This is a genomic window from Citrobacter sp. Cf087, assembly GCF_030334285.1.
Classification (GTDB): domain Bacteria; phylum Pseudomonadota; class Gammaproteobacteria; order Enterobacterales; family Enterobacteriaceae; genus Citrobacter; species Citrobacter freundii.
Map to the genome: position 1 here is coordinate 718,866 of NZ_JAOWED010000031.1, position 89,412 is coordinate 808,277.

At 50.3% G+C, this 89,412-nt stretch carries 106 protein-coding genes, 3 tRNA genes and 1 pseudogene (1 of these 110 cut by a window edge); 75 read left to right on the forward strand and 35 right to left on the reverse strand.

Translation table 11 applies throughout. The features are described 5' to 3' along the window. Positions 1 to 244, reverse strand: partial view of a hypothetical protein gene (locus OGV57_RS20075; RefSeq protein ID WP_071684365.1) — the 5' portion only. The gene continues 101 nt to the left of window position 1, outside the view; only the first 244 of its 345 coding nucleotides appear in the window; the start codon lies at positions 242 to 244; the stop codon falls past the left edge of the window. Between the two features lie 204 nt (positions 245 to 448). On the opposite strand from OGV57_RS20075, the gene OGV57_RS20080 reads away from it, so the two are divergent. After that, positions 449 to 1,138 carry a LolA family protein gene (locus OGV57_RS20080; protein ID WP_044701512.1) on the forward strand — a complete coding sequence of 230 codons (690 nt, stop codon included), beginning with the start codon at positions 449 to 451 and terminating at the stop codon, positions 1,136 to 1,138. Between the two features lie 13 nt (positions 1,139 to 1,151). Next, positions 1,152 to 1,622 carry an SRPBCC family protein gene (locus tag OGV57_RS20085; RefSeq protein WP_054528519.1) on the forward strand — a complete coding sequence of 157 codons (471 nt, stop codon included), beginning with the start codon at positions 1,152 to 1,154 and terminating at the stop codon, positions 1,620 to 1,622. 19 nt (positions 1,623 to 1,641) lie between these two features. Here the strand turns inward: OGV57_RS20085 and OGV57_RS20090 are convergent, their stop codons facing one another. Then, positions 1,642 to 2,667: a patatin-like phospholipase family protein gene (locus tag OGV57_RS20090; RefSeq protein WP_054528518.1), complete on the reverse strand. Its 1,026-nt coding sequence runs from the start codon at positions 2,665 to 2,667 to the stop codon at positions 1,642 to 1,644. Positions 2,668 to 2,998: 331 nt separating this feature from the next. Here OGV57_RS20090 and OGV57_RS20095 point away from each other — a divergent pair, with 331 nt between their 5' ends. From OGV57_RS20095 to OGV57_RS20110, 4 genes are all read left to right on the forward strand, one after another. Continuing rightward, on the forward strand, positions 2,999 to 4,141 hold the full coding sequence (locus OGV57_RS20095) for a transglutaminase-like domain-containing protein (RefSeq protein WP_054528517.1): 1,143 nt from the start codon (positions 2,999 to 3,001) through the stop codon (positions 4,139 to 4,141). Further along, complete coding sequence (locus OGV57_RS20100) at positions 4,119 to 4,475, forward strand: mercuric transporter MerT family protein (protein WP_054528516.1); 357 nt, start codon at positions 4,119 to 4,121, stop codon at positions 4,473 to 4,475. The genes OGV57_RS20095 and OGV57_RS20100 overlap by 23 nt, the downstream gene beginning before the upstream one ends. Further along, on the forward strand, positions 4,472 to 4,753 hold the full coding sequence (locus OGV57_RS20105; protein ID WP_003839119.1) for a heavy-metal-associated domain-containing protein: 282 nt from the start codon (positions 4,472 to 4,474) through the stop codon (positions 4,751 to 4,753). The genes OGV57_RS20100 and OGV57_RS20105 overlap by 4 nt, the downstream gene beginning before the upstream one ends. A gap of 209 nt (positions 4,754 to 4,962) precedes the next feature. Next, a complete protein-coding gene (locus OGV57_RS20110) occupies positions 4,963 to 5,628 on the forward strand; it encodes a YecA/YgfB family protein (RefSeq protein WP_044701508.1) in 666 nt (221 codons plus the stop codon). A 26-nt stretch (positions 5,629 to 5,654) separates the two neighbouring features. On the opposite strand, the gene tyrP is transcribed toward OGV57_RS20110, so the two are convergent. Continuing rightward, positions 5,655 to 6,866, reverse strand: coding sequence for a tyrosine transporter TyrP (gene tyrP / locus OGV57_RS20115; RefSeq protein WP_054528515.1), 1,212 nt, complete (start codon positions 6,864 to 6,866; stop codon positions 5,655 to 5,657). 225 nt (positions 6,867 to 7,091) lie between these two features. Between tyrP and OGV57_RS20120 the strand changes: the two genes are divergently transcribed. Continuing rightward, positions 7,092 to 7,331: a YecH family metal-binding protein gene (locus OGV57_RS20120; RefSeq protein WP_003034586.1), complete on the forward strand. Its 240-nt coding sequence runs from the start codon at positions 7,092 to 7,094 to the stop codon at positions 7,329 to 7,331. A 45-nt stretch (positions 7,332 to 7,376) separates the two neighbouring features. Here the strand turns inward: OGV57_RS20120 and ftnA are convergent, their stop codons facing one another. Both ftnA and yecR read right to left on the reverse strand, forming a co-directional pair. After that, positions 7,377 to 7,874 carry a non-heme ferritin gene (gene ftnA, locus OGV57_RS20125; RefSeq protein ID WP_003034588.1) on the reverse strand — a complete coding sequence of 166 codons (498 nt, stop codon included), beginning with the start codon at positions 7,872 to 7,874 and terminating at the stop codon, positions 7,377 to 7,379. Positions 7,875 to 8,068: 194 nt separating this feature from the next. Next, positions 8,069 to 8,404, reverse strand: coding sequence for a YecR family lipoprotein (yecR, locus tag OGV57_RS20130; protein ID WP_003034590.1), 336 nt, complete (start codon positions 8,402 to 8,404; stop codon positions 8,069 to 8,071). Positions 8,405 to 8,671: 267 nt separating this feature from the next. Here yecR and OGV57_RS20135 point away from each other — a divergent pair, with 267 nt between their 5' ends. Continuing rightward, on the forward strand, positions 8,672 to 9,310 hold the full coding sequence (locus OGV57_RS20135) for an RpiB/LacA/LacB family sugar-phosphate isomerase (protein ID WP_003034591.1): 639 nt from the start codon (positions 8,672 to 8,674) through the stop codon (positions 9,308 to 9,310). A gap of 33 nt (positions 9,311 to 9,343) precedes the next feature. Here OGV57_RS20135 and OGV57_RS20140 read toward each other — a convergent pair whose 3' ends face one another. After that, positions 9,344 to 10,765, reverse strand: a complete 1,422-nt coding sequence (locus tag OGV57_RS20140; RefSeq protein ID WP_054528514.1) for an MFS transporter — start codon at positions 10,763 to 10,765, stop codon at positions 9,344 to 9,346. Between the two features lie 130 nt (positions 10,766 to 10,895). Here OGV57_RS20140 and OGV57_RS20145 point away from each other — a divergent pair, with 130 nt between their 5' ends. Further along, positions 10,896 to 11,147 (forward strand): DUF2766 family protein, encoded by a 252-nt coding sequence (locus OGV57_RS20145; protein WP_003034595.1) that lies wholly within the window; start codon positions 10,896 to 10,898, stop codon positions 11,145 to 11,147. Positions 11,148 to 11,286: 139 nt separating this feature from the next. Here OGV57_RS20145 and OGV57_RS20150 read toward each other — a convergent pair whose 3' ends face one another. Next, entirely contained in the window at positions 11,287 to 11,790 is a 504-nt protein-coding gene (locus OGV57_RS20150; protein WP_003839130.1) for a non-heme ferritin-like protein, read from the reverse strand. A gap of 552 nt (positions 11,791 to 12,342) precedes the next feature. Between OGV57_RS20150 and OGV57_RS20155 the strand changes: the two genes are divergently transcribed. The 6 genes from OGV57_RS20155 to otsA all read left to right on the forward strand — a co-directional run bounded on the left by OGV57_RS20155 (position 12,343) and on the right by otsA (position 19,211). Continuing rightward, complete coding sequence (locus OGV57_RS20155; protein ID WP_003844182.1) at positions 12,343 to 12,900, forward strand: DJ-1/PfpI family protein; 558 nt, start codon at positions 12,343 to 12,345, stop codon at positions 12,898 to 12,900. 315 nt (positions 12,901 to 13,215) lie between these two features. Beyond that, positions 13,216 to 14,205 (forward strand): arabinose ABC transporter substrate-binding protein, encoded by a 990-nt coding sequence (locus OGV57_RS20160; RefSeq protein ID WP_003034602.1) that lies wholly within the window; start codon positions 13,216 to 13,218, stop codon positions 14,203 to 14,205. Positions 14,206 to 14,320: 115 nt separating this feature from the next. Further along, on the forward strand, positions 14,321 to 15,835 hold the full coding sequence (gene araG / locus OGV57_RS20165; RefSeq protein ID WP_054528513.1) for an arabinose ABC transporter ATP-binding protein AraG: 1,515 nt from the start codon (positions 14,321 to 14,323) through the stop codon (positions 15,833 to 15,835). Between the two features lie 14 nt (positions 15,836 to 15,849). After that, entirely contained in the window at positions 15,850 to 16,836 is a 987-nt protein-coding gene (gene araH, locus OGV57_RS20170; RefSeq protein ID WP_003034609.1) for an L-arabinose ABC transporter permease AraH, read from the forward strand. Positions 16,837 to 17,011: 175 nt separating this feature from the next. Next, entirely contained in the window at positions 17,012 to 17,815 is an 804-nt protein-coding gene (gene otsB, locus OGV57_RS20175; RefSeq protein WP_016150535.1) for a trehalose-phosphatase, read from the forward strand. Next, on the forward strand, positions 17,790 to 19,211 hold the full coding sequence (gene otsA / locus OGV57_RS20180) for an alpha,alpha-trehalose-phosphate synthase (protein WP_054528512.1): 1,422 nt from the start codon (positions 17,790 to 17,792) through the stop codon (positions 19,209 to 19,211). Before otsB ends, otsA begins: the two co-directional genes overlap by 26 nt. Before the next feature lie 17 nt (positions 19,212 to 19,228). Here the strand turns inward: otsA and uspC are convergent, their stop codons facing one another. Further along, entirely contained in the window at positions 19,229 to 19,657 is a 429-nt protein-coding gene (uspC, locus tag OGV57_RS20185; RefSeq protein ID WP_003034619.1) for a universal stress protein UspC, read from the reverse strand. A gap of 793 nt (positions 19,658 to 20,450) precedes the next feature. Here uspC and flhD point away from each other — a divergent pair. The 7 genes from flhD to OGV57_RS20220 all read left to right on the forward strand — a co-directional run bounded on the left by flhD (position 20,451) and on the right by OGV57_RS20220 (position 29,791). Continuing rightward, entirely contained in the window at positions 20,451 to 20,792 is a 342-nt protein-coding gene (gene flhD / locus OGV57_RS20190) for a flagellar transcriptional regulator FlhD (protein WP_003034622.1), read from the forward strand. Then, positions 20,789 to 21,373: a flagellar transcriptional regulator FlhC gene (gene flhC / locus OGV57_RS20195; protein ID WP_008785071.1), complete on the forward strand. Its 585-nt coding sequence runs from the start codon at positions 20,789 to 20,791 to the stop codon at positions 21,371 to 21,373. Before flhD ends, flhC begins: the two co-directional genes overlap by 4 nt. A 124-nt stretch (positions 21,374 to 21,497) precedes the next feature. Continuing rightward, positions 21,498 to 22,385: a flagellar motor stator protein MotA gene (gene motA / locus OGV57_RS20200; RefSeq protein ID WP_003034628.1), complete on the forward strand. Its 888-nt coding sequence runs from the start codon at positions 21,498 to 21,500 to the stop codon at positions 22,383 to 22,385. Next, the gene (gene motB / locus OGV57_RS20205) at positions 22,382 to 23,311 is read left to right on the forward strand and encodes a flagellar motor protein MotB (protein WP_003034631.1); all 930 of its coding nucleotides are present in this window, start codon (positions 22,382 to 22,384) and stop codon (positions 23,309 to 23,311) included. Before motA ends, motB begins: the two co-directional genes overlap by 4 nt. Positions 23,312 to 23,315: 4 nt before the next feature. Beyond that, on the forward strand, positions 23,316 to 25,352 hold the full coding sequence (gene cheA / locus OGV57_RS20210; protein WP_003034635.1) for a chemotaxis protein CheA: 2,037 nt from the start codon (positions 23,316 to 23,318) through the stop codon (positions 25,350 to 25,352). Positions 25,353 to 25,372: 20 nt separating this feature from the next. Next, entirely contained in the window at positions 25,373 to 25,876 is a 504-nt protein-coding gene (gene cheW / locus OGV57_RS20215) for a chemotaxis protein CheW (protein ID WP_003839146.1), read from the forward strand. Between the two features lie 354 nt (positions 25,877 to 26,230). Continuing rightward, a complete protein-coding gene (locus OGV57_RS20220) occupies positions 26,231 to 29,791 on the forward strand; it encodes an autotransporter outer membrane beta-barrel domain-containing protein (RefSeq protein WP_054528511.1) in 3,561 nt (1,186 codons plus the stop codon). A 110-nt stretch (positions 29,792 to 29,901) separates the two neighbouring features. Here OGV57_RS20220 and OGV57_RS20225 read toward each other — a convergent pair whose 3' ends face one another. Then, positions 29,902 to 31,173, reverse strand: coding sequence for a dicarboxylate/amino acid:cation symporter (locus OGV57_RS20225; RefSeq protein WP_003839151.1), 1,272 nt, complete (start codon positions 31,171 to 31,173; stop codon positions 29,902 to 29,904). Positions 31,174 to 31,579: 406 nt separating this feature from the next. Here OGV57_RS20225 and tar point away from each other — a divergent pair, with 406 nt between their 5' ends. The 10 genes from tar (at position 31,580) to bglB (ending at position 43,101) form a co-directional block, all read left to right on the forward strand. Then, positions 31,580 to 33,235: a methyl-accepting chemotaxis protein II gene (gene tar, locus OGV57_RS20230; protein WP_032936849.1), complete on the forward strand. Its 1,656-nt coding sequence runs from the start codon at positions 31,580 to 31,582 to the stop codon at positions 33,233 to 33,235. Positions 33,236 to 33,278: 43 nt separating this feature from the next. Continuing rightward, positions 33,279 to 34,880 (forward strand): methyl-accepting chemotaxis protein IV, encoded by a 1,602-nt coding sequence (gene tap / locus OGV57_RS20235; protein ID WP_054528510.1) that lies wholly within the window; start codon positions 33,279 to 33,281, stop codon positions 34,878 to 34,880. Positions 34,881 to 34,899: 19 nt separating this feature from the next. Further along, positions 34,900 to 35,772: a protein-glutamate O-methyltransferase CheR gene (gene cheR / locus OGV57_RS20240; protein ID WP_003034649.1), complete on the forward strand. Its 873-nt coding sequence runs from the start codon at positions 34,900 to 34,902 to the stop codon at positions 35,770 to 35,772. After that, positions 35,769 to 36,818, forward strand: coding sequence for a protein-glutamate methylesterase/protein-glutamine glutaminase (locus OGV57_RS20245; RefSeq protein ID WP_003034651.1), 1,050 nt, complete (start codon positions 35,769 to 35,771; stop codon positions 36,816 to 36,818). The genes cheR and OGV57_RS20245 overlap by 4 nt, the downstream gene beginning before the upstream one ends. A 17-nt stretch (positions 36,819 to 36,835) precedes the next feature. Continuing rightward, entirely contained in the window at positions 36,836 to 37,225 is a 390-nt protein-coding gene (gene cheY / locus OGV57_RS20250) for a chemotaxis response regulator CheY (protein ID WP_003034656.1), read from the forward strand. A 10-nt stretch (positions 37,226 to 37,235) separates the two neighbouring features. Beyond that, positions 37,236 to 37,880 carry a protein phosphatase CheZ gene (gene cheZ / locus OGV57_RS20255; protein ID WP_003034659.1) on the forward strand — a complete coding sequence of 215 codons (645 nt, stop codon included), beginning with the start codon at positions 37,236 to 37,238 and terminating at the stop codon, positions 37,878 to 37,880. A 158-nt stretch (positions 37,881 to 38,038) separates the two neighbouring features. Next, complete coding sequence (gene flhB, locus OGV57_RS20260; RefSeq protein ID WP_003034664.1) at positions 38,039 to 39,190, forward strand: flagellar biosynthesis protein FlhB; 1,152 nt, start codon at positions 38,039 to 38,041, stop codon at positions 39,188 to 39,190. Then, a complete protein-coding gene (gene flhA / locus OGV57_RS20265) occupies positions 39,183 to 41,261 on the forward strand; it encodes a flagellar biosynthesis protein FlhA (protein WP_003034666.1) in 2,079 nt (692 codons plus the stop codon). The genes flhB and flhA overlap by 8 nt, the downstream gene beginning before the upstream one ends. After that, a complete protein-coding gene (flhE, locus tag OGV57_RS20270; RefSeq protein WP_046669985.1) occupies positions 41,261 to 41,653 on the forward strand; it encodes a flagellar protein FlhE in 393 nt (130 codons plus the stop codon). Before flhA ends, flhE begins: the two co-directional genes overlap by 1 nt. A gap of 308 nt (positions 41,654 to 41,961) precedes the next feature. Continuing rightward, a complete protein-coding gene (gene bglB, locus OGV57_RS20275) occupies positions 41,962 to 43,101 on the forward strand; it encodes a beta-galactosidase BglB (RefSeq protein WP_003034669.1) in 1,140 nt (379 codons plus the stop codon). On the opposite strand, the gene mrdA2 is transcribed toward bglB, so the two are convergent. Both mrdA2 and argS read right to left on the reverse strand, forming a co-directional pair. Next, positions 43,073 to 45,010, reverse strand: coding sequence for a peptidoglycan DD-transpeptidase MrdA2 (gene mrdA2 / locus OGV57_RS20280; protein ID WP_054528509.1), 1,938 nt, complete (start codon positions 45,008 to 45,010; stop codon positions 43,073 to 43,075). The two genes, bglB and mrdA2, sit on opposite strands and share 29 nt — an antisense overlap. Before the next feature lie 227 nt (positions 45,011 to 45,237). Beyond that, positions 45,238 to 46,971 carry an arginine--tRNA ligase gene (argS, locus tag OGV57_RS20285; RefSeq protein ID WP_054528508.1) on the reverse strand — a complete coding sequence of 578 codons (1,734 nt, stop codon included), beginning with the start codon at positions 46,969 to 46,971 and terminating at the stop codon, positions 45,238 to 45,240. A gap of 238 nt (positions 46,972 to 47,209) precedes the next feature. Here argS and OGV57_RS20290 point away from each other — a divergent pair, with 238 nt between their 5' ends. Together OGV57_RS20290 and cutC are read left to right on the forward strand one after the other, a co-directional pair. Further along, entirely contained in the window at positions 47,210 to 47,776 is a 567-nt protein-coding gene (locus tag OGV57_RS20290) for a VOC family protein (RefSeq protein WP_054528507.1), read from the forward strand. Between the two features lie 2 nt (positions 47,777 to 47,778). Then, a complete protein-coding gene (gene cutC, locus OGV57_RS20295) occupies positions 47,779 to 48,525 on the forward strand; it encodes a copper homeostasis protein CutC (protein ID WP_032936856.1) in 747 nt (248 codons plus the stop codon). A 243-nt stretch (positions 48,526 to 48,768) separates the two neighbouring features. Here the strand turns inward: cutC and cmoB are convergent, their stop codons facing one another. From cmoB to OGV57_RS20400, 21 genes and pseudogenes are all read right to left on the reverse strand, one after another. Then, entirely contained in the window at positions 48,769 to 49,737 is a 969-nt protein-coding gene (cmoB, locus tag OGV57_RS20300) for a tRNA 5-methoxyuridine(34)/uridine 5-oxyacetic acid(34) synthase CmoB (protein ID WP_054528506.1), read from the reverse strand. After that, a complete protein-coding gene (gene cmoA / locus OGV57_RS20305) occupies positions 49,734 to 50,477 on the reverse strand; it encodes a carboxy-S-adenosyl-L-methionine synthase CmoA (protein ID WP_054528505.1) in 744 nt (247 codons plus the stop codon). The genes cmoB and cmoA overlap by 4 nt, the downstream gene beginning before the upstream one ends. Before the next feature lie 40 nt (positions 50,478 to 50,517). Further along, entirely contained in the window at positions 50,518 to 50,913 is a 396-nt protein-coding gene (locus OGV57_RS20310) for an MAPEG family protein (RefSeq protein WP_003034689.1), read from the reverse strand. A gap of 52 nt (positions 50,914 to 50,965) precedes the next feature. Continuing rightward, positions 50,966 to 51,739: a DUF72 domain-containing protein gene (locus OGV57_RS20315; RefSeq protein WP_048240850.1), complete on the reverse strand. Its 774-nt coding sequence runs from the start codon at positions 51,737 to 51,739 to the stop codon at positions 50,966 to 50,968. Beyond that, the gene (locus OGV57_RS20320) at positions 51,718 to 53,031 is read right to left on the reverse strand and encodes a tyrosine-type recombinase/integrase (protein ID WP_047400034.1); all 1,314 of its coding nucleotides are present in this window, start codon (positions 53,029 to 53,031) and stop codon (positions 51,718 to 51,720) included. The genes OGV57_RS20315 and OGV57_RS20320 overlap by 22 nt, the downstream gene beginning before the upstream one ends. Positions 53,032 to 53,086: 55 nt before the next feature. Beyond that, positions 53,087 to 53,323, reverse strand: a complete 237-nt coding sequence (locus tag OGV57_RS20325) for an excisionase family protein (RefSeq protein WP_019077032.1) — start codon at positions 53,321 to 53,323, stop codon at positions 53,087 to 53,089. A 148-nt stretch (positions 53,324 to 53,471) separates the two neighbouring features. After that, entirely contained in the window at positions 53,472 to 53,834 is a 363-nt protein-coding gene (locus OGV57_RS20330) for a hypothetical protein (protein WP_023063003.1), read from the reverse strand. Further along, a pseudogene (locus OGV57_RS20335) lies at positions 53,834 to 54,004 on the reverse strand (ATPase); the annotation flags it as partial. The gene OGV57_RS20330 and the pseudogene OGV57_RS20335, both read right to left, overlap by 1 nt. A 287-nt stretch (positions 54,005 to 54,291) precedes the next feature. Further along, complete coding sequence (locus OGV57_RS20340; protein WP_016150519.1) at positions 54,292 to 54,504, reverse strand: hypothetical protein; 213 nt, start codon at positions 54,502 to 54,504, stop codon at positions 54,292 to 54,294. Next, positions 54,501 to 54,725 (reverse strand): hypothetical protein, encoded by a 225-nt coding sequence (locus OGV57_RS20345; RefSeq protein WP_047400042.1) that lies wholly within the window; start codon positions 54,723 to 54,725, stop codon positions 54,501 to 54,503. The genes OGV57_RS20340 and OGV57_RS20345 overlap by 4 nt, the downstream gene beginning before the upstream one ends. Beyond that, a complete protein-coding gene (locus OGV57_RS20350) occupies positions 54,722 to 55,288 on the reverse strand; it encodes a beta clamp domain-containing protein (protein WP_016150517.1) in 567 nt (188 codons plus the stop codon). Before OGV57_RS20350 ends, OGV57_RS20345 begins: the two co-directional genes overlap by 4 nt. After that, positions 55,285 to 56,115 carry a BRO-N domain-containing protein gene (locus OGV57_RS20355; RefSeq protein ID WP_230127269.1) on the reverse strand — a complete coding sequence of 277 codons (831 nt, stop codon included), beginning with the start codon at positions 56,113 to 56,115 and terminating at the stop codon, positions 55,285 to 55,287. Before OGV57_RS20355 ends, OGV57_RS20350 begins: the two co-directional genes overlap by 4 nt. 11 nt (positions 56,116 to 56,126) lie before the next feature. Beyond that, positions 56,127 to 56,705 carry a hypothetical protein gene (locus OGV57_RS20360; RefSeq protein ID WP_016150515.1) on the reverse strand — a complete coding sequence of 193 codons (579 nt, stop codon included), beginning with the start codon at positions 56,703 to 56,705 and terminating at the stop codon, positions 56,127 to 56,129. Continuing rightward, complete coding sequence (locus OGV57_RS20365) at positions 56,702 to 57,124, reverse strand: hypothetical protein (protein WP_016150514.1); 423 nt, start codon at positions 57,122 to 57,124, stop codon at positions 56,702 to 56,704. Before OGV57_RS20365 ends, OGV57_RS20360 begins: the two co-directional genes overlap by 4 nt. After that, positions 57,117 to 57,347 (reverse strand): hypothetical protein, encoded by a 231-nt coding sequence (locus tag OGV57_RS20370; protein ID WP_080100509.1) that lies wholly within the window; start codon positions 57,345 to 57,347, stop codon positions 57,117 to 57,119. The genes OGV57_RS20365 and OGV57_RS20370 overlap by 8 nt, the downstream gene beginning before the upstream one ends. After that, positions 57,347 to 57,703, reverse strand: a complete 357-nt coding sequence (locus tag OGV57_RS20375) for a hypothetical protein (RefSeq protein ID WP_032948002.1) — start codon at positions 57,701 to 57,703, stop codon at positions 57,347 to 57,349. The genes OGV57_RS20370 and OGV57_RS20375 overlap by 1 nt, the downstream gene beginning before the upstream one ends. Positions 57,704 to 57,821: 118 nt before the next feature. Further along, positions 57,822 to 58,097: a hypothetical protein gene (locus OGV57_RS20380; protein ID WP_252455904.1), complete on the reverse strand. Its 276-nt coding sequence runs from the start codon at positions 58,095 to 58,097 to the stop codon at positions 57,822 to 57,824. A gap of 61 nt (positions 58,098 to 58,158) precedes the next feature. Then, on the reverse strand, positions 58,159 to 58,584 hold the full coding sequence (locus tag OGV57_RS20385) for a hypothetical protein (RefSeq protein ID WP_071701006.1): 426 nt from the start codon (positions 58,582 to 58,584) through the stop codon (positions 58,159 to 58,161). After that, positions 58,581 to 58,772, reverse strand: coding sequence for a hypothetical protein (locus tag OGV57_RS20390; RefSeq protein ID WP_094542907.1), 192 nt, complete (start codon positions 58,770 to 58,772; stop codon positions 58,581 to 58,583). Before OGV57_RS20390 ends, OGV57_RS20385 begins: the two co-directional genes overlap by 4 nt. Further along, positions 58,769 to 58,972 carry a hypothetical protein gene (locus OGV57_RS20395; protein ID WP_016150507.1) on the reverse strand — a complete coding sequence of 68 codons (204 nt, stop codon included), beginning with the start codon at positions 58,970 to 58,972 and terminating at the stop codon, positions 58,769 to 58,771. Before OGV57_RS20395 ends, OGV57_RS20390 begins: the two co-directional genes overlap by 4 nt. Positions 58,973 to 59,252: 280 nt before the next feature. After that, on the reverse strand, positions 59,253 to 59,960 hold the full coding sequence (locus OGV57_RS20400; RefSeq protein WP_016150506.1) for an XRE family transcriptional regulator: 708 nt from the start codon (positions 59,958 to 59,960) through the stop codon (positions 59,253 to 59,255). A 114-nt stretch (positions 59,961 to 60,074) separates the two neighbouring features. Here OGV57_RS20400 and OGV57_RS23725 point away from each other — a divergent pair, with 114 nt between their 5' ends. The 7 genes from OGV57_RS23725 to OGV57_RS20430 all read left to right on the forward strand — a co-directional run bounded on the left by OGV57_RS23725 (position 60,075) and on the right by OGV57_RS20430 (position 64,907). Beyond that, complete coding sequence (locus OGV57_RS23725) at positions 60,075 to 60,293, forward strand: transcriptional regulator (RefSeq protein WP_032948000.1); 219 nt, start codon at positions 60,075 to 60,077, stop codon at positions 60,291 to 60,293. Position 60,294: 1 nt separating this feature from the next. Next, the gene (locus OGV57_RS20405) at positions 60,295 to 60,492 is read left to right on the forward strand and encodes a DUF4222 domain-containing protein (RefSeq protein ID WP_080100505.1); all 198 of its coding nucleotides are present in this window, start codon (positions 60,295 to 60,297) and stop codon (positions 60,490 to 60,492) included. After that, a complete protein-coding gene (locus OGV57_RS20410; RefSeq protein WP_080100504.1) occupies positions 60,489 to 61,412 on the forward strand; it encodes a helix-turn-helix domain-containing protein in 924 nt (307 codons plus the stop codon). The genes OGV57_RS20405 and OGV57_RS20410 overlap by 4 nt, the downstream gene beginning before the upstream one ends. Positions 61,413 to 61,518: 106 nt before the next feature. Then, positions 61,519 to 63,390 carry a toprim domain-containing protein gene (locus tag OGV57_RS20415; RefSeq protein ID WP_178317575.1) on the forward strand — a complete coding sequence of 624 codons (1,872 nt, stop codon included), beginning with the start codon at positions 61,519 to 61,521 and terminating at the stop codon, positions 63,388 to 63,390. A gap of 1 nt (position 63,391) precedes the next feature. Continuing rightward, on the forward strand, positions 63,392 to 63,703 hold the full coding sequence (locus OGV57_RS20420) for a hypothetical protein (protein ID WP_181627309.1): 312 nt from the start codon (positions 63,392 to 63,394) through the stop codon (positions 63,701 to 63,703). Then, complete coding sequence (locus OGV57_RS20425; RefSeq protein WP_230127274.1) at positions 63,700 to 64,482, forward strand: antitermination protein; 783 nt, start codon at positions 63,700 to 63,702, stop codon at positions 64,480 to 64,482. The genes OGV57_RS20420 and OGV57_RS20425 overlap by 4 nt, the downstream gene beginning before the upstream one ends. Positions 64,483 to 64,637: 155 nt before the next feature. Further along, positions 64,638 to 64,907, forward strand: a complete 270-nt coding sequence (locus OGV57_RS20430; protein ID WP_103856873.1) for a hypothetical protein — start codon at positions 64,638 to 64,640, stop codon at positions 64,905 to 64,907. Here OGV57_RS20430 and OGV57_RS23730 read toward each other — a convergent pair. After that, positions 64,798 to 65,256 carry an ECs1072 family phage-associated protein gene (locus OGV57_RS23730; RefSeq protein ID WP_178317577.1) on the reverse strand — a complete coding sequence of 153 codons (459 nt, stop codon included), beginning with the start codon at positions 65,254 to 65,256 and terminating at the stop codon, positions 64,798 to 64,800. The genes OGV57_RS20430 and OGV57_RS23730 overlap by 110 nt on opposite strands. 121 nt (positions 65,257 to 65,377) lie before the next feature. Here OGV57_RS23730 and OGV57_RS20435 point away from each other — a divergent pair. The 27 genes from OGV57_RS20435 (at position 65,378) to OGV57_RS20565 (ending at position 81,848) form a co-directional block, all read left to right on the forward strand. Then, a tRNA-Ile gene (locus tag OGV57_RS20435) sits at positions 65,378 to 65,454 on the forward strand. 1 nt (position 65,455) lies between these two features. Then, positions 65,456 to 65,532: transfer RNA gene (locus tag OGV57_RS20440), tRNA-Arg, on the forward strand. Position 65,533: 1 nt separating this feature from the next. After that, positions 65,534 to 65,608 (forward strand) — tRNA-Gly (locus tag OGV57_RS20445). A 289-nt stretch (positions 65,609 to 65,897) separates the two neighbouring features. Then, the gene (locus tag OGV57_RS20450; RefSeq protein ID WP_230127276.1) at positions 65,898 to 66,176 is read left to right on the forward strand and encodes a phage holin; all 279 of its coding nucleotides are present in this window, start codon (positions 65,898 to 65,900) and stop codon (positions 66,174 to 66,176) included. Then, a complete protein-coding gene (locus OGV57_RS20455) occupies positions 66,148 to 66,696 on the forward strand; it encodes a lysozyme (protein ID WP_137397347.1) in 549 nt (182 codons plus the stop codon). The genes OGV57_RS20450 and OGV57_RS20455 overlap by 29 nt, the downstream gene beginning before the upstream one ends. Beyond that, entirely contained in the window at positions 66,693 to 67,211 is a 519-nt protein-coding gene (locus OGV57_RS20460; RefSeq protein ID WP_230127278.1) for a DUF2514 domain-containing protein, read from the forward strand. Before OGV57_RS20455 ends, OGV57_RS20460 begins: the two co-directional genes overlap by 4 nt. Positions 67,212 to 67,240: 29 nt before the next feature. After that, positions 67,241 to 67,438 carry a hypothetical protein gene (locus OGV57_RS20465; protein ID WP_016150493.1) on the forward strand — a complete coding sequence of 66 codons (198 nt, stop codon included), beginning with the start codon at positions 67,241 to 67,243 and terminating at the stop codon, positions 67,436 to 67,438. Positions 67,439 to 67,534: 96 nt separating this feature from the next. Continuing rightward, positions 67,535 to 67,843, forward strand: a complete 309-nt coding sequence (locus OGV57_RS20470; protein WP_016150492.1) for a hypothetical protein — start codon at positions 67,535 to 67,537, stop codon at positions 67,841 to 67,843. 431 nt (positions 67,844 to 68,274) lie between these two features. Beyond that, on the forward strand, positions 68,275 to 68,490 hold the full coding sequence (locus OGV57_RS20475) for a hypothetical protein (RefSeq protein ID WP_155849118.1): 216 nt from the start codon (positions 68,275 to 68,277) through the stop codon (positions 68,488 to 68,490). Beyond that, on the forward strand, positions 68,478 to 68,828 hold the full coding sequence (locus OGV57_RS20480) for an HNH endonuclease (RefSeq protein ID WP_166444251.1): 351 nt from the start codon (positions 68,478 to 68,480) through the stop codon (positions 68,826 to 68,828). The genes OGV57_RS20475 and OGV57_RS20480 overlap by 13 nt, the downstream gene beginning before the upstream one ends. A gap of 156 nt (positions 68,829 to 68,984) precedes the next feature. Next, complete coding sequence (locus OGV57_RS20485; RefSeq protein WP_003841734.1) at positions 68,985 to 69,482, forward strand: phage terminase small subunit P27 family; 498 nt, start codon at positions 68,985 to 68,987, stop codon at positions 69,480 to 69,482. Then, positions 69,482 to 71,239, forward strand: a complete 1,758-nt coding sequence (locus tag OGV57_RS20490; protein WP_016150488.1) for a terminase large subunit — start codon at positions 69,482 to 69,484, stop codon at positions 71,237 to 71,239. Before OGV57_RS20485 ends, OGV57_RS20490 begins: the two co-directional genes overlap by 1 nt. A gap of 10 nt (positions 71,240 to 71,249) precedes the next feature. Next, positions 71,250 to 71,435, forward strand: a complete 186-nt coding sequence (locus tag OGV57_RS20495; RefSeq protein ID WP_008323320.1) for a hypothetical protein — start codon at positions 71,250 to 71,252, stop codon at positions 71,433 to 71,435. After that, entirely contained in the window at positions 71,435 to 72,664 is a 1,230-nt protein-coding gene (locus tag OGV57_RS20500; RefSeq protein WP_016240220.1) for a phage portal protein, read from the forward strand. Before OGV57_RS20495 ends, OGV57_RS20500 begins: the two co-directional genes overlap by 1 nt. Continuing rightward, positions 72,651 to 73,304, forward strand: a complete 654-nt coding sequence (locus OGV57_RS20505; RefSeq protein ID WP_016150486.1) for an HK97 family phage prohead protease — start codon at positions 72,651 to 72,653, stop codon at positions 73,302 to 73,304. The genes OGV57_RS20500 and OGV57_RS20505 overlap by 14 nt, the downstream gene beginning before the upstream one ends. Positions 73,305 to 73,317: 13 nt before the next feature. Next, positions 73,318 to 74,526, forward strand: a complete 1,209-nt coding sequence (locus OGV57_RS20510; protein WP_016150485.1) for a phage major capsid protein — start codon at positions 73,318 to 73,320, stop codon at positions 74,524 to 74,526. 38 nt (positions 74,527 to 74,564) lie between these two features. Beyond that, the gene (locus OGV57_RS20515) at positions 74,565 to 74,777 is read left to right on the forward strand and encodes a hypothetical protein (RefSeq protein WP_016150484.1); all 213 of its coding nucleotides are present in this window, start codon (positions 74,565 to 74,567) and stop codon (positions 74,775 to 74,777) included. Further along, entirely contained in the window at positions 74,774 to 75,094 is a 321-nt protein-coding gene (locus OGV57_RS20520) for a head-tail connector protein (RefSeq protein WP_016150483.1), read from the forward strand. The genes OGV57_RS20515 and OGV57_RS20520 overlap by 4 nt, the downstream gene beginning before the upstream one ends. Positions 75,095 to 75,102: 8 nt before the next feature. Further along, positions 75,103 to 75,441 carry a phage head closure protein gene (locus tag OGV57_RS20525; protein ID WP_016150482.1) on the forward strand — a complete coding sequence of 113 codons (339 nt, stop codon included), beginning with the start codon at positions 75,103 to 75,105 and terminating at the stop codon, positions 75,439 to 75,441. Beyond that, complete coding sequence (locus OGV57_RS20530) at positions 75,438 to 75,887, forward strand: HK97-gp10 family putative phage morphogenesis protein (RefSeq protein ID WP_071684539.1); 450 nt, start codon at positions 75,438 to 75,440, stop codon at positions 75,885 to 75,887. Before OGV57_RS20525 ends, OGV57_RS20530 begins: the two co-directional genes overlap by 4 nt. Next, the gene (gp17, locus tag OGV57_RS20535) at positions 75,884 to 76,231 is read left to right on the forward strand and encodes a tail completion protein gp17 (RefSeq protein WP_114675598.1); all 348 of its coding nucleotides are present in this window, start codon (positions 75,884 to 75,886) and stop codon (positions 76,229 to 76,231) included. Before OGV57_RS20530 ends, gp17 begins: the two co-directional genes overlap by 4 nt. 57 nt (positions 76,232 to 76,288) lie before the next feature. Further along, a complete protein-coding gene (locus OGV57_RS20540; protein WP_071684495.1) occupies positions 76,289 to 76,993 on the forward strand; it encodes an immunoglobulin domain-containing protein in 705 nt (234 codons plus the stop codon). 27 nt (positions 76,994 to 77,020) lie between these two features. Then, a complete protein-coding gene (locus OGV57_RS20545; protein WP_016150478.1) occupies positions 77,021 to 77,410 on the forward strand; it encodes a phage tail assembly chaperone in 390 nt (129 codons plus the stop codon). Between the two features lie 8 nt (positions 77,411 to 77,418). After that, positions 77,419 to 77,697 carry a phage tail assembly protein T gene (locus OGV57_RS20550; protein WP_071684494.1) on the forward strand — a complete coding sequence of 93 codons (279 nt, stop codon included), beginning with the start codon at positions 77,419 to 77,421 and terminating at the stop codon, positions 77,695 to 77,697. A gap of 56 nt (positions 77,698 to 77,753) precedes the next feature. Continuing rightward, positions 77,754 to 78,089, forward strand: a complete 336-nt coding sequence (locus OGV57_RS20555) for a zinc ribbon domain-containing protein (RefSeq protein ID WP_016150476.1) — start codon at positions 77,754 to 77,756, stop codon at positions 78,087 to 78,089. A gap of 46 nt (positions 78,090 to 78,135) precedes the next feature. Further along, on the forward strand, positions 78,136 to 81,447 hold the full coding sequence (locus OGV57_RS20560) for a phage tail tape measure protein (protein WP_071684493.1): 3,312 nt from the start codon (positions 78,136 to 78,138) through the stop codon (positions 81,445 to 81,447). A gap of 41 nt (positions 81,448 to 81,488) precedes the next feature. After that, the gene (locus OGV57_RS20565) at positions 81,489 to 81,848 is read left to right on the forward strand and encodes a hypothetical protein (protein ID WP_016150474.1); all 360 of its coding nucleotides are present in this window, start codon (positions 81,489 to 81,491) and stop codon (positions 81,846 to 81,848) included. Here the strand turns inward: OGV57_RS20565 and OGV57_RS20570 are convergent. After that, complete coding sequence (locus OGV57_RS20570; RefSeq protein WP_003841703.1) at positions 81,837 to 82,061, reverse strand: hypothetical protein; 225 nt, start codon at positions 82,059 to 82,061, stop codon at positions 81,837 to 81,839. The genes OGV57_RS20565 and OGV57_RS20570 overlap by 12 nt on opposite strands. Before the next feature lie 165 nt (positions 82,062 to 82,226). Here OGV57_RS20570 and OGV57_RS20575 point away from each other — a divergent pair, with 165 nt between their 5' ends. From OGV57_RS20575 to OGV57_RS20600, 6 genes are read left to right on the forward strand one after another with little or no spacing between them, the layout of a single operon-like run. Further along, a complete protein-coding gene (locus tag OGV57_RS20575; protein ID WP_071684492.1) occupies positions 82,227 to 82,820 on the forward strand; it encodes a hypothetical protein in 594 nt (197 codons plus the stop codon). Further along, positions 82,820 to 83,404, forward strand: a complete 585-nt coding sequence (locus OGV57_RS20580; RefSeq protein WP_071684491.1) for a hypothetical protein — start codon at positions 82,820 to 82,822, stop codon at positions 83,402 to 83,404. Before OGV57_RS20575 ends, OGV57_RS20580 begins: the two co-directional genes overlap by 1 nt. A 6-nt stretch (positions 83,405 to 83,410) precedes the next feature. Next, the gene (locus OGV57_RS20585) at positions 83,411 to 83,809 is read left to right on the forward strand and encodes a DUF6950 family protein (RefSeq protein ID WP_016150471.1); all 399 of its coding nucleotides are present in this window, start codon (positions 83,411 to 83,413) and stop codon (positions 83,807 to 83,809) included. Beyond that, positions 83,809 to 86,520 carry a phage tail tip fiber protein gene (locus OGV57_RS20590; protein WP_071684490.1) on the forward strand — a complete coding sequence of 904 codons (2,712 nt, stop codon included), beginning with the start codon at positions 83,809 to 83,811 and terminating at the stop codon, positions 86,518 to 86,520. The genes OGV57_RS20585 and OGV57_RS20590 overlap by 1 nt, the downstream gene beginning before the upstream one ends. Before the next feature lies 1 nt (position 86,521). After that, positions 86,522 to 87,466: a DUF6453 family protein gene (locus tag OGV57_RS20595; RefSeq protein WP_193146841.1), complete on the forward strand. Its 945-nt coding sequence runs from the start codon at positions 86,522 to 86,524 to the stop codon at positions 87,464 to 87,466. A 9-nt stretch (positions 87,467 to 87,475) separates the two neighbouring features. Continuing rightward, positions 87,476 to 88,801 carry a phage tail fiber protein gene (locus OGV57_RS20600; RefSeq protein ID WP_230127282.1) on the forward strand — a complete coding sequence of 442 codons (1,326 nt, stop codon included), beginning with the start codon at positions 87,476 to 87,478 and terminating at the stop codon, positions 88,799 to 88,801. A gap of 135 nt (positions 88,802 to 88,936) precedes the next feature. Here the strand turns inward: OGV57_RS20600 and OGV57_RS20605 are convergent, their stop codons facing one another. Continuing rightward, positions 88,937 to 89,179, reverse strand: coding sequence for a DinI family protein (locus tag OGV57_RS20605; RefSeq protein WP_038642073.1), 243 nt, complete (start codon positions 89,177 to 89,179; stop codon positions 88,937 to 88,939). A gap of 78 nt (positions 89,180 to 89,257) precedes the next feature. On the opposite strand from OGV57_RS20605, the gene OGV57_RS23850 reads away from it, so the two are divergent. Beyond that, on the forward strand, positions 89,258 to 89,412 hold a 155-nt coding region (locus OGV57_RS23850; protein ID WP_502873643.1), incomplete at its 3' end, for a S24/S26 family peptidase.

An 89,412-nucleotide genomic window follows, 5' to 3' on the forward strand; every position in this document is an offset into this window, starting at 1 on the left:
TCAGGATGGGATCGCCAAAGCCATCCTGTATCGCCAGGTGTCTGTGGATTTGGTTTCGTGCCCTGAACGTGAAAACGAAATCATCCGTCCCGCCAATGATGATCACGCCATTACCGGCTTGAAGTGCCGCGCTTAACTCTTGCTCTCTGACGGCCTGGTTTTGTAACGTGCTGGATGTGGCAGAAGATGACAACAGCAGCAGTAATATGAGAACGGCGCATGAAAATACCGATGGCAGTTTCATGATTAATACCTATTAAAAGTATGGCTATTAAAGTATAGCTTTATGTTGTTATCTCAACTGAAAAGAAAACTAATAATTTAAACCTGCTGTCCATACTGAGTCTGAGGGGCCGGAGGAGTAGTGCCGCGCAGTTAAGAACTATAATAAAAACAGCCGGCAGGTGATAACTCCTGTTTGCCAATCGCGCTGGTTCAGGGGGCAGCTATGAACATTTCATCTTCTCCGATAGTCATGTTCGCAGCATTGCTCACCTTTAGTTGTGCAGCATATTCGGTGGAAAAAGGGAATATCTTTTCGCAGAATGCCAGGTCTATGGATCCCATCGCATTTTCTCAACAGTCATTTAATAACCTGACGTCTTATCAGGTCATGATGCGCTCTTCGTCGCCATCCGATGAAAGCAAAATTATTCGCTATAGCTTTCAAAAGCCTGGGTATGTGCGGATGGATTTTACCCAACCGCATTCAGGAGCGGTGCTTATCTTTAATCCTGTCAGCGGTAAAGTGACGTTATGGCCATTTGGTGTGGGTTCTTTGCCCATTTTGCACCTGTCGCCTACTAATTCATTGATCCAGGATGAGCGTGGTCATCGGGTGGATCGCTCTGATATCGGCGTGTTGTTGGGCAATATTCGTCATCTGCAACGCGAAGGGACAATGACCACTGTTGGTAAGGAAAACCTTGCAGGACGGGCGACGACGCACGTATCTGTGGTTGGGCCTGGAACAATGGTGGTTGATGGTGTTCACCGCTATGACGTCTGGCTGGATAATTATCACGGACTCCCTGCCAAAGTGATCAGCTATGCGCCAGATGGGCAGCGATTAGAAACCGTGCTTCTGGATGCTATGGTCATTAACATCCGTTTTCCCGCCAATTTCTTCTCACCTTGAAGGAGGCTGTATTATGGCTGACTATCAGTTTTCCACCGTCTGGCGGGTTGAGGCTTCTATTCAGGAGGTATGGGATGTTTTTTCTCATCCCGATCAGTGGCCTGAATGGTGGGGAAGTCTGGAACGCATTGTTGAGATTAAAAAAGGTGATGTACAGGGCATTGGGGCGCTGCATCGTTATACCTGGAAAGGAGCGCTTCCCTATCGCTTAACCTTTGACATCAACGTGTTAAATATTCTGCCTTGCTCGCTGCTTGAGGGACAAGCCAGTGGGGCGGTAGAAGGGCGAGGTGTGTGGTATTTTTCTGCCAGTGGCGCTGAGACCATCGTCAGATATGACTGGAATGTTCGCACCACGATTCGTTGGATGAATTACCTGGCCCCGCTGGCGGCACCCGTTTTTCGCTGGAATCACGATACGGTCATGCGCGAAGGGGCCAGAGGGTTAGCCCGTAAGCTGGCAACGAATGTACATATATTTTGAGTTCAGTCAGCGTTGAGGATTAATTAGCGTCCTGATATTTAAAATTGCCTCCACTACTGATTAATAACTTAGCGATCTCAGTCAATTTCTTATCATACACGGCGGCATTTTGTAGGCCTGCCTTGCGCAGAAGTTCTAAGTTTTCACGCGATGCGTTATCCAGCGTTGGATCGGCGCCGTATAGTTCAGGCTGAATTCTGTAGTATTTAGAGTTTTTTACCGTTGAGGCAATTTGTTGCAGATAATACGCGGTCATCTGTGGCCCCCCCTCTAGCGCGATATCAATAGCCGGTTTTGCCCAGCCAAAGGGGCCCCAGTCCTTAACTTCGGAATAAGAATACCCCTGCAATTTCTTGCCAGTGCCCAGTGAGACAATAATCATATCCTTAATGCCAGCGACATTACTGAATTTAATCGCTTCGGAATAGGCGCAGAGTGCCGGGTCGTTTGCCACCACACCGCCATCAACCAGGACAAATTTTTCGGGTACCGGGGGTAATGAATAAATACGCGCTGCCTCGAAATAAGTGGGAGCTGCTGAGGTACCCCGTAAAGCATCCCTGACCAGGAAGTCCCGATTCTTGGCGAGGGCGGAGTGTTGTTTGAAAATAACAGGAAGACGACTGCTCACGTCATAAGAAACAAAGCAGGTTGGTCTTAATAATTCACTGATTTTTGTTTCACCAAATGCTGTTTTTAATACCCTCTCCAGCTCCTTTGCAGAATATTTTTCATCGCTAGCACCACCCAGTGAACTGATTGTTTTCCAGACGCCGACATCAAAAATTTCATCCCCATCCTGAAGATAGAAATTGACGGCTTCCTGAGCGGAGAACTTGGGCTTTCCTTTCGCATCAGGGCAAACGTAAGCAGAACACAGAATGGCCCCGGTACTGGTACCGGCAACGAGATCGAAGTAATCCGCAATTCTGGCGGTAGGATTTTGTGATATATCCTGCAATTTCTTCTCCAGTGCCACAAGTAGCATACCCGGAAGGATGCCTCTGATCCCGCCACCATCGATAGACAGTATTCTCATTGCCATTTTTATGTCCTCCAAAGATAAGAAACGGGATTTAGGGGTAGGGTTGTTTCCGCTATGGCTGCAGTTAAATATAGACAGGATTTACGCTGAGTTTGTTTCATAAGAAGGGGGCTGGCAGATTGATATCCGCTCACTGCTGTACTTTTTTGCCTGTAAATGGCTTAATAGCGACCTTGTAGTATCTTATTTCATTCACAGTTAACAGGTCTGTTATTGATGAATAACCTCCATCGGCTCACCTTTTTATGTCAGCGTCTGTCTGCTGTGATGATCGTATACGGTTTTTACCTTCTTAGCCGTAGTTCAACTCTTATAACATGGACAGACAGCAATGCAACGTCGACAATTTCTCAAAAATAGCGTTCTCCTTTCGGCCGCCGGTTTAGTCGGTCCTGCGGTTATTAGTCAGACGGTTCACGCCGCTGAGCCATCCGTTGCACCAGTCGCGCGTCGGCGCTTTGTGTTATCCCAGACCTATAAACTTAACCCTCCTAAGGGCTCGAACGGTGTAGTGAAACTGTGGATCCCGCTTCCTGTAGATACCGCTTTTCAACAAATGACGGCGCTTGCCTTTAGCGGAAACTATAAGCAAGCGTATGTCACCACTAATAATACTTATGGCGCGAAAACGCTGTTTGCCACCTGGCCTGACTCGCAGGGCGAACTGTTGATTAACGTTGATATCGACATTGAAACCGCCGACTGGGAACCGCTGAAGCAGGACGCGTTGAAAACCTGGCAAGCGCCGGAGCAGATTATTTACCCGCTGGATGTAAAACCGTACCTTTTGCCGACGGCACATACCCCAGTTGATGGGCTGGTTCTGGAAACCGCACGTAAAATCACCGGTAATGAGCAGGATCCGCTGAAAAAAGCACGCCTGATTTACGAGTGGGTGAGTAGCCATATGGAGCGCGATAACGACGTTATCGGCTGCGGCACGGGGGATGTAGCGGAGATCTTAAAAAGCGGTAAGCTCAAAGGAAAATGCACCGACATGAGCTCCGTTTTTGTGGCTCTGGCGCGGGCCAGCGGCATTCCCGCGCGCGAACTGTTTGGTATCCGTCTGGGTAAAGCCAATAAGCTCGAACGTTACTCGAAAAGTGCTTTTGGCAAAGCAGACAGCGCAGGCGTTGCTGATGTGAGCGGTGGGCAACATTGTCGTGCCGAGTTCTATCTGGCCGGTTACGGTTGGTTACCTTGCGATCCTGCTGATGTGACCAAAATGCGTCTGGCAGAGAAAAAATCGCATCAGGACGCCGATGTCCAGGCGGTAAACACTTACCTGTTTGGCAACTGGGAAATGAACTGGGTTGGATTCAACTACGGGCGTGATTTCGAGCTGTATCCGGCAACGGAGCAGGGCGCGGTGAACAACTTTGGTTATCCTTATGCTGAAGTTGATGGCGACCCGATCAATTTCTACGATCCTAAAGCGTTCTCCTACAGCTATGTCGCCACAGAACAACGCTAAAGGGGCGGGACTCACCCTGTTGACGGCTGCGGTAGCTGCCGTCACCGCGGGCTTATGCTGCGTTGGACCGCTGCTCTACCTGCTGTTTGGTATTTCGGCGGCGAGCTTTGCTGTTTTCACCCAGTTTGAGTTTTTGCGAATTCCCTTGATGCTGCTGTCATTGGGCTTATTACTGCATGTTTTCTGGCGGCTCTATTTCTCCAGGCGGCTGTGGTGCTCCGGGTGGCTAACTCTGAAGCAAGCGCGCGTTCTCTACTGGTGCGCACTGGCATTGATTTTGCCAGTGTTATTTTACCCAACGCTTGTTGCCTGGTTTTATGAGGTATTTGAATGAAAATCTTCACATTAGTTGCATGCTTGTTGCTGCCGCTGTGGGCTCAGGCGACCAATCAAAAAGTGGTGCTGGATATACAAAATATGACCTGCTCGCTATGCGTTATTTCGGTCAATCAGGCGCTACGTGAAACCGACGGCGTGATTAAAGCAAAGTCCTCCCTAAAAACCCGACAAGCAGAAGCGATTGTGCCAGAAGGTTTCCCAACCGATACTTTACTTAACGCGGTAGCGAAAACGGGCTATACCGCAACGCTCAACCGCATTGAACAACAGTAAATCACCTGCGGGTGGTTTTATTGTGTTTTCCCGGTATGATGCCCGGCGGCTTCGTGTTCTCTTTTGTGCGTTAACTTCCGGAATTCCCCTCGTTTCCTGTTAACCTGAACAGGCGGCAGCTGTATGCCGCATATGCCCATTTGTATCTGTTATCCCTCCAGCCATGTAGGATGATCACAGGCAAGATTTTTTGACTAAGGAAAAGCGTTATGAAAACGGGACCATTAAACGAGAGCGAACTGGAATGGCTGGATGATGTACTGACTAAGTACAATACAGACAAGGCTATTCTGGATGTGTCAGAACTAGATGGTTTGCTGACGGCGGTGCTGAGTTCACCGTATGAAATTGAACCAGAGCAGTGGCTGGTCGCGATTTGGGGGGGCGCGCAGTATGTCCCTCGCTGGTCCTCCGAAAAAGAAATGACGCGTTTCATGAACCTGGCGTTTCAACATATGGCGGATACGGCCGATCGTCTGGATGAATATCCTGAGCAGTTTGAGCCGTTGTTTGGTTTGCGTGAAATTGACGATCATGAACTGACCATCGTTGAAGAGTGGTGCTTTGGTTATATGCGCGGCGTTGCACTGTCAGACTGGTCTGCGTTACCGGACACGTTAAAACCAGCACTTGAGGCTATTGCGCTGCACGGTACGGAAGAGAACTTTGCGGTGGTTGAGAAATTGACACCTGAGGCGTTTGAAGAGAGCGTCGATGCCATCCGCCTGGCTGCGCTGGACCTGCATGCTTACTGGATGGCGCATCCTCAGGAAACGCCGGTCAAAGTACCGGTGAAAGTGGATGCCAAAGTAGGGCGCAATGACCCTTGCCCCTGTGGCAGCGGCAAGAAATATAAGCAGTGCTGTTTGCATTAACAGAAAGGGGCGAAAGCCCCTTTGTTTTAACCCACTTCTGGTAGTAATCCTGCTGCAATAGAAAACTGTACTGCGATCACCACAATGCCGCACAAAAATACCAGTGCCAGCGCCGGAGCACCGCCGGCTACGCGGTAGTTGGCCTGCGGATTATGTTTTCTGCTCTGCCAGGCCAGCATCGAGGGAATGAGCAGCGCCAGCACCGCCAGGGCAACGCCCGCATACCCTAATGCCATGACAAAACCACGCGGATAGAACAGCGCGAATGCCAGCGGCGGCAGGAAGGTCACCACGCCGGTTTGCATTCTTCCCGCTACGGTATTGCGGCGCTGGAAGAGGTCGGCCAGGTAGTCAAATAATCCCAATGCAACGCCGAGGAAAGAGGTTGCCAGCGCGAGGTCGGCAAACAGATGTACCGCCAGTTCGACGTGCGGCGAAGCCACGACTTCACGCAATGCCTGCAATAAGCCGTTTAAGCCTGCGTGGTTGGCTAAAAGCCCCATGAACGTTGTCGAGTTAATGCTGCCAAGCGTCGCCAGTTGCCAGAAGATATAGGCGACCAGTGGAATAGCGCTACCCGTAATAAACACCCAACGCAGTTTACGGATGTTACCGTTCATATAGCTGACGATACTGGGGACACTGCCGTGAAAACCGAACGAGGTGAAGATGACCGGGATTGCGGAGAGCGCCAGCCCCTGTTGCAGCGGCAGCGTAAGCAGGTTCACTTTATGGATATGCGGCATTAACAGAGCCAGCATCGCCACCAGGAAGATTATCTTGGCGCTGAATAGCAGACGGTTGAACAGATCGACCAGCGAGGTCCCAACACAAACCACGCCACCGGCAACAAAGGTGAACAGCAGTACGCCTGTTGTCGGAGATATATTTGCTCCGGTCCAGTCGCTGATGCTGGAGGCCAGCAGTTCACCTGCACCACTGATGTACGCCGCCGTCAGGGCATACATTAAAAACATCATGCTAAAGCCCGTTACCCATTGTCCGTAACGACCAAGATACCGTTTTGCCAGCGTACCCAGCCCGGTGTCTGCCGGGACATGTTGATATACTTCAAGCAGCAGCAGCGCGGTGTAGCACATCAACGCCCAAAGACTGACTAACAATACCAACGTGACGCTAAACCCCACGCCTGCCGCAGCCAACGGCATTGCCAACATACCAGCACCAATCGTGGTTCCCGCCACGATAAAAATACTACCCAGGGTTCTGTTTTTCACGCTTTCCTCTGTCCCAGAGATAATCAACGGTTATATCTGCGGCGCAGGTTAAGGCAAAACGCTATTTTCGTCAAATCGTCGTTACAATGGTTGTACATTAATGTTTACGATTTTTTGACCATTAAGATGTATAACAAATAACATTTATCTGCGGATAAACCTGCGTTAGCGCAAAGCAGCGCCGTGCGGTTCACATTAGGCTACGGTCTTTATTGAGGAGGTAGTATGGAATCTATTCACGGTCACGAAGTGCTCAACATGATGATTGAATCTGGCGAGCAGTATTCAAATGCCAGCCTTGAAGCGGCGATTACGGCACGTTTCGGCGAGCAGGCACGTTTCCACACTTGTTCTGCGGCAGATATGACGGCAGGCGAGCTGGTGGCGTTTTTAGCGGCGAAGGGAAAGTTTATTGCAAAAGAAGACGGCTTCTCTACGCACGAAAGCAAGATCTGCCGTCACTGATTTTAATGGGTAATGATGGCGGGTTGCCTTCATTACCCCAAAATATTAATTCTGCGTATCAAGCGTAGCCAGTTCTTTATCGATGAAATAAAGACCTTCGCCGCTTTTCCCTGCCAGCGACAGCTTATCAATAACAGATTTAAATAATTTCTCTTCTTCATGCTGCTCGGCAACATACCATTGCAGGAAATTAAAGGTTGGATAATCCTGGTGGGTCATTGCCGCGTGTGCCAGCTCATTAATTTTCTGGGTGATCAGCTGCTCGTGTTCGTAAGTGACACGGAACAGTTCATCCAGAGACGCATATTCAGCAAAAGGGGAAGAAACGGTATTAATACGCGGCAAGCTGCCGGTATCGGTCAGGTAATCGAACAGACGCTGCATGTGCGTCATCTCTTCCTGAGCGTGACGGCGCAAAAACGCGGCGGCACCTTCGAAGCTGTGATAGCTGCACCACGCGCTCATCTGTTGGTAGAGCAGAGATGAATATAATTCAAGATTCATTTGCTCATTCAGTTGGTCGATCATTTCTGTTTTCAGCATGGTTCTGCTCCACAAACATTATTATATATTGACGTGTCGTCACTATAATTTGTTATTTAATTATTTGCAAAAGGTAAAATAATAAATTTATTTATTAAAAATGCGAATGGGAATAAAACGCATTAACGATATTAAGCGGAGGATATAAATAATAAAGTGGTAAAAGACCAGCAAAAATGTGCTGGTCGGAAATATTAATAATTGAATGAGGGGGATTGCGATACTGCGACACCATGACACTGCCAGGCGAGTGTAATTTTGGTATTTAAGCACAGAGAGCCTGCATATACGCTGCAGGTTGACACCGGCTGACCAAACGCTTCAGCGCTGGCATAGCCCAGGCGCTGACACTCTTTGGTGGCTGTCCCTTGGGTAACGTAGTCATCGGTACGTGCTGTTTGTAACATGGCCTGATTATAAGTCAGGCGAACCACACCAGTGATGGCGCTGGCTTCGCTGACCTGCGCCTGTTTTGTAATTGTGCATCCTGTCAGCACGAGCGGCAAAAGCGCTAGGATAAAGGTCTTCATGAGATCGCTCTGAAAGTTCGAAGATACACTATCATGGCATACAGAGGCCCTCATCAATGGCTTGAATAGCCCGAAGATCACCTGTGATTAATCACAACGAGGTCATTCGTTTGAGGCAATTCTGAACTGTTCAGACAAGAATGTGAGCGCAACTTTGTTTTTTAAAACTAAATTTCATTAAATTTGAAAGTGTGATTGCAAAATAGTAATGTGGCTGAATGTTATGACTTTCAGCGGGCTACCGCAGTGCATTCAGGAGAGTACAGAATGAAAATTGCATTGATGATGGAAAACAGCCAGGCAAGCAAAAACGCCATCATCCATAACGAGCTTAAAGCCGTTGCGGATGAGAAAGGTTTTCCGGTCTATAACGTTGGGATGAGCGATGAAAATGATCATCATCTGACCTACATCCATTTAGGAATTATGGCCAGCATCCTGCTTAATTCCAAAGCGGTTGATTTCGTGGTCACCGGTTGCGGCACGGGCCAGGGGGCAATGATGTCACTGAATATCCATCCGGGTGTGGTGTGTGGTTATTGCCTCGATCCTGCAGATGCGTTCTTGTTCTCTCAGATCAACAACGGCAACGCGCTTTCTCTGGCATTCGCCAAAGGTTTTGGCTGGGGTGCTGAGCTGAATGTGCGCTATATGTTTGAAAAAGCGTTCACCGGGCGTAACGGGGAAGGCTACCCACCGGAGCGTAAAGAGCCGCAGGTACGTAACGCCGGTATTCTGAATCAGGTGAAAGCGGCTGTGGTAAAAGAAAATTATCTGGACACGCTGCGCGCTATCGATCCTGAACTGGTGAAAACCGCTGTATCAGGCCCGCGCTTCCAGCAGTGCTTCTTTGAAAACTGCCAGGACAAAGCAATCGAAGCGTTTGTACGCGAGGTAATTGGCTAAATCCTGTTGGCCCGGCAGCGTTCACCCTCCGGGCTACCTGTTCTTGTTCGATACTGCACTTCCTGCATCACGGGTGAGCCGCAGCGTATCCACCATACCTACCAGGCAAATAATGGCAATAGCGACAAAGGCCAGCCGGAAACTGATCCCTGGAATATTGCCCAATGCCAGCCTTTCACTGACCACATCGCCAATGCGGATCCCAATAGCGGCTAAAGAAATGCCCAATCCTACCGCTAATTGTGTCGCTGTACTGAACAGCGTATTAGCGTAGCTCATTTGTGCCGCGGGGACGTCCGCGAAGGCAAGCGTGCTGACGCCGGTAAACTGAATTGAGCGGAACACACCGCCCAGATACAACACCAGCAAAATAACCCACACGGGGGTCTGTGGCGTAATTAATGCACAGGCCAGCAGCGCCAGAACGTTAAGCGCACCGTTAATCAACAGCAGTTTCTTAAAGCCCAGCCAACGTATCAACGGTGTGGTGGCCGGTTTAATCGTCAGATTGCCCACAAATACCGCCAGCACCAGCGAACCCGCGTGGAAAGCGTTCATGCCAAAACCTACCTGAAACATTAACGGCAGCAGAAACGGCACGGCGCTGATAGAGGCACGAAACAGCGATCCGCCATACATGGTGACGCGAAAAGTAGGGACGTTCATGGCATCAAGGCGAATCATTGGCCATGCGGCGCGACGAAAATGATGCAGGGCAAACAGAAATGTCACTGTTCCTAGCGCCAAAAGTCCGGCGGTCAGCCAGCCCTGAGGCTGTTGGGTTCCCAGTAACTCCATGGCATACACCAGGCTTACCATCGCAACAGAGGTTGCGATAAATCCCGTTATATCAAATGGGCGGCGCTCGTCGTCATGAATATCCGGGATAAAACGTAGCGCCAGCGCAATCGCCAGTATCCCGAGCGGTACATTGATGAAGAAGATCCAACGCCAGTTGGCATAGCTGGTAATGAATCCGCCAAGGGGAGGGCCAATGATGGGGGCGACTAACGCGGGCCAGGTCAGGGTCGCAATAGCGGTGATCAACTGATGTTTAGGCGTGGTACGCAATACCGCAAGTCGGCCAACCGGAACCATTAGCGCGCCACCTACACCCTGTAAGATTCGCATGGCGACAAAGCTCTCAAGGCTTTCGGACAAACCGCATAAAACCGAGGCGAGAGTAAATATCGCCAGCGCCAGGGTAAACACCTTGCGGGCGCCGAAGCGATCCGCAATCCAGCCGCTGGCGGGAATCAGCACCGCGAGGGTGATCAGATAGGCGCTGATACCTATGTTCAGGTCTACCGCTTGCACGGCAAAACTCTTCGCCATGTCGGGCAGTACGGTGGCAATCACCGTGCCGTCAATAAACTCCATAAAGAAAGCCCCGGCAACAAGTAATGCAGCCGGGGATAGACCGCGTTTGTTCTCAACCGCTAAATGTTCACTCATGTTGTGCTTGCCATCTCAAAAGAAACTGACTGGATCTATTTTTATTTTCCAGCGCATTCGTAATGCATGCGCGGCTATCGTTTCGTTCGTTGAATAGGTACTATGACGACCTTTCTATAAGGAGCTCACTATGTCCCAAACACTGAATGCCGATCAGGAACTGCTCTCGGACGTTGTTGCCTGTCAGCTGGTTATCAAGCAGATTCTGGATGTTCTTGATGTTATTGCCCCAGTAGAAGTGCGGGAGAAAATGTCCAGCCAACTGAAAAGCATCGATTTCTCCAGCCATCCTGCGGGCGCCGATCCGGTTACTATGCGCGCAATACAAAAAGCAGTTGCCTTGATCGAGTTGAAATTCACGCCGCAGAATGAATCTCACTAAAATAAACCGTTGTTTCAGGTTTTAGAAAGGTTTTTTTGCGCCTCGCAGAATGAGAGGCGTGAGCGTAGAGAAAATTAAGCACCAGCCGGATAAGGTGCGTCGCATCGTTATCCGGCATTAACATGATGAAAATTGAAGATTAGTGATGTTGATAGTTCACGACGTTCAGCAGATGCTTATCGGTTTGCGCCATGCACAGTCCCGCACGTTTAGCGCTGCGGACTTCATCAAGAATCGTCTGTAACAGCACGCCATCCTGCTGCTGCTCTTTTTCCAGATCGTGAAGAAAATCAATGGTTGTTGCATCATTCAAGGCTTCTGCTTCATTGGTCAAGCGTGATAGCTTGCTGTAACGCTGTTGGTATTCATCCAGCGTTTTCTGAAACAGTTCTTCAAGAGAAGTTAGTTCATCACCCGGAACATCAATTGCCTTGACGATGGGGTTAGCCCCGGCACTTTTCATAAAATTGAACATACGCATCATTTGAGTCACGTTACATTGTGCCTGAGTGCGTAGAAAGGTTGCGGTGCCAGTCAGGCTGTGTTCGTAACACCATTCACTGAGATGCAGGTAAAGATTCGATGCGTAGAACTCGAGGTTCATTTGTGTGTTGAGTTTATGAACAATTCCAACTGCAGCCATATCAATATCCTTATTTCCAGAAAGGGGGATGTACGTTACTTACGTCAGTGCAACGGGCTGCCGCTACACATCACCTCTACGTACAATTAAAACTGTTAGCAGAATAAATCCGTTCCGCCGGTCCTTTAGTGATCACGAATTATATTCGCTCCCGATCGAAATTCAGCATAACTCCTGTTCCGACTTAAGAAAATCCTTAAATCTGCGTATTTATGATTTTTTACATATTGTCATAGCAATATTAGTGATTTTTCTGCTTGTGTATATAAGTGGTGTGAATATAACAGATTGATATTTATGGTATTAAAGTCAAGCGTTAATATTGAAATGATGTTTCATATCACGAAATGGAATTTCACAATCAGGTATTGTCTGTCACCGGATGATTATCCGGCCTTGGGATGAAGAAATTTCATCATCGCGACGTGTCGGTGAACGAAATCTGCGGCTAATTATTTGCGCCAGATCAGTTTTGTTGAAATTAATAAAGTTAAGCGCCTGAATGATTCGGCATTTATTGTTTGGTGTATTTGGAAAAATCGAGGAGTGTGTATGAAAAAGGTTGCCGTGCTACTGGCACCAGGTTTTGAAGAGGCGGAAGCCATTGTTACCATTGATATTCTGCGCCGCCTGCAGATCGAAGTTGAAACACTGGCCTGCGCCGAGTCCCGTGCGGTGGTGAGCTACCATGACGTGCCGATGGTGACGGACAGCACGCTGGCCGCGCGTCAGACGGATCTTTACGATGCCGTTGTGTTACCGGGCGGGCCGCAGGGCAGCGTTAATCTTGCCGCCAGTAAGGCTGTCATCCAGTTTATCGCTCGCCATGACGAGGCAGGAAAACTCATTTGCCCGGTGTGTTCCGCGGCTGCGCGCGTGCTGGGTGGCAACGGCCTGCTGAAGGGGCGTCGCTACGTGTGTTCAGGGGATCTGTGGCAAAACGTAACGGATGGGGAATATATCGATGCGCCGATTGTGGAAGATGGCAACCTGATTTGCGGTAAAGGGTTAGGGCATATTTTCGATTTTGCATTGACGCTTGCGGCGCGTCTATTGGGAGATGATATTCCGGTTCGCGATCACGCTGACCACATTTATTACCGATGGTAATCATTTTCCCGAATGCTCCGGTATTCGGGAACAAGGATTCGTTGGCTGATGTTATGGACTAATCTGCTATTCCTCTTTTTTCCCGTCGACAAAACCGCGTTTTTTTATGTCATTTCCCGCTGAATTTATGTACGCAATTACTGTAATTCTGTGGTGTGATGCCGCTCTCTTATGGAGAATCAATTTCCCGCTACAAATACTCTCAGCACTGGCATTGATCTTATCAATAAAAGGTAATGCCTTGTTTTACGTCCGAATTACAAAAAATCGTCTGATTCTACCCTACATAAAAGAACGTTAAAGCTGGAGTTAACCATGCACAAATTCACTAAAGCGCTGGCTGCCATCGGTCTGGCGGCCATTATGTCACAATCCGCTATCGCTGAATCCATGAAGCTCGGTTTCCTGGTCAAACAGCCGGAAGAACCGTGGTTCCAGACTGAATGGAAATTTGCCGATAAAGCCGGTAAAGACCTTGGTTTTGAGGTGATTAAAATTGCCGTCCCGGATGGTGAGAAAACCCTTAACGCCATCGACAGCCTGGCTGCAAGTGGAGCAAAAGGGTTTGTTATTTGTACGCCAGACCCAAAACTGGGGCCAGCCATTATGGCTAAGGCGCGTGGCTACGATATGAAAGTCATTGCCGTCGATGACCAGTTTGCCAACGCCAAAGGTAAACCGATGGATACCGTACCGCTGGTGATGATGGCGGCAACCAAAATTGGTGAGCGCCAGGGCCAGGAGTTGTACAAGGAGATGCAAAAACGCGGTTGGGATGTGAAATCCACCGCCGTAATGGCCATTACCGCCAACGAACTGGATACCGCACGTCGTCGTACTTCTGGTTCAATGGAAGCGCTTAAAGCCGCAGGCTTCCCGGAAAAACAGATTTACCAGGTCCCAACAAAATCGAATGACATCCCCGGCGCATTCGACGCCGCTAACTCTATGCTGGTTCAGCATCCTGAAGTCAAACACTGGCTGATTGTCGGTATGAACGACAATACCGTGCTGGGCGGCGTACGTGCGACCGAAGGGCAGGGCTTCAAAGCACCAAACGTAATTGGTATTGGTATCAACGGCGTTGACGCAGTAAGCGAACTGTCTAAAGGCGAAGCGACCGGGTTCTACGGTTCACTGCTGCCAAGCCCGGACGTTCACGGCTACAAGTCCAGTGAAATGCTCTACAACTGGGTAACGAAAGGTGCAGAGCCACCGGCATTCACTGAAGTGACGGATGTGGTGCTGATTACCCGCGATAACTTCAAAGAAGAGCTGGCGAAGAAAGGCTTAGGCGGTAAGTAACACAAATGCCGGATGCGACGTCAACGCGTCTTATCCGGCCTACGAATTGCGTCCTCAGAAGACCGGATGAGGCAAAGCCCCCCTCCGGCATAAAGATCTGACTCACGGAGACGTTATGCAACAGTCTACCCCGTATCTCTCATTTCGCGGCATTGGCAAAACGTTCCCCGGCGTTAAGGCGCTGACGGATATCAGTTTCGACTGCTATGCCGGACAGGTGCATGCGCTGATGGGCGAAAATGGCGCCGGGAAATCAACACTCTTAAAAATTCTCAGCGGTAACTATGCGCCAACGACGGGATCATTGACGATCCGCGGACAGGAAGTTTCCTTCGCGGATACCACTGCCGCGCTCAACGCCGGCGTCGCCATTATTTATCAGGAACTGCATCTCGTCCCGGAAATGACCGTTGCCGAGAATATTTATTTAGGGCAGTTACCGCACAAAGGCGGGATTGTGAACCGCTCGCTGCTGAACTATGAAGCAGCAATCCAGCTGAAGCATCTGGGAATGGATATCGATCCCGATACCCCATTGAAATACCTCTCCATTGGTCAGTGGCAGATGGTGGAGATTGCAAAAGCGCTGGCGCGAAATGCCAAAATTATCGCCTTTGATGAACCAACCAGCTCCCTGTCGGCTCGTGAGATTGAGAATCTGTTTCGTGTCATCCGTGAGCTGCGCAACGAAGGACGCATCATTCTGTACGTTTCGCACCGTATGGAGGAGATTTTTGCCCTCAGCGATGCCATCACTGTGTTTAAAGATGGTCATTACGTCAAAACGTTCACGGATATGCAGCAGGTCGATCACGACGCGCTGGTGCAGGCGATGGTCGGGCGCGACCTCGGGGATATCTATGGCTGGAAATCCAGACCGTATGGCGCAGAGCGTCTGCGGTTGCATGAGGTAAAAGCCCCGGGCGTGCGTACGCCAATCAGTTTATCCGTGCGAAGCGGTGAAATTGTCGGGCTGTTTGGCCTGGTGGGGGCCGGACGTAGCGAATTAATGAAAGGACTGTTCGGTGGTACGCGTATCACGGCGGGCCAGGTATTTATTGATGAACAGCCTATCGATATCCGTAAACCAAGCCATGCCATTGAAGCAGGGATGATGCTGTGCCCGGAGGATCGCAAAGCCGAAGGGATCATTCCGGTCCATTCAGTGCGCAACAACATCAACATTAGTGCACGACGTAAGCATGTTCTGGGGGGATGCGTGATCAACAACGGCTGGGAAGAGACCAATGCCGATCACCATATTCGTTCACTCAACATCAAAACTCCGGGTGCAGAGCAACTGATCATGAATCTCTCCGGCGGCAATCAACAGAAGGCTATCCTCGGTCGTTGGTTATCGGAAGAGATGAAGGTGATTTTGTTGGATGAGCCTACACGCGGCATTGATGTAGGCGCCAAGCATGAAATTTACAACGTGATTTATGCCCTCGCAGCGCGCGGTGTGGCCGTATTGTTTGCTTCCAGTGACCTGCCAGAAGTGCTCGGTGTCGCCGACCGTATTGTGGTGATGAGAGAAGGCGAAATTGCCGGTGAGTTACTTCATGAACAGGCGGATGAGCGCCAGGCGTTGAGCCTTGCTATGCCTAAAGTCAGCCAGGCTGTAGCCTGAATAAGGAGAGTATGATGTCTTCCGTTTCTACATCGGGTTCTGGCGCAGCGAAGTCGGCGCTAAATCTGGGCCGCATTTGGGATCAATACGGTATGCTGGTGGTGTTCGCCGTGCTGTTCCTCGTTTGTTCCCTGTTTGTGCCAAACTTTGCCACCTTCATCAATATGAAGGGACTGGGGCTGGCAGTATCGATGTCGGGTATGGTCGCGTGTGGGATGCTGTTTTGTCTGGCATCCGGTGATTTCGACCTGTCTGTCGCATCTGTGATTGCTTGTGCTGGTGTTACCACTGCCGTAGTCATTAACATGACTGAAAGTTTGTGGATTGGCGTGGCTGCCGGACTGCTGCTCGGTATTCTGTGTGGCCTGGTGAATGGGTTCGTGATTGCGCGGTTAAAAATTAACGCCCTGATCACTACTCTTGCGACGATGCAGATTGTACGTGGTCTGGCTTATATTATCTCCGACGGTAAGGCAGTCGGGATTGAAGACGAGCGTTTCTTTACACTCGGTTATGCTAACTGGTTTGGTCTGCCTGCGCCTATCTGGATCACTGTCGTTTGTTTCATTGTCTTTGGTTTACTGCTGAACAAAACCACGTTTGGTCGTAATACGCTGGCCATTGGGGGCAATGAAGAGGCGGCGCGCCTGGCAGGGGTTCCGGTTGTTCGTACCAAGATTATTATCTTTATTCTTTCCGGTCTGGTATCCGCCATTGCCGGGATTATCCTCGCATCGCGTATGACCAGCGGCCAACCAATGACCTCAATCGGTTATGAGTTGATCGTGATTTCAGCCTGCGTGTTAGGGGGCGTTTCGCTTAAAGGTGGCATCGGAAAAATCTCATATGTGGTGGCCGGGGTGTTGATCCTGGGTACGGTTGAGAATGCGATGAATCTGCTGAATATCTCTCCGTTCGCGCAGTATGTGGTACGTGGCCTCATCCTGCTGGCGGCGGTGATCTTCGACCGTTACAAGCAAAAAGCGAAGCGTACCGTTTGATGATTTAAACCCTAACTTTTTAGTCTAGCTTCTGCCCATCGCCAGCCGCTACCCGGCTGGCGATTGTTTTTCCAAATGGCGAGCATGGTCACACTGTCTATACTTATATCCGTCATACATCATCTATACGCCGCGATCCGCGTGGCGTTCTGACCATGATGAGGAGGATAACCGGGTGACAGCATCACTGATCTTACCCCCTGAACAATCTGTAAACTGTGCTTACTTTTTTGATCTCGATGGGACACTTGCTGAGATTAAACCCTTTCCCGACCAGGTCGTTGTCCCTAAGGCAATCCTGCAATGTTTACAACAGTTAGCGACGCATAATGCGGATGCGCTGGCATTGATTTCAGGGCGCTCAATGGTTGAGCTTGACGCACTCACTACTCCGTTTCGTTTTCCGCTTGCCGGAGTGCATGGGGCAGAACGCCGTGACATCAATGGTCAAACGCACATAGTACACCTGCCTGAAGGTATCGAGCGTGAAGCTGGGGCTTTATTACACGCAGCGTTAGTGACGTTACCGGGGACAACGCTGGAAACTAAAGGCATGGCTTTCGCGTTGCACTATCGCCAGGCACCCGAACACGAAGCTGCGCTGATTACCCTGGCTGAACGCATCACGCGCAGATGGCCGCAGCTTGCTCTGCAGCACGGAAAATGTGTCGTGGAAATAAAGCCTAAGGGCAGCAATAAAGGCGACGCGATAGCTGCATTTATGCAGGAAGCGCCTTTTGCTGGCCGGATCCCTGTGTTTTTCGGTGATGATCTGACAGATGAAACAGGATTTGCTGTGGTTAACCGCGCTGGCGGTATTTCCGTGAAGGTGGGGATCGGGCCGACGCAGGCGACATGGCGTCTGGATGGCGTCAGGGATGTCTGGCGCTGGTTGGAGCAAATTAACTCTTCGCAGCAAGAATCGAAAGCAACGAATAACAGAAGAGGTGGCTATGAGTCGTTTAGTCGTAGTATCTAATCGTATCGCCTCACCAGATGACAAAGGGAGCGCGGGTGGGCTCGCGGTCGGTGTACTGGGTGCGTTAAAAGCTGCTGGTGGTCTGTGGTTTGGCTGGAGTGGTGATACAGATAATGAGGATAAACCGTTAAAAAAAGTCACGCGTGGCAATATCACCTGGGCCTCGTTTAATTTGAGTGAGCAAGATTACGAAGAGTATTACTGCCAGTTTTCAAATGCGGTTTTATGGCCCGCATTTCACTATCGACTGGATTTAGTTCAGTTTCAGCGCTCTGCCTGGGAAGGCTACCAACGGGTTAATGCCTTACTGGTAGATAAACTTCTGCCGCTGCTTGGCGATGACGACATCATCTGGGTTCATGATTACCATCTGTTGCCGTTTGCCTGCGAGTTACGTAAGCGCGGTGTGAATAACCGCATCGGTTTTTTCCTGCATATTCCTTTTCCGACGCCGGAAATTTTTAATGCGCTCCCTCCACATCTGGCGCTACTTGAGCAAATGTGTGATTTTGATTTGCTTGGTTTCCAGACTGAAAACGATCGCCAGGCTTTTCTGGACTGTCTCGCAGCCCAGACTCGGGTGTCCACGCATAAAGATAAGCAGCATCTGGCATGGGGAAAAGCGTTTCGCACTCAGGTCTATCCCATCGGTATCGAACCTGATGAGATTGCACGACAGGCGTCCGGACCGCTGCCGCCAAAACTGGCGCAGCTAAAAGCGGAGCTTAAAAATGTGCAGAATATTTTCTCCGTGGAGCGTCTGGATTACTCCAAAGGCTTGCCGGAGCGCTTTCAGGCCTACGAGGCCTTACTGGAACATTATCCGCAGCACCACGGTAAAATTCGCTATACGCAGATAGCGCCGACCTCGCGTGAAGAGGTGCAGGCCTATCAGGATATTCGCCACCAACTGGAAACAGAAGCAGGGCGAATCAACGGCAAATATGGGCAACTGGGCTGGACGCCGCTTTACTATCTGAACCAGTATTTTGATCGTAAATTGCTGATGAAGATCTTCCGCTACTCTGACGTAGGATTGGTGACCCCGTTGCGCGATGGTATGAACCTGGTGGCGAAAGAGTTTGTGGCCGCACAGGATCCTGCTAACCCTGGCGTGCTGGTTTTATCGCAATTTGCCGGGGCGGCGAATGAGCTAACCTCTGCGCTTATTGTTAATCCTTATGACCGGGATGAAGTGGCAAGCGCATTAAACCAGGCGCTGACGATGCCACTTACCGAACGCATTTCGCGCCACGCTGAAATGCTTGAGACTATCGTTAAAAACGATATCGACAACTGGCAGGCGACGTTCATTAGTGATCTTAAAGCAGTCACGCCGCGTCGGAGTCAATGCCAACTGCCAGACAATATTTCATCCTGTTCTAAACTCGCATGAAGTCCTGGCGCTGTGTATTAATCTCCGGCTAGCGGAACCAGAAGAACGTCCACCTGGCTGGTATGAATCACGCTTTTCGCGGAACAGGAAGCGCGTGAAAAAAAACTGTGGTTATGGTTGCCGTAAATGACCAGATCAATGGCGTATTTGCGGCATACATCCAGGATATGTTCATTCAGAGCCCCATAGGTAATAAAGGTATGCTCAATGGGGTATTCTGCTTCTTTGCTAAGTTTGTCGATAAAATCCTGAGTTTCTTCCTGCATGACTTCACGCAGGTCTTCCAGCATGGGGGCAGCAAACTGGTTATAAAGTTCGGGGTCTGAGACCAGTGTAATCAGGCTAATTCGGGCGTTGACAGGGCGAGCGATAGAAACCGCCTTGTCTAACAACTGCTGACTTTCAGGGGTGGCGGCAACAGCAACAAGAATGTGCGAATAGCTCATAACTCGCTCCTTTTTTTCAAGAATTATGAGAGGGCTTTTCAGCTTTACTCAGCTTACTCCATACTGCAACGTTTCCTTCCTTCATAGTGTGAATGTCATCATGATTATTCATTAATTATTCTTATAAATAGAATAATCGATTCATATTGGTTGCAGATATGTTCAGGTAACTTAAGTAAAACCCACGGCTAATGAAAACAATGTGTTAATAAAAAATAAACATACATTAACATTTGCAAGGTCGTCACATCGCGGTATTAATTAATCGCTCTAAATATTTAAGTCATTGTTTATAAAGTATTTAATTAAAAAAGTTTTTTGAGTTAAATATGTGATCCAGCTCGCTATTTCATGGCGTGATATTAACGGTCGTGAACATAATGCTATTCGCTTTTATTGCAAGAATATTCGTACATCAGGAATCGAAATGGATAATGGAAGGTTAAGAAATAAACAAAGTAAAAGCCACGCTGATGGATTTATGTTAAGTGTTTGGCTGGTTTATGTGATCTTGATCACATATTCTTTAAATTCGCAGCATAGCTCCGTTGTATGTGTAACTGACGGCGGGTAGAGTTGCGTCGAATTAGGAAAAATCTTAGACATTTGTAAGAATTGATGTGAGCTTGTAAGGGACGCTGCCTTCTTAAAAGGGAATGTTTAGACGACGCGTAAGTGTCGTTACGTTGCTATGTATTTGACCTTTTGCTTTTTTTTACCGGGCCTTCCCGGCGACATCACGGGGTGCGGTTTTACCGCATGAAAACAATGTTGGTTATTATGGATGCAAATAATGCATACATCCGAGTTGCTGAAACACATTTATGACATCAATTTGTCATATTTATTGCTTGCACAGCGTTTGATCGTTCAGGACAAAGCATCTGCGATGTTTCGCCTTGGTATCAGCGAGGAAATGGCGGACACGTTGGCAACATTAACACTTCCTCAAATGGTCAAACTGGCCGAAACAAACCAACTGGTATGTCATTTCCGTTTCGACGATCACCAGACTGTTACTCGCCTGACGCAAGACTCCCGCGTTGACGATCTTCAGCAAATTCATACTGGTATCATGCTTTCAACACGCCTGTTAAGCGACATCGATGATGCAGCACGTAAGAAAAGGGCTTGATGATGAGCGAAAAAAGCATTGTTCAGGAAGCGCGTGATATCCAGTTGGCAATGGAATTAATCACATTGGGCGCCCGTTTGCAAATGCTGGAAAGCGAAACGCAATTAAGCCGTGGTCGATTAATCAAGCTGTACAAAGAATTACGCGGTAGTCCTCCGCCAAAAGGGATGCTCCCGTTTTCCACCGACTGGTTTATGACGTGGGAACAAAATATTCATGCGTCGATGTTTTGCAATGCATGGCAATTCCTGCTCAAAACGGGTCTCTGTAGCGGCGTGGATGCCGTGATTAAGGCGTATCGGTTATATCTTGAGCAGTGTCCGCAGCCTGAAGAAGGGCCATTGCTGGCGTTAACTCGCGCGTGGACGCTGGTGCGATTTGTCGACAGCGGATTGCTGGAGTTGTCCCAATGCAATTGTTGCGGTGGGAATTTTATCACCCATGCACACCAACCCGCAGGCAGCTTTGCCTGTAGTTTATGCCAGCCGCCATCAAGGGCCGTAAAAAGACGTAAACTTTCCCAGAATGCTGCCGATATTATTCCACAACTGCTGGATGAACAGATCGAACAGGCTGTTTAACTGATACGGTGTGGATGAACACTCCAGCAGCGGTAAGCGATTACCGCTGCTTTTTTTTGTCCTGACCTTACGTTAATTGCCCGACTGCGCATCCTGTCATAGTCAATTGCGAAAGGATGATGTCGTGCTTATCTTATTAGGTTACCTGGTTGTTATTGGTACAGTTTTCGGCGGTTACATGATGACCGGCGGACACCTTGGGGCACTCTATCAACCGGCTGAGCTGGTGATTATCGGTGGCGCGGGTATTGGGGCATTCATCGTCGGCAATAATGGGAAAGCCATCAAAGGGACGATGAAAGCGATCCCGTTGCTTTTCCGTCGTTCGAAATACACCAAAGCGATGTATATGGATCTGCTGGCGCTCCTGTATCGTCTGATGGCCAAGTCACGTCAACAGGGCATGTTCTCGCTTGAGCGCGACATCGAAAACCCAAAAGAAAGTGAAATCTTCGCCAGCTATCCGCGCATTCTTGCCGATGCCGTAATGCTTGATTTTATTGTCGATTATCTGCGCCTGATTATCAGCGGCAATATGAATACGTTCGAAATTGAAGCGCTGATGGACGAAGAAATTGAGACTCATGAGAGTGAGGCCGAAGTTCCGGCGAATAGTCTGGCGATGGTCGGCGACTCACTGCCGGCATTCGGGATCGTCGCGGCCGTTATGGGGGTTGTGCATGCACTGGCTTCTGCCGATCGCCCGGCAGCAGAGCTGGGGGCGTTGATTGCGCATGCGATGGTGGGAACATTCCTCGGTATTTTGCTGGCCTATGGATTTATTTCTCCGCTTGCCAGCGTTCTGCGCCAGAAAAGCGCTGAAACAACCAAAATGATGCAGTGCGTGAAGATAACGCTGCTCTCCAATCTGAATGGCTACGCGCCGCCGATTGCCGTTGAATTCGGTCGTAAGACTCTGTACTCCAGCGAACGTCCTTCGTTTATCGAACTGGAAGAACATGTTCGTGCGGTGAGAAATCCAACTGCGCAACAGACGACCGAGGACGCATGAAAAATCAGGCCCATCCCATTATCGTTGTAAAGCGACGCAAACATAAGAATCACGGTGGTGGGGCGCATGGCTCGTGGAAAATCGCCTACGCCGATTTTATGACCGCGATGATGGCCTTCTTTCTGGTGATGTGGCTCATTTCTATTTCCAGCCCTAAAGAATTGATCCAGATTGCCGAATATTTCCGTACACCGCTGGCCACCGCGGTGACCGGGGGAAATCGTATTTCGAATAGCCAAAGCCCGATTCCAGGCGGCGGGGATGATTACACCCAGCAGCAGGGTGAGGTGAACAAGCAGCCGAATATTGATGACCTGAGAAAACGTATGGAACAGAGCCGCTTGAGCAAACTTCGTGGCGATCTCGATCAACTGATTGAATCCGATCCCAAACTGCGAGCGCTGCGTCCGCATTTAAAGATTGATTTAGTTCAGGAAGGGCTGCGGATACAGATTATCGACAGTCAGAATCGCCCAATGTTTAAGACCGGTAGTGCTGAAGTTGAGCCGTACATGCGCGATATCCTGCGCGCGATTGCACCAGTGCTCAACGGGATCCCTAACCGGATCAGCCTTTCCGGTCACACGGATGATTACCCTTACGCGAATGGTGAGAAAGGGTACAGCAACTGGGAATTGTCTGCCGATCGCGCAAATGCATCGCGTCGCGAGCTGGTTAGCGGCGGTCTGGATGATGGAAAAGTATTACGTGTGGTAGGTATGGCCGCCACGATGCGTCTGAGCGATCGCGGTCCTGAAGACGCTATCAACCGCCGTATTAGCCTGCTGGTTCTCAATAAGCAGGCAGAAGAGGCCATTTTGCATGAAAACGCTGAAAGCCAGAATGAGCCGGTAAGTGTCTTACAACGGCCAGCGGAACTCCCGCCGGTAAGCGTTCCCACATCGCCACCAGCCAATCCGAGGTGATAGCGTGAGCATGGATATTAGCGATTTTTATCAGACATTTTTTGATGAAGCTGACGAACTGTTGGCAGATATGGAGCAACACCTTCTTGATTTGGTTCCTGAAGCCCCGGACTCCGAACAGCTGAATGCCATTTTTCGTGCAGCGCACTCAATTAAAGGCGGGGCGGGCACCTTTGGCTTTACCATTTTGCAGGAAACGACCCATCTGATGGAAAACCTGCTGGATGAAGCGCGGCGTGGCGAGATGCAGCTCAATGCCGACATTATCAACCTGTTTTTGGAAACGAAAGATATTATGCAGGAACAGCTCGACGCCTATAAAAGCTCAGTGGAGCCTGATGCCGACAGTTTTGAGTACATTTGCCAGGCGTTACGGCAGTTAGCGCTCGAAGCGAAAGGTGAAACCGCACCGTCAGTTGTCAACTCAGCAAAACTGAGCGTTGTTGATAGCACCGCGATGCAGGAAGAGGCGGTTGCAAAGCCTGAACTCGCCAGTGAAGAGAGCAAAAAACGCATTACTCTCTCGCGTCTGAAAGCCAGCGAAGTGGATTTGCTGGAAGAGGAACTGGGGAATCTGGCGACCTTAACCGATGTGGTAAAAGGAAGCGACACGCTGTCAGCTACGCTTGATGGCAACCTCGCAGAAGATGACATCATTGCAGTACTCTGCTTTGTCATTGAAGCTGACCAAATTGAATTCGAAACCGTCAGCGCAGCGCCCGCGACTGTTGAAACTGAAGAGGTAGCCGTTGTCGCGAAGCCGCAGCCGGTTGCCGTTGCGCCAGCGGTGAAAGCCGCCGCCAGTGAAGCGCCACATGGGCGCGCGGAGCGTGAAAAACCAGCCCGCGCCAGCGAGTCGACCAGCATCCGCGTAGCGGTTGAGAAGGTCGATCAGCTCATTAACCTGGTCGGTGAGTTGGTCATCACCCAGTCGATGCTGGCTCAGCGATCTAACGAACTGGATCCCGTCAATCATGGCGATCTCATCACCAGCATGGGTCAGTTACAACGTAACGCCCGCGATTTGCAAGAGTCGGTGATGTCGATTCGTATGATGCCAATGGAGTATGTGTTCAGTCGTTTCCCTCGTTTGGTGCGCGATCTGGCCGGTAAGCTGGGTAAACAGGTCGAGCTGACGCAGGTAGGTAGCTCAACCGAACTCGATAAGAGCCTGATTGAACGCATCATCGATCCGTTGACGCACCTGGTGCGTAACAGCCTCGACCATGGTATAGAACTGCCGGAAAAACGCCTTGAATCCGGCAAAAGCCCAATCGGCAATCTGACGCTTTCCGCGGAGCACCAGGGTGGGAATATTTGTATTGAAGTGACCGACGATGGCGCTGGCCTGAACCGCGAACGTATCCTGGCCAAAGCTATCTCCCAGGGCATGCCGATCCACGAAAATATGAGCGATGACGAAGTGGGTATGTTGATCTTCGCTCCAGGCTTTTCGACCGCCGAACAGGTGACGGATGTCTCTGGACGCGGCGTGGGTATGGATGTGGTGAAGCGAAATATCCAGGAGATGGGCGGCCATGTTGAGATCCAGTCCAAACAGGGACAGGGGACCACTATTCGCATTCTGCTGCCGCTGACGCTGGCGATCCTCGATGGGATGTCCGTGCGTGTGGCGGATGAGGTCTTCATTCTGCCACTAAATGCCGTTATGGAATCGCTGCAACCGCGCGAAGAAGATCTCCATCCGTTGGCCGGAGGCGAACGCGTTCTGGAAGTGCGTGGCGAATATTTACCGCTGGTTGAGTTGTGGAAGGTCTTTGAGGTTGAAGGCGCTAAAACTGAAGCGACTCAGGGCATTGTGGTTATTTTACAAAGTGCAGGGCGTCGCTATGCGCTGCTGGTCGATCAGTTAATTGGCCAACACCAGGTAGTGGTCAAAAACCTGGAAAGCAACTACCGCAAAGTGCCAGGTATTTCTGCAGCAACGATCCTCGGCGACGGCAGCGTCGCGCTGATTGTCGATGTCTCTGCATTGCAGGGATTAAACCGCGAACAACGTGTGGCGATCACAGCCGCCTGATTGAGTGAGAAGGGAATAATATGACCGGTATGAGTAATGTAACTAAACTGGCCGGCGAACCGTCAGGTCAGGAATTCCTCGTGTTTACGCTGGGGGATGAAGAGTACGGTATCGATATCCTGAAAGTGCAGGAAATCCGTGGTTATGATCAGGTGACGCGAATCGCTAACACGCCTGCGTTTATCAAAGGCGTCACGAACCTGCGTGGTGTGATTGTGCCTATCGTCGACCTGCGCGTGAAATTTAGCCAGAGCGATGTGGATTACAACGAAAACACCGTGGTGATTGTGCTGAACCTGGGTCAGCGGGTGGTTGGGATTGTGGTGGATGGCGTTTCGGATGTGTTGTCGCTGACAACGGATCAAATCCGTCCGGCACCGGAGTTTGCGGTCACGCTGTCGACGGAATATTTGACGGGATTGGGTGCGCTGGGTGACCGGATGCTGATTCTGGTCAACATTGAGAAGCTGCTGAACAGCGAAGAAATGGCGCTGCTGGATATTGCCGCATCGCATATGGCATAAAGGTAGTCAATATTATCATTCTCTGTAATATTTAGCTGGCAGTTATTAAACGCCCTCCACAATATGGAGGGCGTTTTGCTTTTAATTTTGTGTGTAGGGAAGCCAAGTAATAATGGTTGTTTTATTTTAATTTTTGAATGTTTATTGTTATTTCATTTACTTGGTTTATTTGTATTTTTTTTCTTTAATTAAAACTGACGAGTCCTTATAGTATCTATTGTTTGCTGACGCATGTAATATAATCTACAAGTGCAATATATAAATTATTAATTGGTTGAAATAATTTATATTGTTCATGAATATATAATGAATTTGTGCCTCCTGATTTTTCTATTGGCGTAGAGGGAACTAAATATGAATGCTATATATAATATAGTCTGGAGTACGGCGCGTAATATGTTTGTGGTTGCTGGTGAGTTTTCCCGCGGTAATAATGGACTGCGTAATAGCATCAAAATAACAGGCCTGGCAACATTAATAAGTACTGCTGCTGTTAATGCTGCAGAGTTAGGCCCACAAAACGGTGCATCAATTATTTTGAGTGATAATGAAGTCGTTACGGCTAGTGGACAAACAAATACCACGGGTGTTGAGAGCATCACGACAGGCGGTGATGGCTTACAGATTGAAGGAAAAGCAACTATCAACGTATCTGGTGAAACTCTGTCTACCGGGGTTTCACTGGATAATGGCACCAAAAATGATTTAGGCACGAATACCGAAGTTCATGTCGCCGATACGGATGGCACACAAAATTCAAGTAAAAATACTACCGGAATTTTGATCTCAGCTAATAACCCGGGTACAGAGGTAACAGCATCTGGTATTAATATCGACGTTTCGGGTAAAAATAATGTTTATGGATTTAAAAATATAGGAAAAGACAGTAACGTCGATCTTGGTAGTGGAAGTTCTATTACAGCCATAACGGAAACTGATTATAGTATTGGTGGGATAGGTGATGCCCGTGGTGTTTATTTATTAGGCGGGAGTGGTACTTTCACCATGGATAATGGTTTTATCCATGCTACGAGTAAAGACAACACCGCGTGGGGGATTCAAAGCACGGGTAATGCTAAAATTGATTTAGGTAAAAATAGTCAGGTGGTTGTAGAGGGCAATAATATTGTAACCGGTATTGAGATAGGTACTGATGGTGTATTAGATGCCGATCAACTCACTATCACTGCAACAGGACTGGCAACAGATTATGGTTCTGTGACAGGTTTAAAGTTGGGTAAAAATAATCATCTTGATTTGGGAAATAACAGCAGAGTAACTATCAATGGCACCTCCGATCTTGCTGAAGGTATCTCGGTTATGGGTCCTGATGCTACGTTAATCGCCAATAATATGGATATTAATATCAGTACGACTCTGGACTGCCGCACAGGAGGGTGTACCACGCGTGGTATCGCTATTAATGAGGCCGGATCACGCATTGATTTGGGCAGCGGATCGACCATCTCAATCACCGGCTTCTATGATGGGGCTGGAGTAACGATAAACCCCGCGGCAAAAGGTTCTGAATTTATTGCTGATAATCTAACGATTGATGTAACAGGGTCTCAGGTAAATGCAATATCAATGAACACAGGTTTTATGGATTTAGGCCAAAACAGCATCATAAGCGCAGCCGGAGAGGCGACGACTCTCTGGGTGACGGGGGGCGAATTCCACGCGGATGCACTTATCGTCAATACCGCCCAGTCTGTGGGCATCATTGCGCAGGGGGGCGATGTGATGATTGGTGCAGGCAGCGTTGTTGACGGCAGAAGTTCAGCCAGGTTGGGCTCTGTGACCAGCGGTATCGCTGCGGCCTCCGGGAGTACTCTTGATTTTAAAGGGGATGCCGACAATCGAAATGTTATTTACGCGATCGATGGTTACGGCGTGTCATCCCAGTTCTACGGCGCAACGGTTAATATCGCGAATACCGATATTATCATGAGTGGGCAAAATAACCCTTACGGGCTTTGGGCGATAGGAAGTAATAATTTAAACCGTCCGGGAATAATTAATGGTGAAAACCTGACCATTGATGTGACAGCGAGTGGGGAAAATGGTTATGGCGCGGTGGTTCAGCAGGGCGGGGCAATATCGCTGATCGGTAACACCACCATTAAAACCCAGGATGGTGTCGCTATTTTTGTTCCGGTTGTTACCGACAGTGCGGGAAATCTCTTACCCGGCGGGACCGTGACTGGTTCAGGTGTAATGGATATTACGGGCAATATCATTAGCGCGGGTGAAGGCAGCATTTCACTGGATATGGCGTCTGGTTCGCGGTTTGTGGGGGAGACGTTTGTTAACACCGAGCCAACGGTAGACTCTTCGCTGAATCTCTCACTGGCTGAACAGACGCAATGGACAATTACCGGTGATTCTTCTTTAACTCAATTAAATAATGCCGGAGATATTGTATTTGATACTCCTTCACATAACGGACAGTTCAAGACGCTGACGATTAATGGAAATTATCATGGTGATAACAGTAATCTTTATCTGAACACGCAGTTAGGGGATGACAATTCACCGACGGATAAAGTGATTATCACAGGTGATACTTCCGGTAGCACGACGCTCTATGTCAATAATATCGGGGGAGAAGGGGCGTTAACAACGAAAGGTATTGAAGTGATTGATGTCGGCGGTCAGTCTGATGGCGTTTTTACTCAGGGTAATCAGGTGCAGACAGGTTTGTATGAATACCGATTGTATGAAGATGGCGGTGACTGGTATTTGCGTTCGCAGGCTGTCCCGCCGATAGACCCGGATGATGGCGACGATGTTACACCGGTAGACCCGGATGATGGCGATGATGTTACGCCGGTAGACCCGGATGATGGCGATGATGTTACGCCGGTAGACCCGGATGATGGCGATGATGTTACGCCGGTATACCCGGACGATGGCGGTGATGTCACGCCGGTATACCCGGACGATGGTGGTGATATTAAACCGGTAGAACCGCAATATCGGGCTGATATTGGCGCTTATCTGGGCAACCAGTGGATGGCGCGTAATCTGCAAATGCAGACCCTTTATGATCGCGAAGGGAGTCAATTACGTACCGGTGACGGCGGTATGTGGCTGCGCTTTAAAGCGGGTGAAGCGTCGTCAACAGCTGCAGACGGTCATGTGGATATTGACAACACTTATTCGCAACTGCAAATCGGTGGTGATGTGCTTAGCTGGGATAATGGCGAGCAGAGCCTGAAGGCGGGGCTGATGGTGAGTTATATTCACGCCGACACGGACAGTACGGGTAACCGTGGTGCAGATGGGAGCCGGTTCTCTGCCAGTGGTAACGTAGCCGGTTATAATCTTGGCGCTTATGCCACCTGGTTTGCGGATGCGAAAAATCACAGCGGCCTGTACGTGGACAGTTGGTACCAGTACGGGCTCTACGATAACAGCGTCGAAAACGGCGATGTCGGGTCAACAGATTATGATTCGGCGGCGAGCGCGGTCTCTCTGGAAACGGGCTATCGGTACGACATCATACTTGCCAACTATAATGTCGTCAGCCTGACGCCGCAGGCTCAGGCGACATGGCAGCAATTTAAAGCGGACGCTGTCGCACAGAATGGAACGCGTATTGATGGACAAAACGGGGACAGCTGGACCACGCGCCTCGGACTGCGGGTAGATGGCAAGCTGCACAAGAATACGACGTCGGTGATCCAGCCGTTTGCAGAGGTGAACTGGTTACACACCAGTGATGATGTTGGCGTAGCATTTGATGGTGCTGAGGTGAAGCAGGATCTTCCGGCAGATCGCGCCGAGGTGAAAGTGGGTATCCAGGCGAATTTGAATAGCCAGTGGAGTATCACTGGACAAGTGGCGGGTCAAAAAGGACGTAATGACTATGGCGATCTCAACGGTAGTTTGCTCGTACGTTACAGCTGGTAATTGATGTAAATTATCATCCAGGTGTTGTTGAAATACCCCAGTCTATGGCTGGGGTAATCTTTGTTGATTTGCTGCTCTTGTTTACTTAGCTTGCTCTTGTCTTAAAAAAGCTAAGCCTTAATTTGTTCTGTGATGTTTTCTGAAGACTCGCTTTCTTCCAGTAAACCTTCATCCTGCGCCAGCATCGCCGTTGCAATCCCGTTACCTAATACGTTGATTGCTGAACGTCCCATATCCAGGAAGTGATCAATTCCCATCAGTAGCAGAATTCCGGCAACCGGAATATTGAAGCTCGGGATGGTTGCCGCCAGCACCACCAGTGCTGAACGTGGCACACCGGCAATCCCTTTGGACGCCAGCATCAGCGTCAGCATCAGGACGGTGATTTCTGCGAAAGAGAGGTGAATATTATAGGCCTGCGCGATAAACATGGAGGCAAATGAACAATAGACCATGGAACCGACCAGGTTGAACGAATAACCGATAGGCAGCACGAATGACACGATGTTGGGTGAGCAGCCAAATTTAGTTAATTGCTCCAGCGTTTTCGGATAAGCGGCCTCAGAGCTGCTGGTGGTGAATGCGACCAGAACCGGGTCTTTCAGCATGCTCACCAGGCGAAATACCTCTTTTTTCAGCATGACATAACCCACCGCCAACAGAACCAGGCAGGTCAGCAAAATCGCCACATAGTAGCCGCCGATAAACGATGCATAGTTAAGCAGGATCCCCAGACCCTGGGTAGAGATTACGGAAGAGATTGCGGCAAAAATTGCCAGCGGCGCAACGTACATCACGTAGCCGGTCACCTTCAGCATAATGTGGGAAACCACATCCAGCGCGGCAACCAGCGGCGCGTTGAATTTCTCACCGAGCGATGCTCCACCAATACCGAAGAACATTGAGAACACCACGATTTGCAGGATCTCATTGTTAGCCATGGCCTCGGCTATGCTGGTTGGAATGGTATGTGTCAGAAAACCTTTCAGGCTCATGCCGCCTACGGCCAGACCGGTGTCAGTGGCTTCCAGCGGGATCGCAAGGTTTAACCCGCTCCCGGGTTGCTCAAGGGAAACCACAAACAGACCGACCAGAATAGACAATACAGAAGAGCTGATAAACCAGATCATCGCTTTGCCGCCCACGCGACCGATGGTGGATGTTTCCCCCAGGCGCATAATACCAACGGTCAGGGTGCTGAATACTAAAGGCGCAATCACCATCTTAATCAGACGTAAAAAAATGTCGGTGAGAAGCGTAATATTATCGGCCCAGGCGGTCACAACGCCGGGGGAGGCATAAGAGTGGATCACCGCACCCGACAGGATCCCCGCCAGCATGAAGATCACGATAAACAACGTGAGTTTGTTTGCATTTGCCACTAAAAAGCCCTCAGTAAGGATTTAACATTTATTGATCGGTTACTCATTTTTTATACTTATTAAGTGGTAACGAAGTATTCATCATATAAATTGGATTAAAGCGTAAACGGATACAACTTTTTTTAATTTTTTATCCATTTTGTTGTGGTATTTACGATGCGTATGTGTGATCTCAATCACACAAAAAAGTGTATTTCAGCCAATCTGGCCGTGCTCACCGATGAGTATGAATGTTATTTGCATGATAATTATGGTGTTTTTATGTGAATAATTTGTAGTTGCTGCACACCAGTTTTACCTTCCCCTCGCCAGGCTTCACATCCCTTCAGGATTTCCTTTTTGCAAACGTAAAGTTATCTCAGCCACTGCCGATAACGTTGATAACTCGTTTTCAGGAAGGTGCCTTATGTTTAACCGTATCCGCGTTGTCACAATGCTGATGATGGTGCTGGGGGTTTTCGCACTGCTACAGCTTGTTTCCGGTGGTCTGTTGTTTTCTTCATTGCAGCAGAATCAGCAAAGTTTTGTTATTTCTAACGATCTTCGACAGCAGCAAAGTGAACTCACCTCAACATGGGATCTGATGCTGCAAACACGAATCAATTTAAGCCGTTCTTCTGCGCGCATGATGATGGATGCGTCTAACCAGCAAAGCAGCGCCAAAAACGATCTGCTGAAGAATGCGAAAGCATCGCTGGCGCAGGCTGAAACGCATTACGCAAAATTTAAAAACATCACACCGTTGCCGGAAATGGCAGAAGCCAGCGGCAACATTGAGGAAAAATATCAGCAGTACCATGCGGCCTTGGCAGAACTGGTTCAGTTTCTGGAAAGCGGCAATATGGACGCCTACTTTGCGCAGCCTACGCAGGGAATGCAAAACGCGCTCGGCGAGGCGCTGGGCAAGTACGCCAGCGTTAGCGAAAAGCTTTACGTTCAGGCATTTGATCAAAGCGCGCGGGATTACCATTTCGCCCAATGGCAGCTTGGCGTGCTGGCCGTGGTGCTGGTGCTGATTCTGGTGGTGGTCTGGTACGGCATCCGTCATACCCTGCTTAATCCTCTGTCCCGTGTTATTGCCCATATTCGGGAAATCGCCAGCGGTAACCTGACCGCAACTCTCGCCGTTAGTGGTCGTAACGAAATCGGCGAGCTGGCCAGTACGGTTGATCATATGCAGCGCTCGCTGACGGAAACCGTCACTCTGGTGCGTGAAGGCTCTGATGCGATTTATTCTGGTACCAGCGAAATTGCCAGCGGAAACACGGATCTCTCATCTCGTACGGAACAGCAGGCGTCAGCGCTGGAGGAAACCGCAGCCAGCATGGAACAGCTGACCGCAACCGTGAAGCAAAACGCGGACAACGCGCGTCAGGCCTCGCAACTGGCGAAAAGCGCCTCGGATACCGCGCAGCATGGCGGCAAAGTGGTCGATAGCGTGGTGAACACCATGCACGAAATTGCCGATAGCTCGAAGAAAATTGCCGACATTATTAGCGTCATCGATGGCATTGCCTTTCAGACCAACATTCTCGCACTGAACGCGGCGGTTGAAGCTGCACGCGCCGGTGAGCAAGGCCGCGGCTTTGCCGTGGTGGCGGGCGAAGTGCGTAATCTGGCAAGCCGCAGTGCGCAGGCGGCGAAAGAGATTAAAGCATTGATTGAAGATTCCGTTTCCCGGGTTGATACCGGTTCTGTACTGGTAGAAAGCGCTGGGGAAACGATGAACGACATCGTCAATGCCGTGACGCGGGTGACCGATATCATGGGTGAGATTGCCTCGGCCTCCGACGAGCAAAGCCGGGGGATTGATCAGGTTGCGCTCGCGGTCTCTGAAATGGATCGCGTTACGCAGCAGAACGCCTCTTTGGTACAGGAGTCGGCTGCCGCAGCGGCCGCTCTTGAAGAACAGGCCAGTCGCCTGACGCAGTCGGTATCGACTTTCCGTCTTGCATCACGTCCGGCCTCGACAAAACCACGCGATACACGATTACCTGCAGCGCCGAGCGCCTCCTATCCGCGCCAGAGCATTGAACAAGATACGAATTGGGAAACATTTTGACTGACAGTTAAACCGCGGCCAGTGCCGCCTGATGGGAGCGTTGATGTTTAATCGTATTCGAATTTCGACCACGCTGTTTTTGATTTTAATCCTCTGCGGTGTTTTGCAGATTGGCAGTAATGGCTTGTCCTTCTGGGCATTTCGGGACGGTTTTCAGAACCTGAATCAGGTCGAACGGAGTAATCAGCAACGCGCTGCGCTGGCCCAAACCCGCGCTGTGTTATTACAGGCCAGTACGGCCCTTAATAAGGCAGGGACGCTGACCGCCCTGAGCTATCCGCCAGAGGACATCAAAACCCTGATGACCCTTGCGCGCGACAGCCTGGCGCAGTCTGAATTGATGTTTAAACGCTTTATGGCGACGTCGGATTCGACGGAACAAGGCAAGGCGCTGTTTAGCGCGACGGAGAAAAGTTTCAACCAGTGGCACAGCGATCTCGCGCATCAGGCCACCTGGCTTGAAAACAATCAGCTGTCAGATTTTCTGACCGCGCCGGTGCAGGCGGCTCAAGATGCTTTTGATGCGAATGTGAATGCGTGGCAGAGCAACATCGACCGCGTGTTGCAAACGGCAGGAGAGCAGAGTCAGCGCAATTACCATATGTCGGGGGTGATTTTCGCCACCATGGTGGTCCTGGCAGCACTGCTCACCAGCGGTGCGCTGTTCTGGTCACGCAAGATGATTGTTCAGCCGCTGGCGATTATTGGCAGCCATTTCGACAGTATTGCCGCTGGGAATCTGGCACGGCCAGTAGCGGTTTATGGGCGCAATGAGATCTCGGCCATTTTTGCCAGCCTGCAGAAGATGCAAAAGGCATTACGCGAAACAGTAAATGACGTTCGTCAGGGCAGCTCAGCCATGCATAGCGGTATTTCAGAAATCGCGATGGGCAATAACGATTTATCTTCGCGAACCGAACAGCAGGCGGCCGCGCTGGCGCAAACGGCAGCCAGCATGGAACAACTTACCGCCACTGTCGGCCAGAACGCTGATAACGCACGCCAGGCGTCAGGGATCGCCAAAAGTGCGGCAGACACAGCGCATAAAGGTGGCGAGCAGACGTCCCGGGTTGCCAGCACCATGCATGAGATTTCTGCCAGTTCGCAGAAAATCGGCGACATCATCGGCGTGATTGACAGCATTGCCTTCCAGACCAATATCCTGGCGTTGAATGCCGCGGTCGAGGCCGCCAGGGCAGGGGAACAAGGGCGTGGTTTTGCCGTCGTCGCTGGTGAAGTGCGTAATCTGGCAAGCCGTAGCGCGCAGGCGGCGAAAGAAATTAAGGGGCTCATTGAGGAGTCAGTCACCCGGGTGCATCAGGGCTCGCAACTGGTGGATATGGCGTCGCGCACGATGACGGAAATTGTCAGTTCGGTGACCAGGGTTAACGACATAATGGGCGAGATTGCCTCGGCATCCGATGAACAGCGCAGAGGCATTGAGCAGGTGGCGCAGGCCGTCAGCCAGATGGACTCAGTGACGCAGCAAAACGCCGGGCTGGTGGAAGAAGCCGCATCCGCCACCGGACAACTCGCCACACAGGCCGATAATCTTTCCGCCTGTGTCGCATTTTTCAAGCTTGAAGAGCAAACCGTAGCAAAACAAGAGTTGGCGCAGCCGCAGGTTGCGCCCGTTGTATTCTGAATGTGATTGAGAAGGCGCTATGACATCATCTCTGCCCACCGGGCAAACGTCATTATTGTTACAGATGACACAGCGCCTCGCGCTGTCTGACGCGCATTTTCGTCGGATATGTCAATTAATCTACCAGCGTGCGGGGATCGTACTGGCCGACCATAAGCGGGACATGGTTTATAACCGCCTGGTCCGCCGTTTGCGTACCCTGGGGCTGGATGACTTTGGTCGCTATCTCAGCATGCTGGAAGCTAACCAGAACAGTGCTGAGTGGCAAGCTTTTATTAACTCCCTGACTACCAACCTGACCGCATTTTTTCGCGAAGGGCATCATTTTCCGGTGCTGTCAGATCATGCTCGTCGGCGCAGCGGTGAGTACCGCGTCTGGAGCGCGGCGGCATCAACCGGAGAAGAGCCCTACAGCATTGCGATTACGCTTGCCGATACCTTAGGTATGGCACCGGGCCGCTGGCGCGTTTTTGCCAGCGACATTGATACCGAAGTGCTGGAAAAGGCCAGAAACGGCATTTACCGCCTCGATGAGCTAAAGACGCTGTCACCCCAGCAGTTGCAGCGTTATTTCATGCGCGGTACCGGTCCGCATGAAGGGCTGGTACGCGTTCGGCAGGAACTGGCAGGTCATGTTGAATTTTCCAGCGTCAATTTACTGGATAAGCAGTACAACGTGCCAGGCCCTTTTGATGCCATATTTTGCCGTAACGTGATGATCTATTTCGATAAAACGACGCAGCAGGACATTTTGCACCGTTTTGTTCCACTTCTTAAACCTGACGGACTGCTGTTTGCAGGTCATTCAGAAAACTTTAGCAACCTTGTGCGCGAGTTTAGCCTGCGTGGACAGACCGTGTATGCGCATGCGCCAGGTAAGGATAAAGCATGAGTAAAATCAGGGTGTTGTCGGTAGATGATTCTGCATTGATGCGTCAAATCATGACCGAAATTATTAACAGCCACAGTGATATGGAAATGGTGGCGACGGCGCCGGATCCGTTGGTCGCCCGGGATTTAATCAAAAAATACAATCCCGACGTCCTGACGCTGGACGTGGAAATGCCGCGCATGGACGGCCTCGATTTCCTTGAGAAGTTGATGCGCCTGCGTCCGATGCCGGTGGTTATGGTTTCTTCACTGACCGGTAAAGGTTCTGAGGTCACGCTGCGGGCCCTGGAACTGGGGGCGATTGACTTTGTCACCAAGCCTCAGTTGGGGATCCGCGAAGGCATGCTGGCGTATAGCGAGATGATTGCGGAGAAAATCCGCACCGCATCGCGGGCAAAACTGGCCGCCCACAAACCCTTGGCGGCACCGACGACCTTGAAAACGGGGCCATTACTCAGTTCAGAAAAACTGCTGGTCATCGGCGCCTCAACCGGAGGAACAGAGGCAATTCGCCATGTACTCCAGCCATTGCCGCTTTCAAGTCCCGGTATTCTTATTACCCAGCATATGCCGCCAGGATTTACCCGTTCGTTCGCCGAACGTCTGAACAAACTGTGTCAGATTACCGTGAAAGAGGCAGAGGACGGAGAGCGCGTTCTCCCTGGGCATGCGTATATCGCGCCTGGCGACAAGCATATGGAGCTGGCGCGCAGCGGCGCGAACTATCAAATCAAAATTCATGACGGTCCGCCGGTTAACCGGCACCGGCCCTCAGTGGATGTGCTGTTTCATTCGGTGGCGAAACATGCGGGGCGTAATGCCGTTGGGGTGATCCTGACCGGTATGGGCAACGATGGTGCAGCCGGAATGTTAGCGATGAACCAGGCGGGTGCCTGGACCATTGCGCAAAACGAAGCAAGTTGTGTGGTGTTCGGCATGCCGCGCGAGGCCATCAATATGGGTGGCGTAAGCGAAGTGGTCGATCTTAGCCAGGTGAGCCAGCAAATGCTGGTGAAAATTAGTGCCGGACAGGCAATACGTATTTGAATCAGGAGTTTATTTTTATGGCGGATAAAGAGCTTAAGTTTTTGGTTGTGGATGACTTTTCCACCATGCGTCGCATCGTGCGTAACCTGCTTAAAGAGCTGGGATTCAACAATGTTGAAGAGGCTGAAGATGGCGTGGATGCGCTGAATAAGCTGCAGGCAGGGGGATTCGGTTTTGTTATTTCTGACTGGAACATGCCGAACATGGATGGACTGGAACTGCTGAAAACCATCCGTGCAGATGGTGGGATGGCTTCTCTGCCGGTGCTGATGGTCACGGCAGAAGCGAAAAAAGAGAACATCATTGCGGCGGCACAGGCAGGCGCCAGTGGCTATGTCGTGAAACCGTTCACGGCGGCGACGCTGGAAGAAAAACTGAATAAAATCTTTGAGAAACTGGGCATGTGAGGGTGTGATGATGATGCAACCACAAATTAAACCTGCTGACGAACACTCTGCAGGGGACATCATCGCGCGCATCGGCAGTTTGACCCGAATGCTGCGCGACAGCCTGCGTGAACTGGGGCTGGATCAGGCTATTGCCGAAGCGGCAGAAGCAATTCCCGATGCCCGCGATCGTCTCGATTACGTTGTACAGATGACCGCTCAGGCGGCAGAGCGCGCGCTGAACAGCGTCGAAGCTTCGCAGCCGCACCAGGACGCGATGGAAAAAGGGGCCAAAGACCTGACCAAACGCTGGGATGAATGGTTCGAAAATCCGATCGAACTGTCAGACGCTCGTGAACTGGTCACCGATACCCGTCAGTTCCTTGGTGATGTGCCCGGACATACCAGCTTTACCAATGCCCAGTTGCTGGACATCATGATGGCGCAGGATTTCCAGGATCTCACCGGACAGGTCATCAAGCGCATGATGGATGTTATCCAGGAAATTGAACGTCAGCTGTTGATGGTTCTGTTGGAAAACATACCGGAACAGGGCGCTCGTCCTAAACGTGAAAACGAAAGCTTGCTGAACGGCCCGCAGGTTGACGCCTCGAAAGCTGGCGTAGTGGCAAGCCAGGATCAGGTTGACGACCTGCTGGATAGCCTCGGGTTCTGATGAGTATTTGCCGGATGTGAGGCGTGGGCCTCTCATCCGGCTTACGCGCAATTCTGCTTAAAGCCATAAATCCCGTCTTTTTTACCGCTTACTCTTCCCATTGCTGGATAGCTGTTCTGGCATCATTCTCGCCTATATCTCTATCCAGGGTCTGATGCGTGGCAGAAGAAAGCGACGACGACAAAACAGAAGCCCCCACACCCCACCGACTTGAAAAAGCGCGGGAAGAAGGGCAGATCCCCCGATCCAAAGAGCTAACCTCACTACTTATTTTGCTGGTGGGCGTGTGTATTATCTGGATTGGCGGGGAGTCGCTTGCCCGCCGGCTGGCCGGTATGCTGTCGGCCGGATTACGTTTTGACCACAGTATGGTCAACGATCCAAACCTGATCCTCAGCCAAATCATCCTGCTGATTAAAGACGCGATGATTGCGCTGTTGCCGTTGATTACCGGCGTCGTTCTGGTGGCATTAATCTCCCCGGTGATGCTTGGCGGCTTGATTTTCAGCGGTAAATCCCTGCAACCCAAATTCTCTAAGCTGAATCCGTTGCCGGGCATTAAGCGCATGTTTTCCGCGCAAACCGGCGCAGAACTGCTCAAAGCGATACTGAAGTCGACGTTAGTGGGCAGCGTGGCCGGGTTTTATCTCTGGCACAAGTGGCCAGAGATGATGCGGCTGATGGCGGAATCTCCGATTACGGCGATGGGCAACGCCCTGGATTTAGTCGGCATGTGCGCGTTGTTGGTGGTGCTTGGCGTCATTCCGATGGTGGGATTCGACGTTTTTTTCCAGATCTACAGCCATCTGAAAAAGCTGCGCATGTCGCGCCAGGATATCCGTGACGAATTTAAGCAAAGCGAAGGTGACCCGCACGTTAAGGGCAAAATTCGCCAAATGCAGCGCGCGGCCGCTCAGCGTCGCATGATGGCGGATGTACCAAAAGCAGACGTTATTGTCACTAACCCTACGCACTACTCAGTGGCGTTGAAGTATGACGAGAACAAAATGAGTGCGCCGAAAGTTGTCGCTAAGGGGGCCGGGCTGGTTGCGCTGCGCATTCGTGAAATTGGCGCAGAGCACCGTGTCCCTACGTTAGAAGCGCCGCCACTGGCGCGTGCGCTCTATCGCCATGCTGAAATTGGTCAGCAAATACCGGGTCAATTATATGCCGCCGTTGCCGAAGTGCTGGCATGGGTATGGCAGCTAAAACGCTGGCGTCTGGCTGGCGGCAAACGTCCACCACAACCTGAAAACCTTCCGGTGCCTGAAGCACTGGATTTCATGAACGAGAAGAATACTGATGGCTAATCTGGTCGCGATGCTGCGCCTGCCCAGCAACCTGAAATCCACGCAATGGCAAATCCTTGCCGGACCGATCCTCATCCTGCTGATCCTGTCGATGATGGTGCTGCCGCTGCCGGCTTTCGTCCTCGATTTGCTGTTCACATTTAACATTGCGCTGTCGATCATGGTGCTGCTGGTGGCGATGTTCACCCAGCGTACGCTGGAATTTGCCGCATTCCCGACGATTTTGCTGTTTACCACATTATTACGCCTGGCGCTGAACGTTGCGTCGACCCGTATCATTTTGATGGAAGGACACACCGGCGCGGCGGCGGCGGGGAAGGTGGTTGAAGCTTTTGGTCACTTCCTGGTGGGCGGTAACTTTGCGATCGGCATCGTGGTCTTCGTGATTCTCGTCATCATTAACTTTATGGTAATCACCAAAGGTGCAGGGCGTATCGCCGAGGTTGGCGCGCGCTTCGTGCTGGATGGTATGCCCGGCAAGCAGATGGCGATTGATGCGGATTTGAATGCCGGTCTGATTGGCGAAGATGAAGCTAAAAAACGACGCTCGGAAGTGACCCAGGAAGCGGATTTTTACGGCTCAATGGACGGTGCGAGTAAATTCGTCCGTGGAGACGCCATTGCCGGTATTTTGATCATGGTGATCAACGTAGTCGGCGGTCTGTTAGTTGGGGTGTTGCAGCATGGTATGAGCATGGGCAGCGCTGCGGAAAGTTATACCCTGCTGACCATCGGTGACGGGCTGGTGGCACAAATTCCTGCGCTGGTTATCTCTACCGCGGCGGGCGTTATCGTGACCCGCGTGAGTACCGACCAGGACGTAGGCGAACAGATGGTGACCCAACTGTTCAGCAATCCTAGTGTCATGTTGCTCAGTGCGGCGGTACTTGGACTTTTGGGCCTGGTTCCGGGCATGCCGAACCTGGTGTTTCTGATGTTTACTGCCGCATTGCTGGGCCTGGCCTGGTGGATGCGCGGTCGTGAGCAAAAAGCGCCAGATGAACCGCAGCCGGTGAAAATGCCGGAAAACAACTCCGTGGTGGAAGCCACGTGGAACGACGTGCAGTTGGAAGATTCGCTGGGAATGGAGGTAGGTTATCGCCTGATCCCAATGGTGGACTTTCAGCAGGATGGCGAGTTACTGGGGCGAATTCGCAGTATTCGTAAGAAATTTGCTCAGGATATGGGCTTCCTGCCGCCGGTGGTACACATCCGTGACAATATGGATCTGCAGCCGGCCCGCTATCGAATTTTGATGAAAGGGGTAGAAATTGGCAGCGGTGACGCCTATCCGGGACGCTGGCTGGCCATTAACCCGGGTACTGCTGCCGGGTCGCTGCCGGGCGAGAAAACGGTCGATCCGGCTTTCGGACTGGACGCTATCTGGATTGAAAGCGCATTGAAGGAACAGGCGCAGATTCAGGGCTTTACGGTGGTTGAAGCCAGTACTGTTGTTGCTACGCATCTAAATCACCTGATTGGCCAGTTCGCCGCTGAGCTGTTTGGCCGTCAGGAAGCGCAGCAGTTACTGGATCGAGTGTCGCAGGAAATGCCAAAGCTGACGGAAGATCTGGTGCCGGGCGTTGTGACGCTCACCACGCTGCATAAAGTGCTGCAGAACTTACTGGACGAGAAAGTACCGATTCGTGATATGCGCACCATTCTTGAAACGCTAGCGGAACATGCGCCGCTGCAAAACGATCCGCATGAGCTTACCGCGGTCGTCCGTGTTGCGTTGGGACGCGCCATCACTCAGCAGTGGTTCCCGGGTAATGAAGAGGTTCAGGTTATCGGTCTTGATACTCCGCTCGAGCGTTTGCTGCTGCAAGCGCTGCAGGGGGGGGGAGGCCTGGAGCCTGGGCTTGCAGACCGCCTGCTGGCCCAAACACAGGAAGCGCTGTCCCGGCAGGAAATGTTGGGCGCGCCGCCGGTCTTGCTGGTTAATCACGCGTTGCGTCCGCTGCTGGCGCGGTTTTTACGTCGCAGCATCCCGCAGTTGGTGGTGTTATCGAACATGGAGCTTTCCGATAACCGCCATATCCGCATGACGGCGACCATTGGAGGTAAATAATGCGCAAGTTACTGTGGTTGTTGTTTTTTCCTCTGGTGGCGCAGGCCGCCGGAGAAGGGGCCTGGCAGGCAAGCGGTATGGGGATCACCTTAAATTACCGTGGCCAGTCAGCCTCGTCTGCGCCTTTGGTTCCTGGCCAGCCGGTCTCAGGCTTAATGACGCTGGTAGCCTGGCGCTATGAGCTGAATGGCCCCACGCCCGCAGGTCTGCGGGTGCGTTTATGTTCTCAGTCCCGTTGTGTCGAGCTGGACGGGCAAAGTGGGACCACCAACGGGTTCAATAATGTTCCGGCCATTGAACCGATGCATTTTGTCTGGGAAGTCCCCGGCGGTGGTCGCCTGATCCCCGCGTTACGCATTCAGAGCAATCAGGTGATTGTGAACTACCGTTAACACCCTCCGTCATTCAGACCAGCAGTTGAAACTGCTGGTTGTTTCAACATTCCAGCCTCTCATTCAATTAAATAGAAACGCAGTTTTATAAAATAGGTGACGTACGTTGCCGGACTCTTTGTATTGTTGCCATTTCACGAATCCTTCTGGCAGAAATAGAAAGGTTTCGCTTCCTGTTTGCTTTTACTGTGCCCCTATAAGGATGCCCATTGTCAAAGCGAGGATTGCGGGGCCTCCCAAATACAGCTGCTGCGCCGCAACAGGGGCAGGTCACAGCATTGAATCCGACATTGACAGAGGTTAAGTAAATGATTGTTTACCCGGTTAAACATAGCCCGTTGTTGCGCCAGCCAGAACATTTTATTGCCAGGGATGAATTAAAAACGCTGATCAAAAAGGTGACGCATAACCTGGTCAATATTCATGACGAAACTGGTGAGTTCTTGCTGCGTCTGGACGATGGACGCGTAATTGATACCAAAGGCTGGGCTGGATGGGAGTGGACGCACGGCGTCGGCTTGTACGGGATGTATCAGTACTATCTGCAAACCGGCGATGAAACGATACGCGATATCATCGATAGCTGGTTTGCCGATCGCTTTGCTGAAGGTGCAACCACCAAAAACGTTAACACCATGGCGCCATTTTTAACGTTGGCGTATCGCTATGAAGAGACGCGTAATCCAGCGTATCTACCGTGGCTCGACAGCTGGGCTGAGTGGGCAATGCATGAGATGCCGCGTACCGAGTTCGGCGGTATGCAACACATTACGCTGGCGGAAGAAAACCACCAGCAGATGTGGGATGACACGCTGATGATGACGGTTCTACCGCTGGCGAAGATTGGCAAGTTACTCAATCGCCCTGACTACATCGAAGAGGCAACGTATCAGTTCCTGCTGCACGTGCAAAACCTGATGGATAAAGACACGGGGCTGTGGTTCCACGGCTGGAGCTATGAAGGAAATCATAACTTTGCCAATGCCCGCTGGGCGCGTGGCAACAGTTGGTTAACTATCGTGATCCCGGACTTTCTCGAATTACTTGATTTACCAGAAAACAATGCCGTTCACCGCTATCTGGTACAGGTCCTGAACGCACAAATCGCGGCGCTGGCGAAATGCCAGGATGAAAGTGGGTTGTGGCATACCTTGCTGGACGACCCGCAGTCGTATCTGGAAGCATCGGCAACTGCCGGATTTGCTTATGGGATCCTCAAAGCTGTACGTAAACGCTATGTTGGGCAAGAGTATACGCTGGTGGCCGAAAAAGCCATTCGTGGCATTGTGCAGCATATTTCACCGGAAGGTGAACTGCTGCACACCTCGTTTGGCACCGGGATGGGACACAATCTCGATTTCTACCGCAACATCCCTCGGACTTCTATGCCTTACGGACAAGCGATGGCGATGCTGTGTCTTACCGAATACTTGCGTAAGTATTTTTGATATCGGTATTCGATGGCGCTAACGCTATCGGACCTGATGGTTGAGTCGTCACTGTGTGTACCGTGTTGTCCTGCGGGGCAAAGAGATGATCCATGATTTGACGCATAACCGGCGCGGCGGTGACACCATCGCTGCCGCCGTTTTCCAGAATTAACGCCACCGCGACCTTCGGGTTCTTATAGGGCGCAAATGCGGTATAGAACACGTGGTCGCGCAAGCGGACAGGGATCATCTTCGCATTGTAGGTCTGATTTTCTTTCAGGCTAAAGACCTGCGAGGTGCCGCTTTTCGCCGCAATGCCGTAAGGTGCTGTGTGAAAGAACTTATAACCTGTACCATTTGGTTCATTCGCCATGCCGAACATCGCCTGACGCACCAGTCCCCAGTAGGGTGACGAGGCTGAGGCGATTTGTGACGGTGCTTCTGGAGCCTGATACGGCGTGAAGGTTTTGCCATTTTCTTCATCGAGTAGCAGGTGAGGGACGATAACCTTGCCGTTGTTAATCAGTGCGACCATGGCTTTGACCATCTGGATAGGAGTGGCAATCCAGTAGCCCTGGCCGATGCCAACTGAGATAGTATCCCCCTGATACCAGGCTTTTTTATGCACTTTTTGCTTCCATTCACGGCTCGGGAGCAGGCCGTTATACTCCTCATCAAGATCGATACCGGTCGGTTTACCGTAACCAAACTGGCTGAGCATGCTGTTAATCCGGTCGATCCCCATCATATACGCTACCTGATAGAAGAACGTATCGGCAGACTCTTCTATCGCTTTGGTGACATCCAGCATACCGTGGCCTGTTTTTTTCCAGTCACGGTAATGTCGCTCGGTGCCGGGTAGCGTCCAGGTAGGAGCACCGAAGAAACTGGTCTGCGGCGTGATCACACCGTTTAGTAATGCTGACATCGCCATATACGGTTTGACTGTTGAAGCGGGGGGGTACAATCCCTGTGTGACGCGGTTGATTAATGGCAGGTCTTTATCCTGGAGTAGCTTGTTATAGTCCTGATAGCTAATGCCTTTGACAAACGGATTAGGGTCATAGCTGGGGTTTGAGACCATCGCCAGTACAGAACCGTCGTGTGGATCTTCAACCAAAACGGCGGCACGCTGGCCAGCCAACAAGCTCTCAATATATTGCTGTAAATGTAAATCCAGCGTCAGATGGATATCTTTACCGGCAACGGGCGGCACATCTTTGATCAGGCGTACGATGCGTCCGTGGTTATCTACTTCCACCTCCTGATAACCGGTCTTTCCATGCAGTTCATTTTCGTAATAGCGCTCAATACCTTGCTTACCGATATTGTGATCGGCGGCGTAGTTCTCAGCCTGACCCTTTTGATCCAGTGCTTTCAGGTCGTTGTCATTGATTTTTGAAACATAGCCAAGGACATGTGCCAGCGCCGCGCCATAGGGATACTGGCGGTCTTCGTAGCTATTAATGTTTACGCCGCTAAAATGAAACTGGTTTACCGAGAAACGGGCGATTTCCACATCGGTAAGCGCATTTTTTAGCACGACCGGACGATAGCGGCTGCTGGCTTTTAGCTCATGGCGAAACTGATCAATATCATCAGGAGTGAGGTCAACGATGGGCGTGAGCTGCTGGATCAACGCATTCATATCGCTGATTTTATAAGGCGTAACGGAAATATCGTACCAGGTGACGTTGCACACCAGCGGGATGCCGTTGCGATCGTAAATCATGCCACGTGTGGGGGCGACGGGTAGCATTTTGATGTCGTTTGCATTCGACCGGGTGGTGTAATACTGGTGCTGACAGATTTGTAAGTTATACAGATTGTAAATCAGGATGCCAAAACAGATGACCACCAGGCCAAAGGCCACCAACACACGCCGCTGAAAGAGTTTTTCTTCTGCCTCAAAATCTCTGAATGTCATTGACCCGTACCCGATTAATTCGCCGCCTAATGATACGGAGGCTTAAACGGGATGACAGGCAAAAAATGTTCCATATCTCTAGGGAAATGTGTCATTCCTTGTGGGCTGTTACAAATTACAGTGAACGTCGCCGCTTCTCCTAGGCCTGATTGCGCTGCCATGAGTACGGGTCAGGGAAAATAAAAAAGCCCGCGACATAGCGCGGGCTTCCACATTACTTGAGGTAATTACATACGTTCTACGGTTTCGATACCCAGTGTATCCAGACCAAGCTTCAGGGTTTTCGCCGTCAGCTGTGCCAGTTTCAGCCGGCTGTTACGAATCTCTTCGTTTTCAGCGCTGAGGATAGGGCAGTACTCGTAGAAGCCGGAGAACAGCCCGGCAACGTCGTACAGGTAAGCACACATCACGTGCGGTGTACCTTCACGTGCAACGACGGTCAGTGTTTCTTCAAACTGCAGTAGACGCGCCGCCAGCTGAGCCTCGCGATCTTCGTTGATAATCACCTGCGCATTTGCCAGCGCGCTTTCGTCGATATCCGCTTTACGGAATACGGATAGTACGCGGGTATAAGCATACTGCATGTACGGCGCGGTATTGCCTTCGAATGCCAGCATGTTGTCCCAGTCGAAGATGTAGTCGGTGGTACGGTTTTTGGACAGATCCGCGTATTTCACCGCACCGATACCGACCGCATTTGCCAGCTTTTCCAGCTCATCGGCAGGCATGTTCGGGTTCTTCTCCGCGACCAGACGACGTGCGCGCTCCAGCGCTTCATCCAGCAGATCGGCCAGTTTAACCGTGCCGCCAGCGCGGGTTTTGAACGGTTTACCGTCTTTGCCCAGCATCATACCGAACATGTGGTGTTCCAGCGGCACCGAATCCGGCACATAACCAGCTTTACGTACGATGGTCCAGGCCTGCATTAAGTGCTGATGCTGACGAGAGTCGATGTAATACAGTACGCGATCGGCATGCAGGGTTTCGTAACGATACTTGGCACAGGCGATGTCGGTTGTGGTGTAGAGATAGCCGCCATCTTTCTTCTGAATGATAACGCCCATCGGTTCGCCTTCCTTGTTTTTATACTCATCAAGGAATACGACAGTAGCGCCTTCGCTTTCAACAGCCAGGCCTTTGGCTTTGAGATCGGCCACGATGCCAGGCAGCATCGGGTTGTACAGGCTCTCGCCCATGACGTCGTCACGGGTCAGGGTAACGTTGAGGCGATCGTAGGTTAACTGGTTCTGCGACATGGTAATGTCGACCAGTTTACGCCACATCTCGCGGAAGTATTCGTCGCCGCCTTGCAGCTTCACGACATAACTACGGGCGCGTTCCGCGAAGGCTTCATCTTCGTCGTAATGTTTTTTCGCGTCACGGTAGAAACCTTCCAGGTCAGCCAGCGCCATCTCTCCGGCATTTTCCTGCTGCTGTTTTTCCAGCCATGCGATGAGCATACCGAACTGAGTACCCCAGTCGCCGACGTGGTTGGCGCGGATAACCTTGTGACCAAGGAATTCCAGCGTACGCACCGCCGCGTCACCGATGATGGTGGAACGCAGGTGACCAACGTGCATCTCTTTCGCTACGTTAGGCGCGGAGTAGTCAACCACAACGGTTTGTTTAGCCGGTTGGGTGACGCCCAGACGATCGGAAGCCAGCGCCTGCTGAACGTGCTGCGCCAGAAATGCCGGGTCGAGAAAAATGTTGATAAAGCCCGGGCCTGCAATTTCAACTTTGCTGGCAATCCCGTTGAGATCCAGATGAGTCAGCACCTGCTCAGCCAGTTGTCGCGGCGCCATACCCAGTTTTTTAGCGACAGCCATCATGCCGTTAGCTTGATAGTCGCCGAACTGTACTTTTGCTGACTGACGAACCTGTGGTTCGCAATCTGCAGGCGCGCCTGCAGCAATCATGGCCTGACTGACTTTTTCTGAGAGAAGAGCCTGAATATTCACCGGAATACCTTACATTTATGAAGCGGCCTAAAATTCACCGCACCAGTTTAAGAATTAAGGGCGGGAGTATACTGCAAATGCCCGTTGCCGTCAGCATTGTGTGTACCGCCAGTAGCCTGAAATGTAAACCATGCAATGGCGTAAATTTATCCATGATGTGTTCGGAGAAAACAGCGGTTGGATGGCGCAGCGCAACAGAGTAAATTAGCGACTTTGAACATGGATATGAGCTTTTAATATGGCGAACTGGCAAACCGTTGCAGAACTACAGGATATTTCTGCAGATTTACCGCATTTCACGCAGGCATTAACGGAACTTTCTATCCGTCTTGGGCTGGATATCACAGGCCTGGAAGCCGATCACATTTCCTTGCGTTGCCATCAAAATACCACTGCAGAACGCTGGCGTCGCGGGTTTGAACAGTGCGGTGAATTGTTGTCAGAAAACATCATTAACGGCAGACCTATTTGTCTTTTTAAACTGTATGAGCCGGTTTGTGTGCAACATTGGCAATTTTCCATCGTCGAACTGCCGTGGCCGGGCGAAAAACGTTACCCACATGAAGGCTGGGAACATATTGAAATTGTTCTGCCGGGTGAGGCACAAACGCTGAATGCGCGAGCGCTGGCGTTGCTTTCCGATCACGGTCTGAGTCAACCTGGTATATTTGTGAAAACCAGCTCGCCAAAAGGAGAACGTGAACGTTTACCGAATCCGACGCTGGCGGTTAGCGATGGTAGCGTGACGATAAAATTCCACCCGTGGTCGATTGAAACCATTGTGGCAAGCGAACGTCAGGAGTGAGCATGACTATACTGGAAATCTGCTGTTACAGCATGGAGTGCGCGCGCACGGCGCAGCAAAACGGCGCGGATCGTATTGAGCTTTGCTCGGCACCCAAAGAAGGGGGCTTAACGCCTTCGCTGGGCGTCTTGCGTTCTGTTCGCCAGCACATTTCGATTCCCGTCAATCCCATTATTCGTCCACGTGGAGGCGACTTTTGTTACACCGAAGGTGAATTCGCTGCAATGCTGGATGATATAGCGATGGTCAGAGAACTAGGGTTCTCAGGGCTGGTGACCGGCATTTTAGATGCGGATGGCGATGTCGATATGCCGCGCATGGAGAAAATAATGATCGCCGCCGGTTCACTGCAAGTCACTTTTCATCGTGCCTTTGATATGTGTGCTAACCCACTCAATACGCTTAAAAAATTAGCTGATTTGGGCATCGCCAGAGTACTCACCTCCGGGCAAAAATCAGATGCGGCGCAAGGTTTAACAAAAATAATGGAACTTATTACGCAGCCTGGTGCTCCAATCATTATGGCCGGAGCGGGGGTTCGCGCCTCGAATTTGTCCCTGTTCCTTGATGCTGGGGTGCAGGAAGTCCACAGTTCTGCCGGAGTATGGCTGGCTTCACCAATGCGTTATCGCAATTCGGGGTTGTCGATGTCTTCGGATGCGCAGGCGGATGAGTATTCTCGCTATGCGGTAGACGGGGCGGCGGTTGCTGAAATGAAAGCAATCATTGCACACCATCAGGCCAGCTGATTTTACCGTTGCATCATGTCGCCCAATATGATGCTTGCTCGTACCAGGCCCCTGCAATTTCAACAGGGGCCTTTTTTTATCCTTCTCCTGCATATTTCGGTCTGCAACTGTGTTGGCTTTCCTCGCTCACCCCGGTCACGTAGTTATCTACGCTCCCAGGGATTTGCTGCGTCGCCGCCTTGTTGCAAACCGAACTATTTTGGAGAAATGGTGCTATACGTAATAGTCATTTGGCAAAAATGACTACGGTTTACGCGCAATCAATACCGCACGCAGTGGGGCGGGGTAGCCTTCCACCGTCTTGCTGTGGTCGTTCGGGTCAAGGAAGTCGGCCAGCGATTCGGTAATCATCCATTCGGTGCGGCGCTGTTCTTCGGTAGTGGTAACACATACGTCGGCAATGCGCACATCAACAAACCCGCATTTTTCCAGCCAGTTTTTTAGCGCCAGTGCAGACGGGATAAAGTAAACGTTACGCATCTGGGCGTAGCGATCGCCCGGCACCAGCACGGTATTTTCATCGCCTTTGACGACCAGCGTTTCCAGTACCAGTTCGCCGTCTTTAACCAACTGATCCTTTAACTGCCACAGGTGTTCCAGCGGCGAGCGGCGGTGATAAAGCACGCCCATGGAGAATACGGTATCAAAGGCGTTGAGCGCCGGAAGCTGTTCAATACCCAGCGGCAGCAGATGCGCGCGCTGGTCATTGCCCAGCAGTTTACGCACCGCCTCAAACTGGCACAGGAAGAGTTGGGTCGGATCGATACCGACCGCCAGATGTGCGCCCGCGCCAATCATGCGCCACATGTGATAGCCACTTCCGCAACCGACATCAAGAATGGTACGTCCGGTGAGATCAGACAAGTGCGGCAGGACGCGATCCCACTTCCAGTCGGAACGCCATTCGGTATCGATATTGACGCCGTATAGCGAGTAAGGTCCTTTACGCCATGGCATCAGGTTACGCATCAGGGTGTCTATGCGTTTAAGCTGACCTTCGCTTAGCGGCTCTTTGCTTTCTGCGGTAACGCTGTGCAGTAAGTCCAGACGATGCGGCGTTAGCTCGGGCAGAAACTCGACGGCGTTTGACCATTGTTTAAAAAGACCGTGCTGATCGCGCTGCCAGGCAGCGATTTGCGCCGGAAGTGTTTCCAGCCAATGGGACAGATGATTTTTGGCAATCAACTGATAAAAGTTACCAAAATCGATCATGCGCTAACCTCAGCTTTCAACGCCACCAGAGAGCCAAAGTTGAAACACTGGAACCACAATTCGCTGTGCTCAAAGCCGGCCTGATGCAGTCGCGCTTTGTGCGTTTCGACCGAGTCGGTCAGCATCACGTTTTCCAGCATGCTGCGCTTCTGGCTGATTTCCAATTCGCTGTAGCCATTGGCCCGTTTGAAATCGTGGTGCATGTTGAACAGCAGCTCGCCAACGTTAGCATCTTCAAAACTGAATTTTTCAGACAGCACCAGCGCGCCACCGGGATTCAGCCCCTGATAAATGTTATCCAACAATGCCTGGCGCTCGGGTGGCTCAAGGAATTGCAGGGTAAAATTCAGCACCACCATCGAAGCATTTTCGATAGTAATGTTGCGAATATCGCCTTCGACAACCTCAACCGGGGTCGGTGCCTTATAGGCGTCAATATGACGACGGCAGCGCTCAACCATCGCCGGGGAGTTATCGACAGCAATAATTTTGCAATCCTCGTGATGAATATTGCGACGCACCGAGAGCGTCGCCGCGCCCAGAGAACAGCCCAGATCATAGACCTGCGTGTTGGGTTGTACGAAACGTTCGGCCAGCATGCCAATCATAGAAATAATATTGGAATAGCCAGGAACGGAACGCTGGATCATATCCGGGAAGACTTCAGCTACCCGTTCATCAAAGGTCCAGTCACCCAGACTGGCGATAGGCGCAGAAAAAAGCGTGTCGCGGTGAGACATAACGTAAAAATCCGGGAAAAATAAAGTGGCGTATTGTGCGCTAATGCAGGGAGAAAACCAACTCCCAGGGCATATACCAAAGATTCGCCAGCACCATTAGCAACAGCGAACACCAGGTTGCGCTCATGCCTGAACGGCGCCAGCGGAAAAGCCGGTGGTGGAATCCGTAATAATGCATCAGACGTCCGGCAATCAACATCAGCCCGCAAAGATGCACCATCCACGTCTCTGCGCCGTTCATTTCCATAAATAACAGCAGCACTAACGCGACGGGAATATATTCCACCGCGTTACCGTGAATGCGGATAGCGCTTTGCAGTTCGCTAAAACCTCCATCGCCATAGGCAACGCGATATTGCATGCGCAGGCGAACAACGTCAAAGGAGAACTTTATTAACAATAACGCACCCAATACGGCATAAAGCGCGCTTACCATACAAACTCCCTTTTAAAATGGCTGCTGGCATTGACTATGATAGGTGGCATTTTCAGAAAAGAGAAGATTGCTGTGGAATAGACGGTGCTGATCCGATCTCTGGCAGAGCATTGCGTAAATCTGCCCATAGCGTATCAACAAGCTCCGGGGCCTGCGCGATGTCCGGCGTATGCAAAAACAGATACGGCGTCGTGGTGTGTTGCCATAGTGACAGCTTGGTCAGCCAGACGGCAAAAAGCGCGCTGTTTTGTGCCATATCATCGCTGCCGATAAAGCGTACCATCGGATGGTTTGCCGTCACCACCGCATGCACCGGAACCTTTGGTTTCTTACGCTGGGCGTCACGTATCGCTTCGGTATGTGGGATTGCGGCATGTACCGGGCGGCTGTCCAGAATCACCCGGTTTACTCCACGCTCGTGTAACCCGCGATTAAATAGCTGTTCGGCTTCGCCTTTGGCAAAGAAGTCTGGATGGCGAACTTCCACACCGTAGGTAAAGCATTCGGGGAGCGCATCGAGAAACTGCCACAGGGCAGGCAGGTCGCGTGGGCTAAAAGTCGCGGGTAATTGCAGCCAGTATTGTCCAATGCGCGATCCCAGCGGCGACATGCGCGTAAAAAATTCCTGCACCAGGTCATCACAATTACGCAGCGCGGCCTTATGCGAAATGGTCGCCGGAAACTTAAAACAAAATCGAAACGTATCGGTGGTCTGTGCTTGCCAGCGGGCAACAATATCGGCTTTAGGCAGCGCATACAGCGTGGTATTGCCCTCCACGCAGTTAACATGACGGGCGTTAGGGGTTAACTTACTGATTTTAATAATCCTCTACTGCTAGTTTGTGGTCTATGGGGCATCAATGGGGCAAAATCACCCAGCTTCTGATTCAGCATTGCGATCTGCTCTGCGTTATTGTCTGCCATCCATGCGCCGTACACATTGAAAACCATTTGCGCACTAGCGTGCCCCATCTGACTGGCTATAAAGCTTGGATTGGCGCCAGCGGCCAGTGACCAGCACGCGTAAGTGTGGCGCGACTGGTAAGCTTTTCGATGCCTGATCCCCGCCTTTTTTAACCCTGCGTCCCACGAGTCACCAAACGAATCAACCTTGTAGATAACCCCCACATCCTTACTTCGACGGACTATCTTAGGGTTAAAGACAAATGTACAGCTGTGCTGCGTTGTTCGACCATATTCACGCAATTGCACGTTGATGTGATACTGCTGCCCGAGTCTGGTCATTTCCATCTGATTCCTTAACGCATCGATGGCTGGCTGAATGAGGTGTATCACTCTATCCGTACTGGCGTCCGTTTTCGGTAGTGTGAACTCGCCCAGTTTTGTATAATTACGGCGAATTGTTATTGTACCCGCTTCAAGGTCTATATCTTCCCATGCCAGGGAAACCAGTTCTCCGTGACGAACACCTGTGTACACCGCCAGTGACCACATGTTTTTCGTCTGCTGATGCCGGCACGCATCTATCAGACGGATGAATTCATCACGGCTGAGCGGATCTGGCTCCACCCTGGCCCTTTTTAATGGCTTTATTCCATCAAAGGGATTTGCCTTTATGTACCCATTATCGGCGGCGAACTGGAACATTCCGGCGATAGTCGTCATGTAGTAATTGACGGTGACCGCGCTCCGGCCCTTAACAGGGATCCTGCCCTTTGCCGCGCACTGATAACCCATCAAAAGCTCTTTCCTGATGTACAGCAACTCTTCTTTCTCAATCGCTGTCACTAGTCGGGTAGCCCCGATCAGCGGTACAACAACTGCCACGACCGACTCGTACCGTTTGTGCGCGTTCGCGCTGATTTCCATCTTTTTCAGATCCAGCCACTTCTCTTCGAGTTCTTTCACTGTGATTTCTTTCTTGCCCAACCCAAAAATTTTAAGGTTAGGTGAATCTGGAAACCGTTCAGCATAATCAAAGCTTCCCGTGCGGATGGCAAAGCATACCGACACCCGCAGTTCCCCGGCGATCTTCCTGTTCTTAGCGGTGTCAGGGACACCGAGGTTTTCCCTGACGCGCTTACCTTTAAAATTAAACCAGATGCGCAGACTGCCACCGTGGTTTTCGACGCCTGTTGGATATGTGATTTTATCCATTAATACCTCCAGACGCCCAAGAGCGATACGAGCTTACCTTTTTCATGGCATCAAATCATCCTGGCTGCTTGCTTTTCATTGAAGCGACCCAGGCATCTACAGCCTTTCTGTTATACATGCACTCACTGGAAGGTTTTGGATTCCCGTCAGGTGATACGTGGATATACTCCCTCCCAACCATCCAGCACTCTTTTCTGGCCCGGAGGATGGTACCGGGCTTGAGCCCGGTCACCGCGATCAGAACACTTTCACAAACCCAATCGTTAGGAGCTAACTGAATAACATTGCTCATATACCCGCCTCACACCACGTTCAGGCCACGGCAGTGGCACCACGTTTCGAACATTCGTTTAACCACTTCCCGGCAGTAGAATCCTTCCTGATCCCTCGAGAGGTCGTAGCGGTTTCCGTACCGCTGACGAACCCAGATTTCAAATGCCTTATTCAATTGATCCCTCCAATTTTTCATCAACCCGACGAACGCAACGCTCAAACGACGACGGCGTAACAATCTTTTTCAACTCAGCAACCAGGTAATCGTTGTGTCGCTGGTGGAGTTGCATGTTGTTTTCTTTTTCAATCTGGCGGAGAACAGCAAGACGGGCTGTGATGATGCGACGCTTCGCTTTTACAACCCGTAAGGCATTCTCTGCCTTTTTGCGCCACGCACTCCATTCACTACTACTGTTTGAGTTGGACAACTGGTCTTCAATGCTCAGTTGTGTTTCTTCAGCGATTACCAGTTGCTGGAGGCAGTCATTTACAGAGTTCAGATTGTCTGTATTGATAAATGATTTTTGCATCACTTCACCTCCACACCGATCCCTGCGATAACACAGGCTCGTTCTATAGCTTCTTTTACCCAGCGCTTATAGCTTTCCGGATGGAATACCTCGCTTTTCCCGGTACCGCTCCAGAACGCTTTTGACGTAATATCTGGCAGGGTGATGGTCAACGGTTTACCAGAAGTGACATCGCTAACCACTCTCTCCCGGCGGTCGCCAGTCTGCGATTCAAGACGCTGAATTAACTCCCCAATACTTAAAGGGGCGATCAACTGCTGGCGTAAGCGCTGAATCTCCTCAGCCATGTAGTAGCCTGTTTTGCTCCAGGTATCCACATCATCACCGACCATTTCTGGTTCCATGGTCGCCATCAGAACGGCGTCGTGATAGTTCTGGCTGCCACTGGTAATCGCAACAGCGTAGGTGTCACTGTTTTCGCGCTTATGGATAAGCACGACAGGGTTAGTGATTTTGCTCATTCCGCTGTCTCCCGCTCAGCTTCGATGATGGCATCTACAGCCATCACCAGGGTTTTGGCGAGGTCGTCGTAATCCTGCCATGCATCATTGCTAAAAAAATTCGTGAGCATTACTGGCGCTATCTGCACAACGAGGTGCTGGCGATAGGTCATGCCACGGGGAGTATCGATGCGCGGGCATGGGTAAGCTGAATGCTGGCCTTTGCTCATCGTGTCGCCTCTCGTTGAATTGTCTTGTAGGCTCGCAACATATCGCGAGATTTTCCGGACAAAACCGTCTTCATGAAGAACATTCCACTACGGTTTGCAACTATTCCTGGTGTGCAGAGCAGCGTGGCGTCTACCACGCGGTTATGTTTACGGAACTCAAACACAGTGCTGGTGATCACGATGTTCGCTACGGCGCCATAGTCCTGATATTCGATTTTCATGCCAGATGCTCCTCAATAATTTTGAAAGCATCATCACGGCATGGCATCACGACGAACTCAGGATTACCGTATGCAGTGTTGATCACTGGATCGAACTGAATGCGAACCGCTCCAGCCTCACCGGAAGGGCGTAACTGGATGGGAATAAACTTCCGCTCGCGACCAAACATCTTTTCCGGATAACTGAGGTATTCAGCCTGGATAACCGGATTGATACTGAAATCCACTTTTTTCGGGATGACGCGTTCCATATCAGGAAAGCGACCATCAACAAGTTTGATGCCGGTGATCGAAATCCGGCGTTCGAATGCGTCGCGGTGAATGGCAAACGCTTCTTTGTTAAATACCAGTTCAGTGGTTTCCGCTTTCGCCGGAACCGGCCCTTCAAACTGGACGATGATGTTTTTCTTCGTCCGGATGCCGTGCTCCATGCGCAGGGCTACATGCCCGTTAGTCGACTCGATATATTTCGGAGTGATGTGCACACCATTCAGGTAGTAACGGACATCATTTTTTGCTGCGCATACCAGAGCTGCGCGAATAAGTTTCGACTGGAGGATCATGCTTCCACCTCCACGAAGATCTCTTTCGGATCCTTACGCAGAACGAAGCCACCAAATTCAGGATGTTGCCAGCGCTTGCGTTTACCGCTTGGGCGAACGGATTCTTCCAGCAGCACCTGAAATGCGTGAATGAACGATTCATGATGTACGCACAGCCCACGAACTCCCGGCAACTGTCTGGAGGGCAGGTTTGCGAACTGAACAAGACGACGGCACGAAGGATCGGACAGACTGGTTTCCCATGACACTTTGTGTACCGGAACGAATTCGGCATCGGTATTCACGAATTCAGTCGAACTAATGCGCCGTTGTGGTAGAGAGGAAGATACAGGCGAAGCAGCAACCAGGTTGGTGCCACTCACTTCCATTACTGCTTTCATCGTCGCTGATGCGGTTGCTTCGGCCACAACGCGGGCCAGTGAAAGAATGTCATGGTTCATACTGATTTCCTGCTGGTGTGATTTATCTACCGGCACTTCTTTGCTGTATGTGCCTGTGGTCATGATGGCAGGGAGTACATCCTCACAAACCCAGTCCTGCACACGTTCAGCAGATGGAAGCTGACTGCGCAGGATAAGCCGGAACAAATCAGCCTGGCCCGCCAGCTGAGTACCGCGCGGTTTTTCACCAAAACCCAATTCTAACGATTCGTTATAATCAAGTTTAATCAACGCCTTGCAGTGGTCTTTCAGGGCTTTTGCCGGGTTCGTATAACCGAGGGATTTAGCCAGTTCTACAGCGTCAAATGCTGGCCTTCCCTCATAAAGAATTCCGCTCATCGAAAAATTGAGTTCTTCTGAGCTAAAGGTCATAAGTTGTTTATTCATCGTTATTTCCCTCAGTGCATAACTGGCATTTCTGGCATGCCGTTGGCGTTAATCTCTCCGATGTAGTCATCGTGAAGCATCTCAAGTCCTTTTCGCCCAAAGGGTGACATCCTGAATCCGCACCCCGGATCCGCAATCACCATGTCCTGATACATGCGAAGGGCTAGGGCTGAACCCTCGCAAACGCCATATTTCTCTATGGCGATGCTTTCCACATGGTTAGCGAGAGAAAAACGCAGTGGACCGGGGTAGATACTCAAATTTCCTTTCTTACCCGAATAAATAACTGCGATATCAACGCCGCCGTCACCGTTAGGAACCTCAACCATGCCGTTCTTATCCTTCTCTTCATTGATGAATACTGTTGCCACCAGCCAGCGCCAAAGGGTGAGTTGTTTCTCTGCGGTCAAAGTTATCCAGCCCGCCATCGCTGCTTCCCATATGCAGGCCAACATTCGCATCCCCTTAGAGTTCCTTAGGTCATATCGACCATTGTCCAGCCCACTGATCACCACTTGATAACCGATAGTTCGACGGCCAATTTTTATGCCAATTGATGTTGCTTCCGGGATGATTTTGTTATCTCTCATCGGATCCCCTCCGGCTTGCAAGCCTGCAGCTCATCGACCTCTTTGGTGTATCGGTCGTGCATTGAGTCCCATTTCTCACACCATTTCGTCATGTCACGCTTAATGGCCAGAATGCGACGAAGACGTCGAACACAGCGCTGGTGGGCTCCGATGTACTCAACTGTTACACCTCCTCGCTGCCAACAATTCAGTTCTGGATTGAGATGGTGGACGGCCTGCACATCCGGGTAGCGCTGCTCGAAGCTGGAACGACTGAAAGCTTCGGTGGTCATGAAGAACGCCAGATAGCGGATCGCCGTATCCCGTGTGAAGCATTTTTTAGTGCGCCCGTGTCGTACTGCCACGAACAAAGGGCCAACTGGCGTATCATGTTTCTGTAACGCGAGGTCTATCGCGCTTACGGTACGGTTGTCAGTCATTCGATATTTCCTCAAGACGTAGCTCCATTTCGCGAGCCATTTCGATAAAAGTGTCCAGTGCGCAAATATGTTCGTCGTCGAGCAGCCGGCGGTCGCATGTCACACGCCCTTTTTCGATGTAAAGAACCACGCGTCCGGTGAAATCCGGAAGCACATGCAGATCCACGTTGAGGACTTGGGGGTGGATCTGCATTCCGTGCATAATTGTTTGTTGTGAGGCCATCAGTTAATTCCTCCACATACGTATTTCTCTTTCGCGTGTTTAATTAATTCCGCAAAAATCTCGTCAACAATCATCTTTCCTGTTTCGGTCAGATATTCGGTGTGTCCATTGATATCGACGCTTTTCATATACGTCTGGCGAAGAAATGTTTCCGCTTCTGTGTTGAATTCAGTCCGAGCCTGTTTTTCGAAGCGCAGCAAAAGTTTCATCATTGATTCTTCGTTAATCTCGATAACCTGAATATTGTTATCGGGCATATTTACGGATAGGCAATAACCTCCTGTCTTACGCTTCATTCGATTTAATGTCGCAATAGCAATGCGGCGGCGATAAATTTCAATGGTGTTGTTTTTCATTGTCATTACCGCCCGTAAGCCTTGCGCAGAAAAAGGTTTGCAATATGCAGATAACTATTTCCATAAGAGGCAAAAAGTTTTGCTGTGTTGTGTGCTGCTTTATCTTTCAGAAACGTCATTATTGCCCCCCCCCTTTTTTTGAGGTGTTCTCCATGGTCATTTGGGTCATGAAGCAAAGCTCATTAAGTAACGAGGTGAATCTTCCTGCTACCTTCACATCAGTGCGTGTGATTGCGGGCATAAGTAACTGGGTAAATTCAGCACGCAGCTCATGCGCATATTTATTGGCACACTCTGCTGTTTTGTGGGCTTTATTTATGTAAAGAAAGTCGCCATCCTGATTGGCTGGATGGACTTTGTTATTCACGATTTCACTTCTGACGATAATATTCATTTGCATTTCCTCAGGGTGAGTGATGCCACACCAGTTAAGGCGTTAATTATTTATTTGTTAATTACGAGTTTATTTTTTCAGCTTTCTTGCTGATTACTTCTTGTAGCTCGTCGAGCTTTTCAAAAACGATAGTCAGAGTTCCTATTGCAGATAATTCCTGCGGAATGCAGTCCATCGCATTACAAACCGCCATTTTGCAGTTTCCGGCTTCTGTAGCCCAGTTGTTAAGCACGCCAGATGTTAATCTCTTGCTTGCTCCTGCGGATGAATTATTGGCGCTGGCGTTCCGGGTAATGCTTTCCGGGGGTAGCATAGTGACGTATTCATTAACACCATCCAGTGTTTTCTGCATTGAGCGAATAAGGCATGCAATTGCGTTATCGGCTTCTGGCGGAAGCTCGTAGTTACGATAAATAACCTCAAGTAACGAGGTGTTTTCCACAATATCAGCTGCGACACTTTCGACTATTTCGACGGGAGTTTTCATTTTCTATTCTCCATTGCGTAATCATGAGCAGCCTCAGCGTATTGCTTTGCTAAGTAAAAAATACAATCACCAAGATCCGATTTTTCTTCTATATCGATAACCGAAATAATTAATCCAGTTTCAATCATCGCGGCTATCTGACGAAAAGCGGTTTCCGGCTCTAGGGTGAGCCCTTTGAAGGTTTTCATTGGCGTTTCTCAGATTCGTTCTGGTGGGCCTCATTTGCATAATTACAAACAAATGCAAGGAGGGTGTCGCTGATTTCACGATACTTGTCATCGTTAGTTGCAGATAACAAACTAGCAGCTTCAATGATTAAGGACATATTCTTGAAAGCATCGCGTGGGCGAGTGGATAGCCCCTTAAATGTTTTTATCGCTTCTGTCATTTCCTATCACCTCTACGTTAACTTGATGGGTGAATGATAGAACTTGCTATTACTTATTGCAATAGGTATTGCTATATGTATTGCTATTATTTTTTATGTGATTGATATCAAAAATAAAAAACAGGTATTGGCATTTGTTGAATTGCGGATAGCGTCCAACGTTGTGAAATTATGGGGAGCTGAATAGGTAGCGAGTGAGGTAAATAAAAACCCGGCACGGCGGCCGGGTTGGACTCTATTCACTTTCTGTTGCTGGGAGTGTCATTGTCTTTTCCCTGGTTTAACCATGCTTTCTGTACGTCTGTGGCATGCTGCCGATCACCTTTCCGAATATGAATATTTTGTTCATCTCTTCTTTCTCGATTGGGTCCCATGGTCGATAGGTATGGTTGTCAGAGATAACCAAGAGCTTGTCTTTCATCTTCTGCAAACGCTTAACGTGCGACGTATCGTCGTATATGAATGCGTAAATACCGTCGCCGTCAAAGTGTTGAACGCTGATATCGACGAAAAGCAGATCACCAGGCTCAATTGTTCCGGACATGCTATCGCCGCGAACGTTGATGATGCGTATCTGTTCCTGTTTTCGTCCGTTAAACATTTGACGTGCATCTTCAACTGAGTATTCCACGGAGCGCAACACCTCCACGAATTCGCTGTTAATTATTCCTGGGCCTGCACTAACCGTGAGGTCTAGTACGTCAACTCTGAAGATGTTTGGGTCTGTTTTGTTGGTAATTTCGGAGGTTGCTCGTTTGGCATCAACTCTCATTGGACCAGTCCCGTTTGACAACCACTCCGAGCGAACACCTAAAGCATTCGCTATTTCAACGATTTTTGTTGTTCCTCTGGCATTGCCAGATGTTATGCGCCATATGGTTGGCTGAGCCATATCTGCTGCTTTGGCTAATTGCCCTTGGCTCATGCCCATCTCATTCATTGCGTAATTAAGTCTGTCAGCCAGTGTCTTAAGTTTACTCTCTTGCATTTTTATAGCCTCCGCTATTGCATTCTAGTCTCGCATGATAAACAAGTCTATTGCTCATTCCAATAGCAATTGCTATTATCAATCGATAGCAATCATATGGAGTGGGTAAAGAAAATGAAATCAGCAATTGAGAGAGCTATTGACGCTGCTGGCGGGGTTAATGCTTTAGCCCGCGCGATAGGTGTTAAGCAGCCATCCGTTTCTCGCTGGAGGAAGGTTGGTGTTGTTGGGGTGGATCATGTGCCTGATGTTTCAGCTTTGACTGGAATCCCAGCGTATGAGTTAAGGCCGGATAAACCTAAATTATTCCCACATCCCTCCTCAGAGGTGTGACATGTCACACGCGAACACATCACAAGATCCGATTAAGTCACTCGATATCGATTATCGCGATCCGCGAGGTGTTGTTGTGCATGTCACCGGATGGAACCGGGAAAAGCAGCAGGTTTATTTCACTCGGCCCGGATACCCGCATGAGTGCATGCAACCGGTCTGGAAGTTTCAACAGTATTTCAAGAGGTTAACATCATGAGCAGCAAACTACAGGGCTATGTCTGGGATGCCTGCGCTGTTTCTGGTGTCAAGGGGACACGGCTAATGGTTATGGTACGCCTGGCTGATTATTCCAGTGATGATGGGAAAAGCTATCCTGGCATAAAAACCATTGCCCGCCAACTTGGCGCGGGGGAGAGCACCATACGAACAGCCATTGCTGAACTTGAATCAGAGAAATGGCTTCGACGTGAGAATCGCCGGAATGGTAACCGCAATACATCAAATATGTACTTTCTGAATGTCGAAAAACTTGAAGAAATTGCACTTCGGGAGAGATCTGCTCTTCGTCTGGAACGACGCAAAAACAACCATTTTGACCCGTCAGATTCTGACGTATCGGATTCTGACAAGTCAGATTTTGACGCGTCAGAAATGAGTGACTCAAGTGCACTTGACCCGTCAGATTCTGGCAAAAACAACCATTTTGACCCGTCAGATTCTGGGGGACATGATCCACAAGGTTTAAAACATGATCCACAAGTAAAAGATCATGAACCACAAGAAGTGCGCGCAAAGCGCCAGAAAAAATCTTCTTTCGACCCTGCATGGCTAAAACCTGAAAACGTCAGCGCTGAAATCTGGCTGGACTGGATTAAATTTCGCCGGGAGAAGCGTCAACCGCTGACGGAAACAACCTGCGCATACCAGGCTAAGCAGCTTGCAGGCCATCAGAATGCCGATGAAGTGATCCGACGCTCAATTGCTGGAGGCTGGCAGGGATTGTTCCCGGATCGTGTGCCCAACAAGCCCGCAATGTCACTAGCTGAAAACGAAACGCTGACCGCAAGTCAACCGCCAGCTGGGTCATGGTGCACACCATCTGGAGATGGAACAGCGGAGGTATTTATCAACCAGGCCGCTATCGAGCGCATGAAGCGCGGTGGGTATCGCCAATGAAACCATTCCTCAAGAGCGTGCTGATTGCAGGTTATAACCACGGCGTTCTGAGCGAGGAATTCGTGACATGGTGTTTTGTTAAATTTGATTTACGGAGTGAGTGAGCATGACGCCCGCCGAACTTTCAGAAAAATTATGGGACAACGCCGAAAGGGTTGCAAAGTACCTGCTGCCAAAAGGTCACCTGGAAGGCAAAGAATGGTGTGTTGGGAATACCAACGGTGACGCCGGAAAGAGCCTTAAAATTAACATCGGTGGCAAAAAAACGTGGGCAGACTTCGCCAGCGGCGACAGTGGTGATCTGCTTGATTTGTGGGTGTTGGTACGCAACTGCCAGCTGCATGATGCGATGCGTGAGGCAAAAGAATTTCTCGGTCTGAAAGACGACGATCACCATTTCGAGGCGAAGAAAAAAACATTCTCCAGGCCGACGAAGAAGGGCGTGAAAAAAGCGAGCAATTGTTACGACTACCTGGCTACGCGAGGAATCACCCGCGAGACGGCGGATCTGTTCCGTGTGTCTGATGCGGTGGTCTGGTATCACGAAGAAAATCGAGAAGTACCCGCCGTGGCATTCCCGTACATCCGGAATGGCGAACTGCTGCAAGTAAAACGCATAGGTACTGAAAGACCAAACGGCAAAAAGATAATTATGGCTGAGGCGGATTGCGAGCCATGTCTCTTTGGTTGGCAGGCCCTGGACAAATCCACGCGTCTGGTTGTTCTGTGCGAAGGCGAGATTGACTGTATGACTTTCACGCAGCTTGGTTACGACGCGCTTTCTGTTCCCTTTGGCGGCGGCAAGGGTGCCAAACAGCAGTGGATTGAATATGAGTACCACAATCTGGATCGCTTTCAGGAGATCTGGCTTTGCCTGGATAACGACGATGTCGGCCGTGAAGCTGCAAAGGAAATTGCCAGACGACTTGGCGAGCATCGCTGCCGCCTGGTTGAACTCCCGCACAAGGATATCAACGATTGCCTGATGAGCGGCATGGACAGTGAGTCCATCCTGGAGCACATGGAACGCGCTAAATTTTTCGATCCAGATGAACTGTGCTCGGCAGGTGATTTACTTCAGGAAACCATTGAAGCGTTTGAGCATCGCGATGTTGGCTTGTTCACCAGCCCATGGACCTCGCTGAATTACAATTTCAAATTTCGCGCCGGAGAACTGACGCTGGTAAATGGCGTGAATGGTCACGGCAAGACCGAACTGGTTGGCCATATCGCAGTTGCTGCTATGAATCAGGGGATTCGGACGTGCATCGCCTCTCTGGAACTGAAGCCAGGGAAAATGTTGGCCCGTCTGACGCGGCAGACTATCTGTACCGCATCACCGAAGCGCGAAGAAATCGTTATGACGAACGAATGGTTCTCCGATCGTCTGTGGGTGTTCAAACTCACCGGCACCGCGAAAGCTGGCCGTCTGCTGGAAATCTTCGCCTATGCCCGGCGTCGGTATGGAATCGATCTGTTCGTTATCGACAACCTGGCGAAATGCGGGCTCGATGAGGAGGACTACGGCGGACAGAAAGAATTTATCGACACCCTGTGTGACTTCAAAAACGAACATAACTGTCACGTCCTTCTGGTGACGCACGCCCGCAAAACCAACGAAGCGGCACCGACCGGGAAAATGGATGTTAAAGGCACTGGCGCTTTAACTGACATGCCCGACAACGTTATGGCGGTCTGGCGTAATATCCCGCGCGAACTGGCCCAGCGCAAAGCTGAAAGAATGGGGTATGAGAGTCTTGATAAGGACGAACAGACTGCTATCCAAATGCCCGCCTCGATGATTCGCCTGTTGAAACAACGTGAAGGGGAGGGCTGGATCGGAGACATAGGGGCTAACTTTGATTCCCGCTCACACCAGTTTATCGAGGGTGATAAAGGGCCCTTCAATTACTTGGCCGGCAAACAGCAAAGTGAACTTGATATTGAGTGGGAAGCCACCAACGCAACGAGGTATTAAAATGGATCGCCTAATTAGAGAAATGTCGTATCTCTTTACCAAGCAGCGTTTTTTGGAGCTTCAGGAAACAGCAAAAGACATCGCAATCGGTCATAGTGATTTCCCTGAGTGTTTCGGTCTTATTGCTGACGCCATCGCTGAATTTGTTGAAGACACTCCTGATGATGAGTGGCGAGAGCATGAAAAAATCATTATGCACTACGTTGCAATGCGATCGATATCGCTATGGGGGAAAGGCCATAAAGTTACCGATATTCAGTGGGCGCATCCTGGATGGTTTGGCACTGCCGAGAAGGGAGACACTACCCAATGAAACTGGAAGCATCACTCAAACATTTCAGCCCTCAGGGAATGCACATCAGCGACGACGTGAAAGGAACCTCTCCGGATCGTATCACCGGCACTGATGTTATGGCGGCCATTGGTACCACCAGCAGCCGCGCGCGGTTTGGTCTGGCTGCCTTCTTTGGTAAGACCGGGATCAGTAAAAGCGATGAGCAGCTCGCAGTTCAGGCGCTGGCGCGTCACGCGATGGACGTTGCACCGAAAAATGTGCGCAAAGCAGCCGGTGGTGAGCTTGGATGGTGTATGCAGGTGCTGGCGCAATTTGCCTTTTCTGAATACTCGCGTTCGGCGGCCACCAGCGTGACGTGTCACAGTTGCAGCGGTAGTGGTCTTATTTCTCAGTATGAGGACGTGGTTAAGTACCCAGGACTCTTCAACCATGATGGTGATGAAATTGTCACCCCCGACATTAAACGCGAACTTGTGGCGCGACTCTGTATTGCCTGCGATGGAAAAGGTGAAATAAAAGCACGCTGCCGTTGCGGTGGAAAGGGCGAGGTACTCGACCGCAAAGCCACTAGCGAGCGAGGCGCACCGGTGTTTAAAACCTGTGAGCGATGCTCTGGTAATGGATTTTCTGCTATCTCCTCGGCGACGGTACACCGTGCCATTCTGAAGCGTCTCCCTGACCTCCATCAATCCTCATGGTCACGCAACTGGAAACCCTTCTATGAAATGCTGGTGGATACACTGCGGCAGGGGGAGCGTCACGCAGCTGTAGAATTCGAGAAGGCAACAATTTATTAATATGATCGGAGCAAATGGCGACACTTTTTTGCACGTTAGTGTTGACTTTGCATAAAATTGTCCTGTATGCTTCTAATCGTGGAAGATACCGTCCAAACGAAATTAATCATTGAAACCCTGCCTCGGCGGGGTTTTTCCTTTTCAGGAGGCCTGCAATGCAAGACGGTAAGCAGCAGCCGTATTTTTTCAACCCGGGCATGACAACTGAGCAGCTTGAGGACTGGCTTGGACAGCAGAAAACTCACCTTGCTCACCTCAATCGCTTGGTAAAAGAAAAAGCCGCTCTTGAAAAGCGGCTGGGGGAAATAACCGCGTCTATTGGTCTACTTTCAGCATCAGGCTTCGAAGGAATGTTGAGTTTTCCGTATAGTTCCAATCCGCTTCTGGAAAATCCTCAAACTGAAAAGCTACAGAAGGTAGATTAAAGTTCTTTAGAGCATTTTGCGCATCACTGGAAAGGTTCTCCATTCTCAGATCCTCTTGCATGACGAATAAGGCATCCTCAAGAGTGAGGTTTTTGATATCGGATGGCAGCCAGTGTGTTTTCATAAAGATCATATGATAGAGCGCATCTTTCCCCTCCAGTGGATTGAAAATGGTTCCATACTTTATTCTGTGCTGGTGGAGTATCATCTCAAGGGTGAATATTAGAGCCGTTCTGTTTCTGATCTGATTGTCCTGCAGGCTTCCCTGATAATAAGCGGAGTGAGACATATTTCTGTTTTCACATACACGTGATCTGATGACGTGAAGCAAGCTATGGTACTCGGACATAACATCTCCTTGTCTGATGTGGTTACTTTTGGCGATTTAACAATATCAGACAGGATAATCGGCAACCACTGGAACCGTATAGTTTGCATGGTTAGTTTTGCTTATGTACTATCTGGTTCTCGGCCCTTTAGCTCAGTTGGTCAGAGCGTGCGACTCATAATCGCCCGGTCGCTGGTTCAAGTCCAGCAAGGGCCACCAGCCGTCACTAGCTCATCGAGATAGAGCATCAACCTTCTAAGTTGACGGTGCGAGGTTCGAGCCCTCGGTGGCGGACCATGCGGGCATCGTATAATGGCTATTACCTCAGCCTTCCAAGCTGATGATGCGGGTTCGATTCCCGCTGCCCGCTCCAGTTTTGAATGAGCGCTGCTTTTTGCAAAATTGCTGTGTAAAAACACTGACCTTCTGGTTCAGCGCTCATCCAAAAGCACTCCGTTAAAATCCTGGCAACCGTGGGTGGTTTGTTGGATGGAGTGCCTCCGAATAATAAAACTCTCGTTATAAAGGCTGCGCATTTGCGTGGCCTTTTTCATTTCAGGCTCACGGGTATCACTCACTTCGTGCTTTGTTGATAAATCCAGCCCGTGAAGCCTGACCTTTTCATCACACACAGCGCCATCCGAAAAATCGGAGGTGAGGCTATGACCAGAATGGGCACCATTTACAGCAGACTTTCATATGGAACAGGAACCACGCTGACCGGCTGCGGTGTATCAGCGAAGGCATATGCCGAAACAGCTAAAACAGCAAAAGAGGTGTCCTGGATGTTGGCCGACAGAATTGCAGGGTTAAGCCTGAGCGACTGGGCAATTATTGTCGGTATCGCATGCACCGTTATCACCTGTGCAGTGAACTGGTATTTCCGCTGGAAAGAACGGGAGGATCGGCGCAATGGCTATGCCACCAAAGCTGAAGAATAAACTGAGTGCAGCGGTCGTTGGTTTAATTCTTGCGGGGGCTTCCGCGCCCGTGATTCTCGATCAGTTTCTGGATGAGAAAGAGGGTAACAGCCTGACGGCGTATCGTGACGGCGGCGGAATCTGGACCATTTGTCGTGGCGCCACGATGGTTGATGGCAAGCCAGTAGTTCAGGGCATGAAGCTGTCTGCTGAGAAATGTTCCAAGGTGAACGCCATAGAACGCGACAAGGCGCTGGCGTGGGTTGAGCGAAACATCAAGGTGCCACTGACCGAACCACAGAAAGCTGGGATCGCATCTTTTTGTCCGTATAACATCGGCCCCGGAAAATGCTACCCGTCCACGTTCTATAAGCGCATCAATGCTGGCGACCGTAAAGGAGCCTGTGAAGCTATTCGCTGGTGGATTAAAGACGGTGGCCGCGACTGTCGTCTGACCAAAGGCCAGAAAAATGGCTGCTATGGCCAGGTAGAGCGACGAGACCAGGAAAGCGCGCTGACGTGCTGGGGGATAGACCAGTGAGCATACGCTATCAGTGTATTGCCATTTCGATGCTGGTGGCCGTTGCATTCACCGCCGGTAGCGTATGGAGCAGCCGCGATTGGGAAAAAAAGTGGGCGGAACGTGACAGCGCGGAATCATCGCAAACAGCGAACGCGCAGACCGCCGCCCGCATGATTGAACAAGGGCGAACAGTTGCCCGTGACGAGGCTGTAAAAGATGCACAAGCACAAGCCGCTAAATCTGCTGCCACTGTTGCTGGCCTGTCTGCCACTGTTAGCAAGCTGCAGCAACAAGCCAAAAAACTCGCTACCAGCCTGGACGCCGCAAAGCACACCGCAGATCTTTCCGCTACCGTCCGAAGCAAAACAGCCGGAGCTGACGCCAGAATGCTCGCCGACATGCTCGGAGATATTGCAGCAGAAGCTAAACGTTATGCTGGAATCGCTGACGAACGCTACCGCGCCGGAATGACGTGTGAGCGGATTTACGACTCGGTGAGAGAGTCAAACAACAACCCCATAGCCTCGCAATAGCGGGGCTTTTTAACAACTGAGGAATGAGTATGACAGTAGTTCTTACAGCTAAGCAGATTGAAGACCTGGCAGCCTTCGCGAAAGATGATGGTCAGCCCCAATACACCATCACCACTGGCACAATCCCGGAATTCGAAGCGGATGATGGCGAGATTATCCCTGAATACACAGGGCTGATCGCTTACTCAGAGTCACTTGAGCACGGTGTGTTGCAACTCGACGACTAGTGGCATTACAGCAGGCATTCACTGAGTGCCTGTGATAATGCTCTTGCGCACAGTTATTGATATACTCCTCACATGGATAAAAATGAGGGGTAAAGCGTGTCAGCAATAAATCACATAAAAAACCCACTAACAATTATTGGCATTTTTGCTGGGATAGTAGAGGTTTCAGCTAACTTTGTTCTTCCATTTCTGGAGGAAGGTCAACAGGCAACATATATATGGTTTTTGATGTTGTTCCCGGCTGCTTTAGTGGTTCTTTTCTTCATAACGCTAAACTTTAATCATGTAGTGCTTTATGCCCCTAGTGATTATAAGGATGACCAAGGTTTTATGAGGGCTAATGGGAAAATGGATAACAACGCAGTAGTGGGTACTGATCCAACACAGGGGTTTGATTTATCATGATGCGATTCATATCGAGTACGTTTAAAAATACAACGGTAGACCTTGATGGTGCGCATTATGAGAATTGTACTTTTCAGAATTGCGACATTCGTTTTCGCGGGACAGCTCTTTTTGGTTTGGTAGGGTGTAAGTTCGAGTCATGTAAATGGTCTTTAGACGGGCCTGCTGCCAATACAATCCAATTTTTACGTTTAATGTATAAAGATATGGGTGACTTTGGTAAACAAATGGTTGAAGCGACGTTTGAAAATATAAAGAAATGACGCCAGCATCTGAATAATATTTTTGTAAAAAGCCTCGCACCCGCGGGGCTTTTTAATGCGCATCGCACGTGCACATCAAAGAGAGTCTTTTCAGTAGTGAGCCTTGGTAATCCGTTAACTCTTGGCGGCTTTGCCGTGCGACAGGCTCACGTCTAAAAGGAAATCGTTATGAAGTTTCAGATTGCTAAGTTGTATCGCGGAGAGCGCTTTATGGGTTATGGCATTGCTGTGAATGGACAGCTTCTTGATAACCAGGTATCGACGGTTATAGATACTCAGTGTAGAGAACTCCCCACCGTAACAGTGGTATTTAATCTTGATAAAAACCACGCTGAAAATCAAATCACTATTGATTTGCGTAATGGTGAACCATGCCAGCATTAATACCCCGTGCCTGTCGCAAGAGAGGTTGTGCTGGCACGACTACGGATCGCTCAGGTTACTGTGAGCAGCACCGCAATGAAGGCTGGCAACAGCACCAGCAGGGTAAGAGTCGCCATGAGCGTGGTTACGGTAGTAAGTGGGATATCAAGCGCGCCCGCATCCTGAAGCGTGACAACCATCTGTGTCAGAACTGCCTGCGTACTGGTCGCGCTGTTGCGGCCACCACCGTTGACCATATCAAGGCTAAGGCACATGGGGGTACCGATGATGATTCGAACCTTGAAAGCCTGTGCTGGCCATGCCATCGCTCGAAAACGGGGCGTGAACGTTTCAAATGATAGTAATTATCATCAAAAGACGTGGAGGGGAGGGGGAGGTCAAATCCCTGTAGCCGGGCGACCAAAGGACCGCCGCCTAGCCTTTCTTCACATCGCCGCAGGTTAGAAAACTTTTTTTGGGGTACCCCAGCCGATGATTAATAGGAGTTTTCGATTATGTCTGGACCGCCGAAAACCCCTACCCATCTGCGTTTGGTGAGGGGTAACCCATCCAAACGACCAATCAACAAAAACGAGCCGCAGCCACCTAAAGGGGTCCCCCCAGTTCCCAAGCATTTCGACAAGCAGGGGAAGTACTGGTTTAAGCGGATGGCCGAAGAACTTGATGCCATTGGCGTCATATCTCAGCTGGATGCCAGGGCTCTGGAGTTGCTGGTAGAGGCATATACGGAATACCGCCATCATTGTGAAACGCTGGATCGGGAAGGTTATACCTATGCGGTATACAGCGATGATGATGCTGATGAAGGGAAAGAGCGTGAAATACGCATGATCAAGCCGCATCCGGCAGCCATGATGAAAGCTGATGCCTGGAAGCGACTTCGCGCGATGTTAGCGGAGTTTGGTATGACTCCTTCCAGCAGGTCTAAGGTCAGTAAAGACAAACCAGACGATGATGACCTGTTAAGTCAATTTCTTAATTCGAGGGACTGATGGCTAAAGTTTCTGATGGCATACGTTACGCCGAACGCGTCGTTGCCGGGGAGGTTATTGCCTGTGAATTTGTCCGTCTTTCCTGCCAGCGATTTCTTGATGATCTGAAGCACGGTGGAGAACGTGGCATCTATTTCAGCGAGCCCCGCGCACAACATATCCTCAATTTCTATAAATTCGTGCCTCATGTTAAAGGAGCACTGGCAGGACAGCCGATTGAGTTGATGGACTGGCATGTTTTCATTCTGATCAATATCTTCGGATTTGTTATACCTCTGATAAATGAACAGACAGGTGAAGTTGTGCTGCGCAACGATGGCAGTGAACGCCCGGTGATGGTCCGCAGGTTTCGTACTGCATATAACGAGGTAGCCCGTAAAAACGCCAAGTCGACACTTTCTTCTGGTGTTGCGCTCTATATGGCTGGCGCTGATGGTGAGGGTGGGGCAGAGGTTTATTCCGCAGCAACAACCCGTGATCAGGCCCGAATCGTATTTGATGATGCAAAAACGATGGTCAAAAAAGCCCGACCTACTCTGGGCCGGTTGTTTGAATTTAACAAACTGGCTATCTACCAGGAGCAGACCGCATCAAAATTTGAACCTCTTTCTTCTGATGCCAACAATCTGGATGGTCTCAATATCCATTGCGCCATCATCGACGAACTGCACGCCCATAAAACCCGTGATGTCTGGGACGTTCTGGAAACGGCGACGGGCGCGCGACTGCAACCTTTGCTGTTTGGTATCACCACGGCCGGTTTCAATAAAGAGGGCATTTGCTACGAACAGCGTGATTATGCGATTAAGGTATTGCGCGGTTTCAACAGCAATGTTGAAGGAGCCGTTAAGGATGACAGCTATTTTGCCATTATCTTCACGCTGGATAAGGATGATGATCCGTTTGATGAAACGGTCTGGCAAAAGGCTAACCCCGGGCTGGGTATCTGTAAGCGCTGGGATGACCTTCGACGCCTGGCAAAGAAGGCCAAAGAACAGGTTTCCGCCAGAGTTAACTTTTTCACCAAACACATGAATATCTGGGTGACCGCTGAGTCAGCCTGGATGGACATGATTAAGTGGGAAAAATGTGAGTTTATAGCCCCCCGTCATGAGCTGAAAACCTACCCGATGTGGGCTGGCGTGGATCTGGCCCACAAGATTGATATTTGCGCAGCAGTAAAACTCTGGCGGGCAGACAACGGTCACGCGCATGCAGACTTTAAATTCTGGTTACCCGAAGGGCGGCTGGAAAAATGTTCCGCTCAAATGGCGCAGATGTATCGCAAATGGGCTGAGCTTGGGAAGCTGGAACTGACCGATGGTGATGTTATCGATCATGCGCAGATTAAAGCTGATTTTCTGGAATGGATTAGTGGCGAAAACCTGAAGGAAACCGGATTCGACCCGTGGAGCGCAACGCAGTTTAGCCTCGCTCTGGCAGAAGAGGGCGTGCCGCTGGTGGAAGTTCCGCAAACGGTCAGAAACTTTTCCGAGTCAATGAAGGAGGTTGAATCGCTGGTTTACGGCGGGCGCTTCCATCACAGCAATCACCCTGTAATGAACTGGATGATGTCTAACGTCACCGTCAAGCCTGACAAAAACGACAATATCTTTCCGAACAAATCCACGCCAGAAGCGAAAATAGACGGGCCTGCCGCCTTGTTTACCGCAATGAGCCGCATGCTTGTAAACGGCGGCGAACAACAGGACAGCCTCTCTGACCATCTGGAAAGTTACGGCGTCCGTTCATTATAAAGAGGCAGTTATGATCCTGATGATTCTCGCCCCACTGATCGGGGTGATGGGCGCTATTTTGCTTTCGTTTGGTGTATGGATGATTTATCCGCCTGGAGGCTTAATCAGTGCGGGTATGCTTTGCCTTATTTGGTCATGGCTGGTTTCCCGCACGCTTTCGCTGGCCGGGAAAACATTGCGAGGAGGGACTGACTGATGTTTTTCCCCGGAATGTTCAAAAAAAGTGACGCCCCTGTCACTACTCCGGCAGAACTCGCTGAAGCAGTGGGAATGACTTACGACACCTATACAGGAAAAAGGGTAAGCAGCCAGAAAGCCATGCGGCTTACAGCAGTTTTCGGTTGTATCAGGGTTCTTGCTGAGTCGATGGGCATGCTGCCCTGTAACCTGTACAAGATAACCGGAAACAGTAAACAAAAAGCGACTTCCGAAAGGCTGCATAAATTACTGACGATGAAGCCAAATGATTACATGACCCCTCAGGAGTTCTGGGAACTGGTCATTGTCTGTCTTTGTCTTCGCGGTAATTTTTACGCCTACAAAGTTAAAGCGCTTGGCGAGGTGGTGGAGCTTCTTCCCATTGACCCAGGGTGTGTTGAACCAAAGCTTAACAGCCAGTGGCAACCGGTTTACCAGGTAACATTCCCCGATGGCTCAACAGACGTGCTTGGGCAGGATGATATCTGGCATGTCAGAACGCTTACCTTTGACGGGCTGGTGGGGCTGAACCCTATAGCCTATGCAAGAGAAGCAATATCTCTGGGAATGGCAACAGAGGAACATGGGGCGCGGTTGTTCTCAAATGGCGCGGTTACCTCCGGCGTACTCCGCACTGAGCAAACGCTCACTGACGCTGCTTACGCAAGGCTGAAAAAGGATTTTGAGGATCGTCACCTCGGGCTGAGCAACGCGCACCGACCAATGATTCTCGAAATGGGACTGGACTGGAAGTCGATGGCGCTCAATGCGGAAGACAGTCAGTTCCTTGAGACCAGGAAATTCCAGCTGGAGGAAATATGCCGCCTGTTCCGGGTGCCGATGCACATGGTGCAGAACACTGACCGCTCGACGTTTAACAATATTGAAAACCTCGGCATGGGGTTTATCAATTATTCACTCGTTCCGTACATGACCCGCATTGAGCAGCGAATCAACATCGGGCTGGTGAAGGAATCAAAGCAGGGTGTGTACTACGCAAAATTCAATGCCGGCGCATTGCTGCGCGGGGATATGAAGTCGCGATTTGAGGCGTATTCAACAGGCATTAACTGGGGGATTTACTCACCAAATGACTGCCGGGAGCTTGAAGAACTTAACCCACGCGCAGGAGGAGATATTTACCTTACGCCAATGAACATGACGACGAAGCCGTCAGACAGCAGCAAGAACAAAACAACCGAGGAACAACATAATGCCGATGACTAAACAGCGGCTGGATATTCCGCTACAGCTAAAGTCTGTCAGCGACAGCGGGGAGTTTGAAGGCTATGGCTCTGTTTTTGGCGTAAAGGACAGCTACGATGATGTTGTTGTGCCAGGCGCTTTTTCGGCCTCCCTTCAGGCATGGAAAGAAAAGAATGCTCTCCCTGCATTACTCTGGCAGCACCGTATGGATGAACCCATCGGTATTTACACTGAGATGAAAGAGGATGAGGTTGGCCTTTATGTTAAAGGTCGGTTACTCATTGATGACGACCCCCTTTCGAAACGCGCACACGCCCACATGAAGGCCGGTTCTTTAACCGGCCTTTCTATTGGTTACATGCTGAAAGACTGGGAGTACGACCGTGTTAAGGGCGTGTTCCTTCTTAAAGAGATCGACCTGTGGGAAGTCAGTCTCGTCACGTTTCCGTCGAACGATGAAGCGCGTGTAAGTGATGTCAAAAGCGCATTTTCCCGCGGAGAAATCCCTTCTCAAAAAAGTATTGAACGAGTCCTGCGCGATGTTGGGCTCTCACGCACCCAGGCTAAAGCATTCATGGCCGGGGGTTATAGCTCACTTTCACAGCGTGATGTTGATGAAGTGAGTACCGCACTGGATGCACTGAAAAACATCAAATTTTAATCAGGAGTTAATTATGTCAGTTGACGTTAAAGACGTAGAGCAGGTCGCGCAGGAACTGCAGGCGAAGTTTGATGCGTTCAAAGAAAAGAACGATAAGCGCCTGGAAGCAGTTGAACAGGAAAAGGGCAAGCTGGCGGGGGAGGTTGAAACCTTAAACGGCAAGTTGTCTGAACTGGATGAGCTTAAATCTGCGCTGGAAGAGGAACTGAAGCAGGTTAAACGTCCAGCCGGTGGTCCTCAGAGCAAAGCCGCAAGCGAACATAAAACCGCTTTCATTGGCTTTATGCGCAAGGGTAAAGATGACGGGCTGCGCGAACTTGAACGCAAAGCTCTGCAGGTCGGTGTGGATGAAGATGGTGGCTATGCCGTGCCGGAAGAGCTGGATCGCACGATCCTTAATCTTCTGAAAGATGAAGTGGTGATGCGCCAGGAGGCGACAACCATCACAGTCGGCGGCGCTAACTATAAAAAACTGGTTAATCTCGGCGGTACGGCTTCCGGCTGGGTTGGTGAAACTGATGCCCGCCCGGAAACCGATGCGTCTAAACTCGGTCAGATTGAGCCGTTCATGGGAGAAATTTACGGTAACCCGCAGGCGACTCAAACCATGCTGGATGATGCCTTTTTCAATGTCGAAGACTGGATCAACAGCGAACTGGCAATTGAGTTTGCAGAGCAGGAAGAAATCGCCTTTACCAGCGGTAACGGGACGAAGAAGCCGAAAGGTTTTCTGGCATACGCTTCCACGCTTGATCCGGACAAGACTCGTGCATTTGGTACTCTCCAGCACATTCTCTCTGGCGCTGCGGCAGGCGTAACGGCTGATGCGATCATCAAACTGGTCTACACGCTGCGTAAAGTGCATCGTAATGGCGCTAAGTTCATGATGAACAATAACAGTCTGTTTGCTATCCGAATCCTGAAAGATTCAGAAGGCAACTACCTGTGGCGTCCTGGTCTGGAACTGGGTCAGCCTTCCTCTCTGGCCGGGTACGGTGTGGCAGAGAACGAACAGATGCCGGATATCGCTGCTGATGCTAAAGCAATTGCATTTGGCAATTTCAAGCGTGGTTACACCATTGTTGACCGCATCGGCACCCGCATTCTTCGTGACCCCTACACCAAAAAACCATTCGTTGGTTTCTACACCACCAAACGAACCGGGGGAATGCTGGTGGATTCTCAGGCCATTAAACTGCTGCAGATCGGCACTGGCGCTTAATTCTCTGGGGCTTCGGCCCCGATTTTTCGAGGTAATTTATGCCTGAATTATTGCGTGAACTTAAGTGGTCCCCAGATGGTTGTATTGTCGAATCCATTCCCGCAGGGGTGTATTCGGACGGTGAGCTACCTGCCCGCGCTGAGGAAATTGCTGCCGAACTTGGCATTATTAAATTTGGTGGTGGCGATGTTCATGTCGCTGCAGAGTCAGATCCAGAGCCAGCGGTAACAAAACGCGGGAAAACCAAATGAAGCCATCCATACAAGAGCTTCGCTACCAATGCCGCATCGACAGTGATGACGATGCCGAAGATGTAATGCTGGAACTGTACCTTAACGCCTCTCTGAAACATGCCGAAAAAATTGTTAATCGCCATCTTTATGATGACGCTGTTCCGGAAGATGACCCGGATGGACTGGTAATTGATGACGATGTCAAGCTGGCCCTGATGTTGCTGGTATCGCACTGGTATGAGAACAGAGAGCCAGTAAGTCACGACAGCGTCAATACTATTCCATTCGGTGTTGAGGCGATTCTCAAACAGCACCGCAAAAGACCGGGAACGTAGGAGGGAGTATGCAGGCAGGTCGATTACGCCATCGCGTTACTATCCTGAACTATGTTGCTGTGCGTGATACAACGGGGCAACTGATTGAAGAGTGGCAGGAGGGAAAGACCATATGGGCGGAAGTGTTGGGTATCAGTGGCAGGGAGCAGTTGCAATCGGGTGCGGAAACGGCGCAGGCAACGATCCGGGTGTGGGTCCGTTTCCGGCGTGATGTGACTGCTGCATCAAGATTAAAGGTGCTGACAGGGCCATTCAAAGGCGCGGTACTGAATATCATTGGTCCTCCCATACCCGACAGTAAAGCCACCAGGCTGGAAATACTCTGTAAAAATGGAGCGGAAAAATGATTGATATCAGTCTGGATTTTTCTGGTCTTGAAGCGATTTCCCGCGATCTGGAGTTACTGAGCAGAGCCGAAAACAACAAAGTCCTGCGTGATGCCACTCGAGCTGGTGCTGAGGTTCTGAAAGATGAGGTGATAGTAAGAGCGCCTGAACGAACCGGCAAGCTGAAGAAAAACGTTGTGGTGCTGACGCAGCGATCACGTAAACGCGGTGATATTTCATCCGGCGTTCATATTCGTGGTCGAAACATGCGAACGGGTAACAGCGATAATTCAATGAAAGCCTCCGATCGACGTAACGCGTTTTACTGGCGATTTGTCGAAATGGGCACAGTGAATATGCCTCCACATCCTTTTGTCCGTCCTGCGTTTGATACCCGCGAAGAACTGGCAACGCGAGTCGCTATGAAACGCATGAATCAGGCTATTGATGAGGTGCTGAGTAAATGACGGAAGATGACCTTTATCTTTTGCTGAGGCCGCTGGCCGGAGGGCAGGTTTATCCCTATGTCGCCCCGCTTGGCAGTGATGGTCAGCCCTCGATATCGCCACCCTGGGTGATTTTTTCACTTATTTCTGATGTGACCGCTGATGTTCTTTGTGGGCAGGCCGAATCAGGGATATCGGTCCAGGTGGATGTTTACTCACTGACTCTCAAAGAGGCGCGGAATCTTCGTGATATGGCGCTTCAGGCGGTTAAGCCACTCAATCCCACCAATATAAGCAAAACTCCTGGTTATGAACCAGAGAACCGGTATTACCGGACGACGCTGGAATTTCAGGTCACTGTCTGACAAATCCACTAACTCACAGACCCGCTACGGCGGGTTTTCTATTTTCAGGAGACAAATATGTCCTCACTGTATGAAAAATCGCAGGGTACTAAAATTCAGATCACCTCTGCGCCAGCGACACTGGATACGATTGGCGCCGCAACCTGGCTGGATTTGCACTGTACTATCAAAGAAGTCCAGTTTACTGGTGGTCAGAAGCAGGACATTGATGTCACAACTCTGTGCTCAACCGAGCAGGAAAACATCAACGGCCTGGGCGCTCAGTCAGAAATCTCTATGTCCGGTAACTTTTATGTTAACCCGGCACAGGATGCGCTGCGTGATGCTTACGATAACGACACCACGTATGGTTTTCGGATTGTCTTCCCGTCTGGTATTGGCTTCCAGTTCCTGTCTGAAGTTCGTCAGCACACCTGGTCTTCAGGGACAAACAGCGTGGTGGCCGCAACGTTTTCGCTACGCCTGAAAGGTAAGCCGACGAAAATTGATAACGCGCTGCGCCTGACCACCGACCTGCCTGACACCAAATCTGTTACCTCTGGTTCGGCTTTATCACTGACGGTGGTAGCTGCCGGGGGAACAGCACCTTATTCCTATGTCTGGAAGAAAGGCGGCAGCGCGGTGAGTGGACAGACGACAGCAACGTTCAACAAGGCAAACGCTGCTGCAGGTGATGCCGGTGATTACGTTTGTGAAGTTACCGACGCCTCCACACCTGCTGGAAAAGTCACCTCAGCAACCTGCGTCGTAACGGTAGCGTAATTCATCTTCTTTAATCAGGGATAAAAAATGGCTAAGAGTCTTAAAGAACTGGCGCTGGCTAAAATGTCAGGCTTTCGTCATAAAATCATTACGGTCCCTGAATGGGGTGGTGTGAAGGTTGTTCTACGGGAACCTTCTGGCGAAGGTTGGCTACGCTGGCAGGAAATTGCAAAATCTGGCGCTGATGAAGAAGGCGAGGTGTCTGTATCAGAAAAAGCACACCGTAATCTTTGTGCTGACGTGGTGCTGTTCATTGATGTCCTTTGCGATACCAACAAGCAACCGGTATTCAGCGTCGATGAAGAAGACCAGGTTCGTGAAATTTACGGGCCCGTTCACTCACGCCTTCTCAAACAGGCGCTTGACCTCATCAACAGCGCGGACGAAGCGCGGGAAAAGTCGCAACCCCCGGCGTAAAGTTTCTGATGGCGCTTGCGCTCCGCATGGGGCGCACGCTCTCAGAGCTTCGGCAGACCATGACGGCAAGCGAGCTTCTGATGTGGATTGAATTCGACAGACAAAGCCCCATCGGCGATATTCGTGGTGATATTCAGGCAGCTCAGATCGTCTCTGCTATCTACGGCTCACAGGGGGCGAAAGTACCGCTGGACGATGCGATCCTGCGCTGGGGTGGTGATGGACAATCAGCACCGAAGGATCCGTTTGCAGGGCTTGAGGCTGCATTAACAGCAGCAACTCAGTGACATTTATTCAGTAAGATAATAGGATTTACCTCATTGATGATGTTTAGGGGAAAGTCATGGAAATCTTACTTATTTCAATTGTTATTGGTCTAATACCTGCATTGATTGCAAGTAGCAAGGGTCGCTCTTTTTTGGGGTGGTGGATTTATGGGGCTCTGTTATTCATTGTTGCCTTAGTTCACTCTTTAGTTATTAAAAAAGATGTACAGTTTGAAGAAAAAGAGAAGCTGGAATTTGATGGTATGAAAAAATGCCCATTCTGTGCTGAATTAATAAAAAAAGAAGCCATCAAATGCAAGCATTGTGGTAGTGATTTGTTATCAAGTGATCATCCCACAAAAACCGATGAAGAATATCTTGAGGAAGCCCGACGAAAAGTCTGGGAAAAATAATAATACAAACCGCTTCGGCGGTTTTTTTGTTTCTGGAGAATGAATAATGGCCACCTTGCGAGAACTGATTATTAAAGTATCCGCAAATTCACAATCTTTCCAGACAGAAATTTCTCGCGCTTCACGTATGGGGCAGGATTATTACAAAACCATGCAGAATGGTGGTCGTCAGGCGGCCGCTGCATCAAGAGAGACGCAGAGAGCTCTGGCAGAAGTAACGAACCAACTTAATTCTGCAAAATCCTCTGCGATGGGGCTTGCTGGTGCTTTCGCTGGTGCATACGCCACTGGGCACCTGATATCCCTTGCGGATGAATGGAGTTCGGTTAATGCACGATTGAAACAGGCCTCGCAATCAACTGATGACTTCAACCAGTCACAACGCTCTCTGATGGATATTAGCCAGCGAACAGGAACCGCATTTTCAGATAACGCAAACCTGTTTGCTCGCTCAGCTGCATCAATGCGTGAATTCGGCTATAGCTCCGAAGAAGTATTAAATGTTACTGAGGCTATTTCTACCGGATTGAAGCTTTCTGGCGCAAGCACAGCAGAGGCGAGTTCTGTTATTACCCAATTCAGCCAGGCACTAGCTCAGGGGGTTTTACGTGGTGAGGAATTTAACTCAGTTAATGAGAATGGTGATCGTGTTATCAGGGCTCTTGCCTCTGGGATGGGGGTCGCTAGGAAAGACTTAAAAGCAATGGCTGATGCAGGTCAACTTACTGCTGACAAGGTTGTTCCGGCATTAATCAGCCAGCTTGGATCACTTCGTGAAGAATACAACGCAATGCCGCAGACTGTATCTGCGGCAACAACAAAAATTGAAAACGCTTTTATGGCTTGGGTTGGCGGCGCAAATGAAGCAAGTGGTGTTAGCCGGACATTGACAGGCGCATTAAATGGGATTGCAGATAATATTGATGAAGTTGCAACTGCCGCAGGTGTTCTTGTTGCTGTTGGCGCAGCGCGTTGGTTTGGAGACATGGCATCAGGAGCGTTTTCAGCAACATCAGGGTTATTAAATGCAGCAAAGAGTGAGATTGCGCTTGCTGAAGCGCAAGTTAGAGGTACTCAAATATCCACGGCTCGCGCTCGTGCAGCTGTGTATCGGGCACAACAAGCTTTAATTGCTACCAGGGGAACTGATGCTCAGGCAGCAGCGGAGAAAAGGTTATCTGATGCTCAAGCATCATTAACCAGAAATATTTCGGCAAGGACCGCAGCGCAGGAAGCCCTAAATAATGTGACATCATTAGGCTCTCGGTTGATGGGGGGCGCTCTTGGGTTGGTTGGCGGGATTCCTGGTTTGGTTATGCTGGGAGCTGGTGCATGGTACACCATGTACCAGAATCAGGAGCAAGCTCGCCGATCCGCACAAGACTATGCAAATACTATTGATCAGATACGCTCTAAAACAAAAACCATGTCATTACCTGAGGCTTCAGATAATGAAGCCAAGACCAGGCAGGCATTAGACGAGCAAAACCGGCTTATTGATGAGCAGGCAAAAAAGGTTAGGCAGTTACGGGAAGAAATTTCCGGTTACCAGCACATGTTGGCTAACCCTGGTCCTACAGTTGCAGGTTACATGGTTAACCATCTTAAGAGCATAGATGATGCCACTCGAGGTCTTTCTGATGCCACTAATGCTTTAGCTATTGAGCAAGAACGCCTGGCACAGATGCAGGCTAAATCGCAGTCTATTCAGGAGGTTCTTGAGGGGGTAGAGCATCGTCGTATTGCGCTTATACGTCAGCAGGCAGCAGAACAGAATTCAGCCTATCAGTCATTATTAATTATGAACGGCCAGCATACAGAGTTTAACCGTCTGCTAGGGTTGGGAAATGCACTGCTTATGTCTCGCCAGGGACTGGTTAACTCTCCGTTAAGGTCACCTCAGGCTGACCTAAATACTAAACAGGTGGATGCGATTGAAAAAAGTAGGCGTGAACTTGAATTATCTCGCCGTAAAGGCGAGGAGAGAGAACGCTTACGATTAAGTTATTCTGCTGATGATCTTGGCTTCGCTTCTAATGACCCTCGTTATCAGACCAGCCGTCAGGAGTTAATTAACAATGGCTTAGAAGAGTGGCGGAATAATCAGGCTAACAAGCCGAAAGCAAAAGGTGGAAAAACAGAAGCCGAAAAAACGGCGGATACTTACGACAAACTCATTAAGCAGCAGAAAGAGCAAATCGCTCTGGCTGGTCAAAATACCGAACTGGCAAAACTGAAATACCAGGTTAGCCAGGGTGAGCTTACGTCTCTCACCGAGGCACAAAAACAAACCCTGTTGCAGAATGCCGCGTTGATTGATCAGCAAAAAATCCGCGAACAATTAGCGGCGTATGAAGCCAACCTCGCTGACTCAAACGCCAGCGCGCGAGCATCTAACCAAGCAGAACTTACCGGATATGGACAGGGAAGCCGAATGCGTGAACGGATGCAGGAAATGCTACGCATCCGGGAGGAGTTTCAGCAGAAGAACGTTGATCTGCAGCGGCAGTACCAGTCAGGTGATATTTCGGAAGACCTATACCGTCAGGAACTGGCACTGAATAAACGTTATCTCGATGAACGGTTACGAGATCAGGGATCTTACTACTCAGCCTCTGATGCCCAGCGCAGTGACTGGACAACGGGTATGCGTGAAGGTTTTGCGAACTGGGCTGACACTGCTTCTGATTACGCATCTCAGTCTGCTGACCTGGTGAATAACGCAATGTCCGGGCTGGTGGGTAACATTTCTGATGCACTGGCCGGTAATAAGGTTGACTGGGAAGACTGGGCCAGTTCGGTGCTTCAGTCTATGCAGAAAATTATCCTAAATGCGATGCTGGTGGATTCTTTACGCTCTGCCAGTAACAGCGGTTTTTTCAGTTCAATCGGCGGCATGTTTGGAGCGGGTGCTGGCGCTGCATCTGGCAGCACTCCTTCAGGCGCTTATAACTCGGCCGCATCTGGCATAAAGCTGAATGCGAAAGGTGGCGCATATGCTTCTGAAAGCCTGAGCGCTTACAGCAACAGTATTGTTAGCACACCGACATATTTTGCTTTTGCAAAAGGCGCTGGGCTTATGGGAGAAGCGGGGCCGGAAGCCATTATGCCCCTGACACGATCAGCTGATGGTTCGCTGGGTGTTCGCATGGTTGGTAGTCCGGGTTCCACGTCAGGTGGCGGTGATACGATTATTCATCAGCACTTCAACATATCTGGTAACGGGGATGCGGCACTGAAGCAGGCTATGCAGGAAGCTGCTCGACAGGGAGCGAATGACGGTGCGAAGCAGGCCCGTCAGGATTTGCTTCAGGACTTCTCTAATAGAGGCCAGGCAAGGCGATTGCTTGGCGTGTAACCATTATTAATATTCATTAAGCCGAAAGGCAGGAGACAGTTATGACTTTAGAAGAACGAGTTGAAGTGCTGGAAAAGTCGCTTTTGCGTATGCGCCAGGCCAATAATGAGATTAACTGCGCGATTGATGAACTCAGCGCTTCTGTTCGACAGCAACTGAAAGTTAATGATAATGGACTTCAGGAGCGGGGCGACAAAGTTACATTAGCAGATGGCGGTATTACTGTTCATCTTAAAGGGGGAGGGGTTATTGTTATTAACTGTTTTAGTTCCCCTGTAAGCGAATCAGATAAATTACGCCAGGCAATGGAGAAAGCCGCTACTGCTGGTGCGGAGGCGGCTATGAAACAAATACATCAAGACTTTATTTCTCGTGGACCACTACGCCGATTACTTGACTGAGGCGGAATATAATCCATTGAGGTACTGATTAACTTCTTTTTCAAGATCCACGAGAGTGCGACTCTTCGCATCCTTAATGTATATATGATTGGTGATGCTTTCTCCGTGCTCACCATAAACGGTAAATCTGACATTTGGATCCCCGGCTTCTGGTTCGTAATCACCTGGCATTCCAATGTGTAGCAGTTGCACTTTAGACAGGTAAAACTTCATTTTATTTCCTTATCCAGAGGTAATCAGCTATCCCTCCTTAATCTGAGTGCGTCAGTGTCCCACCACTGACGGGCTGAGTAACAACCATAACCAGGTATGTAAATCAGTAACATCCTGACAAATGATCAGTAGCGCCGCTGGGCGCAGAATAATGCAGGAGAATCTATGGCTGTACTCGAATGGCCGGAAGATGTCTGTCCCGCGTCGCTGACCTGGCGACCAGAAAGTAATACCAAAACCTTTCGTTCCCCCTTCAATGGCTCATCGCAGACAGCACGCTTTCCCGGTACCCGCTGGGTCTGTTCCCTGACCTTTAATAACCTGACAGATGAAAAATCCAGACGTATTGATGCTCTGGTGGCTTCACTCGATGGCGAGTATGGCAGGGTAAAAGTTCGTGACTGGGGGAGAAGTGGCAGAACACCTGCTGGAACGCCAGTTGTTGATGGCGCTAATCAGACCGGAACCCAGCTTCAGAGTAAGGGCTGGACACCAGGAACGGTGGTGCTCAGACAGGGCGATTATTTCACTGTTAACGATGAGCTGAAGATGGTTACAGCCGACGTGACGAGCGCGGCGAACGGTACTGCAATGATTGCATTTGCGCCGATGTTGCGTAGCTCTCCGCCTGCTAATGCTGTCATTGAGGTTGCGAAACCCTACGGCATTTTCAAACTGAAGGATAACCAGCAGGGTGCCGGTAACCGTGTGCCGGGTGTTTTTACCAGTTATACACTGGAGCTTGAGGAGGCATTTTAATGCTGTATTCCCCCTTTTCGGATTCGATGGTGGACTGGTTATCCCGCGACAGGGTGACGGTCGCGATCGCCGCCAATATTCAGTTTGAATCTGGCACCGTCTATGTGCATTCCGGTACCGGGACGTTAGTTCTTGGTGGCTATGTATATTACGGCATGGGGCGCATGGGTGCTGTTGATGATGCCAGTGAAACCAGCACGACAAGCCCCACGCAGGTCAAAATGACCCTCTCGGGGCTGGATATGACCCTCTTTGCCACCACGCTGAACGAGCGATGCGTGGGCAGAAATGCCGAAATCTACCTGGTGGCCATGGATGATAACGGTGTTGTCCAGGTTGCCGATCTTCTGTTCAAAGGGCGGGTATCCAGTACAGGGGCGACCGCTGGCGGGACAAACGCCCTGCAGTACACCATCAGTAATATTTTTGAAGACTGGCAGCGTCCTTTCCCCGATCGCTATACCGATGAATCGCAGCAGGCTGCTTATCCCGGCGACCGCATATTCCGGTATGTGGCGCAGATGTCTGAACGTTCGATTTACTGGGGTAGTAAAAAAGATGCACCAGGATTTACCTATAAGTGAGGAAGCATGAAGCATCCGGACTGGCATAACAGATTAATTACCGTAATAAGGGCCGCTGAAAAGCGGCCTTTTTTATGGGGCAGTCATGACTGCTGCCTGTTCGCGGCGGACTGCGCTCAGGCCATGTGCGGCGAGGATTTTGCGGCAGGCTGGCGCGGAACCTACGACAGCGAACATGGGGCGAAAAAGGCGATATTGCGAGGCGGTGGTTCGCTTGAAAAGGTGCTGGCCCGTTATCTCGACGAGGTGCCGGTGAAACTGGCGCAGCGTGGGGATATTGCCGTTGTTGAAAATGCCGGAGCGCGATGTGCCGGGGTGGTGTATTCCGGCGTTGTATGGGTTCCTGGCGAAACTGGTCTTGTCAGTCTGCGGGTTAAACCGCTGAGTGTCTGGAGGGTGCGTTAATGCCTGCTGCTGTTCCTATTGTTGCCACCATTGCCGCAGGTGTGGCGGCGGCAAATGAAATGTATGCCATTGCGATGGTTATCACCGTCGCCGCACAGATTGCCACTCAGGCACTGACTAAGACCCCGTCGCTGAATTCCTACCGTGATACGTCTGAACGCAAACAGGTTCTGCGCGCAGCGGCCAGTGCTAAAACCGTTGTTTATGGTCGTTCCACATCTGCTGGCACTCTGTTCTTTTCCGAAGAGCAGACTGGCGAACAGGATGATGGCGAAATGTTGCATCTGGCCATAGCCCTTGCAGGGCATCCATTATCCGGTGTGCAGACTGTCTGGCTGGGTGATGAGCCGATCAGTAGCTATCCAGAACATGCCTTTTTCGAGCTGCACACCAATCGCCAGACGGCGGACCCGTACATGCTGGAACACTGCCCGTCATGGAAAGAAGACATGATCGGGAAAGGGATCACCTGGCTGCGTGTAAGTCTGAAATTCAATGCTGAAAAATTCCCGGCAGGCATCCCTAACATCAAGGTAGAAAAACAGGGGCGTGCCGTTTATGACCCGCGTACCGGGTTGACGGGTTACAGCAACAATGCAGCGCTGGTTATCCTGGACTATTACCGCAATTACCTGAAAGTGCCCGACACCGATATTCTCTGGGACCAGTTTAAGGAAGCGGCGAACATCTGTGATGAGGATGTGATTACTGGCAGCAATACCATTGAGAAGCGTTACACGATTAACGGTGAGTTCGATCTCAGTGAAAATAAGGTCAGTATTCTGGAAGGAATGCTGGCAGCTTGCGCCGGGGATGTAACGTATACCGCGGGTAAACATGGTCTTCTGGTCGGGGCCTATTATGGTCCTGCGACAGAGGTGATCACTGAAAGCCAGCTGGCCGGTGATATTGAAATAATGCCGGAAGTCTCTCAGGCGGAACGCGTTAACACTATCAAGGGGACATTTGTCGATCCGCAGCAGGGGTACACCGAAGCAGATTTCCCCTCTGTGTCTGTCAGTGAATGGGTGACGGAAGACGGGGTAGAAATCTCGCAGGATATGAAACTGCGATTTGTGACCTCTGAATTTCAGGCCCAGCGTCTTGCAGACGTGAAGTTAAAGCGCACCCGTATCGCCAGAACCATGAACGTTACGTTAAACCTGAGCGGATACCGTTACCGCCCGGGAATGTATGTGAAGGTGAATTTCCCGTCTATCGGAATCGTTAATGTTGAGATGCGGGTAACGGACTGGAAGTTCGGCGTTCAGAATGGCGTACAGCTGACACTGAAGCAGGAAACAGCAGGTGTCTGGGGCGATGCCGTCGGTAAACCGATCGAGCGACCGCCGTTTACTCAATTGCCATCAGGTGGCGTGGCGCAGCCGCAGAACCTGAAATACACCGTGGAGGAAATTGGCCAGGTCGTGCAGGGCATTTTGTCATGGCAGAACATCGGGCAGGTGGTCTACAACAAAGTGATCATTCGTCGCAATGGTCAGATGGTCATGTCCGTCCAGGTTCCGGGGACGTTCACGCGTCTTACCGGGTTACCGAAAAATACCTATACCGCACATGTTATTGCCGTAAACCAGATGGGGGCAGAGTCTCCGGAAGGCTATCTGGAATTCAGCATTCAGGCTCCGCCAGCACCCACCCATGTTGATATTGAACAGAGTTTCTTTGCGATTACGCTGATCCCCCGTATGGCTGCAATTACCAGTGTTTCCACACAGTTCGATTTCTGGACGTCGGGTGAAACAAAACTACCCAATTCCTCAACAGCCACCGTGGAAGGAAATGCCAGCCGGGAGGGAATAGGAACCACCTGGACCAGCAACCAGTTAAAAGTCGGGCATACCTATTACTGGTACATCAGGACGATTAATGCTTTTGGTGCATCCGGTTTTATCGAAGTTCCTGCGTTGTGTTCTATGGACACTGGCGGGTTGATTGACATCATTGATGACCAGATTCAGAACTCAGATGCATTTCAGAATATTAAGGACGGGGTTGATACGAATCTTGAAGGCATTTTGGAAAATGCTCTGGCAAATCATGGGACGGTACAGCGTCAGTTTGAACAGTACGGCGAAGTTAAAGCAGAAATTATGACTGTCAGGACGACGGTTTCAAATCTGGATGGCGCATTTGCTGAACTGGCTGATTATGTACAGGCACAAATCGGTCCCGATGGACAGCTGATGGCTGCAGTAAACCAGAAGATGACAGCTGAAGTAAAAAGTGACGGAACAGCCAAAGCCTCCTACACGCTGAACATGGGCATCGTGAGAAATGGTGTTAAATACAACACTGGTTTCGGTATGTCGATTGAGCCATCGGGGAACAGCTATAAATCCACAGTGGTTTTTGCTGCTGACCAGTTTGGTATTTATTCCGGAAGTGATCCGGGAAATTACACTGCTGCATTTTTTGTCTATAACGGGCAAGTATTTATCCGTGATGCGCTAATTCAGGACGGGAGTATTACCAATGCCAAAATTGGCAATTACATCCAGTCAAATAACTTCGTTGCAGGTTCAACTGGCTGGCGCATTGATAAAAATGGAAACGCTGAATTACATGGCAAACTTTACGCTGACAGTGGCCAGTTTGCATTTAACGGTACCAATAACACTGTCGTCATCAACGGCAATGGGCTGACGGTTAATTTGCCTGGCGGTGGGCGGGTTGTCGTCGGGAGGTGGTGATATGCCGGAGGGGATATTAATCGACTATAACGATGGCCGTCCGGTTATGGCAATTACTGCGGGGCTGCGAGCCCCCAGTTTTTGCACAACGTTCTCGGGCTGGTCATCCCAGTCAATGCAGTACCCGGTCAATACGCCACTTGTTCCCGGTTCACAGGTTATCGTGGTGCCAACCAATCCCATTTACATCTATTCCTTTGCTGAATTTGATGTGGCCATTATGACTGGAGTCACCCGAAACGGGGACTCCGGGGTCGTCATTGGTGCTGAGACAATCGGGGGTAAAGCCCTTACTCCAGACTGGTCAGGTTATGTCATGGAGCTGCTGCCCGCGGCGACGTATAACGAAGGATTATTGGTTTCAAACTCGACTGACTTCACTGCCATATCCAATCAGGCCGCGCTGATGACCTGCGCCTGGTCCGGACGCATTACGGTTAACGGCAGTGCTGCGCTTCCGGTGAGCGGTATTCCTTTCGGTAAATGGGATAACCCGAATGTGTCGGTGGGGTTTGATGGCGGCAATATCATCGTCCGCGATATTTCTTACACAGGGCGGGACGACGTGGCAGGAACGGCGACAATTGACCTGGTGATATTCAATCAGACAGCACCTGTCGGCGGCGACGGTATCACGATGACCAACGCAGCAGGCCAGGTCACGTTCTCCACGCTGAAACGCCCCTTTGTCTATGACCGCCAAATTCAGATTACCGACGCCTTTCAGGACATTGGAGGTGGATTCTGCCAGATAGTCTATACCGGCGTTCAGGTGCGCATGCTCAGCGGATGGGGAAATATCAGAACCAAAGGCGTGGTCATGTCAGGCGGTAGCGTCAGGTCAGCCTACAACAAAGTGTTTGCGGACCGTAATTCCGGTTCATGGGATATGACCCGTAACAGGAATATCGCCATGCCCATTCTTATTCTTCCGAACATGTACTGAGGAAAAACTATGTCAGCAGGAACATTAACCCTGACGAATAACTCTGCTGCGGTCGCTGGCAACGGGACTGCGTTTACCACAGAGGTGGCGGCCGGAGATTTTATTGTTGTCACTGTCGGCGGCATTCCCTATACGCTCCCGGTTAAGTCCGTGGAAAGTAGTGCAGCGTTGACACTGGTCAGCAATTTTACCGGGCCAACACAATCTGGCGCGGCCTGGTCTGCAGTACCACGTGTTGCCCTTAATATGATCACCGCGGCGCTGGTGGCACAAAGTGCAGAAGCCCTGCTTGGACTTAACTACGACAAACAGAACTGGCAAAGTATTTTCAGTGGCAGCGGGGATGTAACTGTAAAATTGCCGGACGGTAGTTCTTTTACAGGGCCAGCCTGGGGTGGCATTGCACAAACACTAAACGATTTAAGTCAGAACTTGTCACAACGACTGGAGAAAGATAAAAATCTGTCAGATTTAACAGATACAAGTAAGGCAAGGCAATCGCTCGAACTTGGAGACTCCGCAACGCATAATATTGGTGAGGCGGATGACAATGTACTGGCTGTCGGCTCATTCGGCGTCGGTTCTAAAAATCTCCCGGTCATCTCAGATTTGTGGGATAAGACCCGGGGTACTCGTTTTTTTAATGTAAACCCTTCCACTTCTGGTGGTACCGGAACTTATGGCTCGGGCTTACGTCTGTCAGATCGAAATGTAGGGTCAGGTTCGCCCGTAGAACAGCAGGCTTTTGTTGCGATAATTTTTAGTGGCAAAGCCATGCAATTTATGAGTATGGCAGACGGCATTAATACAGGATGGATGACGGTCTATCATACAGGAAATACAACAAGGTCAGCAGACGGAACACTAAAAGCAGCTTCTCCGATAATTAAAATCTATGCAGATGGTCGGTTTGACACAAATGATGAATCAGAAGGCTGTACGGTCACGCGGGTGGGAACTGGTGAGTATCGTATTAACGGGTGTATTGGAATGAATGCAGATGCCGCGTGGGGTGGCATTGATGGTGGTTTTGATATCCCCAAAGACCGCAACAGGCAACCTCTTGTCTGGCTGGATTACGAGGTGGACTCTGAGGGTTCTGTTCTGGTGAAAACTTTTCATCGCACATATCCCGATTCCCCTCCGTTTGCCAGGAACGAACGTCCCGGGCTGGCTGACGGTGACCCTGTCGATATCCCGGCAGATCAGTTCGTTTCAGTTCGTGTGGAAATGCCACAGGACAGTATCTGGAATAAGAAACAGAAAGAGATGCTGGATGCTATGAAAAAAGCTGAACGCGAGCGCCAGCAAAATCAGCAGCAGGAACAGGTGTAAAAATTGATGGTTGCCGCAACCACACCGTATGCAAGAGCATGATTGCGGCCGACTGGCGAACGTTCGATAGTGCGAGTATTGAATGATTGCCAGTCACGGCGGATTGTACTTAAGCAATATTACGGTTCAAGGCGTTTAATCTGAAACCAGCCACATATCAGCCTCTTCAAACATTTCCTGAACAGTACGGCTTATCTGTTCCTTCTCATGCTTGCTGGCGTCAGTGTTGATCGCCGGCAATGTCATCATCGGTTTAACCCGGACATCAGCATCGGGGAAGATCCGGTGAACCCTCTTACTCAATTCGCCCAGAATGATATCTTTCGCACCGGGCAGACCATCAAAATTCCTTTTGTCATAAACGAGTTCCACGAACATTGCTTATTGCCTCTTTACTGGATGAATATACAGTATTTATACTGTGTTTTTATCCGGTATTCAAGAGAGGGCGTAAACATGGGATTTCCTTCACCTGCGGCAGATTATGTTGAAACACGAATCTCCCTCGATCAGCAGCTAATCAGTCAGCCCGCAGCGACTTATTTCATGCGGGCATCGCGTTCACATTTCAGGGAAGGGATAATCCAGGGAGCGTTGCTTGTTGTGGATGC

Bases quoted from the DNA above. Each gene is read 5' to 3' on its own strand.
- OGV57_RS20080 (WP_044701512.1), top strand. From the start codon at position 449: ATGAACATTTCATCTTCTCCGATAGTCATGTTCGCAGCATTGCTCACC.
- OGV57_RS20085 (WP_054528519.1), top strand. From the start codon at position 1,152: ATGGCTGACTATCAGTTTTCCACCGTCTGGCGGGTTGAGGCTTCTATT.
- OGV57_RS20090 (WP_054528518.1), bottom strand. From the start codon at position 2,667: ATGGCAATGAGAATACTGTCTATCGATGGTGGCGGGATCAGAGGCATC.
- OGV57_RS20095 (WP_054528517.1), top strand. From the start codon at position 2,999: ATGCAACGTCGACAATTTCTCAAAAATAGCGTTCTCCTTTCGGCCGCC.
- OGV57_RS20100 (WP_054528516.1), top strand. From the start codon at position 4,119: ATGTCGCCACAGAACAACGCTAAAGGGGCGGGACTCACCCTGTTGACG.
- OGV57_RS20105 (WP_003839119.1), top strand. From the start codon at position 4,472: ATGAAAATCTTCACATTAGTTGCATGCTTGTTGCTGCCGCTGTGGGCT.
- OGV57_RS20110 (WP_044701508.1), top strand. From the start codon at position 4,963: ATGAAAACGGGACCATTAAACGAGAGCGAACTGGAATGGCTGGATGAT.
- OGV57_RS20120 (WP_003034586.1), top strand. From the start codon at position 7,092: ATGGAATCTATTCACGGTCACGAAGTGCTCAACATGATGATTGAATCT.
- ftnA (WP_003034588.1), bottom strand. From the start codon at position 7,874: ATGCTGAAAACAGAAATGATCGACCAACTGAATGAGCAAATGAATCTT.
- yecR (WP_003034590.1), bottom strand. From the start codon at position 8,404: ATGAAGACCTTTATCCTAGCGCTTTTGCCGCTCGTGCTGACAGGATGC.
- OGV57_RS20135 (WP_003034591.1), top strand. From the start codon at position 8,672: ATGAAAATTGCATTGATGATGGAAAACAGCCAGGCAAGCAAAAACGCC.
- OGV57_RS20140 (WP_054528514.1), bottom strand. From the start codon at position 10,765: ATGAGTGAACATTTAGCGGTTGAGAACAAACGCGGTCTATCCCCGGCT.
- OGV57_RS20145 (WP_003034595.1), top strand. From the start codon at position 10,896: ATGTCCCAAACACTGAATGCCGATCAGGAACTGCTCTCGGACGTTGTT.
- OGV57_RS20150 (WP_003839130.1), bottom strand. From the start codon at position 11,790: ATGGCTGCAGTTGGAATTGTTCATAAACTCAACACACAAATGAACCTC.
- OGV57_RS20155 (WP_003844182.1), top strand. From the start codon at position 12,343: ATGAAAAAGGTTGCCGTGCTACTGGCACCAGGTTTTGAAGAGGCGGAA.
- OGV57_RS20160 (WP_003034602.1), top strand. From the start codon at position 13,216: ATGCACAAATTCACTAAAGCGCTGGCTGCCATCGGTCTGGCGGCCATT.
- araG (WP_054528513.1), top strand. From the start codon at position 14,321: ATGCAACAGTCTACCCCGTATCTCTCATTTCGCGGCATTGGCAAAACG.
- araH (WP_003034609.1), top strand. From the start codon at position 15,850: ATGTCTTCCGTTTCTACATCGGGTTCTGGCGCAGCGAAGTCGGCGCTA.
- otsA (WP_054528512.1), top strand. From the start codon at position 17,790: ATGAGTCGTTTAGTCGTAGTATCTAATCGTATCGCCTCACCAGATGAC.
- uspC (WP_003034619.1), bottom strand. From the start codon at position 19,657: ATGAGCTATTCGCACATTCTTGTTGCTGTTGCCGCCACCCCTGAAAGT.
- flhD (WP_003034622.1), top strand. From the start codon at position 20,451: ATGCATACATCCGAGTTGCTGAAACACATTTATGACATCAATTTGTCA.
- motB (WP_003034631.1), top strand. From the start codon at position 22,382: ATGAAAAATCAGGCCCATCCCATTATCGTTGTAAAGCGACGCAAACAT.
- cheW (WP_003839146.1), top strand. From the start codon at position 25,373: ATGACCGGTATGAGTAATGTAACTAAACTGGCCGGCGAACCGTCAGGT.
- OGV57_RS20220 (WP_054528511.1), top strand. From the start codon at position 26,231: ATGAATGCTATATATAATATAGTCTGGAGTACGGCGCGTAATATGTTT.
- tar (WP_032936849.1), top strand. From the start codon at position 31,580: ATGTTTAACCGTATCCGCGTTGTCACAATGCTGATGATGGTGCTGGGG.
- tap (WP_054528510.1), top strand. From the start codon at position 33,279: ATGTTTAATCGTATTCGAATTTCGACCACGCTGTTTTTGATTTTAATC.
- cheR (WP_003034649.1), top strand. From the start codon at position 34,900: ATGACATCATCTCTGCCCACCGGGCAAACGTCATTATTGTTACAGATG.
- OGV57_RS20245 (WP_003034651.1), top strand. From the start codon at position 35,769: ATGAGTAAAATCAGGGTGTTGTCGGTAGATGATTCTGCATTGATGCGT.
- cheY (WP_003034656.1), top strand. From the start codon at position 36,836: ATGGCGGATAAAGAGCTTAAGTTTTTGGTTGTGGATGACTTTTCCACC.
- cheZ (WP_003034659.1), top strand. From the start codon at position 37,236: ATGATGCAACCACAAATTAAACCTGCTGACGAACACTCTGCAGGGGAC.
- flhA (WP_003034666.1), top strand. From the start codon at position 39,183: ATGGCTAATCTGGTCGCGATGCTGCGCCTGCCCAGCAACCTGAAATCC.
- flhE (WP_046669985.1), top strand. From the start codon at position 41,261: ATGCGCAAGTTACTGTGGTTGTTGTTTTTTCCTCTGGTGGCGCAGGCC.
- bglB (WP_003034669.1), top strand. From the start codon at position 41,962: ATGATTGTTTACCCGGTTAAACATAGCCCGTTGTTGCGCCAGCCAGAA.
- mrdA2 (WP_054528509.1), bottom strand. From the start codon at position 45,010: ATGACATTCAGAGATTTTGAGGCAGAAGAAAAACTCTTTCAGCGGCGT.
- OGV57_RS20290 (WP_054528507.1), top strand. From the start codon at position 47,210: ATGGCGAACTGGCAAACCGTTGCAGAACTACAGGATATTTCTGCAGAT.
- cutC (WP_032936856.1), top strand. From the start codon at position 47,779: ATGACTATACTGGAAATCTGCTGTTACAGCATGGAGTGCGCGCGCACG.
- cmoB (WP_054528506.1), bottom strand. From the start codon at position 49,737: ATGATCGATTTTGGTAACTTTTATCAGTTGATTGCCAAAAATCATCTG.
- cmoA (WP_054528505.1), bottom strand. From the start codon at position 50,477: ATGTCTCACCGCGACACGCTTTTTTCTGCGCCTATCGCCAGTCTGGGT.
- OGV57_RS20310 (WP_003034689.1), bottom strand. From the start codon at position 50,913: ATGGTAAGCGCGCTTTATGCCGTATTGGGTGCGTTATTGTTAATAAAG.
- OGV57_RS20320 (WP_047400034.1), bottom strand. From the start codon at position 53,031: ATGGATAAAATCACATATCCAACAGGCGTCGAAAACCACGGTGGCAGT.
- OGV57_RS20325 (WP_019077032.1), bottom strand. From the start codon at position 53,323: ATGAGCAATGTTATTCAGTTAGCTCCTAACGATTGGGTTTGTGAAAGT.
- OGV57_RS20330 (WP_023063003.1), bottom strand. From the start codon at position 53,834: ATGCAAAAATCATTTATCAATACAGACAATCTGAACTCTGTAAATGAC.
- OGV57_RS20340 (WP_016150519.1), bottom strand. From the start codon at position 54,504: ATGAGCAAAGGCCAGCATTCAGCTTACCCATGCCCGCGCATCGATACT.
- OGV57_RS20345 (WP_047400042.1), bottom strand. From the start codon at position 54,725: ATGAAAATCGAATATCAGGACTATGGCGCCGTAGCGAACATCGTGATC.
- OGV57_RS20350 (WP_016150517.1), bottom strand. From the start codon at position 55,288: ATGATCCTCCAGTCGAAACTTATTCGCGCAGCTCTGGTATGCGCAGCA.
- OGV57_RS20355 (WP_230127269.1), bottom strand. From the start codon at position 56,115: ATGAATAAACAACTTATGACCTTTAGCTCAGAAGAACTCAATTTTTCG.
- OGV57_RS20360 (WP_016150515.1), bottom strand. From the start codon at position 56,705: ATGAGAGATAACAAAATCATCCCGGAAGCAACATCAATTGGCATAAAA.
- OGV57_RS20365 (WP_016150514.1), bottom strand. From the start codon at position 57,124: ATGACTGACAACCGTACCGTAAGCGCGATAGACCTCGCGTTACAGAAA.
- OGV57_RS20370 (WP_080100509.1), bottom strand. From the start codon at position 57,347: ATGGCCTCACAACAAACAATTATGCACGGAATGCAGATCCACCCCCAA.
- OGV57_RS20375 (WP_032948002.1), bottom strand. From the start codon at position 57,703: ATGAAAAACAACACCATTGAAATTTATCGCCGCCGCATTGCTATTGCG.
- OGV57_RS20380 (WP_252455904.1), bottom strand. From the start codon at position 58,097: ATGAATATTATCGTCAGAAGTGAAATCGTGAATAACAAAGTCCATCCA.
- OGV57_RS20385 (WP_071701006.1), bottom strand. From the start codon at position 58,584: ATGAAAACTCCCGTCGAAATAGTCGAAAGTGTCGCAGCTGATATTGTG.
- OGV57_RS20390 (WP_094542907.1), bottom strand. From the start codon at position 58,772: ATGAAAACCTTCAAAGGGCTCACCCTAGAGCCGGAAACCGCTTTTCGT.
- OGV57_RS20395 (WP_016150507.1), bottom strand. From the start codon at position 58,972: ATGACAGAAGCGATAAAAACATTTAAGGGGCTATCCACTCGCCCACGC.
- OGV57_RS20400 (WP_016150506.1), bottom strand. From the start codon at position 59,960: ATGCAAGAGAGTAAACTTAAGACACTGGCTGACAGACTTAATTACGCA.
- OGV57_RS23725 (WP_032948000.1), top strand. From the start codon at position 60,075: ATGAAATCAGCAATTGAGAGAGCTATTGACGCTGCTGGCGGGGTTAAT.
- OGV57_RS20405 (WP_080100505.1), top strand. From the start codon at position 60,295: ATGTCACACGCGAACACATCACAAGATCCGATTAAGTCACTCGATATC.
- OGV57_RS20410 (WP_080100504.1), top strand. From the start codon at position 60,489: ATGAGCAGCAAACTACAGGGCTATGTCTGGGATGCCTGCGCTGTTTCT.
- OGV57_RS20415 (WP_178317575.1), top strand. From the start codon at position 61,519: ATGACGCCCGCCGAACTTTCAGAAAAATTATGGGACAACGCCGAAAGG.
- OGV57_RS20420 (WP_181627309.1), top strand. From the start codon at position 63,392: ATGGATCGCCTAATTAGAGAAATGTCGTATCTCTTTACCAAGCAGCGT.
- OGV57_RS20425 (WP_230127274.1), top strand. From the start codon at position 63,700: ATGAAACTGGAAGCATCACTCAAACATTTCAGCCCTCAGGGAATGCAC.
- OGV57_RS20430 (WP_103856873.1), top strand. From the start codon at position 64,638: ATGCAAGACGGTAAGCAGCAGCCGTATTTTTTCAACCCGGGCATGACA.
- OGV57_RS23730 (WP_178317577.1), bottom strand. From the start codon at position 65,256: ATGTCCGAGTACCATAGCTTGCTTCACGTCATCAGATCACGTGTATGT.
- OGV57_RS20450 (WP_230127276.1), top strand. From the start codon at position 65,898: ATGACCAGAATGGGCACCATTTACAGCAGACTTTCATATGGAACAGGA.
- OGV57_RS20455 (WP_137397347.1), top strand. From the start codon at position 66,148: ATGGCTATGCCACCAAAGCTGAAGAATAAACTGAGTGCAGCGGTCGTT.
- OGV57_RS20465 (WP_016150493.1), top strand. From the start codon at position 67,241: ATGACAGTAGTTCTTACAGCTAAGCAGATTGAAGACCTGGCAGCCTTC.
- OGV57_RS20475 (WP_155849118.1), top strand. From the start codon at position 68,275: ATGAAGTTTCAGATTGCTAAGTTGTATCGCGGAGAGCGCTTTATGGGT.
- OGV57_RS20480 (WP_166444251.1), top strand. From the start codon at position 68,478: ATGCCAGCATTAATACCCCGTGCCTGTCGCAAGAGAGGTTGTGCTGGC.
- OGV57_RS20485 (WP_003841734.1), top strand. From the start codon at position 68,985: ATGTCTGGACCGCCGAAAACCCCTACCCATCTGCGTTTGGTGAGGGGT.
- OGV57_RS20490 (WP_016150488.1), top strand. From the start codon at position 69,482: ATGGCTAAAGTTTCTGATGGCATACGTTACGCCGAACGCGTCGTTGCC.
- OGV57_RS20495 (WP_008323320.1), top strand. From the start codon at position 71,250: ATGATCCTGATGATTCTCGCCCCACTGATCGGGGTGATGGGCGCTATT.
- OGV57_RS20500 (WP_016240220.1), top strand. From the start codon at position 71,435: ATGTTTTTCCCCGGAATGTTCAAAAAAAGTGACGCCCCTGTCACTACT.
- OGV57_RS20505 (WP_016150486.1), top strand. From the start codon at position 72,651: ATGCCGATGACTAAACAGCGGCTGGATATTCCGCTACAGCTAAAGTCT.
- OGV57_RS20510 (WP_016150485.1), top strand. From the start codon at position 73,318: ATGTCAGTTGACGTTAAAGACGTAGAGCAGGTCGCGCAGGAACTGCAG.
- OGV57_RS20515 (WP_016150484.1), top strand. From the start codon at position 74,565: ATGCCTGAATTATTGCGTGAACTTAAGTGGTCCCCAGATGGTTGTATT.
- OGV57_RS20520 (WP_016150483.1), top strand. From the start codon at position 74,774: ATGAAGCCATCCATACAAGAGCTTCGCTACCAATGCCGCATCGACAGT.
- OGV57_RS20525 (WP_016150482.1), top strand. From the start codon at position 75,103: ATGCAGGCAGGTCGATTACGCCATCGCGTTACTATCCTGAACTATGTT.
- OGV57_RS20530 (WP_071684539.1), top strand. From the start codon at position 75,438: ATGATTGATATCAGTCTGGATTTTTCTGGTCTTGAAGCGATTTCCCGC.
- gp17 (WP_114675598.1), top strand. From the start codon at position 75,884: ATGACGGAAGATGACCTTTATCTTTTGCTGAGGCCGCTGGCCGGAGGG.
- OGV57_RS20540 (WP_071684495.1), top strand. From the start codon at position 76,289: ATGTCCTCACTGTATGAAAAATCGCAGGGTACTAAAATTCAGATCACC.
- OGV57_RS20545 (WP_016150478.1), top strand. From the start codon at position 77,021: ATGGCTAAGAGTCTTAAAGAACTGGCGCTGGCTAAAATGTCAGGCTTT.
- OGV57_RS20550 (WP_071684494.1), top strand. From the start codon at position 77,419: ATGGCGCTTGCGCTCCGCATGGGGCGCACGCTCTCAGAGCTTCGGCAG.
- OGV57_RS20555 (WP_016150476.1), top strand. From the start codon at position 77,754: ATGGAAATCTTACTTATTTCAATTGTTATTGGTCTAATACCTGCATTG.
- OGV57_RS20560 (WP_071684493.1), top strand. From the start codon at position 78,136: ATGGCCACCTTGCGAGAACTGATTATTAAAGTATCCGCAAATTCACAA.
- OGV57_RS20565 (WP_016150474.1), top strand. From the start codon at position 81,489: ATGACTTTAGAAGAACGAGTTGAAGTGCTGGAAAAGTCGCTTTTGCGT.
- OGV57_RS20570 (WP_003841703.1), bottom strand. From the start codon at position 82,061: ATGAAGTTTTACCTGTCTAAAGTGCAACTGCTACACATTGGAATGCCA.
- OGV57_RS20575 (WP_071684492.1), top strand. From the start codon at position 82,227: ATGGCTGTACTCGAATGGCCGGAAGATGTCTGTCCCGCGTCGCTGACC.
- OGV57_RS20580 (WP_071684491.1), top strand. From the start codon at position 82,820: ATGCTGTATTCCCCCTTTTCGGATTCGATGGTGGACTGGTTATCCCGC.
- OGV57_RS20585 (WP_016150471.1), top strand. From the start codon at position 83,411: ATGAAGCATCCGGACTGGCATAACAGATTAATTACCGTAATAAGGGCC.
- OGV57_RS20590 (WP_071684490.1), top strand. From the start codon at position 83,809: ATGCCTGCTGCTGTTCCTATTGTTGCCACCATTGCCGCAGGTGTGGCG.
- OGV57_RS20595 (WP_193146841.1), top strand. From the start codon at position 86,522: ATGCCGGAGGGGATATTAATCGACTATAACGATGGCCGTCCGGTTATG.
- OGV57_RS20600 (WP_230127282.1), top strand. From the start codon at position 87,476: ATGTCAGCAGGAACATTAACCCTGACGAATAACTCTGCTGCGGTCGCT.
- OGV57_RS20605 (WP_038642073.1), bottom strand. From the start codon at position 89,179: ATGTTCGTGGAACTCGTTTATGACAAAAGGAATTTTGATGGTCTGCCC.